Raw genomic sequence first — 103,972 nt, 5'->3', positions numbered from 1 at the left:
AAATAACAGAATTTGTCTGGTGACAATAGAGCTGTGGTCCCACCTGAATCCATCCCGAACTCAGAAGTGAAACGCAGCCTCGCCGATGGTAGTGTGGGGTTTCCCCATGTGAGAGTAGGTCATTGCCAGACGCCAAATTTATCTAGTTGTGATTGCAACTTTTGATATTTGCGATGCTCAAGTACTAGCGTACACTGCGCTTCTCAATTCAAAATTTCCTTACACAACCGATAAATCTACATAAGTAGATAAGATTATTAAATCTTTACTGGCACTAAAAGTGAAGATACAAGTCAGATTAGACTTGAAGAATTTGCTGATATGGCTCAGTCGGTAGAGCGCATCCTTGGTAAGGATGAGGTCCCCAGTTCGATTCTGGGTATCAGCACCATTATTTAAATTGAAAAGAATTTGTCTGGTGACAATAGAGCTGTGGTCCCACCTGATCCCATCCCGAACTCAGAAGTGAAACGCAGCCTCGCCGATGGTAGTGTGGGGTTTCCCCATGTGAGAGTAGGTCATTGCCAGACGCCAAATACGCAAATCTCCTTAGCTTATGCTAAGGGGATTTTTGCGTTTTAGCTTTGATAATAATTATATCGAACATGGGGAGTATAGAAAGTGGTATGCGTTGTTTGCATGCAGTATTACCCATGTGGAGTAGGGCGGAGTGAAAGCGTTTATCAAGCATGGCTTGATGCTTTTATGAAGCGCGGAGGGCTTGCCCGAAGCTGACCATTGCCAGACGCCAAATAAGAAAAAGCCCTAGCTAAAAGCTAGGGCTTTTTTCGTATTAAATGTGTCCCGTCCTGAAATGTGTTTACACATTTAGGACTTATTATGACAAACCCAGATCCTACCTATATAAAACGTACACAACGTGATTATTCATTAGGCTTTAAATTGCAGGTTGTTGCAGCTGTTGAAAAAGGTGATATGACCTATAAGCAAGCTCAAAAAATCTATGGTATCCAAGGTCGCTCAACAGTACTTACATGGTTGAGAAAACACGGTAAGCTAGATTGGTGTCAACCACCGAAAATAACCATGTCTAAATCACCTAAAGCCAAAGAAACACCAGCTCAAAAGATTAAGCGCTTAGAGCGAGAGTTGAAGGATGAAAAGTTACGTAACCTATTACTTAATGAAGTCGTCGATATTATTGATGCTGAACATGGTATAGGGTTGCGAAAAAAGCTTATAGCCAAGGAGCAAGAAACCTTCAGGTACAAAAGCAAGTAAGTTTAAGCAAGGCTTGTAAGCTTCTTGGCATGACGAGGCAATCAATTTATCAAAGGGAATATAGAGATAAAAAACGGGCTATCATGTTAGCTCCAGTAAAAAATATGGTGCTAGCGTTACGGCGATTTATGCCACGATTAGGCGGTAGGAAACTGTACTATCTTCTGAAGCCTCAACTTATGGAGGAAGGCATAAAGCTCGGGCGAGATGGCCTATTCGACTATCTGAGGGAAGAACACCTGCTAATTCAACCCAAGCGTAGTTATAGGAAAACGACTAACAGTAAGCATTGGATGAAAAAGCATCCGAATTTGTTAAAGGATTACACGCCACAAAGAGCTGAAGAAGTCTTGGTAAGTGATATCACTTATGTGGAAAGTGATGATGGTGTGCATTATCTCTCGCTTGTCACTGACGCTTATAGTCGAAAAATAATGGGCTATGAATTAAGTGATGGAATGAAAGCGACAGACGTGGTTAAAGCGCTAGATATGGCTGTTAGCCATAGGTGTTATAGACGTAACGCAATTCATCACTCAGACAGAGGGTTACAATATTGCTCTGCTATTTATCAGAATAAACTTAAGCAAAATAATATAATACCCTCAATGACTGATGGTTATGACTGCTATCAAAATGCACTCGCAGAGAGGGTGAATGGTATACTGAAGCAGGAGTTCCTTGTATATCAATGTAAAAATATTGATGAATTAAAGTTGCTCATCGATGAATCAATAGCGATATACAACGATATGAGACCGCATTTAAGTTTAGAGATGAAAACACCGAACCAAGTGCATAAAAAAATCCAAGAGCAAATGCTCTTGGATTTACATTAAAACCGTCAACGTATTTTAGGACGAGACAATGGCATACAAAACTACTGTTATTTCATTTGCTCTTTGAAGTTGATCGAATCGAGCCTAGAAGATAAAAAGTGGCTCGCAATGAACATGCACCAAGTGCTTCTAATATCACTCCTTATTTTCACTTATTACTTGCTCAACAAAACCGACACCAGCGAGATCATAGAGGTTGTAGATATTATCGACTCCAAGTTCTTCAATTGATTTGGCATCTTCAGTATTGAGAATTAGCACACTGAATTTACCTTGATAGCTTTGCTCTTTAAGTTGTTCAATGGCTGAGATGTTACCTGAATGCTTTGGCATCGCGAGAAACACGCGTTCGATACACCGTAAGTTATCGACTTTTTTCCAAAAGTCACAATCAGAGGCATCTCCTTGTACGACATTACGTCCAGCAGATTGATGAAATTCAACCAGTTCAGTTTTGTGTTCAATCCCTAATACTTCACAGCCGTATTTATTTTTTAAGGCATCATAGGCTCCGGAGCCTATTCGCCCCATACCTAGAATTAAGAAGCGTGGTGTTCCTAGTGTGATAGGGCTGTCTTCCGGATGGAGGGCTGTAGCTTGGAGTCTTAATAGTGTTTGTTCTAGCCGATTGTATATGGGATCAACATAAGCATTAAGCAGTGCGGCGATTACAAAGCTAATACTCAGTGCTATAGCTAATATCACTAACCACTGTGGCGATATTATTCCCATGCTGATGGCCACAGCCATAACAATTAATCCAAATTCACTATAATTGGCCAGATTAAATGCACTGAATAAGGCCGTTCGTGAACGTAAGCGAAAGCGAGTTAATAGGATAAGAAATAGAGCGACTTTGAATGGCAAGAATAGTGCTAGCAGTAAAGCTAAAGTGATGTCTTGTAGGCTTGGAAAGCCGTTGAGACCAATGCTTAAGAAAAACGCGATTAAGAATATTTCTTTAAAATAGAATAATGACTTAGAAAGTGTAGATGCTTTGGTATGTCCCGATAATAGCACCCCAATGATCAATGCACCTAAGTCAGCTTTTAAGCCAAGTAATTGGAAAGTCCAAGCACCTAAAACTAACGCCATAACCAACCCGAACAGCACCATGAGTTCGCCATGCCCTATGTTGTCCATGATGTGATAGAGCACTGGTTTTAAAAGAGGGAGTAATAACAAGCAAAGTGCCCAAATTGAAGGTATCTCACCTTTAGATATGGTAAGAAAGGCGACAGCAAAGATGTCTTGTATGATTAAGATCCCAATGGCGATTCTACCCGAGAGGGCTTGTATATTACCTTGCTCTTCTAGGGTTTTAACCGCAAATACGGTACTTGAGAAACTTAAAGCAAAACCGATGATAAATAGTTGGTTAATGTCGAGGTCAGTAATTTGTTGAAGCCCAATGTAACCAAGTAATTTAAGCAGGGGAATAAAGAATAATATTGAGCCTAATAAGTGAATACTGGAGGTGGCTAAGACTTCTTTTTTAAATAAGCTCTTGATATCGAGCTTTAAGCCAATTGCGAACAGCAATAAGGTTATTCCAAGTTCTGAAACTTGGTGAAGAAACTGGATGCTGCTCTCTTTAATTCCTACATAAGATAAAGCAAAACCAGCAATCAAATATCCAATTAATGGTGGAAACCCTAAACGACTTATCAGTATTCCACATAAGAAGGTGATGACTAAGAGTACAGGTTCCATTTGACTCCGATTATATGTTCAGCTGATGATTATTTAAGTTATGCCATACCGTGATTAAAGATGTGTTACCAATTTTCGATAAAGCGATGCAGCGCTTTACTGCATCGCTTGGTTCATAAGCTCTATAGCCCGTTACTGAAAAACAGGGCGTTACTATAGATTTTTTCACTGCCCAGCCATACGTTTCTGAAAACTAGGTTTTCTGCAAAGCCAATCACACGTCCTCGACCGAGTCGCTCGGCGATCATGGAATGAAGTTTAGGGTAATGCTGTTGATATTCCGGCGCCATATAACCGCTTGCCAGTGGTGACTGATGATATTGTCCTGCACTGATAAAGGATGCTTTTGGAGCTTCAAATGCCACAATATGATTTTTCATCAGACGAATACGAGTATTGGTGACACCAAAGTTTAATGGGTGGCTATTGTCTAAATCAATATTGACGATTGCGCCACCAATGGTTTTACGAGCACGCAGATTTTCTTGGTCACCAAAGGTTAACCCTTTTGTATCAAACAGTTCATTAGCTTGTTTACTGTTAAACACTTCCGTTTGAAGAAGCTTATGTTGTTTAAGCCAGCTTACCGCGGCTTTTTGAGCGACAATGGTGCCACCATTTTGGGCAAATCGTTTTAGTTTGTCAGCGGTTTTAGCCGTTAACGAAGCATACCAGCCGTGAGCAAATAGGACGTGGCTGTAATCATTTAAGTTAATACGGCTAAGGTTATCAGCATCCACTAGGGTTACCGGCATATTTAAGGTGTTATCTAAGAAGTTCCATAGCTGACCGACTTCCATCGGATTTGTGCTATCACTGGTTACCAATAGCGGTTTTACTGGCGTTACAGGAACAAAGTTCGGGCTGCCCAAATCAATACCCGATACGGCGGCAAAGGTAGAAACAGGGGTAATGTTTAAATTGTGTCGCTTAGCTTCGGTTTTAATTGTTGTTACTAAGCTATCGCGGTTAACATCATCCTGCTTAAGTAAAATTTGTAGGGTGCCAGAGCCTAACGTCTTTGTTTTCTCGCCAGCGGTTACCGTTAAAGGCTTAGTACTAAATTTGGCATCAATGCCTTTAGCCAGCAAGCTTTGTAAGAATGGTGCCGCATTAGACTGTTGCCAATCAATTAAAACGGCTACTGAATCTGGAGCGATTTCATTTGGTGTATGTCTTTTAACGCTTGAAGTCAGGTATTTATTGGAAATATTGACCTCTTCAGCCAACTGTAAATCGAATGCCGCCGATAGGTCGAAGCTTGATACATCGTAAAACGTTTCGTCTTTAAACGACTGACGCTTGTCAAATAAGGCACGGGTCAAGGCATGTTGAGGTTGAGCATAAGGAATAAACAACGAGTCTTGCTTAGCAAAAGTTAGCATGTTTTGTTTGATATCACGATTCAGATACTCAAAATCAATATTATGCTGAGCTAAGATCTCGGCAAATTGTTGTAAACGATGTGGATCATGTTTGGCGCTGAGCAATACCCCTTCCTGACGTCCCGCTTTATTACGGCGCTTATCAAAAAACTCGGCTTGATAGTCGTGTAGCTCTTTTTTCAGTGCCAATGTGCCTTTAAGGCTAGAGATAGAGGTGGCAAATTGATTCTGAATAGCTCGCTCTAATGTCACTGCACCATTTGGAGAGTCTACCCCTTTACCTCGTGCACTGGCTTGTTCGAACAATACTCCAATCGCACCGTTGATATCGGGGTAGGTTGAGCCTTTGCCATAGAAGAAGTCATCGAACGATTGCTTAGAAAAATAGGGCTGCCCCATTTTATCCAGCTCTGAGCGATGATAGTTGGCAATTTTATCGGTGAGTGCTTGGTTTTGCTTTGGGGTTAACGGATGAGTGCGCTCTGGTACGCCCGGTTGGAAGAAGTAGCTAGAACGATGCCCCATTTCGTGAAAGTCACCCACATAATGCGGTTGCCACTTGTGAAATAACGCCACACGTCCTTGAGATTCAGGATGACGGAGGAACAGCCAGTCACGGTTGAGATCGGCGAGATAATGATTAAAACGACCTCGTTCCCAATGCTGATGATGCTCACGATTGTTAGGATCAAGATTTAAAACGTTGCTGCGATTGTTGTTTGCCCAGTTGGCAAAGCGATCCATGCCATCAGGGTTCTGACTTGGAGTGACGATCACCACCATGTCATCTAATAACTGCTTTACCCAAGGTTCATTACTGGCACTCAAGTAGTAACTCAATGCCATCGCAGCATGAGCGCCGCTGGCTTCGTCACCGTGAATCGAGTACGCCAACCAAACCACTAATGGACCATCAACTTTATTACCTGTTTTGACGGTGGCACGTTGATTGATGATCTCATTTAGACGTTGTTGATTTTCTTCAGAAGTGATCACCACAGAAAGTTGCTGACGACGCTCGTGACTGTATCCCGTGTCTTCTAACGATACTTTTGCGCTTTGTTGCGCCAGTAGTTTTAAATAGCCATTGAGTTGGTCATGGCGCAGATGCCACTCACCCAATGGATAACCTAGATAATTTTCTGGTGTCATCAAGTTAGATGTATATTGAACTGAAGGTAATTCAAATTCCGTCTGAATGGTTGCGTGAGCCGAGGTTAAAAGGCTACTGCTTAATAGCAAAGAGCTTAAGGATAAGAGCGCAAGTTTTTTCATTGTTATGGTATCGTTTATTGGAAATGATGTTTATGTGACCAAGTTAACATTTAATGAAACCGTGATAAAGGCTACACACTTTCAGCAACAAAGAGTATCATTAGCGACTATAACTTAGTGAATAACTCAGGTATTGAAGTAGGTCGGCATGATTAGCATTTCTGAAGCAGCACAAAAGCATTTTGTAAAACTATTGGCGGATCAGCCAGAGGGCACACATATTCGTGTATTCGTCATTAGCCCTGGTACGCCATCGGCGGAATGTGGTGTGTCTTACTGTCCACCAGATGCCGTGGAAGAAGATGATATTCAACTGGATTTTGATGGCTTCAGTGCAATGGTCGATGAAAAAAGTGCGCCGTTTTTAGAAGAAGCGAGCATTGACTTTGTGACTGATCAACTTGGCTCTCAACTGACCTTAAAAGCACCAAACGCCAAAATGCGTAAAGTGGCGGATGATGCGCCGCTGAAAGATCGTATCGAATATGTGATCCAGTCTGAGATCAATCCACAGCTTGCGAGTCACGGCGGTAATATTTTATTGACGGAGCTAACTGAAGAAGGTGTGGCGGTACTTCAATTTGGTGGTGGCTGTAATGGCTGTGCTCAAGTAGATGTGACACTTAAAGATGGAATTGAAAAGCAATTATTAGATCAATTCCCTGGTGAGCTGACTGGTGTCGTCGATGCCACCGATCACCAACGTGGTGACCACTCTTTTTATTAAGTTCTTAAACTCTCACTGTGTGGGCTTTTCAGCGTTGATTTTTCTTTGTAATAAAAGCTTAAATTAGCCCACGAGTTCTTCTTTTTCATACTTCGAATATTGCAACGCTGAATTAGTCCTATAAGTTGCATAATTCAAGTATCACCTATATGTATTGAAATCGCAGAGAATATACCTATGTCGTTTATTCTCTAGCATTTTAAATCAAAACCCTTTTTTTAACGGTTTCTATACCTGCATCTTTTGAATATATAGGTTCTTTTTGTTCTAATAAATTCATCTTAGATTGGTGATTTTAATTGAACTTTCAGCATATAGTTGAAATTCATTGGGTGTTTTATGTACAAGGTGGGGTTTGTTACCATTTTAAAGTGATTGTGGTTTTTCGCTATTTTTAACGGTTGATAATAAAAATGTAGGCAAATAGTAGTAAATGCTCATAAATTAAACTTTCTTTATATAAGGCATTTTTATCAATACAAATTTTTAAATTTATTTTTTACATAAAGAATTAGAGAAAGCCTACGCCTCCCTTAATAAATGATGTTAGTTCTAACATAGATTTTTATTGCCTTGATAAAAAATTCACTTTATTAGCAATAAAATTCAAAAGTTATTAATAAAATTTCACTGTACATAAGCTTAAAGCCCGATATTTTTAACTCATTACTCGCAAAAAGAGGGGGGTAATGTTATGGCTAGTTCTTCAGCAGTGTTAACACAACCAGCACCCACATCAGTTGGCACACAACAGGTGCAAACCGCTGATGTAATACCCTCATTATGTGAAAATGAACTCAGCACGGCTTCGATAAATCCAGAGTTAAACCCTATTTGGTCTGAATTAGTTGAAGACATCAATATCCTTAAGCCGATGTTTGAGCAGCAGCTCATCGACTCTCATCGAACCATTGACTGGGAGTTACTCCAATACCATTTGATTAATCAGGTAAATGGTCAACCAAGCGATAAAAATATTAAGAATTTTGCCGAGGCGATTAGGAGATTTCGAAATCGTATCTGTGGTGATCCTAATATGCCATGCAATCAACAAGCACTTAAAGTCATAGCATTACAACTGTCTTATTCAGACTCTTTTTCTTTTGAACAAATACATCAAGATGTGGCGCTCAGTAACCAAGGTCTGCTTCATATTCATCTACACCTAAGAACGAGACTGTTATTTGAAACCGTCATGCAGAGTGAGCGTGGTTTTGAGCGCTTTGATGAGCACGGCAACATCAAAGTAGGTAGTATCAATACCACCTTGACACAAATCGGAAAAGGCGGCGAGCCGAACTTACAAGAATATGTCGATGTGTACAAGCCGGGACGTACAAGCTCGGGTTCTGTAAAACATCAACACAGAAGAATATTAGAGATTTTGGGAGAGTTAGCGCCAAGGATGGGAGTTGATTATACCGCGCCTGTTGAAAGAAACCTGTGGGGTAAACCTGTTGCTAGTGTATTAGAGGCACAAGATGAAGAATTGATGCCTGAGCTACAACAGCGCTGCCGTATTCTAAATGTGCTAAATTTTGGTGCTCAGCTATATTGTCGACATATTAACCTAATCGTGGCTGACGACAGCAAATGTTATAGCCATGGCTCACCTGCTCAAACAGGATTGATGCAATTATTTAGACTAAGAGAACCGAATTGTGGGCTTAACTATGATGCACATACTGGACACTTTTTAGGAAGGCATAATAGCCCAAAAATCCCAGAGGAAATGCTCACCTCAATGGCTATTACTCAGCAAAAGGCATTAGCAGTATTACCTCAAATTCCGACTTTAGAACCTCAGTTAGTAGGTCGGAATTTCACTTTTTCAGGAGAGCATGGGTGTTGTTTTAAATTTACCGGCAAAAAAGAAAAAACCAACCCAAGCTATGAAAAAGTCGTGACAGATATTATTCCATCCTTGCCTGAGTACGCCGTAGAGCCTTTCTTGTGGCACTGGATTAAACTCACACGAACAAAGGATGCTGAAGGGTTAGCTCACTTTGCCTATGATATGTATTTACATCGCCCTTCATTATCACAAGCAGAGCTTGGGTATGTTGCCGCTTTAAGAAGACGTATTTTGGGTGATGACTTAATGAAAGAGGCGTTGGTAACGCTTTGTAATGATACCAGTAAAGACAGCATGGGTAGGCCCTTTAAAAGTATATGGGCTCAGCAGTTACTTGGTTTGGTTGGAGTTAAAATTGAACTGACTCAAACGAGAGGCTCAACAAAATGGCAAGAAAGTCCGGCAACTTCCGAGAATGCGAATCGAAGAAGAGGTCCCAGTCGTCGAGATGCAAATTCAGAACGTATCGAAACGGGCACTTGGGTCGTATCACCAAATAGTTCTTCCAATATGGGGGTGTTACGTAATGCTGTGAGTTCAGGTAACTTAGGAGAAGTTAAGCAGCAATTGGAGGAGGGAGGTATTGCTAGACAATACCAAATGAAAGAACGAACCTTTTTTTTCCGTTATATTCTCCATTTAGCATGTCGAAAGGAACGGTATGAAATTGTTAAGTATCTTCTTGAGCAGTCTTATGTTGATGTTAATGCTAAAAATAATCAGGGGAGAACGGCATTACATATTGCCATAGATAAGGGAAATGTAGATCTCGTTAAGCTGCTGTGTAGCCACAAGTCTATTGATCTAACGAGTACGGATAAAAAAGGCTACACCCCATTGCATTTGGCCTGTGCTTCAAAACATCAAGATGATGGTGCAATGGCAGAGACCATTGCTAAGCAAAATCCTTCTGTATTGAACCAATGTTCATTGCCAATCACTGAAGAGTTTTCTAATCGAGTGAACAATGTTTCTCAGAGGGCGGAAGAAGTTAGCCAAGTGCTTGGGCTACGTCAGTTTGATCAACAATTGACGACCCAACGTATAACTCCATTGCAACAGTGCATTTTGAGTGGTCAAAAAGGTTTAGCGCAACGCTTAAAAACGGTAGGAAAAGGAATAAAAGTATCCTTAATTCAAAATACTTCATGTCTCAACAATACCTTACATTTATTGGCTTCTATGGGGAAATCAGAAGAGCTTGAATGGCTATTAAAACAAGCACAAGTGACTGAGGAACAGTTAAAACAGAAGGGTAATGCGGGCTTCACACCACTACAGTTAGCTGTGGTGCTAGGGGATGAATGCAATGTCCGTACAATGCTTAATTATGGTGCCTGTCGTAGAGCATGTGTGAATCAAAAGTGGGGCACAGAAGAATGTAGAGTTACGTTATTGCATCTGGCCTCTAGACTACATCGTTTATCAGTTATGTCTGTGTTAGTCAGTTGCGATAAAGTCGACTTTAATGCTTGTGATTCTCGCGGAAGTCATATTTTACATGCGATTTTTCAATACAGAAGTGCAGTCGAGGTTCAAGAACAGCTAAATGCCATTATTCAGTCTCCTCCTCACTCTCCGTTACAACTAGATGTCGTTGATCAAGCTAAGTGTACCTTTGTTCATATTGCAGCAACTCGCTCAAGACAGCATGTGGTTCATGCTTTAGCCTTGCTGGATACTTTTACCGCCCCCGCTATTGTGACTGCTAGAAATCAACAAGGTGACACTGCGCTTCACCTTGCTATAAGGCAGGGTAATATTGGAGTGATCAAGGCGCTAGTATCCGCTCCTCTTTACAAAGTTAACGCGGTTGATTCTGAAAAAAATAGCCCCTTGATGTTAGCGGTAAACTTGGGAAAAGCTGAAGCCATAACGGAATTACTTTGTCATCAACATTTGGATTTAACACTCCAAAATGAACAGCAAGAAAATGTATTCCATCTTGCTTGTCGTAAACAAGAGACTGGTGAACTTAAGAAAATAATTCATTATCTCAAACACCATCTTGTTTTGGGACCGAGCTATGCTATGGAACAAGATACTCCTCAACCCCTTGCTCAATGTGTTGCAGGACAACATGCTACTAATCGTCAATGCTACACGGACTTGCTAAATCGAAAAAATACTACAGGTCAAACACCACTGCATTTGGCCTGTGACGCTAATAATTTGGAGCTGGTCATTGAGCTAACGGAATTATGTTATTTTGGAAATCGTTTGAATCCTGTTATTGATATTTCAGCAAAAGATGATAACAACCAAACTCCGCTTCATATTGCGTGTTCTCATAATAACAAAGATATGGTGTTACATCTCATTTCTATATCCGATGAAAAAAAGTTTGCTCCCAAGCTGGATGATTTATATGAATTTTCTTCCGTTGTTTGGGTCACAAACGAGCGTACGCTAAATTGGGGGGAAGCGTTAGAAGAAGATCAGCAAGGTGAACAGACAAGCGTTGAAAGCGAAAATGGTGATACTGTAGAAGTCAGCTGGGATGTCGATGTTAGAGCAGTTGATGCTGAAATTGATAAGACCAAAGAGGTCGATGGCTTTGAAATGATAACTGTTAAACCTGATGCAAGTTGGGAGGAATCACCGCTTCATATCGCTACTCGTATGAATAATCAAGAAATGGTCGAAGCTATAGTTAGCTATCGTCCTGGTTACGTGCATATGGCAAATGCTCATGGCATCACTCCTTTCCATATTGCGTGCAAAAAGAAAATTCAAAAAGTGATTGATATTTTCAAAAGTTTTTTTCGAATAACAGTCCGTAAGCCAGCTTCCGTCAATAATACTCGTTTACATGAGGTTGTTCGTCATTTTGGCACTCGCGACGACGTTACCGAGCACCATTTTGAACAAAAGTTACTCGCCTGTACTCAGGGCGAAAGTAGTGTTAACACGCGTGATGATGGTGGCGACACTGCCTTACATGTAGCTATAGAGAGCAATCAGCCTGCTCTGGCAATTAGAATTCTCACTCTTAGAGGCCTCGAGCAGCCACCTGAAGCTAAAAAGCCATTAGAATTAATACCCGCATTTGAACCCAATTTAAGGAATGTTCACGGTCTAACGCCATTAGAACTTATTTTTTTCCGACGTCTTCATCAACAGGCTGAGTATGCTGAGTTGATACAATTATTATTACTAAAAGGTGAAGAAAACGGAAAAGATCCGAATTGGTTAAAAGCACAAGTTGTATCTGCTATTGAAAATGGAAACACGCCATTACTAGAAGTACTTATACGCTACTGCATTCACGAAATACCAGCAGAGACAGTGGAAAATCAGTACTGGTATTGTGATGAAGAAGGTAACACCTTCCATCACTTAGCTGCAAAATGTGGAAAGCCCGAAGTTATTGCTACATTAAGTAAATGTGGAGTGTATACAGGTACTCGGAATAAATTTGGTGATTTACCATTGCATACGGTAATAAAAGCCAATTTAGAAGAAGACAAAAAAATCGCATGTATTCGGGAGCTCTTAACCTGTCAGGAACCAGACTTATATGAGGTAGACGCTGAAGGTAATAATGTATTACATCTTGTTGCCATACATGAACCAGGCTTATTACCAATATTACTTGAAACAGAAAAAGTGCCACCTTTACCTCATTTGGTGGTGATGCATGAGTTCGACAAGGGAAGGTTAGAAAAAGGTGGATTAGGCTTAAATGAAAGAAATGGACAAGGAAAAACTGTATCAGAACTTGAAAGAAACGGACAAGGAAAAACTGTATTACAACTTGCGGCTGAAAATAAGCGAGCATCGCTTCGTCTTCTAGAATTTTTAGCCAAAAAAGGGGCAAAAGCCCCTGTCCCCGTCATGAAACAAATAGCTGAAGAGATGAAAAAGCAAGGTTGGCTAGAATCAGCTGAAGGGCTTGAAACAGGGAGTTTTCAGGCTGTTGATCATAGAGGTAACAACGCACTACACAGATTGTGCCTAAAAGGTGATTTTAAAACATTAAGGCATTTATTAGAGAATTATAACGAAGAGTTTTCACCTTGTTTATTGCAGGCCAATAATGAGGGCTATACTCCACTGCAAGTGGCGATACTGTGTAATAGTGAGGCTGTAGCTGAGGCCAAAAGCTCAGATAGCCTAGATGAGGTTAATGGCGATTTCTATGCTTGTGTTAAGGGAATATTGTTACAAAGTGGAGATGTAGGTTTTGGAATTGAAGCACACGGCGAGAATGTCATTCATCTTGCTTTAAGAGGAATAAATGATCCAAAGTCTGGTTTTACGATGAATATGATGAATACCCTGATAGGGTATATGAACAATAATAACCATTCATCACTGTTACCTAAGCCTGATCGTGATGGTTATACCATACTGCATCATTTTGCTATGACGGAATCAAAGCAAAATATCAAACAGATTAGAACTCTTTTAGACGTTCGACCAAAATTATTGTTGATACCAGACAGAGATGGAGTATCGCCATTACTTAGGGCGGTGCTTAATCAGCAAGCCAGTTTAGTTGCTCTCTACTACGATTATGCGATGGGTGATATAGAAGAACGAAAAGGTTTTACGCCTAACGAACAGTTGTTTATGTTGAGAGATGGATTACCGTCTAAAGAGCTACTTGCAACAGCATTATTGCCTGAACCAATGAGTATTCCAGTAAGTGATGACGATAGTGATGCAAGTGTAAATAGACTCAATCGACCAAGTATGATCACGCCATATGGACAAGAGTCTCGCACCTTACTGCAACACCTTGAAAATATTTGGGATGATTATGGGAAGTTAGACCCTCTGTTAATTGCAGTCGTTACAGATAATAGAAGGATAAGTAAAAAGTTACATGATATGGCTGCGCAATGTTATCCAAGTGCCAGTGAACATCGATATCGTGGTTCTAACTTGTTACACGTTGCATGCAAATACAGTGATCTTGATACCATATTGCATTTACTTGAAATAGAAGATCGGCGTACTTACGGCGGTAGTGGTGATGACAGTGATTTTGTCATGGTTCCTCGTGGTGGAGGGATACAACATTATTATGGATTGGCAGATCGTGACGTTGATAGTGATGGTGTTTTACACTTGCTGGTTAAATATGGAAGAACAGATGTGGTGCGCTATTTATGTTCTTCGGATATCGTTAAGGTGAGCCTCCCCTTACTTAATATGGACAATGGGGGGATGCAAACGGCAGAACAATTAGCACGTACTTTGGGTAAGACTGAGCTTGCTGAGATTCTTCAGGATAAGCGGACAACGTTAGAACGAGAACTTAAAGTCAAACCGAAAAAAACTTCTCGTTTTTCACGTAGCCGAAGTACACCTGTGCAAGTGGTTGAAACGACAGAGAACGAAGATTCTGACGACTCCAGAACATACTGTTATCCAGGTTCTTCATCTGTTTGGGATAGGGAGTCACAGGTGTGGATGGTTCCCGCTTCAATTAAAACTGTCGAAGATGAAGATGAAAAGCAAACGTCAACTTCTTCTACTTTGAGTCCTCAAGGCTTAACACCTGAACTGCCATTATCTGGTATAAGGGAGCAACCTCAACTTCACAGAACACAAAGTGAAGCCTCTCATTTGGCCGCTCGAACAGAGACAAATAGACCACTCAGTAACCAGCAATCGAATAGTGATGGCGATTTACCTTATTTAACTTCATCAACGGCAGCCGTTCGAAACCTGCATGGCGTAAACCCAATGCGTGATGAGCTTGTACAATCTCATATGGATTATTCAAAAAGTCAGTCACAATCACGACCTAACAAGCTTCAGCTGTTGGCGACGCCAAGCCATGGAACAGTAACATCGGCACGAACTTCTCCGGTCACAGATAGTGCTCATGGTAGCGCTGCGCAAACTCCTAACCCTATCTTTAGAATTTCATCTGCTGAGCCTTCCCCTGCTGTTACTCCAGTATCGGGATTTCCCAATCAACACTCTAATGGTAATAAAGAAACGGAGCAGGGAAAGGGAGTCACTCCATCATTGGCTGCGACCGGTTCACAAGGACAACTTCCAAGGCCAGCAAGTACGTATAGCACCAATAGCAATGATTCAGGCATCAGTAACCCTTCAACTTTTGCCGAAGAAGAACAAGAAGACACTACCTTGACGGAACAGGCTGATGATGAAATGCAATTTGATTTTGATAATCCTCCTACGCTTGAGGAGATGGTAGAAACCATGTCACAAACTGCAGCGCAGCCTAAAAAGGATGACTTAAATCCGTTTCCGCTGGGAATGGATAACACCCCCTAGCTATTAATTCTCGCTCGCATCATTTTATAGTGTAAGCCTAGCGTCAGGCTTCGGCTAAGCATAAAACCACTGAGTGCCAACCAGAGAGCATGGTTACCAAATGTCTGAGTAAGCCACCACAGTGGAAAAAACACGGCTAGAGTAGAAAATATCATGCTATTTCGCATGATTTTACCTTTAGCTAAACCAATATAAACGCCATCAAATAGGTAACAGCTAAAACTCCATAAAGGTAATAAAGCCAACCAGATTAAATAATCATTTGCCGTAGAGCGAATATCAGGAAGATCCGTCAATAATGCAATTAAATAGGTGCCACTGAAGTAGAATATAAATGCGAATCCGAGAGCAATCACTCCTGACCAAAACCACGCCAGCCATACAGATTCGGTTAATTTTTGCCATTGCTGTTTACCGTAAGCCTCTCCCACTTCCACTTCGGCATAATATGCGACACCATCTAGAGCATAGGAGATCAATAACAGCAAATTCAGAAGCACTGCATTGGCGGCGAGGACATTGTCTCCTAATCGTGCGGCATAAAACGTCATAAAGGCCAGTGTTAGTTGTAAACATAGGCTACGAATGAAGATATCCCTATTGAGGCTTAACAGTTGCCGATAGCCCGCCTGTTTCAGTAGTTCGATGATATTAATATCTGGTAGTGGTAACTTTTTCCATTGTTGAAATACAAAGTAACTGGCTATGATAAATGCCGTAAAATCGGCAAAAACAGAAGCCCATGCAGCGCCGGCAACACCTAAACCTAATCCCCAGATAAACCAAAAATCTAATACAATATTAACGCTGTTGGCGATGATCAGTTGCCACATGGCGACCTTTGGCAAGCGTTTCCCCAGCAACCACCCAAGCATCACTAAATTCACCAAAGCCAATGGCATCGACCAGATACGAATACTGACGTATTGTTGAAAGTAATGAGCGACTTCTTGGCTAGTGTCACTTAAGGTCAATGCCAATTGAATGATCGGCTGTTGAAACACCAAGATACCTAGCCCCAGTACTACTGCCATTGCAGCACCTTGTACTAATAATCTGGCTTGGTCACTGTCAGATCTACTGGCTTGTGCGGTTAATCCTGTGGTGGACATACGTAAAAAACCGCAAAGCCATATCATTAAGCTGATTACTGTTGAGCCAAGGGCAACGGCTCCTAAGTAATAGGCTTCGGATAAATGCCCCACCATGGCTGTGTCTACAAGTCCTAGCAATGGTACACTGATGTTGGAAATGATAATGGGGATCGCCAGTGACCACAGGCGTCTATGCTGATCTTTGCAAAAGAGTATGGAAAACCGACTCATAGGAAATCAAATTTCATGAAATTAGTGTGCAAGCTTATCTTAATTTTAGGTTTTTTTGTAATATCGTCAGTACAAGCAACGGTGATTTTACAGTATCACCACGTTTCGAGTGATACACCAGCGATCACCAGTGTTACTCCAGAGCAGTTTGCTGAGCAGATGCAGTATCTTGTTGATCATGAGTTTAATGTGGTGCCTTTAAGTAAGGTCATCACAGCGTTGAAAAAAAAGCAAACTCTGCCCAATAAAACCGTCGCCATTACCTTTGATGATGGCTATCGCACCATTTATGAAAATGCACGACCGATTTTAAATGAGTATGACTTCCCATATACGATGTTTTTGGCCTCAAAGCCCATTGAGCAAGGTTTCAAAAATATGATGAGCTGGAAGCAGATCCAAACCATTGCCAAGGAAGGGGCGGAAATCATGAATCATACTTATGACCATGTGCACCTTATTCGTATGCGTCCTAATGAATCCCAAACACAGTGGCTTACTCGCATTAAGAGCAATATTGAGAAAAATGAAACCATTATCAAGCAGTACACTGGGCAAAACTTTAAAGCTTTAGCTTATCCATATGGTGAGTACAATACTCACATTATGAGGATGTTAACCGAGATGGGGTATGTGGCATTTGGTCAGCACTCTGGTGCGGCAGGCGTATACTCATCACTTACCGCATTGCCGCGCTTTCCTGTAGCGGTGCCCTTTTCCAAAATGTCTGCACTAAAAGTTAAGATCCATAGCTTAGCCATGCCTGTGCTCAAGCAGCAACCGATTGAATCGCAAATTGATAAAGACCAGCACAGGCCGACGTTAACCTTAACCATAGATACTCATGATATTCGCAAATCTCAATTGATGTGTTACGTCTCTCATCAAGGTGCACATTTGCCTGTATGGATAAATGACAATACCTTTACTATTCAAGCTAAAAGAGCGTTAGCCGCGGGTCGCTCTCGTTATAACTGCACCGTACCAAGCAAAACCAGCAATCGATATTATTGGTTTTCCCATACTTGGGTAAAACCGAAACCAAATGGGGAATGGGTGAAAGAATAATGCAAACGGTTATTAAATCATTTTCTGAACTATCCACTCATGAATTGTATGCGTTGTTAAAGGTCAGAGTGGATGTGTTTGTGGTCGAACAAAATTGCCCTTATCCAGAACTGGATGAAAAAGACAGAAATTCAGATGCTTACCATATATGGTTCGTTGCAGAAGATGGTAATATAGCGGCTTATTGCCGAGTGTTACCGCCAGGGGTAAGTTACCCAGAAGCCAGTATTGGTCGAGTCTTGGTGGCTGAGTCATACCGACAGCAAAGATTAGCGACTCAGCTAATGAAAGCTGCTTTGGAATGCACACAAAAGCAATGGCCCAAAGCCGGTGTTCAAATTGGAGCGCAAGAATATTTGATGAGCTTTTATGAAAGCTTAGGATTTGAGCCGAATTCAGACATGTATTTAGAAGATGGGATCCCCCATAGGGACATGTTGTTAACACATTAAAAATACAGAGTGTGATCCAGTTAACCTCATAATAAAAGCAACTGGGTTACTCTGAGTGCAGATAAAAATTTAAAAGAAATAACAAGGGGTTTTAAAATGTCAGATGTCTTTCACCTTGGGTTAACCAAAGCCATGTTAGATGGGGCAAATGTAGCAATCGTGCCGGGTGATCCTGAGCGTGTAAAACGCATTGCCGAACTAATGGATAACCCAACGTTTTTAGCCAGTCACCGCGAGTACACCAGCTATCTAGGTTACTTAGATGGTAAGCCCGTTGTGGTGTGCTCAACCGGTATCGGTGGTCCGTCAACGTCTATTGCGGTAGAAGAATTGGCGCAATTGGGTATCGATACTTTCTTACGTGTTGGGACGACTGGTGCGATTCAAAGTCACGTAAACGTGGGTGATGTGATTGTCAGCCAAGCTTCGGTTCGCCTTGACGGTGCGAGCTTACACTTTGCACCAATGGAATTCCCGGCGGTGGCTGATTTTAATTGTACGACCGCTATGGTTGAAGCGTGTCGTGATGCTGGTCTTGAACCACATGTTGGTATTACGGCATCTTCTGATACTTTCTACCCAGGTCAAGAGCGTTACGATACGGTAACGGGTCGAGTGACACGTCGTTTTGCTGGCTCAATGAAAGAATGGCAAGACATGGGCGTACTGAATTATGAAATGGAGTCAGCGACTCTGTTTACTATGTGTGCTTCACAAGGTTGGAAAGCAGGTTGTGTTGCAGGTGTGATTGTTAATCGTACTCAACAAGAGATCCCAGATGAAGCAACCATGAAGCAAACTGAAAGCCATGCTGTGAATATCGTAGTGAATACGGCACGTAAATTGGTTTAATTGCGCTTTTATAGCAAACTCAATCTGAAGCCCTGCTATTGTTCAACCAATATCAGGGCTTTATATTTTGCTCTGAATCATATTGATCAATGGCAACCTGTAAGGCATTTAAGTCATTGGCACATAAATATGGGCGCAGTGCTTTAAACTTGTCTTCTGACCACTGGTAAATGTTGAGCGACAGTAAGGTGTCAATTACATCCTTACTGAATCTTTTGGCCACCAATTTAGCGGGATTTCCTGCATAAACGCAGTAAGGTGGAACATCCTTAGTCACAACACTGTTGGCGCCAATGACGGCTCCTTCGCCTATGGTTACTCCAGGCATGATCATGGCTCGCATTCCCAACCAAGCGCCACTATGAATATGAGTATTACCTTTACCGATATAAGCGTTTTCTATGTGTTCAGAGAAAGGATACAAACAGAACCAATCGGCACGATGGGTATGATTACCGCCCATTAAAATGACGACTTCAGGCGCAATGCAGACATAGTCGCCAATATACAGTTTATCAATAGTCCAACGAGGTGTTTTGTCTTTGGTGGCGTGATCGCCATAAAGGTAGCGTACCACGGATGGTTCAAATCCAGCGTCTAAATAGTCGCTGTAGTAACTGTGTTTGCCTTGAATGATGATGTTGGAATTGTTGACGCTGTCGTGCAGGAGTTGCACTTTCGTCCAGTGTTTTGACTTATCCAAGATGGGTCTCCTAGGGCACGGTTTCACTAAGTATGGATCAGTGAAGGGAAATACCCTAGGAGAGTTGGGAACCTATTGTTGTTGCTGTCTTTTCGCGGCTTGTTCTTGCTCCCAAGCCCAAATTGGTGGTTTCACTAACAAGTTCCAGCGGTAGCCCCATGAAGGTGCATTCCACAGTTGTTTAGCCAGTTTGGTATAGCCACCAAAGTATACTTTGAATGGATTCACGGTATTAATTTTTGGATAAACACCGTATTTCACTTTTTCTTCTTCGCGGGCGAAGGTACCAAACATGCGATCCCAGATGATCAAGATCCCAGCATAGTTCTTATCCACATATTGCTTGTTGGTCGCGTGGTGAACCCTGTGGTGCGATGGCGTATTAAATACTGCTTCAACTGGACGTGGGAATTTTTTTACCGCTTCGGTATGTAGCAGAGTTTGGAACACCTGAACGATAGTTTCACACATCAATACCATTAGCGGATTAAAGCCTAACAATACTAGTGGTAAGTGGAAGAAGAATGGGAAGAACCAATCTAACGGACCAAAGCGATACGCTACCGAAATATTAAAGTAAGGCGAGCTGTGGTGTACAGTGTGGGTTCCCCATGCAAAACCGCTTACGTGCATAAAACGGTGTTCCCAATAGTAGGCTAAATCTGCCAAGATCAAACAGGCTAAGATTGTCCAGCCAGTAATGGGTAAGTGGGTGATACTCCAATTGTTATAGAAATAATAAAACGCACCAAGATAAGCTAAACCGACCACGAAGATGATCGCAAACAAAAACCCTAAGGTGATGAAGTTGGTGATACTGTCACCGATAAGGTTTAAAGTGAGCTTTTTCTTAACCGCATAGCGGATGATCTCTAAGCCAAAAATAGCTAAAGCTAGCAGTAAAAAGTTATTGTCAATCCATGCTTCGATGTACGGCAAGGCATTTTCTGAGAATACTTGAGACATAAACTTCATAACGATATTCCCCTATTGATAGTGAACAAATAATTGAGTGGATTTGAGTTCGCCATTAGCACCAAGATCATTGACCTCTAATACCATATCAATTGGGCGAGCGTAGTTGATGTTGTTCCAACCTTGGATTAACTGTTTGGTGGAATACTTTCCTTTTGGCAGTAACTCATCAAAGTCATCTGCTTCAGGTAATGCCACTGAATGTTTACTGGTGTGTAAACTCGATGCATCGAGTCCAATCGTAACCTTAGCTTCAGAGTAATCAGAGCTGATGTCTTGGTACACGACGTACAATTTGATTGGCGCCCCTGTGAACTTTGAGGTAAACGTTTGAGATTGCAAAAATTCCGACCATAGGCTTGGTATGGCATCAAGCTTGGTCATTTTTGTAATACCTGCAATGGCTTTTGGAAGCGCTGTTAAATTTTGTGGTTTTACTGAAGGCTCTGCTGTTTCATTTTCTGAAACTTGTGTTGATGCTTGAGCGGCATTCGCTTCTACTGGTGTAGGCTGAAAGAGTACCAGTAGCCATATCCCAAATACGATTGCGACCGTGGCTAATACAGATTTAAAAAATGTCATTATAGGGTCCACCATTGAACAATTGCTGGCAGTATAATTATTACGCCATAAATTATCAATGTGAAAATTTATTGTTTTTCTCAAATATAAACAGTATGACTGAGTAATAACTCGTAAGTTTGTTTAAAAAGTTTTCATTAAATTGACATAATATGTCGACAGAATGAAACCCCATGCGTATATTAGGGTTATTGTTTCACCGATATTTCAAGGATGTATTATGTCTTTAACTGATCCCATCGTAATATGGGCGTTGATTGGGTTGTTTTTGATCCTTGCTGAAATCATCCTACCCGGCGGCATTGTGATCTTATTGGGGGTTGCTTGTTTGGTGGTCTCCAGCATGTTGTGGGGTGGGGTGGTAGAAGGGCTCAACCAAAGTTTAACCTTGTGGTTTATTACCTCAATCGTGTTGCTTTTACTGTTTCGAGGGCTTACCCAAAAAATGATTGGGGGCGATACCCATGTGGACAACACGGATGAAGGCATTGATGTTTATGGGCAAATCGCTACCGTAAAAGAAACGATTGGTCCAGGGGAACAACAAGGACGAATTCGATTTAATGGCTCAGATTGGCCAGCCGTGGCCGATGGCAGTGAAATTGCTGTCGGTGAGCAAGTCAAAATCATTTGCCAACAAAACATCGCTTTTGTTGTCGAACTTGATAGTGAACAACAAGATTCATAAGTAAAAAAGGAATTAATTATGCTGACGTTTACGATAGCAGTATTAGTGCTGCTGTTTATTTTATTCAAATTGATGCTGGTGGTACCGATGCGCGAGGTCGTTGTGATCGAGCGATTAGGTAAGTTCCGCACTGTATTGCAACCGGGGTTTCACTTCCTTATTCCATTTTTAGACCGTGCCGCCTATCGTCACGATACCCGTGAACAAGTGCTGGACGTTCCTACCCAAAGCTGTATTTCTAAAGACAATACCCAATTAGAAGTGGATGGTTTGGTGTATCTAAAAGTCATGGATGGTCGTCTTGCCAGTTATGGGATTGAAGATTATCGTCGAGCGGCGGTGAATCTTGCACAAACCACCATGAGATCGGAGATTGGTAAACTCACGCTAAGTGAAACCTTTGCTGAGCGAGAGAAATTGAATGAATCCATTGTGAGAGAAATCGATGTAGCGTCTGAGCCTTGGGGCATTAAAGTCCTGCGTTATGAAATTCGCAATATCTCTCCGTCTTATCACGTGATCCATACCCTTGAGAAGCAAATGGAAGCCGAACGTCAAAAGCGTGCTGAAATTACCTTAGCCAATGCAGAAAAAGCCGCCACCATTAATTTATCAGAAGGTGAGCGCCAAGAAGCCATCAATTTATCAGAAGGTGAAAAACAAAAGCGCATCAATGAAGCCATCGGTACAGGGCAAGAAATTGCCATTGTCGCCAAAGCTAAAGCTGAAGGTATGGCGAAAGTATCAGAAGCCTTGTCAAAAAACGGCGGTAACGATGCCATGAACATGCTGCTAAAAGAGCAATTTATTAAGCAAGTGGGTGATATTTTAGATAATACCCAAGTGTCAGTGATCCCCACTGAAATCGCTAAAGTTGAAGGTTTTTTCCAAGGGATGGATCAAGTGAGTGCCACCATGAATAAGCAGGGAGGACAAGGGTAATGAACTTTGAAGTGAATCAAGATTTCATCATCATGGTGATTTGGGGACTGCTGTTTTTGATGTTCATCCTCAAGTTATTTCAATCTATCCGTTTAGTACCGACCAAGTCTGCTTATGTTGTAGAAAGGCTTGGAAAATACCATTGTACGTTAGATGCGGGTTTTCATGCTTTGATCCCATTTGTGGATAAAGTGGCTTACATTCACGACTTAAAAGAAGAAACCATCAACGTACCACCACAAGAGTGTTTTTCTTGTGATGAAGTTAAAGTCGAAGTCGACGGCGTGATTTATATGTCTGTTATTGATCCAGTTAAAGCCAGCTACGGGATCACCGATTATCGCTATGCGGCCATTCAGCTCGCGCAAACCACCACCCGCTCAGTGATAGGTACGTTGGATTTAGATAGAACCTTTGAAGAACGTGACGTGATTTCGGCAAAAGTGGTCGAAGTATTGGATCAAGCCGGCGCATTGTGGGGGATTCGAGTACACCGCTATGAAATCAAAAACATCACACCACCTGACACTGTTAAAAACGCCATGGAAATGCAAGTTAATGCCGAGCGTGAACGCCGAGCCGTGTTAGCGAAAAGTGAAGGTGACAAGCAAAGTCGAATTAATCGCTCTGAAGGGATCAAAACGGAAATGATCAATCGTTCAGAAGGTGAAATGCAAAAACGGATCAATGAAGCCGAAGGTAAAGCTGAAGAAATTTTAACCTTATCGAAAGCAACCGCAGAGTCGATAGAACGCCTTGCTGAAGTGATCTCTGCTCCGGGTGGACAAAATGCATTGCGGATGCAACTAGGGGAGCAATACTTCAGGCAGTTTGCGGCGTTAAGCCAAGAAGGTAACCGAGTGATATTGCCAGGAAACATAATGGACTTTGAGCAATGGCTAACGCACATTGATTTACAGAAAAAATAACGGTGCAATTTGAAGGTGAAACATTAAGCAAATTTCATCTTCAAATGTTGCGAATCGTAACAATGTCAGCGCAAAATATATTAGGGGCTGTTTATCTTTCAGGATGAAATTTTGTGCTATATGAGCGCTTTTCTGTTCAAGACGTGAGCAATGAAGCTTAGCATTCTAAGTAAATTGATCACAACGCAGAACAGGAAGCGCTCAAAAGCATCGAAGACAGCGTAAATCATCTAGAAAGATAAACAGCCCCTAGGGCATATTGTATTTCATAAGCCCTTTCATTTTGCGTTTTCAAGTAGCTTGACTAGGCTTGAAGTTAGCGTGTCTGTTTTCAAATAATTAGGCAATTACGGTGAACCAATGGATATTTTTGAAGAAGCGTTTTCTGAGTTAGGTATTGAGGGTATCACCTTTGGTGATGACAATGTATTGACCTGTGAGTTATCGCGTGAAGAAGAGGGTCGTAAGATTGTACTATCCCTATCAGCGTACCGAGACCATCAAGAAATGAGTCTTCGTTTATCGGTCACCACCAATAACACGATTCCTGAAAATGTACCTGAAGAGTTTATGCTCGCTTTTGGCGAACGTGCTATCGAACCTTTCCGTGGCGGTTACGGTATTGGCATTTTACCTGAGTGTAAGAATGTCACTGTTTATCGCAATATTATCATTTCTGGAAAGCCAAAAGGATTCATTAAAGACTCTGTGGGTGAACTCATAGAAGCAGCAGAAGAATGGGATTTAAAGCTTTATAATCTCAATAATAATGTGACGTCAAAACCCAAAAAAGCCGCTGCGGCTGGTGGTCAACGCCCCTTTATGGGACAACGCGGCTAATTAACTCCCTTCTATTATAAGCGCCAGTGATTACTGGCGTTTTTTCCTTCACAAAGACAACTCTCATGGTTCTTTGATACAATCGCCTCTCTGATTTTGGGAGGCGAGCATGGATCCATCTTCTTTATTAAACGGTCTCAACGATAAACAAGCGCAAGCAGTGTCTGCACCTTTATCTAATATGTTGGTGTTAGCGGGAGCTGGCAGTGGTAAAACTCGAGTACTGACTCATCGTATTGCATGGTTGATGCAACAGCTTGGGCAAAGCCCGTATTCGATTTTGGCTGTAACGTTTACCAATAAAGCCGCCGCTGAAATGCGTGAGCGTGTTGAGCATGTCGTGGGTACCAATATGAGCCGTATGTGGATTGGCACCTTTCACGGTCTCGCCCATCGTTTGCTTCGCACCCATTATCAAGATGCCAATTTACCGCAAAGCTTCCAAATTTTAGATTCTGACGATCAGCTGCGTTTGCTTAAGCGTATTTTAAAAAGTCTGAATCTAGATGAAAAACAATATCCGCCTCGCCAAGCTCAAGGTTACATCAATGGTAAAAAAGACCAAGGTCTGCGCCCAAAGGACATTGAAAATACCATTTTTCCGATTGAGCAAAACCTGAAGAAAATCTACGAGGTTTATCAAGAATCTTGTGACCGTGCTGGCTTGGTCGACTTTGCAGAGATCTTATTAAGAGCCCATGAACTGTGGCTCAATAAACCTCATATTCTTGCTCATTACCAAGACCGATTTAAGCATATTTTAGTGGACGAATTCCAAGATACTAACGCCATCCAGTACGCTTGGATCCGAGTGCTTGCTGGCAACAATGCCAATGTGATGATCGTTGGTGATGACGATCAGTCGATTTACGGTTGGCGCGGCGCACAAGTTGAAAACCTACACCGTTTTTTAAATGACTTTAATGGCGCCGAAACCATTCGTCTTGAGCAAAATTATCGTTCATCAGGCAACATTCTTAACGCATCAAATGAATTGATTGCCAATAACAGTGAACGTTTAGGTAAAAGCTTATGGACAGAAGATGTTGAAGGCGAAAAAATTGCCCTTTACTGTGCTTTTAATGAAATGGATGAAGCTCGTTATATCGTTAGCCGCATTGCTGACTGGCAAGATAACGGTGGCAGTTTAGCGGATTGTGCCATTTTGTATCGTTCTAATGCTCAATCACGGGTGCTTGAAGAAGCCTTATTGCACAAAGGCTTAGCGTATCGTATTTATGGCGGTTTACGCTTCTTCGAGCGCCAAGAAATTAAAGATGCCATGAGCTATTTACGCTTGATGGCGAACAAAGACGATGATGCCGCTTTTGAGCGTATTGTGAACACGCCTACCCGTGGGATCGGTGATCGTACCCTTGATATTTTACGTTCTACCGCAAGGCAAGAACAAATGACGCTATGGCAAGCCAGCATAAAAGTGCTAGACGAGAAAATGCTCGCAGCTCGCGCCTCTAATGCGGTTCGTGGTTTTATGGACTTAATTGTTGAATTACAACAACAAACCATGGATATGCCTTTATATCGAATGACGGATACCGTGATCCAAGATTCTGGTTTGAAAACCATGTATCAAGCAGAAAAAGGCGAAAAAGCCCAAGCCAGAATTGATAACTTAGAAGAATTAGTGACGGCGGCGAAAACTTTTGAGTTGCCAGAAGATTTAGAGGATATGGGTGAGCTGAACGGCTTTTTATCCCATGCGGCACTCGAAGCGGGTGAAGGGCAAGCCGATGCCTTTACTGATGCGGTGCAGTTGATGACGCTTCATTCAGCCAAAGGCTTGGAGTTTCCACAAGTATTCATGGCTGGGGTTGAGGAAGGGCTATTCCCAAGCAAGATGGCATTGGAAGAAGGTGACCGCTTAGATGAAGAGCGTCGTTTGTGTTATGTAGGCATGACGCGAGCGATGCAAAAACTCACCATTACCCATGCTGAATCTCGCCGAATTTATGGTCGTGAAGATTACAGCCGTCCTTCGCGTTTCATTAAAGAAATTCCTCAGCAATACGTGGATGAGATCCGCATGAAAACTAAGGTGACTCAACCTAAACCATCGTTTAGCTCTGGTTTCAGTTCTGGTTTTAGTTCGGGTTACAATTCAGGTTTTAGTTCATCACAACGCAATCAAAAAACTCAAGCTCCGAAGCCAAGCTTTACCCAAAACCATGAAAGCGGTTTAAGCGAGGGACAGCGTGTTCGGCATAAAAAGTTCGGTGAAGGTAAGGTGTTAGAGCTTGAAGGCATGGGCGAACAAGCTTGTGTTAGAGTCAATTTTGACGATTATGGCGTAAAGAAACTAAAAGTAATGATAGCCAAATTAGAAGGATTGTAACGGTCGGTTGTTTTATCGCGCTATTGCTCTCTTGTAATGCATGGCGTTTTTGTAAATAGACTTTGAAGGACTGTAATGAAACAAAAACTCTCAGCCTATTGGCGTCTAATGCGGATGGATAAGCCAATTGGCTCTCTGTTATTGCTGTGGCCGTGTTTAATGGCTCTGTTTTTTGCTGCTGGTGGAGTTCCTGATTTCTCTCTAATCGTCATCTTTACTCTTGGTGTATTTATCATGCGAGCTTGTGGCTGCGTGATTAATGATTACGCTGATAGAAAAGTCGATGGCAAGGTCAAGCGCACTCAGAACCGTCCTCTTGCAAGTGGCGAGTTGACCTCAAAAGAAGCGTTAGGGCTCTTCGGAATGTTGGCCTTATTGGCATTTGGTTTGGTGCTTTTTTTAAATACATTGGTACTCAAACTTGCTGTGGTGGGTATCATTCTGACTGTGATTTACCCATTTTTAAAACGCGTCACTAATTTACCGCAACTGTTTTTAGGGATAGTGTTCAGTTGGTCAATCCCAATGGCGTATGCCGCTGTTAATGGTGAGCTACCTGCACAAGCTTGGTGGCTGTTCTTTGGTAACTGGTGCTGGATTGTGGCTTACGACACCATGTATGCCATGGTAGATCGAGATGATGATCTGAAGATAGGGGTTAAATCGACCGCGATATTATTTGGCGATTGGGATAAATTCATCATAGGTGTTTTACAAGTATTCGCTTTATTTGGGTTTGCCATGGCTGGTCACCAGCACGGACAAATGGACGTTTACCTTCTAGGTCTACTGGCATTTATTGGTTTTGGCGTTTATCAGCAATATTTAATTAAAGATCGTGATCGCCAAAACTGTTTCAAAGCTTTTCTTAATAATAATTGGGCTGGTTTAGCCATGTTTATAGCTTTAGTTGTAGGGTATCTTTTATAAAAGTTAGATGAGTAAATTCGGCCAAATACCTGAATAATAAGCTTGATTTTTGCTGAATTTAAGCTGAAGTAAACCCGTTTTAGTTTGATGTTATCTTAGATTTTGGTTATCACTTTGGTAAATCAATAATTAAGTTAGCTTATGTCTTTAGGCAGTACTACAACTCTGGGGCAAGACCATTTAAAGTGGGATCCCACCCATAACGTTCTTGCTCAGATGCTGGAGTCTGAGCTTGAGGCTTTACAACAAGCGATTACTCAGCAGCCAGAGGTGACCCTTTGTTTTGAAGAAGGCGATGGAGTATCTCGTACTATTACTTTCCTCGTTCGTAGAACAGGACCGCAGCCTTTAACGCTAAAAGATTACATCGATTCAGATGCTCCTCTATGCCAAGCCTTAAACGCTCAACTTAGTATTTATCAAGTGTCAAAGCAGTTGGCCAGTTCACAGCCGTTTGAGGCTGAAGCTGACGAAACTGAACTGGCTTTTTTTCGACATCCAAGTTCAGGAGACAGTGGCAGTGAGTCAGGCAGTGGTCAATTTCAAAGTGGTAATTTAAAACTGCGAGCTGCGCACCAAGCGAATGTTTTCGAAGGAGTTACTCGGCGTAATTTAGCACTTGACACCAAGTATGTTGAAGAAAACAGATTAGAAAATAAGAGAAGGTATGAACACAGTCAACTTGGAATTGCAGGACAGATAAAGGGATTTAAAGCTCTAAATGACAGTGAGTTAGTTACTGAGTTTCATTTGGTTAAAGGTACGTATCAATTACAACTTTTTACTAAAGATGGGGAAGCCATTATTGCTGTAACGAGCCGAAAGCTATTACCTCAAGGAACCGTAGAGTTAAAGCGTACTGCGGAGATCAATGAAGCCGATAATCAAGTTCAGATTATTGAGACAGGGAGATATCAATTTAAAGTAATCACCGATTGGTTAAGCTTTACTTTAATATTAACTAAGGTTGGTAGTGGGCTAAATTTAAATTAATGTTAAATACACCCTTAGAATAAGTGCTGATGCTTAAATTACTTAAGAGCCCGTATTTGAGGTAGGTATGGCAGGACCAAAAGCACTTACTCAGACCTTTTTTCATCATGTTATACAACAGCATAGTTATTCGATGCTCTCGGAGGAGCAGCTTATTGCCTTTGCTAATAAATTGCCAGCTGAGATTGACCCTGAGAGAGGAGCTACTTTAATTATGCCTGTTAAGGTGCAATCAGCTCATGGGTGGTCTGTTGATAAAAAGGGTTATCGAGTCTTTATCGATAAAGGTTCTGTTTATGGGGTGAAGTTTTCGGCATATCATAGTGCTTCAAGTCAACCTTGTAGTTCAAAAAATGAAGCTGAAATGTTAGACGAGGCTTATCGAAAAAGTGTCGACAATTATCGACTCTATTCAAAATCAGATGTTACTCCTCATATCAAAGCTCTTAAAGCTACCAAAGCTCGAACGAAATCAACACCTGCAAAGCCATCTGACGATAAAGATAAATCAGAACGAGCGAATGAGCAGGCTCGCTCACAAACATTCACTATCACTACAATGGCTACAGATCCTATTAAACCAGAAGATATGCTTAAGCTGGATGAAGAGCACTTTAGTGACGAATCTCAATCTTCGCAAAGTCTGTGTGCATCGAGTGACAGTCATACTTTCCAAGAACAAAACTCGAGTTTACTAAGCCAAGCTCATACTCAATCTACTTCGAAAGAGCAGCAGGCTGTATCCTCTACAGAGAGCTCTCTTAAGTGTAAACCTGAACCCGAACCTGAGGCCTCTAGATTATCCCGTAGTGACTCCTTTAGTGATTTTGTTTGGGTTCCTATGCCAGAAGAGGGGGCCCCAAATCAGGAAGGCTTAGAATCAAGCACTGTGAATAAAACCGTTGAGAGTTCAGGGCTTGAAGTCGCTGCGGTTCCTACCGAAGCACAAGCCGTTACGCCTGTAAGTTTTCCTCCACAATTATCGAGTAGTAGCTCGGAAGATGAACCTGTTGTTTTGAGGGGATCAAAGAAGAAGACAAAGAAAAAAGGGAGCACGGGAGATAAGGTAACCCAAAGTTTAGATGGAGCTACACTCAGAGAAGTGATTGATGGGAATGATTTGTTTGCTAGCGGATATATGACTCGAGTGAGCAATCTATCGGATGTGGAAGATAAACTGGTTCTTGCAACTAACAATTTAATTGTTGTAATTGGTGATACCTTAATGACTAAGCGTGAGATAAATGGAAGGTATAGCCTGATACCGACGAGTTCACCTAAGACCAATAATTGTTTTAAATGTTGGCATAAGCGTGCATTGCGTGAATCGAAACAACTACATATTACTATCTTGTGTGATGAAAAAAATCAGGATTCCGTAGCTGCAGTATTAAGAGAACAAAAAGTTGCGCTGACGGAGGATAAGAAGAATGGATATCAATATTGGGCACTATATGGTTTGACGTTCTCTGTAACCGATGCCATCAGAAATTTATATCGGTCTCTCAACGATGAGGAAGGAGAAGCGAAAATCACGATTGTTGGTGATAATCTTGACCAGCTCAGGGCCGCAATTATGCATCTTAAACGAAAGACTAAGAATGTTGCTGGTATATACGTTACAGGTGATAGATTGCCAATGGCTAAGGGATTTGTTGCGAGTTTAGGAAAGACTTAAACGTCCTTCCCCTTATCGCTAACTGATTAATTTGATATTAAACGTTTTGTTTCAAATGATGACGTTAGGCTTAATTTCCCCATAAATTACAAGCAAGATTGAAGGTTCGCGGCTCTATAATTTACGTTTTTAAGCACCTTTCCTTGACGGATCATTTTACCATCAATCAATGTATCTTCAGCGCACTTAGCAATAATGTAATGACCTTGATGGGTGGCGGTTAAGGTGATGCCCTGCTCAGAATAGAAGGCGACAGTAGCTTGATACTCTTCTTCTGATTGACACACTTTGCTCATGTTGCTGCTATGAACTTCATTCCAGCACCGAATAAAGTCAATTTCAAGGTTTGCGGCAACGGCCAGTAATACGTCAATAAAATAACTGATTTCAAGCTTGTCTGAAGGGTGTTTTATACCAAGGTGAACCAATCGCCCCATTAAAACGTACACGGAGTCGACGATAGCATCTGCTTGCTCGACGAGTGAGTCTGCTTGAGCTAGCTCAGTTAATTCTTCAATGATAAGTGAGGAATGAAGAGTATCAGTTTGTTCGTTTAGGGTACTCGGTGCTTCTATAGGCAAATCAAAGGTGCTGCGAAATTGAGAAATGTCACGATAAAGTTGTTGATATAAAGTGTCGTTGATGTGTCGTAATTGCATTGAGATTACCTTAGTGACTGTGGCATGCCGTAAGATTCAAAACGGCATTATCGCCGATAGGTTTATCAAAGTCAGCGAAAATACTCGTGATACCTGAAAATGTATCTTCAGGTATCAGGAGTATATACAAAATGAATCAATTTTAACTTATAGGTTACATTATTTAACTTTTGAGCGACATTATGTGGTTATAGTTATTTATAAAGCAAGTCATTCCATTTAAGTGAGAATGCTAAGTTAGAAGGGGGGTATATGGCTTCAAAAGAAACGCAATTAGTTAGGCTGGGATGTTATTACGATGGCTTTCACCATTTATCGCCCACATTGCGTCAACAATTGGAGTCAGAAGCTCAAAACGGTTCCGTACAGTTACGTATTGATGTCGCTGGTGTTACCACTAAAAATTATACATTTTCTGTAACACATGCTGATGACAAGGTAACTTTTACCTATGATGGAGCAGGAAGTCATACAGACCACGAAGCAGCTCGCTATGCTAAGCAATTGACAGATGTTTACCAAGTAAGTGCCAAGCCCACAGATTACCCCACATTCATCACTTTATATTGGGTTAAAGACCAAATTTTACCCTTATCCACCGAGCAGGTTGATCACATAAGGGATATGGCAAAGTCTTTACTTGAGGAAAAGGATACCAATATAACCAGTATTTTTGTACGCATCCGTACTCAGGTTGACGAGCAAGAAGACCAAATAGGGGAAATGGAGTTATTCGTTAGAATGGACGACACAGGATTGCTAACGTTTGATACAGCAGATATAGAAGAAGATGAAAATAAGTATGCAAGCTCTCTGACTAATGTGTATAAAAAAGCGGTAACCGAAAAATGTGTGAGCAGCAAAGATGCACTCGCTTTGTTAATGATGAGAAAAGAAGCGCTGTTACCTGAACCACCAAGGAATCTCAATTTAAAAAGGCGCGTAAAACGAAAAACAACGGCTGAGGAGAAAGCATGGTTTAGCCTTATCAATAAAAGTGTTACTAACGAAACGAAGCTATATGGAACGATTCAAGGTAACTTTTTGAGTTCAGCAGCCTCTAAGCAGGTAAGCCCAACTGAAAGTGTAAAAGTAGATGCAACTTATATGGCTATGGTTGATGGTCTCATAAAGCAAGCCCAACCTTTAAAAAGTTCACCAAAGTTGAGCCGAGTGACACCTCCTGTTTCTGAAAATGAAAGTAGTAAGCCAAATGAATCCCAAGCAACAGCATTGGCGCCAACGGTAAAGGATTCTGAAGAAACTCATCATGAAGATACTGATGTTTCGGCAAGTATGGGTTTTCCTATTCCACAAACTTCAGCCAGTCCTTCCCCTATACTTCCTCCTCGTTCGCCATCGCCTTTTACCTCAGATTTACCTTTGCCTGTAGCTGACCCCCAAGAAGATGTCGAGGGGAGAGAAAGTAACACTTCTCCCGCATTAATCGCCTCTGCGCAACAAGAAGAGGTAGCAGGGGTTTCTTTGGCTCAAGTAAAAGAAGTGTTAGACCAAGAAGCGAAGATGGAATTCAAAAAGCTAGAGAGCGTTGATTCCAGTCGGGGGGATGAACAGCGAGATTCAGATACGGATTCAGTAAGAACATCAGCGTCAGGCAGCTCTTCAAGAGGTCATAGAAAGCGTAGGAAAAAGAAAAGACCTCAATCAGGCAGTAGTGGTAGTCAAACTCCACCACCAAGCTCTAAGAAGAAAGTCCGAGGACAGGTGGTTCTTCTTGAGGATTCACAAGAAGGAGATAATAATCAACAGCCAGCAATTCTTCCAATTCAATTCCCCGATCGCTTAGCCGATTCTGAGCGAGAAGAACAGTTACGAGCAGCTAAAAGAGAGCAAGATTCGAGTTCCGGTTCGGTTAGTCCTTTGGGGGCAGCATCGCGAGGAGCAACGCCAATAAGCTCGGCAAAACGAACTGAAAGGAAAGGCAGCTTAAATGTTTATTCGATTACTGAATTGAAACATATGCCTATAGATAAAGACCCCGGGCAAAAGCGATTGTGGGTATTTTTCTGTGAAGATGTATTAATGACTCGTAACTATATAGATGAGCCTCAATTGGGAGTCGAGGTACTTGTCCCTGATATGACTGAAAATCAAAAGTCAGGTATACCTGCAGAGAAAATCCAAAATCTTGTACCAGGCGCTAAAGAGATGTTGAAAGATATTAAAGATTCGGGAGATGAAGTCTGTATTGTGACCACTTATCCAGGTTATAACGACAGTGAACAAATTTTCGAAAATACAGAACAGTTTTTGAAGGAAAATGGTATCAAATCGAAATCTAGCTATGATTGTTTGCAAGGGTATGTTTCCCCCTCTAAAAATGACCCTATATTAAATCGGAATAAAGCTGTAGCAGCTAAAGTCGCGGGGATTACTGCAGAGTATATAAAGAAGGCTGATAAGCGGCTTGAGGAAAGAAGGTTCAGCCCTGCTCTAGATCGTTCTATAACCCAAGAAGAAATAAAAAGAGGCAGAGCCTTTGATCAGGTGGTTATTGTCAGTGAGGATTACGATCTTATGTCGGCGTGTATGATCGCCAAAGCATTTGAAACATATAATCCTATGGGGGTTGAATTTACAGGAACGGTAGAGCATCAGTTGCGAAATTGTCGAAAAGAAATGGGAAATGGGCCTAAGAAGTCAAAGAGACAAATTGGGTTAGAAGCCAAACTAGCTTGGCATAAGGACTTGAAGAAAGAGTCTAAAACCCATCTTGAACCTGTGTTGATAGAGCGTCTATTTGAACAAGCTGATATGACGGATGCTGATCAGTTAGAGGAAGAGGATAAAAGAGAAGTCTCAAGAGAGCTAGAGGCCATAAAAAAAGCTAATAAAGAAGAAATACGTAGGCGTGAGAAAATAGAAGAGCAAAAACAGAAGCTAACACGTAGATTATTAGCGCAAGAAGATACTCCTATTTTTTCTCTCGATGTCAATGATGATTAGAGACCATATACGGCCTCTAGTTTGCTTATTTCAAAAATGCAAATGCATCGCCATAAAGGTGCTGTTCATTTACATTCAAGCTTCTAAGCATATCACGAGCGGCGGCTGCCATGTCAAACCGTCCAGCAATATAGATGTCGTAGTCAGCAACATCTGCATAATCCATTTTAACTTGTTCAAGTAAGTTAGCTTGTTTACCTTGCCAATGTTCATCGGCTTCTTCTACGACAGGAATAAAGGTTAACCAAGGGTAAGTTTGTTGCCAGTCTTGTGCAATAGCGTGGTAATACATGGCATCAGCAGTGCGGCATCCCCAATAAAACGTCACTGGCGTGTCGTTATGCTCTTCGATTTGTTGCTCTATGATGCTTTTGATGTAGGAAAATCCTGTACCACCAGCAATCAATAAGCGGGGTCTGGTGTGCTCTGAGCGTAAAAACGCATTCCCAGCAGGCGCTTCAATGTCGATGGTTTCTTGATTGGCTAAACACGCCTGCAAGCGTTCAATCACTTGCATAGGGTAACTTTCAGCAACCGCGGCACCAATATGAAGTTCAATTTCAGCTTGATGTGGCGCTGAAGCAATCGAAAATGGACGCTTGTCTTTCTCGCCCATAACCACGGACAGATATTGCCCCGCTTTAAAGTCGAATGGCTCAGAGGGCGTTAAAATGACCTGATAGACAGAATCGTTAAACGGGGTAATACGGGTTACCTGACAAGATAGGGTGTTCATACGGCGGTGCATTGTTCCTTTGTGTTGTTATTATTCAAAAGTAAGTATTAAACATTGTTAGTGATTGCTTCGCTTTATCAGAGTCCCAGCTGCTCCCAAATTTCATCTACTTTTTGTTTTACGTCACTGTCCATGACAATGGGGGTTCCCCATTCGCGGGTAGTTTCACCTTCCCACTTGTTGGTGGCGTCCATACCCATTTTTGAACCAAGTCCCGCTACGGGTGAAGCAAAGTCCAAATAATCGATAGGCGTATTGTCGACCATCGTAGTATCACGAGTTGGATCCATACGGGTGGTGATCGCCCAAATCACGTCATTCCAATCACGGCAATTGACATCATCATCAACAATAATAATGAATTTGGTGTACATAAACTGACGTAAGAACGACCAAGCGCCCATCATCACGCGTTTGGCGTGCCCAGGGTATTGTTTCTTAATCGATATCACAGCCATGCGATATGAACAGCCTTCAGGTGGCAGATAAAAATCCACAATTTCTGGGTACTGCTTTTTCAAAATCGGCACAAACACTTCGTTGAGTGCCACACCTAACATAGCGGGTTCATCGGGTGGTCTACCCGTATAGGTACTGTGGTAGATGGCATCTTTACGATGAGTGATGTGAGTTACTGTGAAAACAGGGAAAAACTCAGTTTCATTGTAGTAACCCGTGTGATCACCGTATGGGCCTTCTTCGGCTACTTCATCAGGATCGATATATCCTTCAAGAATGATTTCGCTGGTGGCAGGGACTTCTAAGTCGCAGCTTAATGCTTTACACACCTCAGTACGCTCACCACGTAACAAGCCTGCAAAGGCGTATTCACTCATGGTATCAGGGACCGGAGTAACAGCGCCTAAAATGGTACCTGGATCGCTGCCCAATGCTACAACAACAGGGTATTTTTCGCCGGGATGCTTTTCTTTAAAATCTTTAAAATCTAAGGCGCCACCTCGGTGATCGAGCCAACGCATAATGAGCTTGTTTTTACTCAGTAATTGTTGTCGATAAATACCAAGATTTTGGCGTTTTTGATTTGGCCCTTTAGTGATGGTGAGTCCCCAAGTGACTAAGGGGGCAACATCCCCTGGCCAGCAGTGCTGTATCGGTAATTGGTTCAGATCAACATCATCACCGGTGATCACTACTTGCTGACATTTTGCCGACTTAACGGATTTGGTTGGCATTTTGAGCGCTTGAGAAAATTTGGGTAACTTACTTAACGCATCTTTAAAGCCTGCGGGTGGTTCAGGCTCTTTCAAAAATGCCAGTAACTCACCAACTTCGCGTAATTCCAGTGGGTCGTCTTTACCCAAAGCCATAGCCACTCGTTTGGGTGTGCCAAATAAGTTAGCCAGTACAGGCATGGTTTTACCTACAGGATTTTCAAACAGTAAGGCAGGACCTCCTGCTCGGAGTACGCGATCGCCAATTTCTGTCATTTCCAAATGTGGATCGACAGGATGAGCAATGCGCTTAAGTTCGCCATTTGCTTCTAAGTGATCAATGAATTGTCGTAAGTCCTTAAAACTCATAAATCCAAGCATCTAAGTAAGGGAATCTGCCGCGAACTATAGCATTTTTCGCTTTTGTGCGTTACATCAAATTTTATTTAAATAAGAATTAACCAAGTTTAATGGGACAATTACTCAAAATGGTTGTCGAAATAGTAATATCATTTACTTATCAAGCTAGCAGTTGTGATGTGCTATTTTAGCTATATGACACCATTGCTAGTCTTTGATGCATAAGGGGAAAGACTTATGTATAAATCAATTTTTGCAGTGTTATTAGTGGTGACTCTACCAGTAATGGCACAAGCGCATGGCGATCACGCTAAAGTCAGCGTTCGTGATCATCATGTCAAAGTGAGTGCGGCGTTTCATTCTTATCATCACGCGCCTAAAATCATTCCTGCTCATCATATTCATTATGATCATTTCCACCATCACCATTGGTATCCATATCCAGTGATTGTGCGTCCTCGAGTATATCGACCTTGGCCACGTCCATGGTGGCATGGGCCATACTGGGGCAGGCCTCATTTACATGTTGTGATACCGTTGGCGTATGTGCCAACGAGAACTCGAACCGTTATTGTGCATGATCCCGTGCCTGAACCCGTCGTTCAATCACAAGCGGTCACGTCGAGTTATGCAACGACTTCAGCGCTAACTCACTTACCTGCGAATGCGAAAGTCATTCAGCAAGATGGTAAAGTCGTATATCAATGGAATGGTATGATTTATCGCTACGACTTTACTCAGCATGTGTATATCCCTGTAGAAGAAGATTAATCAGTGCTTTTTTTGGTAAAAGTTACTGTCATGGAGCCCAGTTCTCCATATGTAAAGCTGACGGGGCTGCCATAGGGCACTTTTACGATGCCAGCATAAGAGCCTGTAATGACTTTCATGCCAGCTTTAATCTCAATGCCACGTTCACGTAAGAAGTTGACTAACCAATAGACGGCAATTCTTGGATGGTTATTGGGGTGAGTTACAATCCGATTGATTAGCGTGGCTCCTTCTGAGGAAGTAATCTTTAGATGAAATTGTGACATGGCTTCTATTGATAGATCGATATTGACCTCTGGCCCCAAATATACTCCTTGATTGAGTAAACCATCAGCGAAAGCTTCAAAATAAGTCACATCATCAGGGTTCTGATAACGACTTTGCATCAACTCTAATGCTAAACGAGTACTACCAATGGCATTATCGATGTCTTGTTCAGTATATGGCGTATCACGCACAGGCAGATCGCGATCAAACACTGTTACGATTTCAGGCTCGACTAGAGCCATTGGTTCGCTAAGTGTTTCAAACACGGCACATTTAGATGTTAAGTCATAGATGGTGTTGTCGAATAATGGCGCCAACATAGTGGTGCTTTTGGTTGGGAGTACGCATTTCCACCCCGCAACTTGGGTTTGCGCTAACTGGCAATAGGATTGTGTGACTTGCTGCTGAAGTGCCCATGCATCATCGAAGTTTTGGGGTTTCTCGGTAAGAGGTTCACCTGCCATACCGTTAAATCGGCGAGTGGCAAGCAGGGTTGCGGTATTGGAATTCACAATGAGCTCTCATTATTTACTGTTATTTGCTTTCATTTTCGCAGAAAACAACGCATAACATAACGGGTTATTATCTATTGAGTCAGTTTTTTGCAAGGCATAATTGGGTGACGTTTAGGCTTTATTCAATATTAGGCTCCAGTTCCCGTTGAGAGTGTTGCAGATCTTCAGTTGTTAATACTCTGTATAGCGCAGGCACTGCAATCATGGCGGCAATTGTGGCCAGTAACTCTCCAAAAATAATGGCAGAGCATAAGGGGCGCCACGCTTCGTCAGCTAGCGCTAATGGCAGTAGACCGACTAACGTGGTGATGGTTGTGCTGGCTATAGGGCGCATCCTGTCGGCGGCTCCTCGTGCTGCGGCTTCTGATAATGGCATGCCTTTTTGTTTGTACTTGTTCATGGTATCGACCAACACGATGCCATCATTGACCGTGATCCCTGCTAGGGCAATTATGCCAATTACTGCGGGAAAAGAGAGCGGATATGCCATGATAAAGAAGCCAATAAAGACCCCTGACACACCAAAGAGTGTCGTGACTAAAATGATCAAAGACTGTTTGAATGAGCCGAACTGTAAGCTCAATATCGAAAATACCGCCAGCATCGCAATAACGAAGATTTTTTCAGAACTGCCAAAGGTGTTATGAGCCAGCTCAACTTCTCCAGCCCATTTATAATGATATCCCGTAGGCCATTGTTTCTTTAACTCTTGTAAGATTGGATTGATCTGTTGCTGCATGGCTTGCGACGTTAAAGTAAATGTTTGCGCCGCAATGGTAACGTTCAGTTGTCCATTTTTCCTTGTGATGGTCATCGGAGCCTGAGAATACTTGATGTCTGCCAATTCAGTGGCTGGGATCCATTGATTATTCGGTGTTTTGATCTTAATACTTTGCCACTCTCGCCAGTTTTCAGGGCCGCCATGACGATTGCCTTTACTTTGCCAAAACGGCTCTACTCGAATTTCAATATCATCACTGGGTTTGTCACTTCTTAATTTTGTGATTTTGTAATCGCCTAAGTAAGAGGACAACTGGCGGTTAAAATCAGCTTCCGACAATTGATAGTAATTGAGAACTTCCCGCTTCGGAATAATCGTTGCGTCGGTTGTTGTTTGTCCAAGGTTGTCACGAACATTGATCAGTCCGTCAATTTTCTTTAACCGTTGCTGTATTTGTGAGGAAATTTTTTCCAGTTTTTCAATATTGGTGCCAGTTAAATTGATTTGCAGAGGATCTTCATTAGAAGAACCACCGGTTTCTGCGGTGATGAATAAGCGGTTTCCCGGAATGTGTGCCAACACTTTTTCAAACTCTGCACGGATCTCAGGAACGTATTGGTAGGCCAATTTTTCTCGCTGGTCTTTGGGTTTAAATAGCAGGGTAAAGCCAATCAAGCTTGGCTTTTGACTCAGGGCTAATCGATCTTCCGATGAGCCTTCGAAAATAAAATCTCTTTGCCCAACCGTTAATAAAACTGAAGAAAGGTAAGGTTTTTTTCTTAAGATTTCCTTGAAATCATTGGCGACTTGCCGAGTTTCATCCAATTTATAATCAATCGGTAGCTCAACGGTGATCCCCATATTTCGACCATCGGAGAGCGGGTACAAAGTCACTGGCAGTAATAACATCAGCAGAAAACCAAGAACGATAGGGAGTGAACTAATTCCCAGCCATTTGTAGGATGCTTTATCATTGTGGGTGATATGGTTGGTTAGGAAACCTTGTAGTTTATCTTCCAATTGATAGGTGAGTTTATCAATGAAGGGTTCATGCTCTTTGTTGCGGCGAGACAGTAAAAATTGTGACAAAGGGACGGAGACCATTAATGACACAATATAAGAAACCGTTAAGCATACCGCGGCAGTGACAGGAATAGCTTTAATAAACTTACCATCAATTCCAGAGATACTCGCCAATGGAATGAAAATAATAATCGTCGTTAACGTCCCTGCGAAAGAAGGAATGGCGTATTTTTTAATGGTTAACTTTGCCGCTTCAGTAAAGCTCATTTTTTGTTTAAACAAACCTTCGTGGATCCCTTCCATCATCAAGATAAAGTCATCCACAAGTAGCCCTAGAGCTAAAATCATCCCGATAACCATCATCACATTAAAGGTAAAACCCATTAGCCAAAGAACGAAAATACTGCCCAGAAAAGTGATTGGAATACACAAGGCTGCTACGGTGGCCTCACGCCAAGTCAGTAAAAAGAACAGAACCAAAAACACCACCGCAACCGATTGCATTCCGTTTATGAGCGTTTTATCTAACTCTTGTTGAATGATTTCCGCATTATCTGAAATGATCTTAAATTGCATGGTATTAGGCCATGCCTCACTTTGAGCTACTTGGTTAAAAATATGCTTCGCTTCTTTAACCAGTTTTATGGTGTCTTCACCAGGCCCTTTAACTAATGACAAAGATACCCCTTTGCCATAAGCCGCACCATTGACACTGAAATAGGTTTCAGTATTGGTTTGGTAAATGGCTTTTTCTACGTGAGCCACATCTTTTAGACGGACTAAATGACCATTTTGTTGGCGCAAAATCGGTAAATTTTGTAAGTCTTTGATGTTGTACAGGGCGGTTTGGCTTTTGATGTTGAGCGGCATTTCACGACCACTGTATACCCCTAGAGGATAATCGGTGTCGTGCAGGTTAATGATACGACCAATTTCGGCTGGAGAAATGTTGTAGCTGAGCAAGCGGTCAGGAATAAACTGTACTTTTGCATAACGCTTTTGGTTTCCAAGTATGTTGACTCGGGTAATGCCGTTGATTTTTTGCAGTTTTTGTTTCAGCAGCTTGCTGATGATGTCTAACTGCTCTTTGGACACATCACCAAATAACATAAAAGTTGCAATGGGGGCGCTGCGAATTGACAGCACTTTTACTTTTGGCTTTTTAACATTATCGGGTAAATCGGCGGCGGCATCATTAACGGCATCACGCAATTTACTCATTGATGATTCAAGAGGGGCGTTAGCCTCAAACTCAACAATAAGATCTGAGTTACCGAATGAGGAGCCACTGGAATAGCGTTTTAAATGCTCAATATTTTTGATCTTTGCCTCGATTTTTTCGGTGACTTCTCGTTCCATGATTGAGGCGATACCGCCATGCCACTGGGCACTTACTGAGGCGATGGGTATTTTCAAATCAGGTAGCGCTTCTTTGATCATGCCGTGGTAGCCCAAAAGGCCGCCTGCAATGATCAAAAGCACCAATAAGATGCCTAAAATGGGAGTTACGAAAATCGAGTGAAACAGCTTCTGGGTACTACTTTTGTTAGTCATGATGTACTCCAGCTTGATTGAGCACTGTGACAGTATCGCCTTCGGTCAAACGTTTTTTGCCATCGGTAACGACTAACATGCCTTTGCTCAGTCCTTTTATGACTTCGACTTGGTTTTGCTGGCGGATCCCCAATTCAATGCTACGCTGTGATACTTGTTGATGAGAGTTGACGGTAAAGACAGTGGGTTTGTTATCGCGGTATATGACCGCTTGCATTGGGATCACCAGTGCTTTTTTGGTTTCACTTAGAATGCTGACATCACTCCACTCACCATCCAACAGATCTTGTTTTTGCTGGACCGTTCTGAGGACTACTCGAATATTACGAGATTCTGGGCTGAGTGTTGGTGCTACTGAGTAAACCCTAGCCGAGTTCCATTGGTATTGATTTTGTTTGGCGGTATCGACGGTTCGAATTTTTGCTTTATCCCCTTCTACTAATTGAAGGGCGGCGGCACTTGGGATTTCGACACTGACTTGGTATTGAGTATCGTCAATGACTGTTATGGGAAAGGTCGCATCCATTTGGGTGGCGTTGCTTAAATTAAGTGAGAAGGGACCACTATAATCACCTTTACGGATATTGAGGCGAGCGATTTTGCCATCCCATGGAGCAATTATCCTAGCTCGCTTCAAGTTCAGTTTGGCTTGAGACAAGGTGTTTTGTGCAGCTAATAGCTGAGCATGGTTGGCACTGAGCTGAGCTTGTGCCACTTTAAGCTCTGCTTGAGCATCGGTTAACGATGCTTGTGCATTATCAAAAGCTTGTTTTGAGCTGACGCCTTGGGCTTGTAATTTTGAAAAGCGGTCAAAGTGTTTTTTCGCAAGAGTGAGATTGGCTTTCGCTTTTGTTAATTGCGCTTGTGCGGAAGATACGTTGTTTTGGGTACCGATGTAGTTATTATTGGCAATATTGACTTGTTGCTTATAGTCCATATCATCCAGTCGAGCGAGGAGCTGTCCGGCTTTTATTACACTGCCTTCTCGTAAGGTTTTACCGTCAGCACGAGTTCCCAGTTCCAATACTTTTCCATCGACTTCAAAGGCTAAGTGTTCTTTTTTCACCGCACTTGCCTTGCCTTGAGCATGGATCCAATTCTCGATTTTGGTGTATTCAACTGGAGAGGTTAATACCTGCAGACTGGGTTTTTGTGCTGGTTGGAGTGATTGAAAGTCCGCTAAGTTGCTTTCCCAAGAATGATAGGTAAACCAAAGCAAGCCTATTGTTGTAATGGAAATAATGCTTACGTTGCGTATGACTTTTTTCACGGTTCTGTCCTTTGCTTGATGAAACGACTCTATCGTATGCCGTGAATATGACGCTTTGAATGAGTATGACTTGAGTTGTGTAAAGTAGGCGACAACAATACTGTTACGGATTAACTGGTCGCATTGGAGCGTAGTGTATGCGAGTTCTTAATGACTTGGTTAAGTTGCTAGAACTGTGCATTTCCGTGTTTGCTGAGGCTTCTGTATAACAGCAAATGGACATTCGCTTATCACGGCTATGTACGAGTTATACAATAAAACCAGCCGGCTGAGTATCGGGTGTAGTGGATAAATTTGATCTGTGTTAAGAAAGAAGTATTTTCTCTTTATAAAACAGTGCTCAATAGGGCAGAGCACTGTTTTGAATGCGAGCTGTAAACCTCTACTTAACCGCAAGGGTTATTAATATCGACTTGAGAGAATGCATTAATCACATCATCTTGAGGTAAATTAAGATCTTTCGCAGCCTTTACTACACCACATGCACCAGTTTTAAAGTTACTTCTTGCATTCCAATACAGTTCGTTAGCCGTCGCAAAAGCTTCAAAGGCTTTTTGTGTATCCCAGCCACTGGTGGTCGCAAGTTCATAAAAGGCTTTGTTATAGACACCAGAAGAAAAATGAACATTCAGTGTTGGATTATAATTTTTGGCACTACCAATAGAGTGACCATCTTTGGTGGGATCATCCATATAGCGCAGAGCCTTACCTAGTTTTTTCTCATTTTTTACTATGCTGGTGCCCACCATAAAATCATTTTTACCATAAGCGTAGAATTTGGCTGCTTCTCCAGCCATATCTGAGAACGCTTCGTTCATTCCGCCTGATTGACCCCTGTAGGCTAAATTTGAATGCTGCTGAGTAAAGCCATGGCTGATTTCGTGTGAGGTAACGTCTAGGGAGACTAATGGGTAAAACAGAGTGCTGCCATCACCAAAATTCATACGTTTACCATCCCACATGGCATTATCTAAATTATGTTGGAAATGCACTCGGAGTTGAAGCGTTTGTTTGATGGGACGAGTATTTAGCCAGTCGCCATACATTTTAAACACAATACCGCCAAAGTAGTGTGCATCATTTTCTGGCCCATAGGCACCATGGACTTCTTTTTCATCATGGTTAGGACAGATAAATTTGATGGGTTTATGATGCAACTGCCACCAATGCCATTGTTTATAATCAAAGGTTTGCTCGTTGGCATTTTCCATGGTGCAATCATCACCATTTTGGGTGACGTCCAGTTTTGGAAAGTCTTTGCCGTATTGGTATTGACCGATTTTTTCATTTCCACCCAGCCCTGTGGCAATTTCATCTGTGGTTAATCCATCCCACTGGTCAATGATTTTTCCACTTTGTGCATTTATGATGGTGTATGGACGGCTTGGCGTTGCTGAATCAACAAAAAAAGAGGTGATGTAGACAAGTTGTGGGTTATTTTGATCGTCCAAGTAAACCCATAGTTTACTTTGCTTATTATCGATATTTTGAGCTTTTAAAGCGATATGTTGATTGGCAATGGCGATATTTAGGGCTTGTTCCTGGGTAATTTTAGGCTTAACAAATTGATCATTTTTATTGATGTTCGTGACAGCTAAACCATCAATATGCTGATAAGCGCCGAGCTGGTCTTGGGTGGCTGCAATGGTATAGCCGTAGATTGGAACACCGTGATAATACTGCTGAAGGCGATATTTGGTTTTACCGTTGGCGATTTTTGCAGTATTAGACTTTTGAAAGGTCGTCCCTTCATCGAGCTGGAAGTCTTGAGTTAGATTTGTGCTTGAGACGGTTGCCATCTCACCCAAGTTCACAATATCAGCCGCAAATACAGTAGGGCAAAGACTGGTGGCGAGTATGGTGCCAAATAAAATGTTACTACGAATGTTCATGTACGTTCCTATATTCATTTTGTATTGCACACATTAGAGCTAAATTATTTAAACCCTAATTCTTGGCACTTACTTCCTATAGGTTGAATCAGAGGGAAAAGTAAAAGTACCTGAACTCTCATATAATCGCTTATGGGCTGAATGTTGACTGAATGATGTGAATAATGATTCTATGTGGTTGTGTAGATAGGAGCTAAGGAGTTTGCGACTCCTCAGCTTGTTTAAGTGTTAATGTGAATTTTTAGGGATTAAGCTAACCACATGGATTGTTAATATCGACTTGAGAAAACGCGTTAATGACATCTTCTTGAGGAAGATTGAGATCTTTTGCTGCTTTAACTACACCACAAGCACCATCTTTGAAATTACTGCTGGTGTTCCAATATAATTCGTTAGCTGTTGCAAATACCTGAAAGGCTTTTTTAATATTCCAGTTATTTGTGGTTGCTAAGGTGTAAAAGGCCTTATTAAATACACCAGCATTGGATTGGGGAAAGTTATCGGGAGAAAATTTTGTTGCGCTATCGATTGAAGAGCCATCTTTTGTTGGGTCATCAAGGTAAAATATGGCTGTTCTAAAGCTTTTTTCATCACGAATAATGTTGTTTCCAAGCGTGAAGTCATCATTACCTGTAACGAAGTTTTTAACCGCAACACCAGTGATTTGCGTAAATGAAGCTGATATAGCGGCTGATTGTGAGCCATCCCACGCCAATTTAGAGTGGTTATCGGTAAAAATGTATCCTATGGTACCCCCAACAATATCGAGTGATGTCCAAGGGTAGTAGATTTTGTTATCTCCATCGCCTAGTGCAATGCTGTTAGCGTCATTCATGAAGGCATTATTGTAATCAACATCACAGTGAACAATAACTTTGAATTGAGTGTTGTTATTGAGATCAATATTGAGCCACTGTTTGAACATATTAACAGTGCTATCCGCAGCAAAGTGTGCATCGTTGGCAACATTGTATGCACCATTGGTTGTAGCTTCAGTGTATTCAGGACATGGATAGGTTATGGGAGAGCCTTGACTGTCGTCAGAATTTTTATTGTGCAAGTTGAGAGTTTTTTCTTGAGAATTTTCTAAAGTACAGTCACTGCCATTTTGGGTGATGTTAAGAAAAGGTTTATTTTCTTGGCCATAGTGATATTTACCAGTCTTTTCATTACCTCCATCTCCTGTTCCGATTTGCAATACCTTAGAAGGGGTGTCCGAAAGTTTGAATGTCGAAATATGAGAAAACCCAGCCGTTTTTTGTTTTTTTTGATTGGTATAAGAGTTTGAATTTATAGGAATAAAACGATGAGTGTTATCCCATTGTTTTATTATGCTTCCTGTATGGGCATCAATTATGGCTTTGTGTTCAGAAAACTGTGGCTTTAGTGATAAAAATGTTGTGATGTATACCAGTTTTGCTCGATGTTTTTCAGTTAAATAAATCCATAAGTTACTGCTTTGATGATGACTGTAAACGGGCGTGCTATGAGCGAGTTTTTGAAAGCTATTTAAGGCAATTTGAGTTGCCTGATTTGCACTCACCTCTGGGGTTATCGATTGAATATCTTGAGCGATATTATTTACCGCTAATCCAGTTGCTTTTATATAGTGTCCATAAGCATCTTTAGTGGCGACGATGCTGAAGCCATATATGGGGATTTTTCGATAATATTGCTGTAAGCGATAATTGAAATGATTGCCATTAGTAGTCACAGCATGCCCAGCTATAAAAGAAGTCTGAGGGTTGAGTTGCAGCGTTTGAACAAGGCCACTATGGCTACTGGCTAATGAAGGTAAAGATTGAACATCTATAATACTCGCCCCAAAACTGCTGGCACTTATTGTTGCTAAGACAACAGCAGCTAACAAGGAATGGTACGTTATTCGCATAGGTATGGCTCCTTGGTACTGTAAAGCAAAAGAGCTCCAAGTTCTCATTGTGGCTTGGGGAGTAGTAATTAATACTGACAAAACGTCGAACGATTAATAGTTAACGGTGGATTAAAACTACAAGATCAACAGCTGTTGAGTTGGCTTAATCGTACGGTGAAAAATATCAATTTGGAGACGCATTAGCTACAATAACTGGTGCTCTATCAGCCATGACAGATATTGATGAAATAAAGTCTTAATATAAAGCCTAGGTAGCTTAATGGGAGCTGAATACTTGTTCGGTTAAGGCGTATATTTTACCGCCATAGGGATCAATGCTTCCCGTGAACCGTGATTGTCTTTTAGACGAGTTAAATAGCTTTGCCAGAGTTCTTGATAGTCTTTTGTGAATTGATACAACAAAGCCCAAGAGTAGATCCCTGAATCGTGTCCATCGTCAAAGACTAGCTTTACAGCATAGTGCCCCACGGTTTCTATGGCAGAAATATTCACATTTTTTTTATGGGTGACGAGTACTGGGTTTCCGTGTTGCTGTACTTCGGCTGAAGGGGAATAGACACGTAAAAATTCACAGCTAAGAGAATGAACTTCACCGCCATCGAAGGCGATTTCTAATACTCGGCTTTTGCGTTTGAGTTTGAGATGAGTAACTTTTGGAGTGTGTTCCATTGTTAGTTCACTATCCCTGCTTAGGTAGGGAAAAAGTTATTGAACCATTGTCACTCCTGCGAAGGCAGGAGTCCAGTGTCTTTAATTCTCGTTGAGACAAAGTCACTGGGTGCCTGCCTTGACAGGCACGACGTTATTACCGGTTACAATACGAAGCGACTTAAGTCTTCGTCTTGTACCAAGTTATCAAGGTGACCGTTGACATAGTCTGCATCGATAGTGAAAGTTTCACCTGACTTATCAGAAGCGTTGTAAGATAACTCTTCCATCAGTCTTTCCATTACCGTATGTAGACGACGAGCACCAATGTTCTCAGTACGCTCATTCACTTGCCACGCAGCATTAGCGATAGCTTCAATGCCTGATTCAGCAAACTCAATATTCACCCCTTCGGTAGACATTAGGGCTACATACTGCTCAGTTAATGAGGCGTTTGGCTCAGTCAGAATGCGCTTAAAGTCATTCGCAGATAGGGCATCTAACTCAACACGGATCGGCAGACGACCTTGAAGCTCTGGGATCAGATCTGATGGCTTCGCCATTTGGAATGCGCCAGAAGCGATAAACAGAATGTGGTCGGTTTTGACCATGCCGTGTTTAGTGTTAACGGTGCAGCCTTCCACTAATGGCAGCAAGTCGCGTTGTACACCTTCACGAGACACGTCAGGACCTGAGCTTTCACCGCGCTTACAAATCTTGTCGATTTCATCTAAGAACACAATGCCGTGCTGTTCAACCAGTTCAATTGCGCTTTCTTTTAAGTCATCTTGATTCACCAGCTTAGCGGCTTCTTCTTCGATAACTTGTTTCATCGCATCTTTGATTTTCAGCTTTTTACGCTTTGATGGTGTTTGCCCCATGTTTTGGAATAGACCCTGAAGCTGATTGGTCATGTCTTCCATACCTGGAGGAGAAATGATCTCTACACCGACCTGCGGTGCGGCAATATCAATTTCAATTTCTTTATCGTCTAACTGGCCTTCGCGAAGTTTTTTACGGAATACTTGGCGAGTTGAAGAGTTTTTGTTTTCTTCATCCCAATCGTCTTTTACTGGTGGCAGTAGTGCGTCCAAAATACGTTCTTCTGCGGCATCTTCAGCACGATGACGCACTTGCTGCATTTGTTGCTCACGAGTCAGCTTAATTGCCGCATCGGTCAAATCGCGAATGATTTGCTCAACTTCCTTGCCTACATAACCTACTTCGGTAAATTTAGTGGCTTCTACTTTAATGAAAGGAGCATTAGCAAGCTTGGCTAAACGACGAGCGATTTCGGTTTTACCGACACCCGTTGGACCAATCATTAAAATGTTTTTTGGGGTGATTTCTTGGCGAAGATCGGCATCCAATTGCATACGGCGCCAGCGATTACGAAGCGCAATGGCAACGGCACGTTTGGCTTTTTGTTGGCCAATAATATGTCCATCTAGTTCATGAACGATTTCTCGAGGAGTCATTTGAGACATAATCAATTACCACTAATAAGTTAATTCTTCGACGGTGTGATGCTGGTTGGTGAATACACAAATGTCACCGGCAATAGTGAGTGCTTTTTCTGCGATCTCTTTAGCATCAAGTTCAGTATTTTCTAATAACGCAAGCGCGGCTGCTTGAGCAAAGTTACCGCCAGAGCCAATGGCAACCAGATCGTGCTCAGGTTGAACCACATCACCATTACCAGTGATGATGAGTGAGCTTTCGCCATCCGCGACAACTAACATGGCTTCGAGTTTGCGCAGCATTCTGTCGGTGCGCCAGTCTTTAGCAAGTTCTACAGCAGAACGTAATAAATGTCCTTGGTGCATTTCTAGCTTTGCTTCAAAGCGTTCAAATAAGGTAAAGGCATCGGCGGTACCGCCCGCAAATCCGGCTAGGACTTTTTCGTGATATAAGCGGCGAACTTTACGGGCATTGCCCTTCATTACGGTATTGCCTAGGGATACTTGCCCATCTCCAGCAATGACCACTTTATTGTTGCGACGAACAGAAACGATAGTAGTCACAAGTAATTCCTCATAGTGATTTGGCTCAGTGTACTGAGCAAGTCGATGAAATTGATATAGGGTCAAACTCTAAGATTTCAAGCTTATTTGAATAAATTATCGGAATTTTGGTTTTGTAATTTTTTTACAATTATTTAGCATTTTCACTTGTGATTAAATTTCAGGTTTTGATACTCTCTAGCCTCAAAAATAATAATATATGTGTGGGGCTGACTTCCGTTAAGGTTGTTTTTAGCTCCCAGTAGGACAGGACGAAGTAGATGTCGAATAATAAACAGGCAAAATATCCTCCATTAGCGTTAATCAAAACTTGGGTTTGGATGATGGTGGAGTCTAAAGAGCCTCAAATTCGTGAAAAGGGAAGAAGTAATCTTATCAACGCTTTTGGCAGTTTAGCCAATGCTAATACCTATATCAGTGAACAGTTGAAACAATCAGAATCAGTTGAATAGGAGAATTTATGAAAACTCGTGCATTACTGTTTATGTTGTCGATGACATTAGCGGGGTGTGCCAGTAAAGCCCCTACTCAAATAGTGTTATCTCCTTCAGTGCCTCATTTATCCTCGGTGCAAACAGGTATTTCTGCTATCAGTTTACAGGTAGTCGACCGTCGCCAAGCCAACTTTATTGTTCGTCAAGACAGCAGTGCAACTGAAAATCACTTGGTGGCGCCAGCTGTGCCACCATCAAAACTGATCAGTCAGGTACTCACTCAAGCGTTTGAGAACCAGCATATTGCGGTTACGCCGCAAGCTCCGATTCGGCTGACCATTTATATTGATGACTTATTAGCGGATGTCATTCAAGAGTCGTTTGAGTATCAAGTAAGCAGTAAAGTGATCTTGTCACTAGAAGCCGTTAAAGGGATACATTCTTTTAAAAAGCGTTATCAAGTTACTGGGAGTTTGTCAGGCTCTTTGCAACTGGATTATTCACAATTGGAATTGGAACTGAATAAACTTATCGATCAAATTACTTCAGATGTATTAAACGACTCAGAGCTGAATGAGTTTATGGCATCCAGTACAAAATAAAGGGTACAAAATGATAAAAAGGTTAGTTTTTGCTGCGTTAGTTTGTTTGAGCAGCTCCGTTTTTGCTGTCGATATTCAACCTAATAACTTGTTTCCAAAAGTGGAAATGAATACCACGATGGGAAAAATAGTCGTAGAACTTGATAGGGATCGCGCGCCGATCACCGTCGATAACTTTCTCACTTATGTAGTGAAAGGCGAATACGATAATACGATTTTTCATCGGATCATTCCTGAGTTTGTGGTGCAAGGGGGTGGCCTTGATCCTAAATTACAAGAAAAGCCCGAAATGAAGCCGATTGTGAATGAATCTGGGAATGGTTTATCCAACATGACAGGTACGATTGCCATGGCTAGAGATAGCAACCCACATTCAGCCAGTCGTCAGTTTTATTTTAATGTGGCAGATAATGAACGCTTAGATCCGTCGTCACGACGTTGGGGCTATGCGGTTTTTGGGGAAGTGCTTGAAGGGCAAGAAGTCTTAATGAAAATGTCACAGGTTAAAACCGAAACCAATACCGTATTAGAATGGCCTGATGTTCCTGTAGAACCCATCATACTTAAGAGTGCGAGATTGTTGCCAAGAAAATAAAAATTTTTTTCGAAAAAAACATACGCGATCGATAAGTTGATCCTATACTGGTTAAGCTACAAAAAAAAGCAACACCCTCCAAATGATTTGAAAGCGCTATGTTTTGTTTTCGGGGAAGTTTGGGGATACAAAATGAGGACATAAGAAAATAATTATGAGGCGAACGATGACGACGCAAGACTTCATCGATGAAAAAGCGCCCCAACTTGCTCATTACGGCAAAGCATTTCTTAGTCAACAGATTGATTATAATGAAGTACAACTGTATTTGTGGGACACCTTAGAAGAGTGGCAACGCTTAGAAGTTCTTGGTGATACTCAAACCGACACAGAGACCGTATTTTGGCACTTACTTCACAGCTTCAGTAAATGGCCAGCCTGGGCAATCCGGGGAAATCACGTATTACGTCAACAAATCAGTGATTGTTGTGATTTTTTAGTTGGTGATGGTGCAGTCCCACAAGGTATTGTGGGTGCGAGACCAGATTCAGCGCAACTACATCGAGTTGGATAAAATATTCTCTCAATCAAAATAACCCATATCGTGAGATATGGGTTATTTTTTTGTTTGCAATCAGGACACGTCCTCTACTGAGATATGCAAGTAACTTCGCTCCTACTTCACCTCAGCATAAACAAACTCATTCCAAGGCATGAATGCTATTGACCAGTGTTTCAATATAATAATGCTGAAATAGAATTAAGTCATTGAAAAAGTGAAAAAATATTAATGTAAGCAGCCTTAAATAAAGGACTTTGAAGTATTAAAATTATTGTTCAAGCAAGATGTTAATAAGGTTCTTATTATGGCTGCGGAAGTTCACAGTACTCTTGGTGCCACTCCTCTGTGTTCTACTACTAAAAATCAAACGATCTGCGATCAATTTTTACAATTTAAACAGCGCCTCATTTCTTCATTCCCTGCCGTAAGCTCTATTACTAGCGCATTGTATTCAGCAGGTGTGATTTCTGAAGAAACAAAAGCATGGGTATCAACGGCAAAAGGGGTATCAAGCATAGATATGATGGAGCGGGTTTTTAACAACATACAAGGCCGCATAATGATGAGCCAAGAACCCATTGACATCATCATCAAGGTCATTACCGTTATAGAAGGCGATAGCGGTGCAGGAAAGTATATCGCAGCCAGTATGAGAGAGGTTTTTCAACTTCCAGTTCAAGCTAGAGTACTTGCTACTCCCGCTCCGCTTACTTGTTTTCACTCTACAGAACCAGTGGCATCGCCTAGGGTCACTGACGTCACATCAAGATTACATTCATTCTCTTTATCGACATTAACTCCAGCTGGTGTAGTAACACCTGAATCTAAATTACAATCAATCAAAGCGTTAAAACAAGCCCTTGGAGTCGCAACAAAAGAGCAAATGAAACAAGCATTTCAAAACAGTTTTGATGCATTTTTAAAGATGATTGCAAAAGATCCTTTTGTCATTGCAAAGCAAGCATTTGAAAGGAGATTGATTTCTAGTGCAAACTTATCTCATATAGAAACTGTAACTCAGCAAACAAATAGTGGTCGAGCCATAGTGTTATTAAATTCAGTAGAGCCCTTGATAACGCTTTCTAGCATAGACGAGCAATCGACTCGCAATTATCTCTTAATATTTATAGCGATTTGCTCAGAAAATCCAGAAATTACTGATGACCCTGCCGCTGCTTTTTTAAATCAACTGGTTCTTGAGCAAACTGCTTCATGCGACTCTGCAGATGGCGCTCAACCTATTGATACTGCTAATCAAAGCACTAGCCAACAGTTGCTTTCTACACCTAGTTCTGCGGGTGTTATCACTCCTAAGTCGAAGCCTCAGTTGATTGGTGAGTTAGAACAATCACTTGAATCAGCGACAATCGTTCAAATTAAGCTGGCGTGGAATAATAGCTTTTTTGAAATCAAAAAGGAGCTAGCAAAAAACGTCATCGCCACGGCCGATCAAGCTTATGCTGAAGGTTGGATTACTCAAGCTACCCTTGCGAAGATCAAAAACACTCGAAGTCTATCAGATGTTAGTAGGTCAGAGTATTTATTGGGTGAGGTGGAGCAGAGAATTCAGCCAGCTTCTCCAAATAAGGAAGCATCTTGTCGTAATATTATTGCATTCATGAAGTTCTGCCCTGAAAGTACTATGACTAAGAATGAGCCTGTGGCCATTTTTTTAAGACGACTCCAAGATGAAAAAAGTAGAAAAGCGTCTATCCCATGGCGACGCTGATCTGATCCGCTGTACTAACTTCTAACAACATGCTTTAAGGTACTATCCGATTCATTCTAGAGTTCATCATTATTGGGTTTTTAAAATGGAAGTCTGTCGTAGACTTCGTTATCCTGAGGATATCGATTGTTACTAACACTCAATTATGCAACTTGTCACAACTTTGAAAGACGCTTTATCTGTTTATGCTCACAAAAGAGTGTTACTCATTTTATTCTTAGGCTTTTCTTCTGGTTTACCCTTAGTTCTCGTATTTTCTACTTTGTCTTTTTGGTTAAGGGAAGCAGGCATCGAAAGAACGGCTATTGGTTATTTTAGCTGGATATTAACCGCTTACAGCGTGAAATGGTTGTGGGCACCTTTAGTCGATAAGATTCGATTACCCCTATTAGCAAATTGGTTGGGGCAACGTAGGAGCTGGATGCTTCTGGCCCAAATTGCATTAGTGTTTGGTATTTGGGGCATGTCTAATAGTGATCCTGCGGCCAATATTGAACACCTTGCGTTATTTGCGCTGCTGGTGGCCTTTGCATCAGCAACACAAGATATTGTGATTGATGCGTTTCGTATTGAGTCAGCACCTGAAAAAATGCAGGCTGCATTAGCGGCGGCATCATTACTGGGATATCGAAGTGCGATGATCATCGGTACTGCAGGGGCGCTTGCGGTGGCGGCTTGGGTGGAGCCCAGTACTCATGGTTACCATTTACATGCTTGGCAGTTTTCTTACAAAGTGATGTCAGCTTTAATGTTAGTGGGCATCATCGTGACCTTGTTTGCAAAAGAACCTGTTGTAGATAAACAGCAAAACCAATTGCTAGACGATAAAATCAAATCACAATTTAGAGAGAAGTACCCGCAGCAAGTCGCAGACATCTTGTCATGGTTATACAGTGCTTGTGTGATCCCTTTCAGCAATTTCTTCAACCGATATGGTAAACACGCCATCGTTATTTTGTTGTTGATCTCCACTTATCGTATCTCTGATATCGTGATGGGGATCATGGCGAATGTGTTTTATGTCGACATGGGATTTAGCAAAGAGGAAATTGCCTTTTTAAGCAAGGTTTTTGGTTTGATCATGACTCTGGTCGGCGCGGCATTTGGCGGTATATTGCTGGCTAAATTTGGCACCATGCGTATTTTATTTCTTGGTGCATTGCTGACAGCGGTGACTAATCTTCTCTTCGCAGTACAAGCCATGGTGGGGCATAGTGTCCCTTTACTGACAGTCATCATTTCAATTGATAATTTCAGTGCTGGTATTGCGACAGCGGCTTTTATTGCCTACCTGTCTAGTTTAACGGCTTCTGGTTACAGTGCGACTCAATATGCGCTGTTATCGTCAATCATGCTGCTATTCCCAAAATTTGTCGCAGGTTTTGCAGGGGCGTACGTTGATGCTTTTGGCTACGTGAATTTTTATGTTGTAGCAAGTCTCATTGGATTCCCTGTGTTGTGGTTAATCTGTTTAGTTAACCGCACAGAAAGAGCTTAGTGGGGACTTTCTTTGAAACAAAAAGCTGTAGCGTTATCGTCTGTTTATGTGGGTTTATCACACTGCATAACCTCAGTCTTTTACATGTCATCAATAAGTTGGAAATAATAATAAAACAAACTCTGAACACGCTCTAATGAACTTATGATTCTATGGTAACCATTACAAAATCATCTTTTCCGCTTAAAGATTGAGTAATTCTTTTTCCTTTAAATACTGTAGTTGATGCTAATTTGCTGGAGTTGAGTGTATTTTCAGTGGTACTAGATGATTCTTCACTAGAGCCTAGTGTGTTTTCAGTGGTGGTGGATGATTCTTCGCTAGAGGGTTCAGAGTCTGGGCTTAGTAAAAGATGCTCAAATTCCGCCTCATCATGTTTGGGGTCACTCATTTCCACGTCCTCAAACAGAGACGCTAACAATTCTCCACTCGGGCGAGGAATTTGTTTAGTAAAAATCAATTTTAATAGCTTGTATTGATCTTCGGCTGACATTGAATCCCAGTCTATCGGATTACGATTAATAAAGGTAACCAGTTTACTAATACCGAAAGTAACATATTTAGTACAACGCACTACATCAAAAGGGCCTTGCCATTTAGTGCGTATTACTCTGATTTTTTTAGAGTAAATTGGTGAGACCCTTTTAGAGTCAATTAAAACCACTCCGGCTTTCGAAATGATGCAAAATACAGCATGTTTTGAACGCTCTGAAGTTAAGCTTGGACGTTTTAGTGCGATGGGAATGATCAATAATTGTTTTTGAACAAGAGGGGAATAGGCTCTGAATTGAGCTTGAGTTTCTTTAAAATAGGTTTCAAGTTCTTCTTCTATAAGTTCGACATGATGGGCAATAATCACATATCGCTGTCGTGGGATATCAATGAATTTAACCAATTCCAAATCAATGTTGGCAGGAGTTATAGCCTCAATTTCATTGGATTTTTTGATTTTTTGCTTTAGAAAGTGAGAAAGCGAAGCTTCTTTTTCTTTAGTTGGGCGATATTGTTTCTCTAGTAAAGGGTTTTGAGTGTTAATCACAAGTGTGTGTGCCTGAGTAAAGGTCAACATTTCAGGTTCTGGTAACACTGATGCTGAAAAGGTTTCTTGGGGATAAAGGGTAAGAGACGAAACTGGAACATGGTGAAACTGAAACTTTTCTTGTTTCGATACATAAAAGGCTAAAACTTCCATAGTTGTATCTATTACTTTGTCTTCAAATGATTTTGTGGTGGATTCACATTGAAGCTTTGTAAAGCCGATACAAATTAAATTCTCGATGCTATGGTTTTTTGTATCGGATGGGTCATCGTCGCTTTTAAAGGGGATTAACTTCAGAAAGTCATTATCTTTTTCTACAAGGAAATAGAGTTCTTGTTCTGGCGGTCCGTCCTCGCTGGGGTTGAGATCAACTTTTACCATTTTCAAATTCGGCTTCTTTAAGACTATTTTTATGAGATTAGATAAGCCGACTAACATACCTGTTTCAGGAAACCACATGATATTGAATTGTGCACGAATCGTTTCAGATAAGGTTAGATAGTGCGCTCTAGCATGCTCTATTGTCGAATGGCTATCAAATAAAAGCTCAACTGTCGATTGATGGCTCCTTGAGAGTGAAAGGAGTGTGAGTGAACAGCTTATAGATTGAGTCGGTGATTGGCTTTGCTGTGGCTCTTTCGGTATGTATTTAATTTGGTAGGGTATTGCGTTGTGGCTTGCTTCTTTAATTGATGGAAGGGGAACACAAGTAGCAATGACAGTGTATTTTTCGAGAGTAAAGTCATGTGCTTTTTCTGTATTTTCTTCAAGTATTTGCTGCCAATAATTATAGGCACCCGCAACGTGAGATGCGGCTTGAGCGATAGGGTCGCAATCATAACGGGGCTCATCAAAAAACAATCGGTAGCGATTATTATCTTTTCGCTGAACATTAAAATAGACGGTTCTCGTCGCGGATGAATCATTTACATCAACGATTTCGATTTCTAACATTTTTTGTTCACATAAGGCTAGACCAATGCTTTCGAGTCCAGAGATGCTTGGATAACCGCTTTCTGTTTTGGGAGCTCCTTCATTCCAAAATACTTTTGCAGAACTCGCTTGAGGGCAAGCTGTAATTGACGCGGGAGGTGAAGCCATTATTCCTCCTTACTTATGCAAAAATACCGATAATTTATATTAGATGCTAAGTACCTGATTACCAATGAGTATTCAATATGGTTAAAAGTGTTTTTTCTTTTTAATCATGGTGTTACCTCCATTGCTGGCTGAAAAATTAATCTAGAGTTCATATTGAATTTATTTTCTTTCTTAATCAATCAGTTGAAATTCAGCATTTAGAAATTCAGTTAAAATGCTACTGACTTGCTTAGTTTGTTGGCGAGAGGGAAGTAATTGGGCGATTTCATTGCCTATGGTCGAAAAACGGTAATACCCCAACACAAGTTGGCCGTGTTTCGGGGTGATCCGTAGGGTATTCAGACCAAAGTCCAGTAATAACGGTTGCTTTGGGTTCAACTCTCCCGTTTCAAACTCTTGCTTAAGTAAAATTCCCGCTTCTATTAACGTCACAATATACGAGTAAGGTAATCCAACCTTGGCCAAGTTCAGAGTTTCTTTAGATGACTTAGCAAACCAGAGTCGCCATCCTCCTGTGATTCGGTAATGACTCAGCAGTTTAATTTGATTATCACGATTAATGGTGCAAGTTAAAGCTGATACTTTTTCTATGATTTGCGCCTCTCGTTGAGTCAGCTGGGTTAACCGCTGCAAGGTGGCCACGCTGAAATGACCTGGAGAGGAGATTTCTCGAGTAAGGATTTTTGCCCACAGTTCCTGCATTTTAGGGTTATGAATGGTTTCGGCTAAGACGTAAAAATGGTGTAGCCAATCTGGGTCGAGATCCGTTCCTGTTACATCAGCAGGGATCAAAGCAATAGCCTGCTTGTATATGGCTTCTAGGTTTTTTTGGAAAGTGGAGGCTTGCTGCTCATTACGATATTTTGCCCTTTCCACTAATGAAGCATTACTGGGTTGGTATTTACCATCGGCAGCCAGACCGATTCGCGGAGCTAAACTCAATAGCTTACGTTTGGCTGATACGTCCTTGGTTTTATCCTGTGTTTGGGTCACGGCAATACTCATTTTACCCTTTTTCCATCGCTGTTCCTGATACTAGGGGCTGTTTATCTTTCAGAATGCAAAATCATCTCTAAAGATAAATAGCCCTAGATATTACCGCTAACGCTAGCGATGTAACAAGATTTCGGAATTAATTTTTATACCGTTACTTTGCTGTAACAAAGCGCCGATAGCATAACTTGGTACGACCAGTAGTATCAACAAAGGAACAAGGATAATGCAAACAAGGGTGAGTCGACGTGACTTTTTGGCTATGTCAGCTAAAGGAGTCGGTGCTGCAGTTATTTCATATGGTTTGATGGGCTGTAGTAGTGATAGCGATAAATACGTTAAGGCTGATTTTTTACATGGGATTGCCAGTGGTGATCCTACTCATGAATCCGTCATTTTATGGACTCGAGTTACACCAGAAAAGCAAGGTGAAGCCAAGGTAAGCTGGCAAGTTGCAACCGACAGTAATTTCGACAATATCGTTACAGATGGCGAAATGATCACAACAGCTGAGCGTGACTACACAGTAAAAGTGGACGCCATAGGATTAAGGTCGGGCCAAGGTTACTACTATCGATTTAGAACCAATAAAAAATACTCAGTGGTAGGGCATACTAAAACACTTCCACAGGGCGAAGTTGCCAAAGTAAAGTTAGCGGTTATGTCTTGTTCAAATTACCCAGCTGGTTACTTCAATGTGTATGAAATGGCCTCTAAAATGGCGGACTTGGATGCGGTTGTCCACTTAGGTGATTACATTTACGAATATGATGCCAAGGGATATGGCAGTGAGAGAGCCGAAGAATTAGGGCGTGTTTCTGAACCTAAACATGAAATTTTAAGCTTAACGGATTATCGTCTTCGTTATGCTCAATATCGCACGGATCTTAGCTTACAAAATATCCACAAAACTACACCGTTTATTGCGGTTTGGGATGATCACGAAGTCAGCAACGATACTTATAAAGACGGTGCTGAAAACCATGATGAAAAGACTGAAGGCAGTTTTGAGGCTCGGAAAGAAGCCGCTCTGCAAGCTTATTTTGAGTGGCTGCCAATACGTCCATGGCGTGAAGGCAATCACGAGCAAATTTATCGCAGTTTCCAGTTTGGCGATCTGGTTGATTTGTATATGTTGGACACTCGTATTATCGGCCGTGATAAGCAACTTGATATTAAAAGATATATCAGTAGTTCTGGCTTTGAAGCGGATCGCTTTCGTGCAGATGTAACCAATACCGATCGAACCATGTTGGGTCAAGAGCAATTAACGTGGTTGCAGGGGCAGCTTTTACAGTCGACAGCAAAATGGCAAGTGTTGGGGCAGCAAGTCCTAATGGGAAGAATGCTGTTACCTGCGGCAATAGCAACAAGGCGTCTCAGTGTTGAGCAATATGCAACATTGGGGGCATTGGCTAAATTGGCGGCTCGGGCTAAAGCGAATGATCCGACGTTAACTCCTGAAGAATTACAAAAATTAGCAGCCAATCAGCACTTGTTGACACCAGAAGTACTTGCGGCACTTAAATTACCAAATATTCCGTATAATCTTGATGCTTGGGATGGCTATGCCTATGAACGAGAGGTGATTTTAACGACGGCTAAGTCTAAAAATCATAACCTTGTTGTATTAGCAGGGGATACTCACAACGCTTGGGCCAATGAATTAAAAAATACTAAAGGCGAGGCCATTGGGGTTGAGTTTGCTACTGCTTCGGTGACTTCACCTGGACTAGAGCGATATTTAAACATCGCACCTGAAAAAGCGAGAGCTACTGAAGCTGGTATTGTTCAGCTTGTTGAAGATCTTAAGTATATGAACAGTCGTGATCGCGGTTTTATGACGGTTGAATTTACCCATCAAAAGGTCAGTACGGAATGGCATTTTGTCGACACTATTACTTCTAAATCATTTAAAGCATTGGAAGAACGTTACACCAAGGCATCGACAAAGGCAGGAGAGATGAAAGTTATGATGGGGTAATTTTCAATTAGCGATAAATCATAAAAAAACCGCACTAACAGAAAGTGCGGTTTTTTATGAGTATTTGAAAGAAGATTATTTATTCAAACCATTATTGATACCAATAATGTCATCTTCATTCAACGTACCCGCAGCTTGCTTAAGAGCAAGAATCGACTTGATGTATGTATAACGCGCATCAGACAACTGACGTTTCGAGTTATACAAATCACGAGTACGGTTAAGTACGTCAACAATGGTACGAGTACCCACTTCAAAACCGGCTTGAGTCGCTTTTAATGCACTTTCAGAAGAAAGCACTGATTGCTCATAGGCTTTAATCGAGCTAATTGCGGCTTTTACATTGTTAAAGTTATTACGAACATTTTTTACCACACTGCGGTGCGTTTGTTCTAACTTTTGGCTAGCAGCAACAAAGTCATACTGAGCTTGCTTAACTTGTGATGATACCGCGAAACCTTGGAAAATAGGTACATTCAAGGTCACACCAATTGAGCGATTATCGGTATTGTTAGTATCAACATATTTACCTACCTTATTGATACCCTTACCATCATAGTTTTTGGTATATGAACCATTCAAACTTAGCGTTGGTAAGTGACCTGCCCATTGTGCATCAATCGCTTCTTTAGCGATTTCTTTACCGATTTGATCTGTGGTTAGTGCGATGCTTTTGTTTTCAGCCAGCTTTAACCATTCATTGCTCGATTGTGGCGAAGGTGGAACCGCTGAGAAACGCTTGGTATCTAAAGTATCGATATTCAGATGATCTACGCCCGTGATTTCACGAAGTGCTTCGTAGCTGTTATCTAGGGTATTTTGCGCGTTAATTTCTGATGCGGACGCTAAGTCATACTGTGCTTGCGCTTCATGGACATCAGTGATTGCGGTTAAGCCTACAGCAAAGCGTTGTTTTGTTTGCTCTAGCTGACGATCAATTGCGCGCTTTTCTGCTTGTTTAAACTCGTAATCATCTTTAGCTGTCAACACATCGAAATAGGCTGATGTGACGCGGATCATTAGCTCTTGCAGAGCGCCTGCGTACTGTGAGTCAGCTTGGGTTGCGGCTTTTTCAGCTAAATCAAGTCCAATCCATACACTGTGATTATAGAGGTTTTGACTTAGTGTGACACCAGCACTATAACCTTGTTGTTGCGGGTTAGAGTCAATCCAACGTTTGCTGTAACCAACGGTACCACTGATAGTCGGCATTAAGCCTGAGCGGTTTTGCTCAATTTTTTCATATAACGAGTCACGTTGTGCTTTGGCTTGTAGTACAACAGGATCGTTGGTCAGTGCTTGTTGATAAATTTGAAGTAAATTATCCGCATATGCCACTGAAGACGTCGTAGCCAAAGCTAGTGCAGCGCATATAGATTTCATCTTAAATTTCATTTTCTGCCCTTTTAGACATGATGTCTGTATTTCAAGACAAATAACCTTAAAACGTGCCTAAGTTCTTGGTATTGTTACGACCATAATCATTAGGCGGTTGGCGCTTCCCGACGCTTTCCTGTACATCTTAGTGATGAATAGTAAAAATGAATGCTATTACAGTCAACTGCGAAGTGTAACAGATTTTATCAGCTATCTGTGTGTTAACCTTGAAGAATTATGAAACCTTGGGTTGCAAGAATTGGAATGAATGAGTTTAACAATAATGATGTAAAGCTACTGTCTAAGCAAACGGTTTTTCAGGGTTTCTTTAAAGTTGAAGAATACCAGTTTGTTCATCGCTTATTTGCTGGTGGCTGGAGCAAACCCGTGAGCCGAGAAGTGTTTGAGCGCGGTGATGCCGTGGTCGTTTTACCTTATGATCCTGAACGCGATCAAGTGGTGTTGATTGAGCAAATTCGCATCCCAGCTCTAGGAAAAAACGACAGTCCGTGGTTACTGGAACTGGTAGCCGGAATGATAGATAAAGACCGAACTCCAGAGCAAGTCGCGCACGCTGAACTTAATGAAGAAGCGGGATTAACAGCTAAAATGCTTACCCCAATTAATCAAATCTTGGTGAGTCCTGGGGGAACATCAGAACGATTTTTCTTTTATTGGGCTAATGTCGATGCTTCAGAAGCAAAAGGGCTACATGGTTTAGCCTCAGAGCAAGAAGACATAAAAGTACATCTAGTATCGCGAGAGCAAGCTTATCAATGGTTAGAGCAAGGTAAAATTAACAACGCCGCTACTGTCATAGGATTACAGTGGCTACAATTACACTATCAAGCCATACAGGTAGATAGTCGGCATGCCGAGTAGCAAAAAACAATATCGACCTAATGTAAGTCAGTTTTTAGCCTTGTGTGGACGTAATTATCATGAGTTGTTACGTTGGCTTCCGGCTCAAATTGAGCTGGGTCAGTCTTATGTGGTTTCAGGCAGTACAGCGAAACTGGAAGTTCAACTTGTTGAGAACACCAAATATACTCAACTGATAGAGATCCGACGTCCCTTATCATCATCAGCGCATAACTATATTAAGCAGCCCAAAGTATCCGTTCGTTTATATCATGATGCGCAGTTGGCAGAAGTGTTAAGCAGTCAACAGATTTATCACCTCTTACCAGTGTATGATTACCCGAACCCTGAAATGCATCAAACGAATGAAAAATATCAAATGAATGCATTTTTATCAGAATTGCTCATAATAGGCCGTCAAATTGTCATAGAAGATGAATGATGGAAAGGAACACCGTTGTGACCGATACCAGTATCACTTATGTAGGAAAACAAACTGACAATATACAAGTGGTGCAAATCACCGATACCCATTTGTTTGCATCTGACGACGGTCAATTACTCGGAGTGAATACGGCTCAGAGTTTTGAAGCTGTGGTCGATTTGGTTATTGACAATCAGCATGATGCCGATTTGGTCATGATGACGGGGGATATCAGCCAAGACAATACCATTGAGTCATACCATCGCTTTGCCAAGCAGAGTCAACGATTAGCATTACCGTGCCATTTTGTTCCGGGAAATCACGACGAAAACCAAATGATGCATCAGGAGCTTAAGGGGGAACATCTTCGTCCTGAAAAACACCTGATTTTTGATAATTGGCACATCGTGATGCTGAATTCAACCATTGTGGGTAAGCCGGCGGGAAGATTAGAAGAATCTCAGTTCAAAGTAATTGAGCAAGCCGTTCGAGCTCATCCCGATAAACATCTTTTATTAGTGATGCATCATCACCCCATCCCTGTCGGCTGTCGTTGGTTAGATCAACACTGGATGCAAAATGGGGGGGATTTTCTTGAAAGAGTCAGTCAATATCCACAAGTGAAAGGCATAGTTTGGGGACATGTTCATCAAGAAGTGAATGAAGTTTATAAAGGGCCACATGGTGACATTCCATTACTCGCTACGCCATCCACTTGTATTCAATTTACCCCTAAATCCAACCATTTTGCCTTAGATGGACTACAGCCGGGTTATCGTTTGCTGCAATTGCAAGGCGATGGTAGCATTTGCTCAACCATTTATCGTCTTAAAGGTGATAAATTTTCACCAGAACATGAAGCCAGCGGGTATTAAAATCAATTTGTTGAAATTATCCGCAGCGTGAGGAACTATGCTGCTTTACATTCATGGATTTAACAGTTCTCCCCAGTCTGATAAAGGACGTGAGACAGCCCAATTTATTGCCAAGCATTATCCGGACTTACCCTTTTATCAACCTCAGTTACCTTTTTGCCCTAAGGCGGCTATGGAGCTTTTAAAAGGTATTGTTGAAAATGCTCTGCAAGATGGGCAAGCATTACGCTTTTTAGGTTCATCATTAGGTGGGTATTTTGCGACTTACTTGGTTGAGCAATATGGTGGAAAAGCCGTGTTAATTAATCCATCTGTAAAGCCATATGATTCAATGAAGGCTTGGCTCGGACAGCAGTATAATCCCTATACTGAAGAGTACTTTGACGTTATCCCTGAGCATCAGCATCAATTACTGAAATTGGATACGCCTGCTATCATTCATCCTGAGCAAATATACGTATTGCAGCAAGCGGGTGATGAAGTATTAGATTACAGACAAGCCATAAATAAGTATCATAGTTGTAAGATGACATTAGAAGCGGGCGGTAATCACAGTTTTGTTGGTTATAAGAACCACTTACCCGCCATTGCCGAATTTTTGCAGTTGACAAATTGTTAACAGACACCGCAACATGGTTGTTTAAAGCGAGTAGTCAAACGCCCATTCATTAACCTAAAGACGCTAGAATCAGTTATGACCAATCAATATACCTCGGATGCTATTGAAGTTCTAAACGGACTGGAGCCAGTTCAACGTCGTCCTGGCATGTATACGGACACCACTCGTCCAAACCACTTAGGTCAAGAGGTGATTGATAACAGTGTCGATGAAGCCTTAGCGGGGCATGCCAGCAAAATTGATGTGATCCTACATCAAGATAATTCGCTAGAAGTGATTGATGACGGGCGTGGTATGCCGGTTGATATCCACCCTGAAGAGGGCATTCCTGGCGTGGAGCTTATTCTGACTAAGCTTCATGCGGGGGGGAAGTTTTCTAATAAAAACTACCAATTCTCAGGTGGTTTGCACGGGGTGGGGATATCTGTAGTAAACGCCTTATCAAAGCGTGTCGAAATCACGGTACGTCGTAGCGCTAAAGTCTATCAAATGGCGTTTGAAAATGGTGATAAGGTTGAAGAGCTGCAAGAAATTGGCACTTGCGGTCGACGTAATACCGGAACAAGAGTACATTTTTGGCCAGATGCCAGTTACTTCGACTCAGCTAATTTTTCGGTTACCAAACTGACTTACCTTCTTAGAGCCAAGGCCGTATTGTGTCCTGGTCTAAAAATCAAATTTGCGAACAAGCAAACCGGTGAGACTCAAGAGTGGCATTATGAAGATGGTCTAAACGACTATTTACAAGAATCCACCAAAGGCAATGAAATGCTGCCGCCAAAACCTTTTGTCGGTAGCATGAGCGCTAAGCTAGAAGCTGCTGATTGGGCGATCACATGGCTGCCTGAAGGTGGAGAATGCCTTAACGAAAGCTATGTAAACCTTATTCCAACACCACTGGGTGGTACTCATGTCAATGGCTTTCGCCAAGGGCTGTTAGAGTCAATGCGAGAGTTTTGTGAGTTCCGCAACCTGACTCCTCGTGGGGTTAAGCTTTCACCTGAAGACATTTGGGATCGTTCATCATTTGTACTGTCTATCAAAATGCAAGATCCGCAATTTGCAGGACAAACCAAAGAGAAGCTTTCGAGCCGTCAAAGTGCCGCATTTGTTTCAGGCATTGTTCGTGATGCGTTTTCATTGTGGCTTAACTCCAATACCGAATACGCAGAAGCTTTGGCGGAAATGTGCATTAATAATGCGCAAAAACGCCTAAAAGCCGCGAAGAAAGTGGCCCGTAAAAAAGTCACTCAAGGACCTGCACTGCCAGGTAAGCTTACCGATTGTAGCACTCAAGATCCGATGCAAGGGGAACTCTTCTTAGTGGAAGGGGACTCAGCAGGCGGCAGTGCTAAGCAAGCGCGTGATCGTGAGTTTCAAGCCATCATGCCACTGAGAGGTAAGATTCTAAACACTTGGGAAGTGGATGCTTCACAAGTTTTAGCCTCACAAGAAGTGCATGATATTTCTGTTGCGATTGGCTGTGATCCTGACAGTGAAAACATCTCTGAACTCAGATACGGAAAAATTTGTATTCTTGCCGATGCTGACTCTGATGGACTGCATATCGCCACGCTTTTATGCGCCTTATTTATGAAACACTACCGAGTACTGGTTGAAAAAGGCCATGTTTACATTGCAATGCCGCCTCTGTTCCGTATCGATATTGGTAAAGAAGTGTTTTACGCCCTAGACGAAGGTGAAAAGCAGGGCATACTCGACCGTATTGCGGCTGAAAAGAAAAAAGGGAAAGTGCAAGTCACTCGATTTAAAGGTTTGGGTGAGATGAACCCATTACAGCTTCGAGAAACCACCATGGATCCCAATACTCGTCGTTTAGTGCAACTCACCATTGATGATGCTGAAGAAACCTTAGCATTAATGGATATGTTACTGGCTAAAAAGCGCAGTGGTGACCGTAAAACTTGGCTCGAAACTAAAGGTGACTTAGCCGAAATTAATTGTGGTGATTCGACCATAAGCTGACATTTAACGACCATAAGTTGTCACTCAATGCTCATAACATGTCACATTAACAAAGCATAATTTGACATTAACGTGATGTAGCGTGACTCTGACGAAAATTTATCAGAGTCACTTGCAATGGCAAAAAAGCAAAAGCGCAGAGATGTTCGAAAGCTGATGTCAAAGAGCGTAAATGTCTTTCATGGAAGGAAAAGCGAGGATTACCCAACATACACTGAAAGCCCACTCGAAGCTGACCTTTGCTATCATTTAGAGTTCGATAAGAACGTCGTAAGCTATCAAGCTCAACCCTTCCCCATTACTTATTTCTTTGATGGAAAGTTAAGAAGTTATACCCCTGACTTTAAAGTTACATATCAAAACGGATCTGTTGTTTATATCGAAGTCAAATATGAAGCAGATAAAACACGAATTGATAATTTTGAACAATGGATTGAAGCAATCAATCAATCACTTATCTCTCAAGGTTCTAGAGTTATCGTAATTACCGAGCTTTTTATTCGAAAGCAGCCTACCTATGAAAATCTAGTTAACGTTTACTCTGCAACGCGTCTCAAATTAGATAAAGCATTTTTAGTGAAAATTATCACGGCATTCGAATCAAAAAAAAATCTCACTATTGCAGAGCTAATTACTCAAGATAAAAGAGAGTATGAATTAGAACAAATTCATAGGTTGATCTTTGAGCGTAAGTTAATAGCTCCAATTAATATTGAGATAATCTCAACATCATCAGTAATTCAACATAGTGGTGAGAGTTATGAGTGCTACATATAACAACGAAGACTTTCTATTGATAACTAATGATGATATTTCAAGGCAGTTTCAAATTCTTTCGTGTAATGCAAGAGCAGTTAGACTTCTTGATATAGTTACAGGCGTTGAATCAGAAAGAAAAGTTACTGAATTGGATGAGTTGATTGTGTCTGGAAATGCGGCAATTCAAAAAAAGGACACACAAGCCCGCAAGCGACTGAATCCAGAATCTAGAGACTTTGGCAGTTATCCTGAGAAGAGCAAATCTCAAGCAAGAGATAGACTAAAAATAGTTATGGGGGTTATTGAGGCGAAGCCTAAATCTTTTTCAGCAAAGAGATTAGAGCCAATTATTTCAAAATTATATTCTGAATATACTTTTGAAACCCTTAAAAGAAAGCCTTCTTCAAGAAGTGTCATAAGGTGGATTCAACGATTCTCAAGTTCAGGACATAATATTAGATCGTTATTACCTTTCGATGAAATGAAGGGAAATAGGGAAAATAAAGTAGATCCTAGAATAGAGCCATATGTTGAAGCAGCTATTAAACACTTTAAATCTCCAGAATGTCCATCTATTGCTAAATCGTATGATGAATTGAAAAAACTTGTTTATTCCAAGAATGCTGAAATTGTTGATGAAGCTAAAAAAATGAAGCCTATGCACTATTCGGCATTCGTCAAACGTTTAGAAAAAGAAGCGCCCAAGGAGTTAACTAAAGCAAGATTTGGCAAGGAAGCGGCTAGAAAATTATTTAGAGAAGCTAAACAACCTCAAGAAATATCGCTCATTTTGCAACGAGTGGAAGTCGATCATACAAAACTAGATTTATTTATTGTTGATGAGAAAAACTTTTTACCTCTTGGCCGGCCTTGGGTAACAGCGCTAATTGATTATAAGTCTAAATCGATTCTTGGATTTCATATAGGTTTTGAGCCGCCTAGTTATTTGAGTATAGCCAGTGCGTTACGTCATGCAATTTTGCCTAAGTCTTACGTTAAAGAAAGGTATCCTGAAGTAAATTGTGACTGGAATTGTTACGGTATCCCTAAAAGCATTGCTGTAGATAGAGGTAAGGACTTTGAGAGTAAAGCGTTTGAAGATGCTTGTATGGATTTATTTATTCGAATTCACAGAAATCCAGGTCGTCATGCGTGGTATAAAGGTTCAATCGAATCATATTTCAACACGTTAAATAAACGCTTATTGAACGACTTAAAAGGAAAAGTCTTCCCAAATATTGGTGAGAGCAACAACTATAACCCACAGAAAAATGCAGTAATTTCGTTTGAAGTATTTATGCGAGTTTTCCACATTTGGGTTATTGATATTTATCAACAATCTAAAGTCAGTAAAGGAACCATTATACCAAGAGTCAGTTGGGAAGAAGATCTAGATGTGGTTACAAGAGGAGCCATTAATCGAGATGCTTTAGACATAATTCTTTGTGAGCATAAAACTCGAATGAATAGTGAAAAAGGAATTGTGTTAAATCATATTTTTTATGATAACGAGCAGTTATATAAATTGCGTGCATTGACAGGTATAAGGAAAGTACATATCAAGTTTACTCGCGAGAACTTAGGGTTTGTTTGGGTTCAAGATGATCAAAATAACCAAGAAAATGTTTTTTTCAAAGTGCCTGCAATTAATCAAAAGTATGCTTCAGGGCTAAGGCTGCATCAACATGAAGTTATCAAAAACTTTTGTGACAAGATGCTTGATTTAGAGCTAAATGAAGAAAATTTAGCTCTAGCTAAAATCAAAATGGAAAATCTCATATCTGATTGGGTGGACACCGTAAATGCAAAAAAAGTATCGAGTTTACAAAAAGCGGCAAGATACTATGGCGTCGGTCAGCAATCCGACCAAACAGTTGTATCGACTGTGACTAAAGATACTATTGAGAATCAACTAATTTCTTCCTCCACGGCTACTGAAGAACGGTTAAAAAAAGGTGATGAAAATGAAAGTGGATATGAGTTTTACGATGGCAAAAATAATTTATTGCCAGATGAACTAGAGTTCTAATTATGAGCAATGAGTCTGAGTTATTCACAGAGCACCAAAAAAAAATCGTGAAACAAATAAAGAACATTTTTGTTGCAACAGATACATTACAACTCATTCTGGATGAAATGAAAGAAATTAGAGAGTTAAGTAAAATTGATGAATATGAAAACCTTCCAGAGTGTATTTTCATCGGTGGTGAAACTGGGACAGGAAAAAGCCACTTCATTAAGCAGTATCAGCGTGAATATGATAGGTACGATTTAATAAGCCATCTAGGGGAGAGAACTATAGTGCCTGTTCTCTATTGTGAACTACCAAAAGCTACCCACCCTAAGCCAGTTGTTTCAGAACTTCTTGACGTGCTTGGTGACCCTCTCAAAGGTTTAAAAGGGGACGTGAGACAGTTGACTAGCCGACTTGTTCATTTGCTTAAAGAAAGTAAAACAGAATTACTAATCATTGACGAATTACAACATGCTATTGAAAAAGCAAGTAATACGGTTATCCAAGATATTGGTGAATGGTTTAAGATTTTAATAAATAAGAGTAAGATTCCTATCGCTTTCTTTGGAGAACCGTGGGCAACAGCCGTATTTGACGTTAACCCTCAATTAAGTAGAAGAGTTAGTAAAAGAGATTTTGTAATCCCTAATTATACAGCCCTTACTTTCGACAAGTTTCAGATGTTCATTGAAAATCTTCAAAAAAAGCTACCGATAAAGCCTGCTCAAGATTTATTTGACGATGAAATGGCATTTAAACTATTTGCTGCTTCAAGCGGCAATTTATCAAATTTAGTAAAAGGTATTATAATGCCAGCTAGTATTTCAGCTTTGAAGGAGGGAGCTGATTGCTTTACAGAAGAACATATGAAGTTAGCATTTAAACAGCGAAAAAGCTTAAGCCAAAAAGCAAACTTTGTAATAAAAAATCCTTTTAAAAAAAAGATTGATGACATTGAAGGTTGGCAGCAATTAACAAGCTCACACTGGGATAATACCGCTAATACTAAAGCTGAACGTATAATCCATGCTACCTACAGTAGATTAAAATTTAAAGATATACCAGCTAACCAGATTTTATCTAAAAGATAACCAAGTCCCACTTTGTGAGGTAAGTCACGATTTATTTTAAGGTGCGAATTAGACTGTGCATCATGACTTTTCTTATTCGTAATCGTGTCTTCAAAGATGAAACTCTAGAAAGTTACTTCATTCGCCTCGCACATAGTAATGGTTTTGAAAAAATCAATCTGTTTCTGTCTAGTCTAAATGCTTTTTTTATCGAGTACGATATAAAACTCAAGGGCATATTGCCGACGGCTCTCTCACGACTAAACCTCTATAAAGCACATAACTCCAGTGCATATCGTGTACGAGCGATAAAACTACTAGAGGAATTTTGTGATTTGCAACCCAGTAGCTTGTTAAGAGTATCTGTGTTGAGAACCAATAAGCATTTTGGAAGTTATGCGGCATTAGCAAGAAGTAATGTGCTTTTTCCAAATATCATGCTTAGAGAGAAAGTTATTCCTGTTTGTCCCGAATGTCTTCAAGAAAAAAGTTATATTCGATTCATTTGGCACTTAAAGCCTATACAGCACTGCCCCAAACACCACGTAAAGCTAATTTTTAACTGTCCTGAATGCGGGAATGATATCAACTACATTCAAAATGAAAATGTAGAGCTTTGCTCATGTGGTTTTGATTTCAGGCAAATCAAACCACCAAATAAGATTGAAGAATCTATGTCGGCATCGCTTTTTGAATCCCCAGAAAATGCTGAACACCTCTCGCTAGAGTTCGGTAAATATTTGTGGTTTTCAAAGCGTAGTGGTGTCGAACTCGATGATGAGTGCTTTCTTTTAAAATTCAATCGCTATTTTTCAAATTGGCCTGACAATTACTTGTCTTATTTGAAAACTCAAGAAAGTAACGCTATTGAAAAGCAGACTTCAAGATTTAACCAAATTTCAGTAAACGATATTTGGCGCGATCAATTACGGAATGTGAAGCTTTCATCAACAGATAAAGTGAACAATTTAGTTTTAGAACAGTTGACTAACTATTTTATTGACTTAGTAAGACGTTACCCAAAATGTGAACATGCCAATGTTGCGGATACGCTAATTAATCAAGTGGATAGTGCACTATTACTAAGAACATCGGTTGAGCAGGTGTTTCGGCTGCTGGAGGATGGATACTTGAGAGTTAAGTTCGGAGTCCCAACTGAGGCCATTTACAAGCCTCATATTCCGATTTTTTACTTGAGAGAGGTTATTGAGCTAGTCCAAGCGCAAGGCGCAAACACTACCATGTCAAATCACATCATATCGGCTTGGTGAAACGATGAATCTCAAAGAGTTACTCAATATTGAAACAGTCTCTTTGAGAAATAGCAAAATTCGAGATCGGCTGAAGCCCTCAAATCCACCAGTCGACGCTTCAGGTTATGAAGCTCAGATGTTTCTTATCCTCATAAATCTTGGATACTCAAAGAATGAACACATTGATTTACTAAATCTTCATTCGGCAAAGCAGTTTTTAAATGACAAAAAATATTTTGGCGTAACCCTGTCAGAATCGGCTTGGATACATACACATAATTCGAAATACCCTGATATTAGGGTAAGTGATCAGGCTATTAGGGCGAAAGTTTTAAGTAAAGGGATTAACGGGGTTTGCAGCCAACATTGTTCTCATTCTATTTCTTATAGTTATTCTCATAATGGTGGTCGTGTAACAAGATCTTTTCCTTTAATCACAGAATTTTGTTGGAATGGAAAAGTAACCTGTCTAGCCGAATTAATTGCAAATTGTGAAGCTATTTGGATAGAACAATTTCTAGATCTTGGCTTCAGTCTTCAATACATAGCCATAGTGGTTAAAATATTAAAAAGCTCATTGGCAACTTATTCACCTAATAAAGTTCATAATACCATCCAACTTAGATTCCCATATAAAGATGACTATATAGCGATTACCCCAGTTGTTAGCCATAGGGTGCTTTCAGAACTTCAAAAAGCCTGTGCGAATGATAGCCTTAGATATAGGAGCCTTCTTTACCCTCAAAAGGGATACACGAATACTGGAAGTTTGCTTACAGGATTGGGTGGGAGAATAAATGTACTTAGCTATTACTCGAATACGATGAAGTACCATCAAGAGTTAGAAAAGTACGTTAACCAACTCACTGATGAAAGCCTGTTTTATAATAAAGCTCTTAGCTTTACTCGGTTTAAAAAAGCGCTGTACGAAATTACATTTTCGGTTCGCTACCTAACTCTTCGAGCCAAGCGCCTTGCTCGTATTGATGCAATTAAAGTCATACGCAGGGTTATCTACTTGTGGTTGTTCAGAATATTGAGATATAAAAAATATGCCAATCTTGATGAGGAAAAGCTTAGGGAAGGCTCATTGATAAAAGAATTAGTCGAATATGGGAATGCTGAGGCACCAAGCCTAGCGGTTAAGCTGAACGCCAAACTTAACCTGCAATTAAGCGAAAACGATGCCACTAAAAAATTTGCTTACCATCCCAAGCTACTTGAATTGCTAAAGCGCCAAATAAAATATGTGTTACATCACAGAGATGCTCATGATGAACACCTTCAATCCAATTTTACTTACCTACATGTTAAAAACATAACGGCTGAAGATATTAATACTCTAAGTAATTTGTATCTATGGGGAATGCCTTCAATCATAGCACTGACGGGTTTTTCTCATGAATTTGAGCTGAATTTAAGGCGGGCTGGTGTTTTTTTAAAAGTGATCGGTGTTGCGATATTTGTTCATTCTTATCAGGTAAAGTGTAATTCTTCATTACCTGAATGTGATCGTATAAATGGCAAAGCGGATCAGTATATACCTGCCCGACCAGCGTTGGTCGACCTTCCAAGAAGTAGAATGAAATTTGATTTGGTTTTTCGTTTAGCTTTGCAAGATACCTTGGAAGCAAACATCAGCCTTGAGGTGTTAGCCAACGCATTTCCAGATCGGATCATGGGTGGTGAAATTTTTCTTTCGGATAAAAAGATTAAGAAACAATTTTATCTCACTTCAAATATTCAAGAACTCTTTTCATTCTTAAGGTTTATTTCGCATAAAGGATGCTGGTTATGTCCAACTGATCACAGACTTAGAGGCATTTCTGAGTTATCCAGTTTACTTAAACGAGACGAGGAGCTAAAGCCCGTCCATATCGGTTATGCATACCTAGAGCAGCCGAAATCTAGAGAGGGGGCTATCAGCTCAAGACATTGTTTTGGTGAGTCTATATTAGGCATCGCTAAATGTGTACATCCGATTGATGCGAATAATAAAGGATTAAAATTCTTCTTTGATAACGCATTTTGGGCACCCAAAATATCTGAGTTCAGCACTTTGATGACAAAATAACAGGAGGAATATCGTGGATATCCCTTTGAGCTTATCTTATAGCGGTTCAATACGCCCATCCCCCGCTATTTTTTACTGTAAGTCAGCAGATTCTGATGTCAAATTACCAGTTGCTATCGTCAACCTAGTAGCAAATTCACCAACTTCAGCTTTCAGTGAGGGGCATCGAGAGCAAGGGGTCATTAAAAATGTAAATGCTTATGAGCTAGGGCGACCGCAGCTTCACTGTGCTCCATATTGTCATGTGCCTTATGAGGCCAAATGGCTTTATTGTAAATTTTCATTAAAGCTTCGAGCGGATAGCTTTAAGCCTCATGGGCATGATGATCTGAAAGTTTCTAAGTACCTCCAGCGTTTCGCAAAAAGCTATAAGGATCAAAATGGATACCACGAATTAGCAAAGCGCTATGCGAAAAATATCCTGCGGGGTAAATGGCTCTGGGATAATCTTGAATCAGACCAGCCTATCACGTTATCAATTAAACGTAGAGGCAACCTGTTAATAAAAATAAAAAAAATTCAATCCCTACAATGGAATTATGGCTGGGAAGGTTATCAAGATGCGTTAAATGAATTAACAGCTCTTATTGATACAGCGTTGTCATCTACTGGTACTGTAACACTACAAATTAAAGTCAAAATTAGGGCTGAGACTCTGCAAGAGGTAATCCCAAGCCAGCTAGTCCTTTCAGAAGCAGAACGTAGAGCAGACAAAGAGCCCACGTTTGCAGAAACGAGCCTTAATTCAAATCAAAGGACCGTATGTTTAACCAAGTACAAAGTGGGTGCAGGAATTCAATTGATTGATGACTGGATTGACACAGAAGACCCAATCCGAGTGAGTGAATATGGTGCTGTTCACGGGCAGCATATTGCGCTAAGGACACCCAGAAGTAAACAAGATGTTTATTCTCTATTACCTAAGGTTCCATTTTATATTCGTTTTTTAAGATACAACCAACTAGGGGAGGACGAGATATCAAACGAAATCCACTATTTGATGTCGATGCTTGTCAAAGGTGGCGTTTTTAATCGTAAAAGTGATAAAAGCATGAGGTAAGTGATTATGTGTAATCGTTACTATTTTATGGTCAAGTATTTACCCGAAAATGCTACTAATTCATTATTAGCGGCAAGGTGCGTTTCGGTCTTGCATGGTGTTGTCAGTCACAACGGAGAAACAAACATTGGAGTATCTTTTCCTGACTGGTCTGATTCAAGTATCGGGGGACAAATCGGTTTTGTATCTAATAATTACAGAAACCTTGAATCATTTAGAAAAAACCGATATTTCAATATGATGAATGAAGATGGGCTGTTCTTTGTTTCAGATGTCGAAGAAGTCCCTAACGGTTTAAGAGAAGTTCAATATATAAGAAATAATGGTATTGCTAAAAATACGTTGCGAGAACGACAGCGTCGAATTGAACGATGCCAAAAAAGAGCTGAAAAAGGTGGTAGAGAGTATCAGCCCAAGCTTGGGTTTATCGAAAGAGAGTTTAGCCACTTTCATAAGTTGATAGTTCAAAGCACAAGCAGCCATAAAGCTTTTCCTTTGTATATTCAAAAAAAATCTGCCGTAGGTAATGCCGCAAATTGTGACTTTGGTCATTATGGCTTAGCTTCAAATCGGGTATTAATGGGAACTGTGCCTGATCTAAGTTTTAACCATTAATTTTTACGAGTATTTTATTTGTTTACATATTAGTAGGTTAAGTTATGTTGAAAATAGATTGGTATTTAGGGGTAAATGAAAATAACTGCCAGATATATAATGATTTCTTCTGGTGTATCTCTAGTGACCTACCGCACAGGTAGCCGAAAATTCATGAAATCTATCAATAAGCTAGGGGGCAAGGTGACCTACCGCACAGGTAGCCGAAAATATTACCAGTGAATCGCTCAATAGTAAAAGTGAGTGACCTACCGCACAGGTAGCCGAAAATTGGTGCAAATCATACAACATGACGTATGAGTAGTGACCTACCGCACAGGTAGCCGAAAATAAATGTGAAAAGTTTTGTTTATGATAATTTTGGTGACCTACCGCACAGGTAGCACATCAAATAGCCACGGATGGCTATGTTTAGTTTTGTGTCATCATCACTTATCCATTCGAAAAAAAGCCTCTCGCTAACATGATGATGAAAAGCAATCCTATGCATTGCAGATACTCAATCTTGGGAAGATGAAATAAGCTGGGCATAAGCCAATTCCACAAAAAATAAATTGGCAGCGACAATACAAAAACATAAGCAAGAGTAAGCAAAAGAAACACAATGATGGCGTGATATGCTTTCATTGTAATTCCTCCTTATCTTGTGAGATTAAGCCAGAGTTTAGTTCTACACTCTCAACACCATCTAGCCTCAGAAACTCTTCCAGCTTTTGTGAATTCGATAAAGTGCAATTACCCTGAGCGCCCTTTGGAAGCCAATAAACTGAGCCTGACGATTGCGGCCAAATGTACGCTTTTTCGTTTTCAACAAGCTCACAAAGGTCTGCACCAGATGATAGACGCCACTTATCTTGAAACGGTTCATCCCAGCTGGAAAATACTTTATAGAATGGGTTTTCTTCGTCATTAGTTATTTTCAGAATGACCCACCCTTCCGGAATAATACAACCTTGGGGCTGGTTAGTTTTCTGAGCTAGATTCATTCCCACCTCTTTTCAAAGCTTTTAACATGATTCTACTCGTTATCATGTAATAGTTTTAGTAACTCATTGTTAATGCTTATACTTTTATCTAGATTATTGTTTGGTTGATTCTCTGATACAAGTTAATCATAAACCCATCAACATTTTTCCCGTGAACAATTGTATGGCGTTCAGGTTCGTGGATTTGATGCCTTAACTGGTATGCGTTTTTGAACTCAATGGCGCTGGCTTTGTGAATATGAAGCACTGGTCTGGCGGTTCGCTTTACGCTTTTCTTCTTGCCTTTGATAAAGTTCTTTTTGAGTAGTTCGTAAATCACATTTTTGTTTACTTCTAAATAGGTGCAGGCTTCAGCTGGTGATAACCATTCAGGATCTGGCTGTTCATGCTTACTTCTCACTGGAATAAACTGTTTAAATGCCATAGGAGAGCGTTTGAGAGGGTTGTAGGTATAAGCTATCTGCCCATCTAGCATTTGCTTCACCAGCTCTAAAAAATCCATACCAAAAAATTGAAATTGTTTAATTTGATGCTTGTTTGATTTGGTTACTTTCAATTGAGCACAGGAGACTAACCTTTTGACGAAGATTTCCAATTCTTCATTTTCAATAAGCCAGTCCCTATTGGTTTTGGTTGGTTTAAGTAACGGCTTGATGATCCCGCCATTAATCAAAAGCTTTAAGCGGTATTGACTCAAGCCAAGTAGCTTGGCCGTACACTCTAAACTTAAGCACCTTTCTAGGCGAGTTTTGAGTGTGGTGATGTCTGAGCGAGCATACATAGCATCGCCATTTTTCAGGACAGTTTTAGCTTTAAGGAAGGACTCTCTGAGTAGAACTTTAAACTTAGATACTGGAACATCAAGAACTGCCATTGCTTGTGTTTGGTTTACAAAGGCTCTTGATGAGAGAATATCGCTATCAATAAGAGTTATGTTGGCGTTGAAATTACCATTGCTAAAATGTGATTGAATAAACTGATCAAAGGCTTGTTTTAAAAGTCGGTAGCCATCAGATTGGCTGTTTTCAGTAGAACAAAGATCATCATACAAATCTCTGTAGCAATTTCTTATTCCAGTAAGCCCTTTCGTTCTCATTGGATGCTTTTGAAAGTAATCGAGTAACTCATAGAACTTGTTCGGCCAATCACACAAGTAATCGTGAGTGATTAAAAATGGGTTGTCGGAACTTTTGTGAGCAGGAAATGCTCTCAAGTGAAAGTGAGATAAAAAACTACAGACATCGATAAAGTCCGACAAGTTCAAGTTATTTACAACAGGATAAATCGAGCTTGGCTGTTGTCCCCATAAGCATTCAATATGTTGGTTTAGTAGGAATTCTTGCTCGGTTATTGCTTTGGCTGGAATGTGTTTTACCCACTCAGGTAATTTCGTTTTCAGGTGATGGGTACTCCAACTCAGTTTCTTCCCGTTATCGGGATTGATTGAAAGCAGGCTACACCGATGCTTAGTACAACAGCTTTTCACCTTTAAGCTGTTAAGAAGATTGAATGTGGATGCTTCAAAATAGCAATGAGGGCAAACTTTTAAGTAAGTGAAGTCGAAGGCTTTAGCTAAGAAATGTTGTTCCATATAGCTGAAGCGAGTTGCCCCATGTTTTATTAGCTGTCTTGATTCAATTTGTTGATGAGGCTGGTTTACCAGGCTTGCCAACTTTTCAGTATCAAAACCACCAAAGAATAATCGTTTACTCGGTACTCTTGTGTTAACCAGCTCCTCCCCTAATAGCTTCATCAAGGTTTGAATATTCCTATAGCCATTGCCGTTTGCCAGTCGATGCAAATAGCTAGGCAGAAGCTCGCTAGGTTGAGGGTATAAACGATTGAGTAATTTCAAGCAGTTACAGAAAATTGGTTAATGATAAGTGCTTGATACAGTCTGTCGTTCTTTATATCAATGGTTATGAATTAATGTTAATGGTTAATTTAATGAATTTACTAATAAGTTGATATATATCCATCATTATAAATTCAGACTATGAGAAGCTTGAATACAGAACTAAATGGTTGCTCTGATAAGTAATGTCTTGAAAAGATAGGTTTGACCCCAATAGTTGGTATTAGGATGTGAATAACAAGGAAAAGGTGTGCCAAAATTTCAAAGCTTTGTAGCTGTCATCAAAAAAGGAATGATCACAATATGCTGGTCAATTCTCAAACGGTGTGAGAACCCTGCAACAACAAATTCTTCCAAGCTTCCAGATTTATGTCCGACTGACGATGCTAAGTATGTTGATTCATATATTGACATGCTAAACGAAGCCCTGATAAATAGAAAACAAACAATCAAAGAAATTGCGATAACTTCCCCCTATTCTGGAGGTAAAAGCTCTCTTATAAATACCTACATCAGAAAAACACCATTTCTAAAGTTTACTACGATATCGCTGGCCTCATTTAAAAGTTTATCTCAAGGTGTAGGCGTGGATGCTCCTGATGATGGCTCTGTATTATTAGGAGCTGACAATGGAAAAAAAGTTAACCTGGAAACAATAGAAATACGAGATAATCTCAGTAAAATAGAAAAGAGCATTGTTCAGCAGCTACTTTATAAAACGGATAGTAAAAAGACTCCAAATTCAAGGTTCAGAAGAATTTTTCCTCAACCAGTATCAGACTACTTTGCATTTTCAATATCAGTATCTCTAGTTTTTTGGCTGGCGATTTTAGGTGCAATACTTTATCTTCCTACTTTTACATTCACAGGTATGCATGAGTCTGTTTTAGCATCCCCCAAGCTATCAAATATTAACCTGTGGTTTTTGAGCTATTTTTTTTCTGTACCGATACTTATTGTAAAAGATCTGCTTAAAAATTTAAGTGGGTATAGCATATCAAAATTCAATCCAAGCAAAGGCGAGTTGGCATTCGAACAGCAAAAAAAAGACTCAATATTTAATATATATCTAGATGAAATAATTTATTTTTTCGCCAGTCAGAAAAGTGATGTTGTTGTTTTCGAAGACCTAGATAGGTTTAAAAATCCCGATGTATTCATAAAGCTAAAAGAGCTGAACAAGCTTATCAATGACAGTGAAGATGTAAAACAGACTGTCAGGTTTATATACGCACTACGAGATGATGTTTTTCAAGGGAAAGATAGGACTAAATTCTTTGATGTTATTATTCCAATTATACCTATTGCTAGTAAAGCAAATTCATACCCCCAACTCAAAGAGTTGATGGAAAATGCGCGCCTATTAGGGGATGTAGGAGACTCATTTTTGAGAGCTGTTTCAGTATATGTCGATGACATGAGAATGCTTAAAAACATAGTAACTGAGTTTGGTATTTATAAGAATACACTGATAAAAAATTTAGAACACTTAAATCTTACAAGGCTCTTTGCATTCATTGTTTACAAAAATGTTTACTGCGATGACTTTGCTTTACTACAGAGCGGAGGCGGTAATTTGATAACGTTTTTTTCTGATATTGCCAACTTGAAACGTGACAAAGAGGAGGATATTGAAGCAAAAATTGCTTCATTAAAACAACGCTTGTTAGACTCTGAACATGAATTAACTCGTTCAATAGAGGAGCTAAATGTTATTTATATAATGAAGTTAGCTCATAAATTAGGCTCTGGTAATGGTATTTCCTATATAAATGGGCATACGTTGAACAGTTTTATTCAACCTGATATTTTTGATGACTTGTTGAAAAACCAAAACAATATTTCATATGTTAATGTTAATGGTTATAACCTAACTGAGAGATACACATTTAAAACGTTTCTGGATGAAATGTCACCTAGTTATTTCCAAAGGAAACAGGGTGCTTTAGATAAAAAAGCAGAAGAAAAGTTAGCTATCTCAAAGCAAATTGAGCAACTAAATGACGAACATTCTTTGCTGAATGAAATTTCGATAAAAAACTTTATAAAGTCCTGTTCAAGAAAAGATGTTTTTAGAAATATAGCTGATAAGCAGCTTTTGGTATTGCTGCTTGAGAGGGGGTATATCGATCAAAATTATGATGAGTATCTCTCTCACTTCCATGAAGGGCACATGACAATAAATGATATGGCATTTATCAGAGTTGTTCAGAGCGGTGAAAAAATAGATCCCTTACGCACGATTGATAATATTGATGAATGCTTAAAATACTTATCAGATGAAGACTATAAAAAAGGTACATTTTTTAATTATAAGCTGTTCGATCACATACTTATCAGAAGCCCGTTACCCATTTTTCGATTTATAGAAAACTATCTAACTGATAATTCTGATTACTTACAGTTTGTACTTAACGGGCTAGAACACCTTGAAAATAAAGAAGCTTGGATTGTTGCAATTTCCAAAATATTCAACGGGTATTGGCAAGATTTGATTACAGATCAATCAATGACTCGTAATGAAAAGCAGATGCTTTTACTTCATTCGATTAACGCATTGCCAAAGAAAAATATTAATGGTTATTTAAAAAGCTCAATTGATGAGCTACAAAGCTTCATAAATGAAAATGAATCAATAGGGCGTCACTTAACAATTGCTGAATTTGACGTGAATAAAGTATGTCGTGTGTTTCAGTTTCTCAGAGTAAAGTTTCAACATTTATCTAACGTTGAAAATGAAGCAGATTTCTTAGCTTTGGTTCTAAAGTATATGTTATTTGAAGTTCATGAAGCCAATTTATCTGTAATAGCAAAGCAATTGTTTGACTTAAAAGGTGATGATAGTAGAGATTTTTCTTGCCTCAAAAATATTGAAAATGAAGACTTTCAGCAAGTCTTTAATAATGAGATAGAAAAAGTAGCACAGAGACTCACTTATAAAAATTTAAGTATATCGAATGAAGAAGATTATATTTGGTTGTTAAACAACAAAGATGTGACTATTGAAACCCAAATTAAGATCATTGAAACTGGTAGCTTTATAATTAATAACATTAGAGTGTTGAAAAATAGATATGATTTTTCAAGCCATCTATTAAAAGCACAAAAAATTGAGCCAAACTGGAATAATACCGATTACCTGTATGAGCATGAACTCATTTCTGACGAGCTTTTTAAGGAATACTTAAATCGTAATTATAAAGAGTTGTGCTCATTAAGCGAAAATAACCTTTCTGATGAGGTTAAAGAGCATTACGCATTAATGATCACCGATGAACCTATTGATATAGAAGCGTTTTCTGCTTATTCTTCGCTGTTTGGTTATCAATATAAACCTGAGCAAATTAGAGAAATTCCAATAGATAAGCTTTCGTATCTGATTGAAAATGAGAAGTTGTTGGTCTGTTTTGAGTCATTCGAGACCCTTTTAGAACTAAGTCGAGAGTTATCAATAAACTTTTTAGCGAAAAACTTTGATTCTTTTGTTGAAAGGAGTCACTCGATTGAAAGGCTGCCTATTGACTCAAATATGTTCTACAAATTATTAGAACCAAATCTACTGACATCTGTTCAGCGAAAAATTTTGATTGAATCTAGAAGTGATTTAATTGAACCTAATGTGATTAAAGACTCATTGATTAAGGCGTTAGGCTATCAAGAAGTTATGAACGGAACTGATATCTCGAACTTCGATATACCTGAACTTCCAATCTACGCGATAGAAAACTTGATTTCATCTGCACCTGATGATGACACTAAAAAAGTAATCCTGATAGGTCAGTTACAATACTTGGGCGGTAATGAGATTATTCAGCTTTTAGAGTACTCAGATATCGACTTTACACAATCTTTAACTGCTAGCAGATTGTTTAAAGTTGAAAACAACAAAATAAATATACTGATGGCTAACATCCTAAAGAATCTAAATTTAATATCGTCATTTAAAGAACATAAGGGGAAAAATGTCGCTATTGAGGGGAGGGAGATCATGATATATGTTAAAAAGAACCTAAATGTAGAGTATTAAGTCCATTGCTGCTAGTTCTATTTGAATCAACATAGAGGTGAAACATTCATACTTGTGTATTCTGAAATGGAATCGCTTTAGGTTTAATGTTAGCAAAACCTTTATTGACTGTATTTTAGGGTATTGATTAAACATGTGTTCTTTAGTGCATAGAATTTGCTAGTGCTTAGTCTTGCATATTCTAGCCTAAGGGGTACCTGATTTAGGCATCATGTGCCAAATGAGTTCATATGATCGAAGATATACGAAACTGTCAAAATTTAAAAATTTATCTTGAACAGCTTGAAGAGATTAAATCTAGGCTGGCGTATATTAGTGCTTATAAAAATGAAGGCAAAGATAGGTTTGTGATTGAATCACATGCTCTTCAAATTAGAAAGTTAGTTGAATTAGTCTCGTTTTCTCTTATGGCAATTCATAAGAGCAAGTATCAATCATTTCGGATTAACGTTGGAAAAGACTACAAGAATGACTGGAATGGGAGGGATATAATCACCAATATACTTAAATTAAACCCTGACATGTTCTTTAAACCATCCGAGAAAAAATTTTCTATACAATGCGATGGTACAAAACTAATTCAGCTTAAACCTGAAACACAATGTTATACACTTAAACGACTAGTAAAACTATACGACAGGTGTGGTGGTATTCTGCATATCGAAAATCCTTGGAAAAAATCGACAAAGATCGAACAGTTCCATGCTGAGCTTCCTTCTATTATTGTTAAATTGAATAATACTCTCCAAGATCATGTGATATTGGTAAATCACTGGGATCAAAATCAGTCAACAGTCATTGTGTTCACATTGAATGAACAAAATATAAGTCCAACATATGCACTAGCTGAAGCAAGTGGTAATTTCGCATTTACAACTTAAAAGTTGGATAACTATGGTTCACTTGCTTTTGATGTTGGTAAGTCATGAACGCGCTAGGCTTGGGTATGCAATGTAATTAACCTGAGCTCTGCATAAGCAAACCTCTACAGCACAGCTACTTATGCGTATTTCTTCGTTAGAACAGCCCGAAATAGGCTGGCTATTACGAACTGTTCAGCCTTGAACTACACAAAATTAGCCGCACTGTAGATTGAATGTATATTTTATTTGTAAAATCAAAACTGTACTGATTTCTTTATACAGAGCTCAGGTTAATTAGTCGTTGTTCCTTCAATTTATTACAGGAATTTCTTCTCCTCAAATATGTAAGAAAGTAAATGTGTTTCTAACAAGAAAAGATTCCAAAATTCATTAGAGCTTCAGAACTCGTGAGTTCATTAGTCTTTTGATTTACCTACAATTATTGTAATGTAGCGACTTCTGTTAAAGCAATAAAAGAAGTAGAATTGCAATATACCTCATATATGAAAAAAACCATGAATACTGCGAACTCTATTCAATTGATTGATACGATCATTCCTAATTCTGAAAAGAACGTAAAAGTCGACCTTAAAGGCAAAAACCTTATCATTACTGGTGGCAATGGTTGTGGTAAGACCCGCTTCCTAAAACAAATCCACGAAAATATTTCTGCTCAGGTTGAGCAAATGACTCACCAAACCGCAGAACAAATCAAACGAGAGATAGAGTCTCGAGAGTCTTGGATTCAAAGCTCATCACCAACTGATTCTAGTTATCATTATTGGAAACGCGAAAAAAGTGAATTAGAACTGAAACTTGAGAATGTCAGTAAAGTAAAAGTTTTACTTGGCAATGCCGAGGCTTATTGCACTGATTTCAACGAAAAGAAAGCACTACTCCGTTTCTTTCCAGCAGTCAGAGAGCAATCACTTGCTCATACTGGCTCTAATGACAGCCTTGCCCGTTTAAAGCAAGATGACGAACAAAATCCTCTTTCCCAAGATACAAGCTCTCAATTTGAACGCTACCTTGTAGCACTCTACAACTACGGTAGTCATATGCTGGCTCGTGTTGACGATAAGGAACAAGGTGGAAAAATAAATGCGTGGTTTGTCAATCTAGAAAGCCAATTTCAATACCTATTTGAAGATGAAAGTCTCAAGTTAGATTACAACGCTACAGAGCAGTCTTTCTATATCAAACAAGATGATAAAGATCCATACAAGCTCGACCAACTATCGTCTGGCTATCAATCGATTCTTAGCATCTATGCTGACTTACTGATGAAAGTGGAATTGAAAGAGGTTAGTGCTGAAGAACTATCTGGTGTTGTCTTCATTGATGAAATCGATGCCCACCTCCATGTGTCACTTCAACGAAAGATTTTCTCTTTCTTTGACCAAGCGTTCCCTAATGTTCAATTCATAGTTACGACTCATTCCCCTTTTGTAGTTCAATCCGTTAATAACTCAATCATTTATGATTTGAGTGCTAATGAGCAGTTGGAAGACCTTTCAATGTATTCATATGAATCGATCCTGAAAGGTTTACTAGGAGTTGAGAGCAAATCTAGCATTTTGGATGGGTTGATCGAAGAACTGGCAATTCAGATTCAAATGAAGAAACCAAATTGGGATACGATTTCCGATCTTGTTCGGAGAATTAAACCCAATGAACGTAATCTCGATACGCATTCGAGCAATGTCCTCAAACAAGCCGAAATACTGATTTTGGATGAACACCAAATCATCAGTGCAGAACAAGCTGCGGAGGATATTGAAAATTTTTCAGTGTCGAGAATCATCACCCCTACACAAATAAAGCCTAGTATTTCCAAAGCTCGGGTAAGAAAAGTTCAAACAAAGATGCAACAAAGGTTACCATCGAAAAAGAAAACCAAAAAAGAGGAGGAATAACGTTGTTTAAAGTTATTCGCCCATTAGAAGAACCTGATGAACTAAAGACTAAAGGCTACAACTGCGACGAAGTTGTTCATGCTCTATGGAACATGTGTAAACGTAAATGCTATTTATGTGAAACATTGAATCCTGATGCACCAGAAATCGAACATAAGGAGCCCCACGAAAACAAAGATGAAGATCTTAAACTCGATTGGAATAACCTGTTTTATTCATGTCGTAGATGTAACAGTATTAAAGGGACGAAGCACAAGAATATTCTTGATGTGGCGCAAGTAGATCCAATAACCAAAATCATTTGGAATATGGCTCCATCTCACTACTCAGATGTAACATTTGAAAAAGTAGACAAGAAGTACAAGGACAAAACCGTTGATGACACGATCGAACTTTTAGATCGATGTTTTAATGAAACAGGGACTGCATTTCGTGGAATAACACGAGCAGCATTGATCGAAAAAATTGAGTTCTACCATGCTCACTATTTAGAGCAGTCACTAAAAATCCGAAATATTAATTCCGATTCTGATGATATAGAAAAAGCAAGAAAGCAACTCAAAGTAATGTTACAAGATAAATATCCATATTCCGCTTTTTGGCGTTGGCGTTTTTTGAGAGACCCTGTATTGATGAAGGAACACTCAGAATTACTACCTGAATATGCAGAACTAAGTCCCTGTAAATTTTGAATTAAGGAGCAAATAGCTCCTTAATTCATACCAAGACAATATGCTAAATTTCTGATTTAACTGGATAGAAATAGTAAGTATTAGTTATAGTAGCTGCTTAGGCTTCTTATCTTCACTTAAAGTGTAGGAAAAATGCTTAATTATGTAGTTATTCATAATTGAAGTAATCCATAAAAAGTTAGAACTGCAAAATTTGGAATTCATTTTGTCCAGAATGAATTGCATTAGAAACGAAGTATGGATAAAAGCGTTAGCTGAAGTTCGTAATGAAATATAGCAAAGAAGTAAATGTCACTTTATGGTAGAGAAATACGATTTTGTGACACTTTATAGTAGAAAATGACTTTCATTAAAATTTCATGACTTAAGAGTTTATACGGGTTGTAGGGAACAGTTTGTGACACTTTATGAGAGAAACATCAAATTGATGGTGATTTGAACAAAAGCTGAAAGAGACACCAATTGATCTTTTGATGGCAACAGTTACTAGAGTCTAAAAGCTGAGGTTACATCTAAAAATTATGCAGAAACCAGATGTAACCTTAGGTATGACTTACATTTTCCGTTGGATTATCAAAAATATTCATTGAGTCATGACCCAAAAAAGCGTCACATAAGGCTATTCCGAATCTTGATGTCGATATGGAAAAGCGACTAATAGGTGAAGCTAACTCCATTCTCTTGACATTGTTTCCACTGGCGGTTGCCGTGTAGTAGATGTCGAACTCTTTAAAGAATACAGTGCAAGATGGTAAGGCTCCTTTCATTGGCAATTTAACTCTAACAAACCATTTATTTCCATCTGCAACTCCATTTTCCCTCATTGCTGTATTGATAAAATCATGATGCGCAAAGGTATATTCAGTAAATTTATGGTCGTTGCTTGCATTCCAAACTAATGGTTGAAGGTCTTTGTTTTCTATCGCAGGAGGGAAATAGTACCCCTTAGTTTCGGCGACCCTATTCAGTATTGAAGTTAATCCCATAGATCCAACCTTGCCAAATAAAGATAACTTACTTTTGCATGATAGGATTAAAAAGGAAAATGCCGAACTTTCATAACTTATTATGGTTAACTTCTCGAACGGCTATATCTCTTGGGTTGATCAAAAATGTATGACTGATACGTAAGCTTTTGTTTGAATTTTGACCGTCTTGATATAGGCTTTCCATAAAAGCAGACCGTATAAAGAGCGATTTAATTACTGTGAACTCTTCTATAGAACTGCACGATTGCTTTTTCCTCATTAAATCGTTGTGTTAACTCTGAGACTTTAAAACGAAACGCTGCTCTTCTGCCGTCTTTTTTAGTGAGTCTAGAATCGAGTTTTTCGCACTCATTGAGTTTACGTTGAAGCGTATGTAGAGTGCCGATGTGTTGCTGGGTAAGGTTTTTAAGCTTAAATCTACCCATTTCTTTTAGCCTTGATAGTTGCATAGCTGTCGGATGAGGGTGAGAAGGTTCATCGCATTTTATTGGTACTTTTTCTACTCGATTACTTGTTTTTTGGGAATCATACTTTTTTGTCTGAGCCCCCTTACTGTCGGGGTATTTCCATAACGCATCGGAATTATAATCGGGGCTAGCATGTCGAGTTTCTGCGGAAACATTGCCCATACTGTGTTCTCTTAGTTTCTAATTAACAATCAATACTAAGCGATAGAGATAATATTTGTTTATTCGATATGGTTATAAGTCATACGGTCGATTTTGGATGGCAATGGTATACCGCTAAAATTTGATTGATATAGTTTGCTATAAAAATCATTGAGTAACGTCAAGCTTTGATAATTTGTGCTACTTTTCAGAAAGAATTACGTTGTTGAAAGTGTCTATATACTCAGATATCTAATCAGGTAAGGTGCGATGAGATGAAAAGTCAGAAGTTTACAAAAGGGATCACTCAAAAGGCGGCATGGGAGCTGGCTGAATCAGAGGTAACGCCCGAATCAGTATTTAAACAACGTCGCCAAATCATTAAGGCTTTAGGGTTAGGGGCGGCAACGGCCAGTTTATCGGCCAATGTTCATGCTGGCATATTTGATGTATTTAAAGACGAAAAACCTAAATCACCTTTTAAGGTAAGTCCACTTGAATTTACCAAGAATCAAAATTATCAAACATCCGAAATTTTAACTCCAGAAAATAAGGTGATTTCTCACAATAACTTTTATGAGTTTGGTACCAGTAAAACTGATCCTATTAACAATGCTCAAGAGTTCAAAGTTAATCCTTGGCAATTGAAGATAGAGGGTGAAGTCGAAAAGCCGTTAACGCTCGATTATGACGACCTGTACAAACTGATCGCACTTGAAGAACGCACTTATCGCCTACGTTGTGTGGAAGCTTGGTCTATGGTGATCCCTTGGGTCGGTTTTTCTCTCGCTGAGCTTATTAAAAAAGCCAACCCAACCAGCAAAGCCAAATATGTTGCATTTGAAACCCTATATGATCCACAGCAAATGCCGGGACAAAAGAATCGTTATATTGGCGGTGGAGTGCAATATCCTTATGTAGAAGGTCTGACGTTACCAGAGGCGATGAACGAACTAAGTTTTTTAGCGGTGGGTTTATATGGAAAGACACTTCCTCCGCAAAATGGGGCGCCTATTCGTTTGGTTGTACCGTGGAAGTATGGCTTCAAGAGTATTAAATCGATTGTAAAAATCCGTTTAATCGAAAAAATGCCGCCAACCAGCTGGAATATTCTTGCACCTCATGAGTATGGTTTTTATGCCAACGTTAATCCTCAAGTCGATCATCCAAGATGGTCGCAAGCCAGTGAACGCAGAATTGGGGCGGGTGGTTTATTCTCTGCAAAACGTATTCCTACAGAGATGTTTAATGGTTACGGTGATCAAGTGGCAAGTTTGTATAAAGGCTTGGATTTAAGGAAAAACTTTTAATGAGAGTGACTTCTAAACAGCTTTTTTGGATTAAAGGGCTGTTTCATCTTGTCGCATTAGCACCCATTGCTTTTTTGGTGCTCAATGTATTTGGTGGTGGTGCTGGGGGCGATCCTGTCCAATACATTATTCATTACACGGGTATTGGCGCGTTAAATACCCTGCTGATTACTTTGTTGATCAGTCCTGTTGCTAAAAAGATGAAATGGCCTTGGCTAATGAGGACTCGCCGTTTAGTTGGGTTATATGTCTTTGCCTATGCCACATTGCACCTTGCAGCTTATTTCAGCTTAGAATTGGTCTTTGAATGGCGATTATTAGGTGAAGAGGTTATAAAGCGTCCTTATATTATCGTCGGTGCGATTGCGTATTTGATTTTAGTTGCGTTGACCGTCACGTCTTTAAAAACATTGATGTCTAAAATGGGGAGAAAATGGCAGACATTACATAATTTGATTTATTTAGCCGTCATTTTAATCGCTATACATTTCTATTGGTCAGTCAAGTCTGAAATTATTCAACCTAGCATATATATAGGCTTAGTTTTTCTTTTACTTTTATTGCGTTGGCGTAAAATTGTTAGTTTTTTCAAACGGTAAAATTTAGTGAATTTTGTTAGCGGTTAACAATAGATTTTCATGTCTCTGTTGTTGTCTGGTAAGATGGGAAGTGGATAAAAATAATAACGATAAACAAACATAAAATGACTTCTTATGGTTGAAAGGACGTAACAAAGTTGAGTAGTAAGAAAAAGATTTTGATTAAGCTTGGAACATTCTTATCTCTGCTTTTGGGTTGGATAGGGCTGACTCATGCCGCTGATTCTATGCATATCACTGTTACCAAGGGCTTTGGGGTTTCCATTTTTGCTTCAGATCTAGGAGATGCGAAGCAAATTGCCGTGGGCGATCAAGGTACCATTTTTGTCGGTTCAGGTAAGTCGGGCAAAGTAACAGCACTGGTTAACTCGAATCAAGAAGGCAGAGTTGAACGCCGATATACGATAGCTAAAAATTTAAAATATCCTGAAGCGATTGCTTATCATAATGGCGATCTTTATGTTATTTCTGACAGCCGTATTTTGCGGTATCGAGATGTAGAAAAGCGTTTGCGCCGCCTTCAGCGCCCGAAAGTGGTTTATGACAAACTTCCTGATTTTGATAAACGTTATTCACGAGTGATGCATTTTGGCCCTGATGGTCGCTTATATGTAGCACTTGGCGCACCCTGTAATGTCTGTGAAGTCGATGCTCCTTATAGCAGCATAATTGCGATTGATATCAATACTGGAAATACCGAACAAATTGCCAGTGGGATCCGTAGTGCTAGAGGGTTCGATTGGTCACCGTCTACAGAACGTATTTGGTTTGTAGACAGCGGAAGAGATTGGATGGGAGATAATCTACCTGCCGATGAAATTAACCGAATCGACCACAAAGGGCAGCATTTTGGTTTTCCTTATATTCATGGCAAAGATGTCAAAGAGCCAGCTTATAGACAGCCTGCCAATTTAGCCGTTAAAGCACCTGAATATGAGCTTCCGGCTCATGTTGAGCCTGTCGGAATGCTCTTTTATCAAGCGAATCAACTACCGAAAAAATATCATAATCAACTGTTTATTGCTGAGAATGGCTCACGCCATCGCTCCAGTAAAGTTGGCTATCAAGTGGTTTGGCTGAAAGTGGAAAATGATAAAATCCTTAGCCGTCAAACATTGATGAGTTTCTTGGATGGTGGATTCCCTGTCGCTCGGCCTTATTCCCTCGCCACGGGTAAAGATGGCGCTATGTATATTTCTGACGATCTGAAAGGCAACGTTTATCGCCTGTTTTATAAGGATCACAAGCCTGAACAACAACAGGAAGTAAATAATGACTGATGCCGTAGAATTAAGCTTAGATGGTGTAGAGCAAATGCCACTCAGGCGCTTTACCGAAGAAGCGTATCTTAACTATTCCATGTATGTGATCATGGATAGAGCATTACCCCACATTGGCGATGGTTTAAAACCCGTACAACGACGCATCGTTTACGCCATGAGTGAGCTTGGACTTTCTGCCGCTGCCAAATATAAAAAGTCCGCCCGTACCGTCGGTGACGTATTGGGTAAGTATCACCCTCATGGTGACAGCGCGTGTTATGAAGCCATGGTATTAATGGCACAGCCCTTCTCTTATCGTTATCCGTTAGTAGACGGGCAAGGTAACTGGGGGGCGCCAGACGATCCTAAGTCGTTCGCGGCGATGCGTTATACCGAAGCTAAATTGTCTAAGTTTTCTGAAGTTTTACTTAGTGAATTAGGGCAGGGCACAGTCGATTGGGGCGTGAACTTTGATGGCACCTTAAAAGAGCCTCAAGTACTACCTGCACGATTACCTCATATTCTTCTTAACGGTATCACTGGTATTGCGGTGGGGATGGCAACCGATATTCCACCGCATAATGTTCGCGAAATTGTGGCTGCCAGTGTTGAATTACTAGAGCATCCTAAAACTGAGCTGTCTCGCTTATTGGAATTAGTGCCGGGGCCGGATTATCCGACCGAAGCGGAAATCATCACACCAAAAGCCGACATCCATAAAATTTACGACACAGGCCGTGGCTCGATTAAGATGCGAGCTGTTTACAGTGTTGAGCAAGGTGAAATCGTTATTACCGCGCTTCCGCATCAAGTGGGCTGTGCAAAAGTATTAGAACAAATAGCCGCGCAAATGCAGGCGAAAAAGCTGCCGATGGTATCGGATATTCGTGATGAATCTGATCACGAAAACCCTGTGCGTATGGTGATAGTGCCACGTTCCAATCGCGTTGATTGCGAACAATTAATGGCGCACTTATTTGCAACGACTGATTTAGAAAAAAATTACCGTATTAACCTCAATATTCTTGGACTAGATGGTCGTCCACAGGTTAAAGGGTTAAAGAAAATTCTGACTGAGTGGCTGACGTTCCGAATTGAAACCGTTCGTCGTCGATTGCAATTCCGACTTGATAAAGTCTTAGCGCGTTTACATGTATTAGATGCGTTAATGATCGCTTTCCTAAATATTGATGAAGTGATCGAAATCATTCGTTTCCATGATGAGCCAAAAGCGGAATTGATGTCTCGCTTTAACTTAAGCGATAAACAAGCCGAAGCCATTTTAGAGCTGAAATTACGTCATCTTGCCAAACTTGAAGAAATGAAAATCAAGACTGAGCAAGAAGAGTTGGCGGCTGAGCGTGATAGCCTTCAGTTGACCTTAAGTTCAGAACGTCGCATGAAAACCTTGGTGAAAAAAGAGCTCATCAAAGATGGCGAAACCTATGGTGATGAACGCCGTACGCCAATCATTGAACGCCAAGAATCAAAAGCCTTGTCTGAGCAAGATCTAGTGCCAAGTGAAGCGGTTACCGTTGTTATGTCTGAAAAAGGCTGGATCCGTTGTGCCAAAGGCCATGATATCGATCCAACAGCATTAAACTACAAGGCTGGTGATAAATACTTAAGCAGTGCTACAGGTCGCAGTAATCAGCAAAGTGTGTTTATTGACTCTTCAGGTCGCGCATTTGCTACCGATACTCACACTATGCCATCAGCTCGAAGCCAAGGCGAACCTATCACTACCCGTTTTAATGTTGCACAAGGCGAGCTGATGCAGCATGTGGTCATGGGTGATGACAGTCAATGTTACTTGATGGCCAGTGATGCAGGATACGGTTTCATCTGTCAATTTAAAGACATGGTGTCTCGTAATAAATCGGGTAAAGCCTTATTGAGCTTGCCAGCTAATGCCCACGCTTTGCCACCACGTAAAATTGACAACAATGAGGGAGCATCATTACTTGCCATTACCAATGAAGGCAGAATGTTGATGTTCAGCCTAAGCGCGTTGCCACAATTGAGCAAAGGTAAAGGCAATAAGATCATCGGGATTCCGTCTCAGCGTGCTAAAGACAGAGAAGAGTTACTGATCCACCTTGAAGTGATTCCAGCTGAGTCTGCCGTTACTTTATGGGCGGGTAAGCGTAAACTTACTTTGAAAGCTTCTGATTTAGAACACTATCGAGGTGAACGTGGTCGCCGTGGTGCTAAATTACCAAGAGGACTTCAACGTGTTGATAAAGTTGAAGTTGGGGGCGAGGTGAGTACTGTTGATGTGTTGTGATAATGAATTTTACAAACCTCAATTATTGTTAAAAAATAAATTTTTTGTATGAAAATTTAAGTTAATGATATGATCACCTCCTATTCGCATATAGGAGGTGTGAAACGTGAAAAAAAATAAATTATCCATCACTTTAATTGCCGCTTTAGCCATTTCAGTTACTGGTTGTGTATCTTCAACTAAACCTAAAACAACCAAATTACCAACCAATCAACCACAAGTAAGTGAAACCCTTAAACAGGAAGAATACTTAGGGTTAAAACGAGTTGTTGGTATCGCTCGATTTTCTGATGAAACCAAGCGTGGCAATGGTTTCTTACTCGACTCCAATAATAATCGAATTGGTAAACAAGCCAGCGATATTCTTGCAGCTAGGCTGACCGAATCAGGAAAATTCATCATTCTTGAGCGTCAAGATGAAGCGCTTATTGATAAAGAGCGTGATCCAAGTTCTCAAAATTTAGTTATTCATACGGATAAGTCCGATACCCAAGAAACCACAGTTGTTGGGAGAAAAGGTCGTGTTGAGGCTGATAACGGATCGTATACACCTAAAGCCGATTTCTTAATCATTGGTTCTATTTCTGAGTACGGTAGAACCACCAATAGTGATGTGGGTATTTTCTCAAGAAATAAAATTCAAAAAGCGAATGTCACAGTCAATATTCGTCTTGTTAATACCAATACTAAACAAGTCGTGTATTCAGAAGAAGCTTCAGGTGAAGCGACTTCGGAAGCCAGTAGAACGCTTGGTGTTGGTAAGACATCGGGCTATGACGCAAGCCTAGATGATGCCGCTCTTTCTGCTGCTATTTCCAAGCTTGTTTCGAACGTGATGGAAAATCTTATGGATTCTCCGTGGCAGGCGTATTTACTCGGTGGAAGTGAAGGTACGTACTTTATGTCTGGTGGTGAAAAGCAAGGCATTAAAAAAGGTGATGAGTTTGTTGTGATGACTAAGGGTAAAAAGGTCAAAAATCCGCAAACAGGTTTTATGATCGAACTACCAGGTAAAAAAGTTGCGGAAGTCACCGTCATTGGCTTTTCAGGCAAAAACGAAAATGCAGTTTCTCTCGTTTCGATAACCTCAGGTTCAATTTCAGGGAAAGATTTTTCTAAATTAGTTATTAGAGAAAAAGAATAAGGAAATAGGAAATGCGTAAATTATTTTTACTGATTTTTTTAGCTTTTAGCTTAGTGGGTTGTGGTTCGAGTTATAAAGCAAGTACCCAAGTTGCAGAGGGAGCATTTTTGCAGCTTTCTGGTGACTTTTGGAACACGACGTTGAAAATTGATGGACAAACTTCAATGGAAATTTCGGAAGATAGCGTTGAGTCTTTTGATATCGGCGATAAAGAAGTGGTTCGATTTGATTTAACACCAGGCACACATCTTGTTGAAATTTTGAGAGGTGGAAAAGTGGTAGTTAAGCGCAAAATCTATGTATCAAATGGAAACGTTTTTGAGGTGAATGTTCGATGAGAATCAAAGCAATAATATTGGCTTTAGGGCTTTTAGCGCTTACGGGGTGTGCTGTAAATAAGGACATGTATCACTGGGGAAATTACAACCATACACTATATGACTACACTAAAGAGCCAAGTGAAGAAACGTTTAAATTGCACCTTGCCGAATTAAACAAGATTGTAGTTGATGCAAAGAAAAACTCTAAGCAAGTACCTCCTGGTGTGTATTTTGAGCTTGGAATGATGGAAGCAGAAAAAGGCAGAGTTGATTTAGGTATTCAACATTTGAATAAGGAATTGGAGTTATATCCAGAATCAGCAAAGTTTGTTGCACTGGCTAAAAAGGAATTAGGGAAATAACAATGAAAAAATTACTATTTTTATGCGCAGTAGTTTTCCTAACCGGTTGTGTAGCGCCGCCAAAGTTTATTACGAAACAAGAAGCTTACCCTAAAGTCTATTCGCAAAAACCAGCTTCTATATTGGTCGTGCCTGCGATCAATAATACTACTGCAGCTGATGCGATTGAGCTTTATTCTACTACCGTTGCATATCCGCTAGCAGAATCGGGATATTACGTTTTGTCAGTTCCTTATACTCAGAAGTTTCTGGCCCGAGAGGGGATTACTGAGGGTGCTATGGCCGTTCAAGTTCCATTAGAAAAGTATAAACAGCTGTTCGGTGTGGATGCTGTACTTTTCGTGACGTTAAAAAAATGGGATACAAACTACTCAGTGGTAAGAGGTGATGTAACCGTAGCAGCTAAGGCAGAGCTGTACTCTACTCATTCTGAGGAGAAGCTGTGGCATTACAACTCTACTATCGTTTTCAATACGTCAGGAGATAGTAATAATGGTCTTGTTAATTTAATTGTCACTGCGGTTAAAACGGCTACAACCGATTATGTTGAAGTTGCTCGTTCAGTAAATGGACAGATGATTTATACAATGCCAAAAGGGAAATATCACCTAAGGCATGGCAAAGACCATCAAGATGTCGCTGTTTTAGAAAGTAAAGTGAAAGGGAAAAAGTTGTAATTGATTCTCTTTTAATTTTTATTGAGGCTGCATTTTTGCAGCCTTTTCATATTTGAAAGCAGCAAATTTTCCGTTTTCATTTAGTATTGTTACTAGAAGGATTTAATGAAAAGGAAAGTTCATGCGTATTTATACTGGTGTAATCGTGCTTTGGGGTCTGTATATCAGTGCATGTACGTCAAAGCCCAGTATCGACAACCCGACCAAAGCCAATGTGTTAAGCATTAAACAAGCGATTGGCGAGCAGGGCAAGAAGATCAGTTTAGGGCATTTTCATACCGCTAAAGGGGTTAGTGCTGACCCAAAATGTCGCTTAACGGAAACCGTAACGGTTGATAAAGGCACACCTTTACCAAAATACATCAGAGAGGCCTTTATTGCGGCCTTGTCTCAAGCCAACTCTTATGATCATTTCTCTAATGATAAAGTAAACGGAAAAATCACTGAACTGACGTTTAGCTCTGTTGCCCCTGCAAGTTGGAAAATATCGTTAGATTTATCATCGCAAACTTTATCCAGTTATTCGGTGTCGGTAGAGCATAAATTTAAAACCAGCTTTGCAGCTCATGATGCTTGTGAGCATGTTATTCAGGCGTTTCCAGATGCTGTTCAGGCATTGATAAAAGAAGTGGTCACACATCCCGACTTTTCAACATTGGCGAAATAAAGGGTCTAGGGGCTGCAAAAATCATCTCGCAAGGCATGCAGCCCCTAATTTTCTTAAGCGTCTTCGTTTGAAATCAGGTACAATTCCCTGCCAAGTGTAAGGGCTCTATCTGGAGTTCTTAGATTGTCACAACAACAATAGGGCTTGGTCATGTCAGAAAAACACTACATCAGTGCGCAACAATTATTGGAAGATTCGTTTCGCTTAGCGGCAAAAGTTTATGAGAGTGGATTCCGTCCACAGTATATTGTCGGAATTTGGCGTGGTGGCGCTCCTATTGGTATCGCTGTTCAAGAATTTTTTGATTATAAAAAAGTAGAAACCGATCATATCGCCGTTCGTACTTCATCTTACTATGGCATTGGTACCGATAAGCAAAGCAAAGAGATCCGTGTTCATGGATTACATTACATTATTGAAAATGCCAATGCCGACGAAGGTTTGCTGATTGTCGATGACGTGTTTGATTCTGGGCGCTCAGTTCACGCTCTGCTTGAAAAACTGAAAGAGCAAATGCGTCTTAATCTACCACAAGATATTCGTATCGCCTGCCCGTATTACAAACCAGCCAATACCGCAGTGCCTTTAAAGCCCGATTACTATATTCATGAGTCTGATGAATGGTTGGTATTTCCACATGAAGTTTCAGGATTAACTCCTGAAGAGATTGCTGAAGGCAAAGGGGATTTAGCGAATATCCAGCATCTTTTTGTATAGCAACAAAAAAGCCGATGTAACCATCGGCTTTTTACTGTCTAAAACAGATTAAAGTCCAAAGAGTGACTTCGTCTTAGTCTTACGGATTTCTTTTTCGTCAGACCATTCAATTAAACCTGTTTCTAAGTCCATTAAACGCATGGTCATTTTGTAGTACACATCTTTAGTACTACCGGCCTGCTTAACGATACTAGAAAGATTGCCGTAGAGCATATATTGGGCACCGATTTGACGGCCGAATTTTATGGCAGTTGATGGGTCAACCATGCCTGAGCTGTTTTGATAGTCCAATTGTTTACGTACCGCATCTACTTTTGTCATGTCGATGAAACGGAACTTTCCTGAACGCAATAAACGGTTACTGATTGAATCGGTCACAGACTCAGTATCAATGTGCTCTGAAGTTTTATTTTTAATGCTATCAACAAAAATAATCGGGCGTTGATTGTTAGCTGTTAGCATTAATACTGGTGGGAAGGTCAGCATGCTATCCACCATTTTATCGGTGATGGCTTGCAGATCGGTTGAGCCAAAGTTGGCATTGACGGTTTCTACTTCTTTTGCATCGCCATATTCAACTTTGGATTGACAGGCTGAGAGTGCTAACACTCCCGCTAAAATGAGCACAGATTTAAATTGTTTCATAGTCAGTTCCATCAATGTGTTTAAGGTTGTTAAATTAATATTGTATAAAAACGAACGTAATTTCCAGTATTCACTATCCAGACTAAGGTTTTTCTTCCTGCTTGAATGGTAATATTTTGTGTCTGGCTATTTTCGATACTGATCGGATAAGTACCCGCATTTACGTATTTACGCCCAATTTGAGCTTGATTAGGTAAAGTTAGCCAACTGCGTCTATCCGCTTGTTCACTTACCACATTAAATATTTGAACGGCAAGTGAGCCTAAGTCGAATGGATCGTTCTTTCGATGATGTTTACCCGTAAGTTTTCTCGCTAATTCGGCCTTGGCATAAACTCGTGCGACTTGTCTGGCTAAGATCAAAGGAAGATTTTCTCTTAGAGAGTTCATGGCCAGTGCATCAATACTGGTAATTGACGCTGCGTGCAGAGAAGAAGGCAACCCTGAGATTGTCGCAGCTCCAGGATAGGTCGCAGCATGATTATAAGTCGGTAGATCGATGGTCTGCCAGTTGCCATGAACAGTAAACGGAACGCTAAAGTGACCTTTGGGTTGCACAAAGCCTTTTTCATAGATGACAATCAGCTCGCCTTGGTTACGTTTTGGGAGCTTTACTTCACCGAACTTTCTTCGAAAGTCCGAATATTGTGGCATTGAAAGCTGTTTGGCTAAGCGAACGAGATCTTGTTCTACAAAAGGGTTTTGTGGCCAAATGGCGGCTGCTTTTCGGTAATCAATAAAAGCGTCGTTGGCATTGCCTAATATTTCGTGGAGTAAACCAGTGACATAGTAACTGTACGCATTAAGAAAAGAGCTGGTTACAGAGCCCGTACCTTGTCTTAGCTGTTCTACCTGACTCGCCACTGTGCCATTGGCAATTCTTTGCACTGACTTCTTGGACTCTTCATATTTGTCTTGCTGAATTTGCTGCAGTTCATTGGCACGGCGAACTTCAACTAATGCGCCTTGAAAGTCATGTTCGAATAAGTAATTAAAGGCTTGGTATTGATGAAGCATGATACGTTCAAAACCAGGGCCTTCATAAGGAATTGCATTGTCATTGAGTAGCAGGCTACTGGCATTGGCACCGAGATCACTGGCACTGATCTCAGCTTTATTGTCGAAAGTAAGGTATTTATTGATAGCTTGTTGGTAATATTTTTTACTTTGAGCAAAATTACCAGCTATTTGCGCTACTCGACCCGCTTCCTGAGCATATAACAGCCCATCGTTACCTGAAATGTTTTCAGTCAGTTGTGATAATTGAGATTCAGGTTGTGATGAGTTTAACGCTTGCTTTTGGCTTTGGATTTGCGAAGGATAATTCACAAACAAGCTATTCGTCGCACAACCTGTGATCGACAAACAAAGTACTAAACAGATCAAAACTTGTTTCATGTTTTATCCTAATCGCTGAAAGCTAACCGAATTTTCACACGTTTTTAGGTGTAATTGCTTGTTATCTTAGTAATGAATCACCATTTGATGCAAGGCTAATAATGAGGCGGTGGCGTTTCCTCTGATTGATTCGCAATGTTGCTAGGTTCCATCGATACTAATTTTTGTACCACTAATTCTAGTTGATGTTGCTGCTGAGCAATAATATCGTTAAGTTTAATGACTTCTTGATTGAGTTCTTCAATCGTCAGTTCCTGAAAACTAAGTTTGGTTTCGAGATCATCCACTTGTTGTTGCAGAGTAGGCATAAAAATGTCAATTTGGAGAAGAATGGCTTCATTGTACCTTTTCAATGAATGCGTTCCTAGTTACAGCACAATAGCGGAAGTGTTGAGATGATAAGTTATTGCCCTGAATTATGGCTGAACTTATTTAGTCTGAATAGTTCTAAAGGGTTGACACTGATGGCTACTGCCGTTAAAACAGTGACTTACTGTATTCTACTATACGTTAACTAATTTTCGTTTTTAGCGAATAACGGTGAATTTCTTTATGAAGTTAAATGGACTTTGTAAAGTAATTCATAAGGTTAGCTAAAACGACTCTAATGCTGAGGAAGCGTTTAAATGAAGTCTGTATATAAAATTTCTTTAGTGGCATTGGCCGTATTAGGTCTGTCAGCTTGTAACCAAGAGCAAAAAACCACCAAAGACACTGCGGGTACTGAACTGACAACACAAGCACAAAAAGAATCGTACAGTGTGGGCGCTTCTATCGGTAAGTACATGGCAAATCACATTAAAGAACAAGAAGAGCTTGGTTTACCAGTAGATCGCGCTTTGATTGTTGAAGGTTTTGCTAATGGTCTTAACGACAAGTCAAAACTGACTGAAGAAGAAATGCAAACTCTGTTACAAGGTCTAGATAAGCGTTTAGCTGAAAAGCGTAAATCTCACGCTGATGAAATGGCGAAAAAGAACCTTGAAGCTGGTAAAAAGTACCTAGAAGATTTTGCGAAAAAGCCGGGTGTAGTAACCACAAAGTCTGGTCTTGAGTATCAAGTATTAGAAGAAGGTAAAGGTCCTAAGCCAAAAGCAACAGATACTGTTGAAGTTCACTATAAAGGTACTTTGATTGATGGTACTGAGTTTGATAGCTCATATAAGCGTAATCAAACCGTTAAGTTCCAGCTAAACCGAGTGATCCCTGGTTGGACTGAAGGTGTTCAGTTGATGCCTGTGGGCTCTAAGTTCCGTTTCGTGATCCCATCTGACTTAGCTTATGGCGACCGTGATATGGGCACTATTCCTGCAAACTCTACTTTGATTTTCGATGTTGTATTGAAATCGATTGTTAAAGAAGATGCTAAGAAAGAAGAAAGCAAAGACGCTTCTCATGCAGGTCATAGCCACTAAATAGGCTTGATATTGGGTTAAAAGGCGCCGCTGGCGCCTTTTTTGTGTCTATCGCCCTAAAAGTCATGGTATAACAATTTAAACGAGAGCATTTAGGTAGTATCAATGGATTTCGAATTTCGTCACAGCAGTTTTGATGACAGTATCCGCGCTTTTTTTTCAATGGAGCACCATGCACTGGGTCGTTGGTTTACTGAAGAGCTGACTCAAGAATCAAGCAAAATTTTGACAATAGAGAGCATCATTGCTGAATTACAGTCTGGCAAGCGTCATGAGTGGAGTTTGATTGGTCGTACCTTGTCTCTTGAGCTTACTCAAGAGCAGGCGTTAGTTTTTGATAACAGCTTGGGAATAGAAAGCGAAGAAGATTTGCAAGACCACATGAACTTGTATGACTCAGAGTCAACAGCCGCATGTGGTTTAGAAGACTTTGAGCAAGCTTTAGTGAGTTACAAAACCTTTATTGGCAAGTAAATGATTGATATGGATCAAGTTAATCATCGGTTTTAATCGAGCGTAAATTGTTCACAAAACTTGTTTGATCCTGATCATAAACTGTGGCGAATAACTGCACTATGCTGTAGCTGAATTTAAATGAAAGAGGATTTCAGCTATGGCATTCTGGTTAGACTTGATGTTTGGCAACTGGATTGGTTTATTGTCTATGATTGTGATTTTTTCAACCTTAGGCATTGTTTCATATATCCTGTGGATGTTTGTCGTTAAGTCACGTACAGAATAATCCTTTTTCTTATTCAGCTTGCCTTGTTCTTGCTATTGTAGACACCGATATTACGGCCTTCCCCCCTCTCCGGGCTGTAATATCGGATTTTTATTTGTCTCTTTATCGCTTAGTTTATGCCACTTGCTTTCTCGTTGAATTGCTCCCACTAACGAACGCAGGACGTGACTTGATGAGTCGTTGCAGTTCAAGTTCATTTGGCTTGCCCTCAGGTAATCGCAAAATTTTACGGCTCAATTTTCGACGGGCTTGTACGGTAATTTTATAATCCGCTGTAGCGGACTGAATGGCGAAGTGTTGCTCGTTACCAATGCATTCAATAATGTGAGCTTTTGACAAGCTTTTTACTGCTAAGTTGTCCATTGGTAGTGAAAGTACTGGACTGCTTTGTAAAAAGAATTCTCGAAGTAGGGCACGCTCATATGCATCAAAGACATTGATTTTTTCATCTATAGCGGCGCAGACTCGCTTCTCGCTGTAATGGTCAATACCTACATCTAATAAGTGATCACAAATTTTCGCTAAAAAATACGCCGCAGAGATCAAGAGACTGAGCCCGATCACTTGTTGCTGACTTTGTTGAAATTCGGCTAACCCTAATTGTTTAATGATAGGTGTGGGCAAAAATAGCAAGCTGCTGCTGAGGAGAAGCGTCCATAACATTAGGCTAAATAGCCATCTTGTTTGTGTGAAGTGTTTCTTTATGTAATGAGATAATTGGGGCATGAGATTTCACCGTCATAAATTTGAACCTGCCCAGTTTTATAGGCAGGATTTATGCCAGTTAGATCTTTGAAAGGCGCTATTTTGCTGCGAGTTTTTTTAATACTCGGCTGGCCGCCACAAAACCAAAAGTGCCTGTGACACTGGTGGCGGAGCCAAAGCCAGACGCACAATCCATTCTCATATTGCCATCGGTCTCTGACTTAGTATGGCAAACACTACCATCTGTTTTTGGGTAAACCAATTGCTCTGTCGAGTAAACGGCATCAACGCCAAAACGGCGGGACAAATTTTTTGAGAAATTGTATTCACGGCGAAGATAATTACGCACTTTAGCCAATAATGGATCTTGCTGAGTTTTGGCTAGATCACAAAGTTGAATTTGGGTCGGATCGATTTGTCCTCCAGCCCCGCCAACGGTAACAATCGGCAGTTTATTGCGCTTACACCAAGCGATTACAGCGGCTTTGGCTTTGACGGCATCAATGCAATCGACAACGTAATCAAGCTCGCCACCTTGTTTTCGGCCTTGTAAATACTCACCAAGGTTATCAGGCATGATGAAATCTTCGATTTCATTCACTTGGCACTCTGGGTTAATTTGCTTAATGCGCTCTGCCATCACCGCAACCTTGGATTGACCAATAGTGGATTTCAACGCATGAATTTGACGGTTGCTGTTGGTGACACAAATATCATCCAAATCCATCAAAGAAATGCGTCCAATACCTGAGCGAGCCAATGACTCAGCCACCCATGTTCCCACGCCACCAATACCGATGACCATAACATGAGCTTGAGAAAAGGTGGCTAAAGCTTGTTGGCCGTATAAACGACCGATACCAGAGAATCGTTGCAGATAAGATTCAGAAAATGGATGTTCAGGAGCAGACATAGTGGATACACAAAAAACAAAGGGCTAAAGATTATATCAAATTATGCTATTTATTCCTTTGAATATTAAAGTGAGGAGACCATATACATCTTCTAGGGTATATGACTTTTTGTCTAGCTTATGTGACCAAGAAATAACTCTTAAATGTAAAATGGTTCATCTTCTGATAGTGATCCGCTATCGCTTAATTCCAATTTAACCTTTGGAAGTGGCGGCAGCATACTTTCTACGGTCATGTCTATTACGTCAAATTCGTCTAGGTTCTGTTCTGGTATTTTTTGTTCCTTGGATGCTCGTTCTTGTGATTGAATTTTTACTGGTTTTAGCCTTGCTGAAGGCGCTTTAATTGCAGTTGGTGTAGTCTGAGTATCTTGCGATACCTCCTCTTGTCTATTTTGATAAGAGGGGCGAGTTTTATCGAATATCATGATCCTATATTTTCTGATTAAATCTTGAATATGAAGTCGTCCCAATTCTACTTTTAAACCGACTAAGTAATCGGAATCTGCTTTTTTTTCCAAAAAAGAACGTTTTTTTCCACTCAGTTGTATAGCTATAAAGTGTTGATTGCTTTGTTCGCAATCAATCATATATTCGACACCATTACTTTGTAGTGTGAAGAAAGAAGTGGGCATTGTTTCGCCTGTAGTGACAGGTGCTTCATAAGCGGCTTGAAGAAGACTGGCTGCAGTGTCAGAAAATTGGAATTGTTTTGCAACGGCCATGATATTAATCGACTGATTTTGTATAAGTTATTTAAGTGTGGGATGGTATAGAAAATGAGTCAAATAATGTGAACCATGATTAATAGCGACAGTAAAAGGACTAACAGAAGGTTAATGGCACTCTCTAGCTACTGTATGGTTTGGAAATACTGATAATTCTCATTTGTTGCAGAATATCACTACTTCCCTTGCTAAAACTGCCTAAAAGCCCAGTTAATCAATGCGAATTAACTTAGAAGAGCTATTCTTGGTTTCTTTTGGGGGGGCAGTTACTTCTGGCTTGAGTTTTAGCTTGATCTCTTTAAGACGAGTTGTAAAAGAAGGTCTTTCAGGGTCAAATATCATGGTCCTAAATTGTTGAGCAATATGTTGAGTATTATTGTTACTAAGTTCCACTTCAAAATCAGATAGATTATAAAAGCGAAGTGACAGATCTTGCCAATGCAGTGAGGCAGTACACCACTTCTGTACTGTAAAATGTTGTTCACCTTCTTTACAATAAATTCGGTACTCAGTTCTCCAACTTTTTACAGTAAAAGCATCTGTGGGCTTTGTTCTGTTGTACTCTAGAGCTTCAGCCTCATAGGCGGCTTGAAAAATCTTGGCCGCAGTATGTGTATAAGTTGGAAATTTAGCTTCGGCCATGAGTTTAATCATTTAAATCGTATACGACACTCTCAGTGTGTAGGGCGATACTGTGCGAATCAATAAGATGAATAATAATTAACCTACCTCAAATTTTAATCATAAAAAAAGCTGGCATTTAGCCAGCTTAGTTAACACTGCTATGAAACTAAAAGTACTTAGTCTTCACTATCACCTAAAGAAAGTAGCGTCGCATTACCACCAATCGCTGTAATGTTATTGGTACGAGTTTTTTCAGTCACAAAGCGAGTTAAGTAGTGAGGACCACCCGCTTTAGGACCTGTACCTGATAGGCCTTGACCACCAAATGGCTGAACGCCCACAACTGCACCAATTTGGTTACGGTTAATGTACACGTTACCTACATCGACTTTATCAGCAATTTCTAAGGCGTGACCTTCGTTACGGCTGTGAATACCTAAGGTTAAGCCAAAGCCTGTTGAGTTGATGTCGGCAATGACTTTATCTAAGTCGCTGCTCTTATAACGGATCACATGCAGTATTGGACCAAAGTGCTCTTTTTCCAATACTTTGATTGAGTCTATTTCAACTGCCGTTGGTGCCACAAAGTGACCATGCTCAGTGCCTTCAGGTAAGTCGATTTGCTTGATCAAACGACCCACTTGCTTGATGTGGTCGATGTGTGCATTCAAGTTGGTCTTAGCAATGGCGTCAATCACAGGGCCTACGTCTGTTTTAACTAGTCCTGGGTGACCAATGGATAATTCATCCATCGCGCCTTGCATTACATCTAATACGCGATCAGCAATATCATCTTGGATGTAAAGCACACGCAGCGCTGAACAACGTTGACCAGCAGATGTGAATGATGATGAAACTACATCATTTACTACTTGCTCTGGTTGTGAAGTTGAATCAACAACCATGGCATTTTGACCGCCAGTTTCCGCAATCAATGGAATGATAGCGCCGTTGCGCTCAGCCAGTGTCATGTTGATGCGT

At 40.4% G+C, this 103,972-nt stretch carries 84 protein-coding genes, 1 tRNA gene, 2 rRNA genes and 1 CRISPR repeat array (1 of these 88 cut by a window edge); of the genes, 55 read left to right on the top strand and 32 right to left on the bottom strand.

Annotated elements, in window-relative coordinates:
- Positions 1–15: 15 nt before the first annotated feature.
- The 4 genes from rrf (E2H97_RS16245) (at position 16) to E2H97_RS16230 (ending at position 2,081) form a co-directional block, all read left to right on the top strand.
- A 5S ribosomal RNA gene (gene rrf, locus E2H97_RS16245) occupies positions 16–131 on the top strand.
- A gap of 184 nt (positions 132–315) precedes the next feature.
- Positions 316–391, top strand: a tRNA-Thr gene (locus E2H97_RS16240).
- A gap of 23 nt (positions 392–414) precedes the next feature.
- Positions 415–530 (top strand): 5S ribosomal RNA (gene rrf / locus E2H97_RS16235).
- 310 nt (positions 531–840) lie between these two features.
- A protein-coding gene (locus tag E2H97_RS16230; protein WP_133406468.1) for an IS3 family transposase occupies positions 841–2,081 on the top strand; the annotation gives its coding sequence in 2 pieces (ribosomal slippage) (positions 841–1,201 and positions 1,201–2,081; 1,242 coding nt in all).
- 135 nt (positions 2,082–2,216) lie between these two features.
- On the opposite strand, the gene E2H97_RS16225 is transcribed toward E2H97_RS16230, so the two are convergent.
- Both E2H97_RS16225 and E2H97_RS16220 read right to left on the bottom strand, forming a co-directional pair.
- A complete protein-coding gene (locus E2H97_RS16225) occupies positions 2,217–3,794 on the bottom strand; it encodes a cation:proton antiporter family protein (protein WP_133408108.1) in 1,578 nt (525 codons plus the stop codon).
- A 122-nt stretch (positions 3,795–3,916) separates the two neighbouring features.
- Entirely contained in the window at positions 3,917–6,454 is a 2,538-nt protein-coding gene (locus E2H97_RS16220) for a M14 family zinc carboxypeptidase (RefSeq protein ID WP_133408107.1), read from the bottom strand.
- A 148-nt stretch (positions 6,455–6,602) separates the two neighbouring features.
- Here E2H97_RS16220 and nfuA point away from each other — a divergent pair, with 148 nt between their 5' ends.
- Both nfuA and E2H97_RS16210 read left to right on the top strand, forming a co-directional pair.
- Positions 6,603–7,181: a Fe-S biogenesis protein NfuA gene (nfuA, locus tag E2H97_RS16215; protein WP_133408106.1), complete on the top strand. Its 579-nt coding sequence runs from the start codon at positions 6,603–6,605 to the stop codon at positions 7,179–7,181.
- A gap of 694 nt (positions 7,182–7,875) precedes the next feature.
- On the top strand, positions 7,876–15,294 hold the full coding sequence (locus E2H97_RS16210; RefSeq protein ID WP_133408105.1) for an ankyrin repeat domain-containing protein: 7,419 nt from the start codon (positions 7,876–7,878) through the stop codon (positions 15,292–15,294).
- Here E2H97_RS16210 and E2H97_RS16205 read toward each other — a convergent pair.
- Positions 15,291–16,619, bottom strand: coding sequence for an MATE family efflux transporter (locus tag E2H97_RS16205; protein ID WP_133408104.1), 1,329 nt, complete (start codon positions 16,617–16,619; stop codon positions 15,291–15,293). The genes E2H97_RS16210 and E2H97_RS16205 overlap by 4 nt on opposite strands.
- Before the next feature lie 15 nt (positions 16,620–16,634).
- Here E2H97_RS16205 and E2H97_RS16200 point away from each other — a divergent pair, with 15 nt between their 5' ends.
- The 3 genes from E2H97_RS16200 to udp all read left to right on the top strand — a co-directional run bounded on the left by E2H97_RS16200 (position 16,635) and on the right by udp (position 18,991).
- A complete protein-coding gene (locus E2H97_RS16200) occupies positions 16,635–17,687 on the top strand; it encodes a polysaccharide deacetylase family protein (protein ID WP_133408103.1) in 1,053 nt (350 codons plus the stop codon).
- On the top strand, positions 17,687–18,139 hold the full coding sequence (locus E2H97_RS16195; RefSeq protein ID WP_133408102.1) for a GNAT family N-acetyltransferase: 453 nt from the start codon (positions 17,687–17,689) through the stop codon (positions 18,137–18,139). Before E2H97_RS16200 ends, E2H97_RS16195 begins: the two co-directional genes overlap by 1 nt.
- Before the next feature lie 96 nt (positions 18,140–18,235).
- The gene (udp, locus tag E2H97_RS16190; protein WP_133408101.1) at positions 18,236–18,991 is read left to right on the top strand and encodes a uridine phosphorylase; all 756 of its coding nucleotides are present in this window, start codon (positions 18,236–18,238) and stop codon (positions 18,989–18,991) included.
- 52 nt (positions 18,992–19,043) lie between these two features.
- On the opposite strand, the gene E2H97_RS16185 is transcribed toward udp, so the two are convergent.
- The 3 genes from E2H97_RS16185 to E2H97_RS16175 all read right to left on the bottom strand — a co-directional run bounded on the left by E2H97_RS16185 (position 19,044) and on the right by E2H97_RS16175 (position 21,251).
- Entirely contained in the window at positions 19,044–19,697 is a 654-nt protein-coding gene (locus tag E2H97_RS16185; protein WP_218938260.1) for a CatB-related O-acetyltransferase, read from the bottom strand.
- A 69-nt stretch (positions 19,698–19,766) separates the two neighbouring features.
- Positions 19,767–20,669: a sterol desaturase family protein gene (locus E2H97_RS16180; protein ID WP_133408099.1), complete on the bottom strand. Its 903-nt coding sequence runs from the start codon at positions 20,667–20,669 to the stop codon at positions 19,767–19,769.
- A gap of 12 nt (positions 20,670–20,681) precedes the next feature.
- A complete protein-coding gene (locus tag E2H97_RS16175; protein ID WP_133408098.1) occupies positions 20,682–21,251 on the bottom strand; it encodes a hypothetical protein in 570 nt (189 codons plus the stop codon).
- A gap of 220 nt (positions 21,252–21,471) precedes the next feature.
- Here E2H97_RS16175 and E2H97_RS16170 point away from each other — a divergent pair, with 220 nt between their 5' ends.
- The 8 genes from E2H97_RS16170 (at position 21,472) to E2H97_RS16135 (ending at position 30,604) form a co-directional block, all read left to right on the top strand.
- The gene (locus E2H97_RS16170; protein WP_133408097.1) at positions 21,472–21,939 is read left to right on the top strand and encodes an NfeD family protein; all 468 of its coding nucleotides are present in this window, start codon (positions 21,472–21,474) and stop codon (positions 21,937–21,939) included.
- Positions 21,940–21,957: 18 nt separating this feature from the next.
- Positions 21,958–22,881, top strand: coding sequence for an SPFH domain-containing protein (locus E2H97_RS16165; protein ID WP_133408096.1), 924 nt, complete (start codon positions 21,958–21,960; stop codon positions 22,879–22,881).
- Entirely contained in the window at positions 22,881–23,810 is a 930-nt protein-coding gene (locus tag E2H97_RS16160) for an SPFH domain-containing protein (protein WP_133408095.1), read from the top strand. Before E2H97_RS16165 ends, E2H97_RS16160 begins: the two co-directional genes overlap by 1 nt.
- A 360-nt stretch (positions 23,811–24,170) precedes the next feature.
- Positions 24,171–24,650 carry a hypothetical protein gene (locus E2H97_RS16155; RefSeq protein ID WP_133408094.1) on the top strand — a complete coding sequence of 160 codons (480 nt, stop codon included), beginning with the start codon at positions 24,171–24,173 and terminating at the stop codon, positions 24,648–24,650.
- A 109-nt stretch (positions 24,651–24,759) separates the two neighbouring features.
- Positions 24,760–27,003: a DNA helicase II gene (gene uvrD, locus E2H97_RS16150; protein ID WP_133408093.1), complete on the top strand. Its 2,244-nt coding sequence runs from the start codon at positions 24,760–24,762 to the stop codon at positions 27,001–27,003.
- A gap of 75 nt (positions 27,004–27,078) precedes the next feature.
- The gene (gene ubiA, locus E2H97_RS16145; RefSeq protein ID WP_133408092.1) at positions 27,079–27,933 is read left to right on the top strand and encodes a 4-hydroxybenzoate octaprenyltransferase; all 855 of its coding nucleotides are present in this window, start codon (positions 27,079–27,081) and stop codon (positions 27,931–27,933) included.
- Between the two features lie 141 nt (positions 27,934–28,074).
- Entirely contained in the window at positions 28,075–28,926 is an 852-nt protein-coding gene (locus tag E2H97_RS16140) for a hypothetical protein (protein ID WP_133408091.1), read from the top strand.
- A 67-nt stretch (positions 28,927–28,993) separates the two neighbouring features.
- On the top strand, positions 28,994–30,604 hold the full coding sequence (locus tag E2H97_RS16135; protein WP_133408090.1) for a hypothetical protein: 1,611 nt from the start codon (positions 28,994–28,996) through the stop codon (positions 30,602–30,604).
- Positions 30,605–30,690: 86 nt separating this feature from the next.
- Here the strand turns inward: E2H97_RS16135 and E2H97_RS16130 are convergent, their stop codons facing one another.
- Positions 30,691–31,263, bottom strand: a complete 573-nt coding sequence (locus E2H97_RS16130) for a nucleoside triphosphate pyrophosphohydrolase family protein (protein ID WP_133408089.1) — start codon at positions 31,261–31,263, stop codon at positions 30,691–30,693.
- Positions 31,264–31,515: 252 nt separating this feature from the next.
- Here E2H97_RS16130 and E2H97_RS16125 point away from each other — a divergent pair, with 252 nt between their 5' ends.
- Positions 31,516–34,230, top strand: a complete 2,715-nt coding sequence (locus tag E2H97_RS16125) for a hypothetical protein (RefSeq protein WP_133408088.1) — start codon at positions 31,516–31,518, stop codon at positions 34,228–34,230.
- Positions 34,231–34,255: 25 nt separating this feature from the next.
- On the opposite strand, the gene fre is transcribed toward E2H97_RS16125, so the two are convergent.
- Positions 34,256–34,966 carry an NAD(P)H-flavin reductase gene (fre, locus tag E2H97_RS16120; RefSeq protein ID WP_133408087.1) on the bottom strand — a complete coding sequence of 237 codons (711 nt, stop codon included), beginning with the start codon at positions 34,964–34,966 and terminating at the stop codon, positions 34,256–34,258.
- 77 nt (positions 34,967–35,043) lie between these two features.
- On the bottom strand, positions 35,044–36,507 hold the full coding sequence (gene ubiD, locus E2H97_RS16115) for a 4-hydroxy-3-polyprenylbenzoate decarboxylase (RefSeq protein ID WP_133408086.1): 1,464 nt from the start codon (positions 36,505–36,507) through the stop codon (positions 35,044–35,046).
- 228 nt (positions 36,508–36,735) lie between these two features.
- Between ubiD and E2H97_RS16110 the strand changes: the two genes are divergently transcribed.
- Entirely contained in the window at positions 36,736–37,269 is a 534-nt protein-coding gene (locus E2H97_RS16110; RefSeq protein WP_133408085.1) for a hypothetical protein, read from the top strand.
- On the opposite strand, the gene E2H97_RS16105 is transcribed toward E2H97_RS16110, so the two are convergent.
- The 8 genes from E2H97_RS16105 to hslV all read right to left on the bottom strand — a co-directional run bounded on the left by E2H97_RS16105 (position 37,266) and on the right by hslV (position 49,077).
- Positions 37,266–38,048 carry a hydratase gene (locus E2H97_RS16105; RefSeq protein WP_133408084.1) on the bottom strand — a complete coding sequence of 261 codons (783 nt, stop codon included), beginning with the start codon at positions 38,046–38,048 and terminating at the stop codon, positions 37,266–37,268. The two genes, E2H97_RS16110 and E2H97_RS16105, sit on opposite strands and share 4 nt — an antisense overlap.
- A gap of 121 nt (positions 38,049–38,169) precedes the next feature.
- Positions 38,170–41,349: an efflux RND transporter permease subunit gene (locus E2H97_RS16100; RefSeq protein ID WP_133408083.1), complete on the bottom strand. Its 3,180-nt coding sequence runs from the start codon at positions 41,347–41,349 to the stop codon at positions 38,170–38,172.
- Positions 41,342–42,619 (bottom strand): efflux RND transporter periplasmic adaptor subunit, encoded by a 1,278-nt coding sequence (locus E2H97_RS16095; protein ID WP_170308335.1) that lies wholly within the window; start codon positions 42,617–42,619, stop codon positions 41,342–41,344. Before E2H97_RS16095 ends, E2H97_RS16100 begins: the two co-directional genes overlap by 8 nt.
- Positions 42,620–43,005: 386 nt before the next feature.
- Positions 43,006–44,511, bottom strand: coding sequence for a M4 family metallopeptidase (locus E2H97_RS16090; RefSeq protein ID WP_170308334.1), 1,506 nt, complete (start codon positions 44,509–44,511; stop codon positions 43,006–43,008).
- A 253-nt stretch (positions 44,512–44,764) separates the two neighbouring features.
- The gene (locus E2H97_RS16085) at positions 44,765–46,402 is read right to left on the bottom strand and encodes a M4 family metallopeptidase (RefSeq protein WP_170308333.1); all 1,638 of its coding nucleotides are present in this window, start codon (positions 46,400–46,402) and stop codon (positions 44,765–44,767) included.
- A 285-nt stretch (positions 46,403–46,687) separates the two neighbouring features.
- On the bottom strand, positions 46,688–47,074 hold the full coding sequence (locus tag E2H97_RS16080) for a gamma-butyrobetaine hydroxylase family protein (protein ID WP_133408079.1): 387 nt from the start codon (positions 47,072–47,074) through the stop codon (positions 46,688–46,690).
- Between the two features lie 143 nt (positions 47,075–47,217).
- Positions 47,218–48,540, bottom strand: coding sequence for an ATP-dependent protease ATPase subunit HslU (hslU, locus tag E2H97_RS16075; protein ID WP_133408078.1), 1,323 nt, complete (start codon positions 48,538–48,540; stop codon positions 47,218–47,220).
- 12 nt (positions 48,541–48,552) lie between these two features.
- Positions 48,553–49,077: an ATP-dependent protease subunit HslV gene (gene hslV, locus E2H97_RS16070; protein ID WP_133408077.1), complete on the bottom strand. Its 525-nt coding sequence runs from the start codon at positions 49,075–49,077 to the stop codon at positions 48,553–48,555.
- 260 nt (positions 49,078–49,337) lie between these two features.
- Between hslV and E2H97_RS16065 the strand changes: the two genes are divergently transcribed.
- The 6 genes from E2H97_RS16065 (at position 49,338) to E2H97_RS16040 (ending at position 54,437) form a co-directional block, all read left to right on the top strand.
- Positions 49,338–49,529: a hypothetical protein gene (locus tag E2H97_RS16065; protein WP_133408076.1), complete on the top strand. Its 192-nt coding sequence runs from the start codon at positions 49,338–49,340 to the stop codon at positions 49,527–49,529.
- An 8-nt stretch (positions 49,530–49,537) separates the two neighbouring features.
- Positions 49,538–50,113, top strand: a complete 576-nt coding sequence (locus E2H97_RS16060; protein ID WP_133408075.1) for a YajG family lipoprotein — start codon at positions 49,538–49,540, stop codon at positions 50,111–50,113.
- Between the two features lie 10 nt (positions 50,114–50,123).
- Positions 50,124–50,708, top strand: a complete 585-nt coding sequence (locus tag E2H97_RS16055; RefSeq protein ID WP_133408074.1) for a peptidylprolyl isomerase — start codon at positions 50,124–50,126, stop codon at positions 50,706–50,708.
- 166 nt (positions 50,709–50,874) lie between these two features.
- A complete protein-coding gene (locus E2H97_RS16050; RefSeq protein WP_133408073.1) occupies positions 50,875–51,222 on the top strand; it encodes a hypothetical protein in 348 nt (115 codons plus the stop codon).
- A gap of 292 nt (positions 51,223–51,514) precedes the next feature.
- A complete protein-coding gene (locus tag E2H97_RS16045) occupies positions 51,515–52,939 on the top strand; it encodes a hypothetical protein (protein WP_133408072.1) in 1,425 nt (474 codons plus the stop codon).
- A 145-nt stretch (positions 52,940–53,084) separates the two neighbouring features.
- Positions 53,085–54,437 (top strand): AmpG family muropeptide MFS transporter, encoded by a 1,353-nt coding sequence (locus tag E2H97_RS16040; protein WP_133408071.1) that lies wholly within the window; start codon positions 53,085–53,087, stop codon positions 54,435–54,437.
- 142 nt (positions 54,438–54,579) lie between these two features.
- Here the strand turns inward: E2H97_RS16040 and E2H97_RS16035 are convergent, their stop codons facing one another.
- On the bottom strand, positions 54,580–56,577 hold the full coding sequence (locus tag E2H97_RS16035; protein WP_133408070.1) for a hypothetical protein: 1,998 nt from the start codon (positions 56,575–56,577) through the stop codon (positions 54,580–54,582).
- 171 nt (positions 56,578–56,748) lie between these two features.
- Complete coding sequence (locus E2H97_RS16030) at positions 56,749–57,582, bottom strand: TIGR03899 family protein (RefSeq protein ID WP_133408069.1); 834 nt, start codon at positions 57,580–57,582, stop codon at positions 56,749–56,751.
- A 214-nt stretch (positions 57,583–57,796) separates the two neighbouring features.
- On the opposite strand from E2H97_RS16030, the gene E2H97_RS16025 reads away from it, so the two are divergent.
- On the top strand, positions 57,797–59,554 hold the full coding sequence (locus E2H97_RS16025) for an alkaline phosphatase D family protein (RefSeq protein WP_133408068.1): 1,758 nt from the start codon (positions 57,797–57,799) through the stop codon (positions 59,552–59,554).
- Between the two features lie 75 nt (positions 59,555–59,629).
- Here E2H97_RS16025 and tolC read toward each other — a convergent pair whose 3' ends face one another.
- Positions 59,630–60,949, bottom strand: a complete 1,320-nt coding sequence (tolC, locus tag E2H97_RS16020) for an outer membrane channel protein TolC (RefSeq protein ID WP_133408067.1) — start codon at positions 60,947–60,949, stop codon at positions 59,630–59,632.
- Positions 60,950–61,168: 219 nt separating this feature from the next.
- Between tolC and nudF the strand changes: the two genes are divergently transcribed.
- From nudF to cas6f, 12 genes are all read left to right on the top strand, one after another.
- Positions 61,169–61,813, top strand: coding sequence for an ADP-ribose diphosphatase (gene nudF, locus E2H97_RS16015; protein ID WP_246029018.1), 645 nt, complete (start codon positions 61,169–61,171; stop codon positions 61,811–61,813).
- A complete protein-coding gene (locus E2H97_RS16010) occupies positions 61,803–62,234 on the top strand; it encodes a DUF1249 domain-containing protein (protein WP_133408066.1) in 432 nt (143 codons plus the stop codon). The genes nudF and E2H97_RS16010 overlap by 11 nt, the downstream gene beginning before the upstream one ends.
- Before the next feature lie 17 nt (positions 62,235–62,251).
- Positions 62,252–63,091 (top strand): 3',5'-cyclic-AMP phosphodiesterase, encoded by an 840-nt coding sequence (gene cpdA / locus E2H97_RS16005; protein WP_170308332.1) that lies wholly within the window; start codon positions 62,252–62,254, stop codon positions 63,089–63,091.
- 37 nt (positions 63,092–63,128) lie between these two features.
- Positions 63,129–63,710, top strand: a complete 582-nt coding sequence (locus E2H97_RS16000) for a YqiA/YcfP family alpha/beta fold hydrolase (RefSeq protein ID WP_133408065.1) — start codon at positions 63,129–63,131, stop codon at positions 63,708–63,710.
- A 75-nt stretch (positions 63,711–63,785) separates the two neighbouring features.
- Positions 63,786–65,696: a DNA topoisomerase IV subunit B gene (gene parE, locus E2H97_RS15995; RefSeq protein ID WP_133408064.1), complete on the top strand. Its 1,911-nt coding sequence runs from the start codon at positions 63,786–63,788 to the stop codon at positions 65,694–65,696.
- 117 nt (positions 65,697–65,813) lie between these two features.
- The gene (locus tag E2H97_RS15990) at positions 65,814–66,473 is read left to right on the top strand and encodes a TnsA endonuclease N-terminal domain-containing protein (protein ID WP_133408063.1); all 660 of its coding nucleotides are present in this window, start codon (positions 65,814–65,816) and stop codon (positions 66,471–66,473) included.
- Positions 66,457–68,484 carry a Mu transposase C-terminal domain-containing protein gene (locus E2H97_RS15985; protein WP_133408062.1) on the top strand — a complete coding sequence of 676 codons (2,028 nt, stop codon included), beginning with the start codon at positions 66,457–66,459 and terminating at the stop codon, positions 68,482–68,484. The genes E2H97_RS15990 and E2H97_RS15985 overlap by 17 nt, the downstream gene beginning before the upstream one ends.
- 2 nt (positions 68,485–68,486) lie before the next feature.
- Positions 68,487–69,560 carry a TniB family NTP-binding protein gene (locus E2H97_RS15980; RefSeq protein ID WP_133408061.1) on the top strand — a complete coding sequence of 358 codons (1,074 nt, stop codon included), beginning with the start codon at positions 68,487–68,489 and terminating at the stop codon, positions 69,558–69,560.
- Between the two features lie 62 nt (positions 69,561–69,622).
- Positions 69,623–70,810 (top strand): TniQ family protein, encoded by a 1,188-nt coding sequence (locus tag E2H97_RS15975; protein WP_133408060.1) that lies wholly within the window; start codon positions 69,623–69,625, stop codon positions 70,808–70,810.
- A 4-nt stretch (positions 70,811–70,814) separates the two neighbouring features.
- Positions 70,815–72,866 (top strand): type I-F CRISPR-associated protein Csy2, encoded by a 2,052-nt coding sequence (locus tag E2H97_RS15970; protein ID WP_133408059.1) that lies wholly within the window; start codon positions 70,815–70,817, stop codon positions 72,864–72,866.
- Positions 72,867–72,879: 13 nt separating this feature from the next.
- Positions 72,880–73,926, top strand: coding sequence for a type I-F CRISPR-associated protein Csy3 (gene csy3 / locus E2H97_RS15965; RefSeq protein WP_170308331.1), 1,047 nt, complete (start codon positions 72,880–72,882; stop codon positions 73,924–73,926).
- A gap of 6 nt (positions 73,927–73,932) precedes the next feature.
- Positions 73,933–74,541, top strand: a complete 609-nt coding sequence (gene cas6f / locus E2H97_RS15960; protein WP_133408057.1) for a type I-F CRISPR-associated endoribonuclease Cas6/Csy4 — start codon at positions 73,933–73,935, stop codon at positions 74,539–74,541.
- Positions 74,542–74,664: 123 nt separating this feature from the next.
- Positions 74,665–74,932: direct repeats of the CRISPR family, unit length 28 nt; unit sequence GTGACCTACCGCACAGGTAGCCGAAAAT.
- A 232-nt stretch (positions 74,933–75,164) separates the two neighbouring features.
- Here the strand turns inward: cas6f and E2H97_RS15955 are convergent.
- Together E2H97_RS15955 and E2H97_RS15950 are read right to left on the bottom strand one after the other, a co-directional pair.
- Positions 75,165–75,527 carry a hypothetical protein gene (locus tag E2H97_RS15955; RefSeq protein ID WP_133408056.1) on the bottom strand — a complete coding sequence of 121 codons (363 nt, stop codon included), beginning with the start codon at positions 75,525–75,527 and terminating at the stop codon, positions 75,165–75,167.
- Positions 75,528–75,615: 88 nt separating this feature from the next.
- The gene (locus E2H97_RS15950; protein ID WP_170308330.1) at positions 75,616–77,382 is read right to left on the bottom strand and encodes a TniQ family protein; all 1,767 of its coding nucleotides are present in this window, start codon (positions 77,380–77,382) and stop codon (positions 75,616–75,618) included.
- A 250-nt stretch (positions 77,383–77,632) separates the two neighbouring features.
- Here E2H97_RS15950 and E2H97_RS15945 point away from each other — a divergent pair, with 250 nt between their 5' ends.
- The 4 genes from E2H97_RS15945 to E2H97_RS15930 all read left to right on the top strand — a co-directional run bounded on the left by E2H97_RS15945 (position 77,633) and on the right by E2H97_RS15930 (position 84,880).
- On the top strand, positions 77,633–81,409 hold the full coding sequence (locus E2H97_RS15945) for a YobI family P-loop NTPase (RefSeq protein ID WP_133408054.1): 3,777 nt from the start codon (positions 77,633–77,635) through the stop codon (positions 81,407–81,409).
- A gap of 230 nt (positions 81,410–81,639) precedes the next feature.
- Complete coding sequence (locus E2H97_RS15940; RefSeq protein ID WP_133408053.1) at positions 81,640–82,290, top strand: hypothetical protein; 651 nt, start codon at positions 81,640–81,642, stop codon at positions 82,288–82,290.
- A 485-nt stretch (positions 82,291–82,775) separates the two neighbouring features.
- Complete coding sequence (locus E2H97_RS15935; RefSeq protein ID WP_218938220.1) at positions 82,776–84,188, top strand: AAA family ATPase; 1,413 nt, start codon at positions 82,776–82,778, stop codon at positions 84,186–84,188.
- A 2-nt stretch (positions 84,189–84,190) separates the two neighbouring features.
- Positions 84,191–84,880: an HNH endonuclease gene (locus E2H97_RS15930; RefSeq protein ID WP_133408051.1), complete on the top strand. Its 690-nt coding sequence runs from the start codon at positions 84,191–84,193 to the stop codon at positions 84,878–84,880.
- 542 nt (positions 84,881–85,422) lie between these two features.
- Here the strand turns inward: E2H97_RS15930 and E2H97_RS15925 are convergent.
- Together E2H97_RS15925 and E2H97_RS15920 are read right to left on the bottom strand one after the other, a co-directional pair.
- Entirely contained in the window at positions 85,423–85,866 is a 444-nt protein-coding gene (locus tag E2H97_RS15925; protein ID WP_133408050.1) for a hypothetical protein, read from the bottom strand.
- 212 nt (positions 85,867–86,078) lie between these two features.
- On the bottom strand, positions 86,079–86,498 hold the full coding sequence (locus tag E2H97_RS15920) for a hypothetical protein (protein WP_133408049.1): 420 nt from the start codon (positions 86,496–86,498) through the stop codon (positions 86,079–86,081).
- A gap of 254 nt (positions 86,499–86,752) precedes the next feature.
- Between E2H97_RS15920 and msrP the strand changes: the two genes are divergently transcribed.
- From msrP to E2H97_RS15870, 10 genes are all read left to right on the top strand, one after another.
- Entirely contained in the window at positions 86,753–87,787 is a 1,035-nt protein-coding gene (gene msrP, locus E2H97_RS15915; RefSeq protein ID WP_133408048.1) for a protein-methionine-sulfoxide reductase catalytic subunit MsrP, read from the top strand.
- Positions 87,787–88,386, top strand: coding sequence for a protein-methionine-sulfoxide reductase heme-binding subunit MsrQ (msrQ, locus tag E2H97_RS15910; protein ID WP_133408047.1), 600 nt, complete (start codon positions 87,787–87,789; stop codon positions 88,384–88,386). Before msrP ends, msrQ begins: the two co-directional genes overlap by 1 nt.
- A 227-nt stretch (positions 88,387–88,613) precedes the next feature.
- Positions 88,614–89,666 (top strand): PQQ-dependent sugar dehydrogenase, encoded by a 1,053-nt coding sequence (locus E2H97_RS15905; RefSeq protein WP_133408679.1) that lies wholly within the window; start codon positions 88,614–88,616, stop codon positions 89,664–89,666.
- A complete protein-coding gene (gene parC, locus E2H97_RS15900; protein WP_133408046.1) occupies positions 89,659–91,935 on the top strand; it encodes a DNA topoisomerase IV subunit A in 2,277 nt (758 codons plus the stop codon). Before E2H97_RS15905 ends, parC begins: the two co-directional genes overlap by 8 nt.
- Before the next feature lie 106 nt (positions 91,936–92,041).
- On the top strand, positions 92,042–93,079 hold the full coding sequence (locus E2H97_RS15895) for a CsgG/HfaB family protein (RefSeq protein ID WP_133408045.1): 1,038 nt from the start codon (positions 92,042–92,044) through the stop codon (positions 93,077–93,079).
- An 11-nt stretch (positions 93,080–93,090) separates the two neighbouring features.
- Positions 93,091–93,417 carry a putative periplasmic lipoprotein gene (locus E2H97_RS15890; protein WP_133408044.1) on the top strand — a complete coding sequence of 109 codons (327 nt, stop codon included), beginning with the start codon at positions 93,091–93,093 and terminating at the stop codon, positions 93,415–93,417.
- Positions 93,414–93,761: a DUF4810 domain-containing protein gene (locus E2H97_RS15885; protein ID WP_133408043.1), complete on the top strand. Its 348-nt coding sequence runs from the start codon at positions 93,414–93,416 to the stop codon at positions 93,759–93,761. Before E2H97_RS15890 ends, E2H97_RS15885 begins: the two co-directional genes overlap by 4 nt.
- Before the next feature lie 2 nt (positions 93,762–93,763).
- Entirely contained in the window at positions 93,764–94,438 is a 675-nt protein-coding gene (locus E2H97_RS15880; RefSeq protein WP_133408042.1) for a GNA1162 family protein, read from the top strand.
- Between the two features lie 121 nt (positions 94,439–94,559).
- A complete protein-coding gene (locus E2H97_RS15875; protein ID WP_133408041.1) occupies positions 94,560–95,105 on the top strand; it encodes a hypothetical protein in 546 nt (181 codons plus the stop codon).
- Between the two features lie 150 nt (positions 95,106–95,255).
- A complete protein-coding gene (locus E2H97_RS15870; protein WP_133408040.1) occupies positions 95,256–95,822 on the top strand; it encodes a phosphoribosyltransferase in 567 nt (188 codons plus the stop codon).
- Between the two features lie 48 nt (positions 95,823–95,870).
- Here E2H97_RS15870 and lpoB read toward each other — a convergent pair whose 3' ends face one another.
- The 3 genes from lpoB to E2H97_RS15855 all read right to left on the bottom strand — a co-directional run bounded on the left by lpoB (position 95,871) and on the right by E2H97_RS15855 (position 98,172).
- On the bottom strand, positions 95,871–96,467 hold the full coding sequence (gene lpoB / locus E2H97_RS15865; RefSeq protein ID WP_170308329.1) for a penicillin-binding protein activator LpoB: 597 nt from the start codon (positions 96,465–96,467) through the stop codon (positions 95,871–95,873).
- Positions 96,468–96,496: 29 nt separating this feature from the next.
- Complete coding sequence (locus tag E2H97_RS15860; protein WP_133408038.1) at positions 96,497–97,864, bottom strand: COG3014 family protein; 1,368 nt, start codon at positions 97,862–97,864, stop codon at positions 96,497–96,499.
- A gap of 95 nt (positions 97,865–97,959) precedes the next feature.
- Positions 97,960–98,172: a SlyX family protein gene (locus E2H97_RS15855; RefSeq protein WP_133408678.1), complete on the bottom strand. Its 213-nt coding sequence runs from the start codon at positions 98,170–98,172 to the stop codon at positions 97,960–97,962.
- A 318-nt stretch (positions 98,173–98,490) separates the two neighbouring features.
- On the opposite strand from E2H97_RS15855, the gene fkpA reads away from it, so the two are divergent.
- From fkpA to E2H97_RS15840, 3 genes are all read left to right on the top strand, one after another.
- Complete coding sequence (gene fkpA / locus E2H97_RS15850; RefSeq protein WP_133408037.1) at positions 98,491–99,279, top strand: FKBP-type peptidyl-prolyl cis-trans isomerase; 789 nt, start codon at positions 98,491–98,493, stop codon at positions 99,277–99,279.
- Positions 99,280–99,384: 105 nt separating this feature from the next.
- Positions 99,385–99,753 (top strand): YacL family protein, encoded by a 369-nt coding sequence (locus E2H97_RS15845; protein WP_133408036.1) that lies wholly within the window; start codon positions 99,385–99,387, stop codon positions 99,751–99,753.
- A gap of 139 nt (positions 99,754–99,892) precedes the next feature.
- Positions 99,893–100,021 carry a DUF3149 domain-containing protein gene (locus E2H97_RS15840; RefSeq protein ID WP_133408035.1) on the top strand — a complete coding sequence of 43 codons (129 nt, stop codon included), beginning with the start codon at positions 99,893–99,895 and terminating at the stop codon, positions 100,019–100,021.
- A gap of 114 nt (positions 100,022–100,135) precedes the next feature.
- On the opposite strand, the gene E2H97_RS15835 is transcribed toward E2H97_RS15840, so the two are convergent.
- From E2H97_RS15835 to putA, 5 genes are all read right to left on the bottom strand, one after another.
- Positions 100,136–100,747 carry a superinfection exclusion B family protein gene (locus E2H97_RS15835; protein ID WP_133408034.1) on the bottom strand — a complete coding sequence of 204 codons (612 nt, stop codon included), beginning with the start codon at positions 100,745–100,747 and terminating at the stop codon, positions 100,136–100,138.
- Positions 100,748–100,823: 76 nt separating this feature from the next.
- Positions 100,824–101,639: a tRNA cyclic N6-threonylcarbamoyladenosine(37) synthase TcdA gene (tcdA, locus tag E2H97_RS15830; protein ID WP_133408033.1), complete on the bottom strand. Its 816-nt coding sequence runs from the start codon at positions 101,637–101,639 to the stop codon at positions 100,824–100,826.
- Between the two features lie 140 nt (positions 101,640–101,779).
- Positions 101,780–102,364, bottom strand: coding sequence for a hypothetical protein (locus E2H97_RS15825; protein ID WP_133408032.1), 585 nt, complete (start codon positions 102,362–102,364; stop codon positions 101,780–101,782).
- 213 nt (positions 102,365–102,577) lie between these two features.
- The gene (locus tag E2H97_RS15820) at positions 102,578–103,021 is read right to left on the bottom strand and encodes a hypothetical protein (RefSeq protein WP_170308328.1); all 444 of its coding nucleotides are present in this window, start codon (positions 103,019–103,021) and stop codon (positions 102,578–102,580) included.
- 146 nt (positions 103,022–103,167) lie between these two features.
- On the bottom strand, positions 103,168–103,972 hold the 3' portion of the coding sequence (gene putA, locus E2H97_RS15815) for a bifunctional proline dehydrogenase/L-glutamate gamma-semialdehyde dehydrogenase PutA (RefSeq protein WP_133408030.1). The gene runs 2,375 nt beyond the window's last position; 805 of the gene's 3,180 nt are visible here — the last part of the coding sequence; its start codon lies off the right edge, out of view — the gene reads right to left on this strand; it ends in the stop codon at positions 103,168–103,170.

This window comes from Parashewanella tropica, assembly GCF_004358445.1.
Classification (GTDB): Bacteria; Pseudomonadota; Gammaproteobacteria; order Enterobacterales; family Shewanellaceae; genus Parashewanella; species Parashewanella tropica.
The sequence above is the reverse complement of the archived record's forward strand: the minus strand, read 5'-3'. Positions and strand labels throughout refer to the sequence as shown.

Coding starts and splice junctions, on each gene's coding strand:
- E2H97_RS16225 (WP_133408108.1), bottom strand. CDS start 3,794: ATGGAACCTGTACTCTTAGTCATCACCTTCTTATGTGGAATACTGATA.
- E2H97_RS16220 (WP_133408107.1), bottom strand. CDS start 6,454: ATGAAAAAACTTGCGCTCTTATCCTTAAGCTCTTTGCTATTAAGCAGT.
- nfuA (WP_133408106.1), top strand. CDS start 6,603: ATGATTAGCATTTCTGAAGCAGCACAAAAGCATTTTGTAAAACTATTG.
- E2H97_RS16210 (WP_133408105.1), top strand. CDS start 7,876: ATGGCTAGTTCTTCAGCAGTGTTAACACAACCAGCACCCACATCAGTT.
- E2H97_RS16205 (WP_133408104.1), bottom strand. CDS start 16,619: ATGAGTCGGTTTTCCATACTCTTTTGCAAAGATCAGCATAGACGCCTG.
- E2H97_RS16200 (WP_133408103.1), top strand. CDS start 16,635: ATGAAATTAGTGTGCAAGCTTATCTTAATTTTAGGTTTTTTTGTAATA.
- E2H97_RS16195 (WP_133408102.1), top strand. CDS start 17,687: ATGCAAACGGTTATTAAATCATTTTCTGAACTATCCACTCATGAATTG.
- udp (WP_133408101.1), top strand. CDS start 18,236: ATGTCAGATGTCTTTCACCTTGGGTTAACCAAAGCCATGTTAGATGGG.
- E2H97_RS16180 (WP_133408099.1), bottom strand. CDS start 20,669: ATGAAGTTTATGTCTCAAGTATTCTCAGAAAATGCCTTGCCGTACATC.
- E2H97_RS16175 (WP_133408098.1), bottom strand. CDS start 21,251: ATGACATTTTTTAAATCTGTATTAGCCACGGTCGCAATCGTATTTGGG.
- E2H97_RS16170 (WP_133408097.1), top strand. CDS start 21,472: ATGTCTTTAACTGATCCCATCGTAATATGGGCGTTGATTGGGTTGTTT.
- E2H97_RS16165 (WP_133408096.1), top strand. CDS start 21,958: ATGCTGACGTTTACGATAGCAGTATTAGTGCTGCTGTTTATTTTATTC.
- E2H97_RS16160 (WP_133408095.1), top strand. CDS start 22,881: ATGAACTTTGAAGTGAATCAAGATTTCATCATCATGGTGATTTGGGGA.
- E2H97_RS16155 (WP_133408094.1), top strand. CDS start 24,171: ATGGATATTTTTGAAGAAGCGTTTTCTGAGTTAGGTATTGAGGGTATC.
- uvrD (WP_133408093.1), top strand. CDS start 24,760: ATGGATCCATCTTCTTTATTAAACGGTCTCAACGATAAACAAGCGCAA.
- ubiA (WP_133408092.1), top strand. CDS start 27,079: ATGAAACAAAAACTCTCAGCCTATTGGCGTCTAATGCGGATGGATAAG.
- E2H97_RS16140 (WP_133408091.1), top strand. CDS start 28,075: ATGTCTTTAGGCAGTACTACAACTCTGGGGCAAGACCATTTAAAGTGG.
- E2H97_RS16135 (WP_133408090.1), top strand. CDS start 28,994: ATGGCAGGACCAAAAGCACTTACTCAGACCTTTTTTCATCATGTTATA.
- E2H97_RS16130 (WP_133408089.1), bottom strand. CDS start 31,263: ATGCAATTACGACACATCAACGACACTTTATATCAACAACTTTATCGT.
- E2H97_RS16125 (WP_133408088.1), top strand. CDS start 31,516: ATGGCTTCAAAAGAAACGCAATTAGTTAGGCTGGGATGTTATTACGAT.
- fre (WP_133408087.1), bottom strand. CDS start 34,966: ATGAACACCCTATCTTGTCAGGTAACCCGTATTACCCCGTTTAACGAT.
- ubiD (WP_133408086.1), bottom strand. CDS start 36,507: ATGAGTTTTAAGGACTTACGACAATTCATTGATCACTTAGAAGCAAAT.
- E2H97_RS16110 (WP_133408085.1), top strand. CDS start 36,736: ATGTATAAATCAATTTTTGCAGTGTTATTAGTGGTGACTCTACCAGTA.
- E2H97_RS16100 (WP_133408083.1), bottom strand. CDS start 41,349: ATGACTAACAAAAGTAGTACCCAGAAGCTGTTTCACTCGATTTTCGTA.
- E2H97_RS16090 (WP_170308334.1), bottom strand. CDS start 44,511: ATGAACATTCGTAGTAACATTTTATTTGGCACCATACTCGCCACCAGT.
- E2H97_RS16085 (WP_170308333.1), bottom strand. CDS start 46,402: ATGCGAATAACGTACCATTCCTTGTTAGCTGCTGTTGTCTTAGCAACA.
- E2H97_RS16080 (WP_133408079.1), bottom strand. CDS start 47,074: ATGGAACACACTCCAAAAGTTACTCATCTCAAACTCAAACGCAAAAGC.
- hslU (WP_133408078.1), bottom strand. CDS start 48,540: ATGTCTCAAATGACTCCTCGAGAAATCGTTCATGAACTAGATGGACAT.
- E2H97_RS16065 (WP_133408076.1), top strand. CDS start 49,338: ATGTCGAATAATAAACAGGCAAAATATCCTCCATTAGCGTTAATCAAA.
- E2H97_RS16060 (WP_133408075.1), top strand. CDS start 49,538: ATGAAAACTCGTGCATTACTGTTTATGTTGTCGATGACATTAGCGGGG.
- E2H97_RS16055 (WP_133408074.1), top strand. CDS start 50,124: ATGATAAAAAGGTTAGTTTTTGCTGCGTTAGTTTGTTTGAGCAGCTCC.
- E2H97_RS16050 (WP_133408073.1), top strand. CDS start 50,875: ATGACGACGCAAGACTTCATCGATGAAAAAGCGCCCCAACTTGCTCAT.
- E2H97_RS16045 (WP_133408072.1), top strand. CDS start 51,515: ATGGCTGCGGAAGTTCACAGTACTCTTGGTGCCACTCCTCTGTGTTCT.
- E2H97_RS16040 (WP_133408071.1), top strand. CDS start 53,085: ATGCAACTTGTCACAACTTTGAAAGACGCTTTATCTGTTTATGCTCAC.
- E2H97_RS16035 (WP_133408070.1), bottom strand. CDS start 56,577: ATGGCTTCACCTCCCGCGTCAATTACAGCTTGCCCTCAAGCGAGTTCT.
- E2H97_RS16030 (WP_133408069.1), bottom strand. CDS start 57,582: ATGAGTATTGCCGTGACCCAAACACAGGATAAAACCAAGGACGTATCA.
- E2H97_RS16025 (WP_133408068.1), top strand. CDS start 57,797: ATGCAAACAAGGGTGAGTCGACGTGACTTTTTGGCTATGTCAGCTAAA.
- tolC (WP_133408067.1), bottom strand. CDS start 60,949: ATGAAATTTAAGATGAAATCTATATGCGCTGCACTAGCTTTGGCTACG.
- nudF (WP_246029018.1), top strand. CDS start 61,169: ATGAAACCTTGGGTTGCAAGAATTGGAATGAATGAGTTTAACAATAAT.
- E2H97_RS16010 (WP_133408066.1), top strand. CDS start 61,803: ATGCCGAGTAGCAAAAAACAATATCGACCTAATGTAAGTCAGTTTTTA.
- E2H97_RS16000 (WP_133408065.1), top strand. CDS start 63,129: ATGCTGCTTTACATTCATGGATTTAACAGTTCTCCCCAGTCTGATAAA.
- parE (WP_133408064.1), top strand. CDS start 63,786: ATGACCAATCAATATACCTCGGATGCTATTGAAGTTCTAAACGGACTG.
- E2H97_RS15990 (WP_133408063.1), top strand. CDS start 65,814: ATGGCAAAAAAGCAAAAGCGCAGAGATGTTCGAAAGCTGATGTCAAAG.
- E2H97_RS15985 (WP_133408062.1), top strand. CDS start 66,457: ATGAGTGCTACATATAACAACGAAGACTTTCTATTGATAACTAATGAT.
- E2H97_RS15980 (WP_133408061.1), top strand. CDS start 68,487: ATGAGCAATGAGTCTGAGTTATTCACAGAGCACCAAAAAAAAATCGTG.
- E2H97_RS15975 (WP_133408060.1), top strand. CDS start 69,623: ATGACTTTTCTTATTCGTAATCGTGTCTTCAAAGATGAAACTCTAGAA.
- E2H97_RS15970 (WP_133408059.1), top strand. CDS start 70,815: ATGAATCTCAAAGAGTTACTCAATATTGAAACAGTCTCTTTGAGAAAT.
- cas6f (WP_133408057.1), top strand. CDS start 73,933: ATGTGTAATCGTTACTATTTTATGGTCAAGTATTTACCCGAAAATGCT.
- E2H97_RS15955 (WP_133408056.1), bottom strand. CDS start 75,527: ATGAATCTAGCTCAGAAAACTAACCAGCCCCAAGGTTGTATTATTCCG.
- E2H97_RS15940 (WP_133408053.1), top strand. CDS start 81,640: ATGATCGAAGATATACGAAACTGTCAAAATTTAAAAATTTATCTTGAA.
- E2H97_RS15935 (WP_218938220.1), top strand. CDS start 82,776: ATGAAAAAAACCATGAATACTGCGAACTCTATTCAATTGATTGATACG.
- E2H97_RS15925 (WP_133408050.1), bottom strand. CDS start 85,866: ATGGGATTAACTTCAATACTGAATAGGGTCGCCGAAACTAAGGGGTAC.
- E2H97_RS15920 (WP_133408049.1), bottom strand. CDS start 86,498: ATGGGCAATGTTTCCGCAGAAACTCGACATGCTAGCCCCGATTATAAT.
- msrP (WP_133408048.1), top strand. CDS start 86,753: ATGAAAAGTCAGAAGTTTACAAAAGGGATCACTCAAAAGGCGGCATGG.
- msrQ (WP_133408047.1), top strand. CDS start 87,787: ATGAGAGTGACTTCTAAACAGCTTTTTTGGATTAAAGGGCTGTTTCAT.
- E2H97_RS15905 (WP_133408679.1), top strand. CDS start 88,614: ATGCATATCACTGTTACCAAGGGCTTTGGGGTTTCCATTTTTGCTTCA.
- parC (WP_133408046.1), top strand. CDS start 89,659: ATGACTGATGCCGTAGAATTAAGCTTAGATGGTGTAGAGCAAATGCCA.
- E2H97_RS15890 (WP_133408044.1), top strand. CDS start 93,091: ATGCGTAAATTATTTTTACTGATTTTTTTAGCTTTTAGCTTAGTGGGT.
- E2H97_RS15885 (WP_133408043.1), top strand. CDS start 93,414: ATGAGAATCAAAGCAATAATATTGGCTTTAGGGCTTTTAGCGCTTACG.
- E2H97_RS15880 (WP_133408042.1), top strand. CDS start 93,764: ATGAAAAAATTACTATTTTTATGCGCAGTAGTTTTCCTAACCGGTTGT.
- E2H97_RS15875 (WP_133408041.1), top strand. CDS start 94,560: ATGCGTATTTATACTGGTGTAATCGTGCTTTGGGGTCTGTATATCAGT.
- E2H97_RS15870 (WP_133408040.1), top strand. CDS start 95,256: ATGTCAGAAAAACACTACATCAGTGCGCAACAATTATTGGAAGATTCG.
- lpoB (WP_170308329.1), bottom strand. CDS start 96,467: ATGAAACAATTTAAATCTGTGCTCATTTTAGCGGGAGTGTTAGCACTC.
- E2H97_RS15860 (WP_133408038.1), bottom strand. CDS start 97,864: ATGAAACAAGTTTTGATCTGTTTAGTACTTTGTTTGTCGATCACAGGT.
- E2H97_RS15855 (WP_133408678.1), bottom strand. CDS start 98,172: ATGCCTACTCTGCAACAACAAGTGGATGATCTCGAAACCAAACTTAGT.
- fkpA (WP_133408037.1), top strand. CDS start 98,491: ATGAAGTCTGTATATAAAATTTCTTTAGTGGCATTGGCCGTATTAGGT.
- E2H97_RS15845 (WP_133408036.1), top strand. CDS start 99,385: ATGGATTTCGAATTTCGTCACAGCAGTTTTGATGACAGTATCCGCGCT.
- E2H97_RS15840 (WP_133408035.1), top strand. CDS start 99,893: ATGGCATTCTGGTTAGACTTGATGTTTGGCAACTGGATTGGTTTATTG.
- E2H97_RS15835 (WP_133408034.1), bottom strand. CDS start 100,747: ATGCCCCAATTATCTCATTACATAAAGAAACACTTCACACAAACAAGA.
- tcdA (WP_133408033.1), bottom strand. CDS start 101,639: ATGTCTGCTCCTGAACATCCATTTTCTGAATCTTATCTGCAACGATTC.
- E2H97_RS15825 (WP_133408032.1), bottom strand. CDS start 102,364: ATGGCCGTTGCAAAACAATTCCAATTTTCTGACACTGCAGCCAGTCTT.
- E2H97_RS15820 (WP_170308328.1), bottom strand. CDS start 103,021: ATGATTAAACTCATGGCCGAAGCTAAATTTCCAACTTATACACATACT.